The 83,122-nt window shown below is 33.2% G+C and carries 99 protein-coding genes and 1 pseudogene (1 of these 100 cut by a window edge); 84 read left to right on the top strand and 16 right to left on the bottom strand.

Annotated features, from left to right (window positions below; all coding sequences use genetic code 11):
• Together HMPREF2706_RS06175 and HMPREF2706_RS06180 are read left to right on the top strand one after the other, a co-directional pair.
• Positions 1–23, top strand: the end of a protein-coding gene (locus HMPREF2706_RS06175) for a biotin transporter BioY (protein WP_002432276.1). The gene continues 526 nt to the left of window position 1, outside the view; the window shows 23 of its 549 coding nt (coding positions 527–549); the start codon falls outside the window, past its left edge; the stop codon is at positions 21–23.
• Positions 24–59: 36 nt separating this feature from the next.
• A complete protein-coding gene (locus HMPREF2706_RS06180) occupies positions 60–815 on the top strand; it encodes a GNAT family N-acetyltransferase (protein ID WP_049428287.1) in 756 nt (251 codons plus the stop codon).
• Positions 816–860: 45 nt separating this feature from the next.
• Here the strand turns inward: HMPREF2706_RS06180 and fdhD are convergent, their stop codons facing one another.
• Complete coding sequence (fdhD, locus tag HMPREF2706_RS06185) at positions 861–1,649, bottom strand: formate dehydrogenase accessory sulfurtransferase FdhD (RefSeq protein WP_037550024.1); 789 nt, start codon at positions 1,647–1,649, stop codon at positions 861–863.
• Positions 1,650–1,866: 217 nt separating this feature from the next.
• Between fdhD and modA the strand changes: the two genes are divergently transcribed.
• The 5 genes from modA (at position 1,867) to HMPREF2706_RS06210 (ending at position 5,612) form a co-directional block, all read left to right on the top strand.
• On the top strand, positions 1,867–2,661 hold the full coding sequence (modA, locus tag HMPREF2706_RS06190) for a molybdate ABC transporter substrate-binding protein (RefSeq protein ID WP_002432765.1): 795 nt from the start codon (positions 1,867–1,869) through the stop codon (positions 2,659–2,661).
• A gap of 13 nt (positions 2,662–2,674) precedes the next feature.
• Complete coding sequence (gene modB, locus HMPREF2706_RS06195; protein WP_002469706.1) at positions 2,675–3,346, top strand: molybdate ABC transporter permease subunit; 672 nt, start codon at positions 2,675–2,677, stop codon at positions 3,344–3,346.
• A complete protein-coding gene (locus HMPREF2706_RS06200; protein ID WP_049428281.1) occupies positions 3,347–3,958 on the top strand; it encodes an ATP-binding cassette domain-containing protein in 612 nt (203 codons plus the stop codon).
• Between the two features lie 113 nt (positions 3,959–4,071).
• Entirely contained in the window at positions 4,072–5,076 is a 1,005-nt protein-coding gene (locus HMPREF2706_RS06205; RefSeq protein WP_070597527.1) for a ThiF family adenylyltransferase, read from the top strand.
• A gap of 17 nt (positions 5,077–5,093) precedes the next feature.
• On the top strand, positions 5,094–5,612 hold the full coding sequence (locus HMPREF2706_RS06210) for a MogA/MoaB family molybdenum cofactor biosynthesis protein (protein WP_037550012.1): 519 nt from the start codon (positions 5,094–5,096) through the stop codon (positions 5,610–5,612).
• Between the two features lie 93 nt (positions 5,613–5,705).
• Here HMPREF2706_RS06210 and moaC read toward each other — a convergent pair whose 3' ends face one another.
• Positions 5,706–6,194 carry a cyclic pyranopterin monophosphate synthase MoaC gene (gene moaC / locus HMPREF2706_RS06215; protein ID WP_049428275.1) on the bottom strand — a complete coding sequence of 163 codons (489 nt, stop codon included), beginning with the start codon at positions 6,192–6,194 and terminating at the stop codon, positions 5,706–5,708.
• A 61-nt stretch (positions 6,195–6,255) separates the two neighbouring features.
• Here moaC and glp point away from each other — a divergent pair, with 61 nt between their 5' ends.
• The 7 genes from glp to HMPREF2706_RS06250 all read left to right on the top strand — a co-directional run bounded on the left by glp (position 6,256) and on the right by HMPREF2706_RS06250 (position 11,073).
• Positions 6,256–7,515, top strand: coding sequence for a molybdopterin molybdotransferase MoeA (glp, locus tag HMPREF2706_RS06220; RefSeq protein ID WP_070862262.1), 1,260 nt, complete (start codon positions 6,256–6,258; stop codon positions 7,513–7,515).
• Positions 7,512–7,991, top strand: a complete 480-nt coding sequence (gene mobB / locus HMPREF2706_RS06225) for a molybdopterin-guanine dinucleotide biosynthesis protein B (protein WP_002432705.1) — start codon at positions 7,512–7,514, stop codon at positions 7,989–7,991. Before glp ends, mobB begins: the two co-directional genes overlap by 4 nt.
• On the top strand, positions 7,991–8,443 hold the full coding sequence (locus HMPREF2706_RS06230) for a molybdenum cofactor biosynthesis protein MoaE (protein ID WP_037550003.1): 453 nt from the start codon (positions 7,991–7,993) through the stop codon (positions 8,441–8,443). Before mobB ends, HMPREF2706_RS06230 begins: the two co-directional genes overlap by 1 nt.
• Complete coding sequence (gene moaD / locus HMPREF2706_RS06235; protein ID WP_002432537.1) at positions 8,440–8,673, top strand: molybdopterin converting factor subunit 1; 234 nt, start codon at positions 8,440–8,442, stop codon at positions 8,671–8,673. Before HMPREF2706_RS06230 ends, moaD begins: the two co-directional genes overlap by 4 nt.
• 5 nt (positions 8,674–8,678) lie before the next feature.
• Positions 8,679–9,284 (top strand): molybdenum cofactor guanylyltransferase MobA, encoded by a 606-nt coding sequence (mobA, locus tag HMPREF2706_RS06240; protein WP_037550001.1) that lies wholly within the window; start codon positions 8,679–8,681, stop codon positions 9,282–9,284.
• 12 nt (positions 9,285–9,296) lie between these two features.
• Positions 9,297–10,322: a GTP 3',8-cyclase MoaA gene (moaA, locus tag HMPREF2706_RS06245; protein ID WP_037549999.1), complete on the top strand. Its 1,026-nt coding sequence runs from the start codon at positions 9,297–9,299 to the stop codon at positions 10,320–10,322.
• A gap of 400 nt (positions 10,323–10,722) precedes the next feature.
• Positions 10,723–11,073 (top strand): SarA family transcriptional regulator, encoded by a 351-nt coding sequence (locus HMPREF2706_RS06250; protein ID WP_002432752.1) that lies wholly within the window; start codon positions 10,723–10,725, stop codon positions 11,071–11,073.
• 58 nt (positions 11,074–11,131) lie between these two features.
• Here HMPREF2706_RS06250 and HMPREF2706_RS06255 read toward each other — a convergent pair whose 3' ends face one another.
• Complete coding sequence (locus HMPREF2706_RS06255; RefSeq protein WP_070862263.1) at positions 11,132–12,331, bottom strand: MFS transporter; 1,200 nt, start codon at positions 12,329–12,331, stop codon at positions 11,132–11,134.
• Complete coding sequence (locus tag HMPREF2706_RS06260) at positions 12,331–12,771, bottom strand: MarR family winged helix-turn-helix transcriptional regulator (RefSeq protein ID WP_176746162.1); 441 nt, start codon at positions 12,769–12,771, stop codon at positions 12,331–12,333. Before HMPREF2706_RS06260 ends, HMPREF2706_RS06255 begins: the two co-directional genes overlap by 1 nt.
• 167 nt (positions 12,772–12,938) lie before the next feature.
• On the opposite strand from HMPREF2706_RS06260, the gene HMPREF2706_RS06265 reads away from it, so the two are divergent.
• Positions 12,939–13,700 carry a VOC family protein gene (locus HMPREF2706_RS06265; RefSeq protein ID WP_049428267.1) on the top strand — a complete coding sequence of 254 codons (762 nt, stop codon included), beginning with the start codon at positions 12,939–12,941 and terminating at the stop codon, positions 13,698–13,700.
• On the opposite strand, the gene HMPREF2706_RS06270 is transcribed toward HMPREF2706_RS06265, so the two are convergent.
• Positions 13,697–13,948 carry a hypothetical protein gene (locus HMPREF2706_RS06270; protein ID WP_002432919.1) on the bottom strand — a complete coding sequence of 84 codons (252 nt, stop codon included), beginning with the start codon at positions 13,946–13,948 and terminating at the stop codon, positions 13,697–13,699. The two genes, HMPREF2706_RS06265 and HMPREF2706_RS06270, sit on opposite strands and share 4 nt — an antisense overlap.
• 151 nt (positions 13,949–14,099) lie before the next feature.
• On the opposite strand from HMPREF2706_RS06270, the gene HMPREF2706_RS06275 reads away from it, so the two are divergent.
• Positions 14,100–15,350: a lipid II:glycine glycyltransferase FemX gene (locus HMPREF2706_RS06275; protein ID WP_037549993.1), complete on the top strand. Its 1,251-nt coding sequence runs from the start codon at positions 14,100–14,102 to the stop codon at positions 15,348–15,350.
• A gap of 91 nt (positions 15,351–15,441) precedes the next feature.
• Positions 15,442–18,621, top strand: a complete 3,180-nt coding sequence (locus tag HMPREF2706_RS06280) for an efflux RND transporter permease subunit (protein WP_070862265.1) — start codon at positions 15,442–15,444, stop codon at positions 18,619–18,621.
• A gap of 54 nt (positions 18,622–18,675) precedes the next feature.
• Here HMPREF2706_RS06280 and mspA read toward each other — a convergent pair whose 3' ends face one another.
• On the bottom strand, positions 18,676–18,993 hold the full coding sequence (gene mspA / locus HMPREF2706_RS06285) for a membrane stabilizing protein MspA (RefSeq protein WP_002432960.1): 318 nt from the start codon (positions 18,991–18,993) through the stop codon (positions 18,676–18,678).
• A 194-nt stretch (positions 18,994–19,187) separates the two neighbouring features.
• A complete protein-coding gene (locus HMPREF2706_RS12225; RefSeq protein WP_002432795.1) occupies positions 19,188–19,352 on the bottom strand; it encodes an SE1832 family protein in 165 nt (54 codons plus the stop codon).
• A gap of 149 nt (positions 19,353–19,501) precedes the next feature.
• Here HMPREF2706_RS12225 and HMPREF2706_RS06290 point away from each other — a divergent pair, with 149 nt between their 5' ends.
• Complete coding sequence (locus tag HMPREF2706_RS06290) at positions 19,502–20,410, top strand: AEC family transporter (protein ID WP_070862266.1); 909 nt, start codon at positions 19,502–19,504, stop codon at positions 20,408–20,410.
• Positions 20,411–20,526: 116 nt separating this feature from the next.
• Here HMPREF2706_RS06290 and HMPREF2706_RS06295 read toward each other — a convergent pair whose 3' ends face one another.
• The 3 genes from HMPREF2706_RS06295 to HMPREF2706_RS06305 form a co-directional block, all read right to left on the bottom strand.
• Positions 20,527–21,318: a glucose 1-dehydrogenase gene (locus tag HMPREF2706_RS06295; RefSeq protein WP_002469711.1), complete on the bottom strand. Its 792-nt coding sequence runs from the start codon at positions 21,316–21,318 to the stop codon at positions 20,527–20,529.
• 19 nt (positions 21,319–21,337) lie between these two features.
• The gene (locus HMPREF2706_RS06300; RefSeq protein ID WP_070862267.1) at positions 21,338–22,201 is read right to left on the bottom strand and encodes a GRP family sugar transporter; all 864 of its coding nucleotides are present in this window, start codon (positions 22,199–22,201) and stop codon (positions 21,338–21,340) included.
• A 247-nt stretch (positions 22,202–22,448) separates the two neighbouring features.
• Positions 22,449–23,333 (bottom strand): GNAT family N-acetyltransferase, encoded by an 885-nt coding sequence (locus HMPREF2706_RS06305; protein ID WP_049428259.1) that lies wholly within the window; start codon positions 23,331–23,333, stop codon positions 22,449–22,451.
• A 221-nt stretch (positions 23,334–23,554) separates the two neighbouring features.
• Here HMPREF2706_RS06305 and HMPREF2706_RS06310 point away from each other — a divergent pair, with 221 nt between their 5' ends.
• A complete protein-coding gene (locus HMPREF2706_RS06310) occupies positions 23,555–25,690 on the top strand; it encodes a DNA topoisomerase III (RefSeq protein ID WP_049428256.1) in 2,136 nt (711 codons plus the stop codon).
• A gap of 111 nt (positions 25,691–25,801) precedes the next feature.
• Complete coding sequence (locus HMPREF2706_RS06315) at positions 25,802–27,136, top strand: NCS2 family permease (protein WP_002432350.1); 1,335 nt, start codon at positions 25,802–25,804, stop codon at positions 27,134–27,136.
• A 55-nt stretch (positions 27,137–27,191) separates the two neighbouring features.
• Here the strand turns inward: HMPREF2706_RS06315 and HMPREF2706_RS06320 are convergent, their stop codons facing one another.
• Positions 27,192–27,599 carry a hypothetical protein gene (locus HMPREF2706_RS06320; RefSeq protein WP_049428254.1) on the bottom strand — a complete coding sequence of 136 codons (408 nt, stop codon included), beginning with the start codon at positions 27,597–27,599 and terminating at the stop codon, positions 27,192–27,194.
• A 353-nt stretch (positions 27,600–27,952) separates the two neighbouring features.
• Here HMPREF2706_RS06320 and rpsJ point away from each other — a divergent pair, with 353 nt between their 5' ends.
• From rpsJ to rpsI, 35 genes are all read left to right on the top strand, one after another.
• Positions 27,953–28,261 (top strand): 30S ribosomal protein S10, encoded by a 309-nt coding sequence (rpsJ, locus tag HMPREF2706_RS06325; RefSeq protein WP_001118667.1) that lies wholly within the window; start codon positions 27,953–27,955, stop codon positions 28,259–28,261.
• A gap of 27 nt (positions 28,262–28,288) precedes the next feature.
• Positions 28,289–28,951: a 50S ribosomal protein L3 gene (gene rplC / locus HMPREF2706_RS06330; protein WP_002453788.1), complete on the top strand. Its 663-nt coding sequence runs from the start codon at positions 28,289–28,291 to the stop codon at positions 28,949–28,951.
• Positions 28,952–28,980: 29 nt separating this feature from the next.
• Positions 28,981–29,604: a 50S ribosomal protein L4 gene (rplD, locus tag HMPREF2706_RS06335; protein ID WP_002432772.1), complete on the top strand. Its 624-nt coding sequence runs from the start codon at positions 28,981–28,983 to the stop codon at positions 29,602–29,604.
• Entirely contained in the window at positions 29,604–29,879 is a 276-nt protein-coding gene (rplW, locus tag HMPREF2706_RS06340) for a 50S ribosomal protein L23 (RefSeq protein ID WP_002432715.1), read from the top strand. The genes rplD and rplW overlap by 1 nt, the downstream gene beginning before the upstream one ends.
• A 31-nt stretch (positions 29,880–29,910) precedes the next feature.
• Complete coding sequence (gene rplB / locus HMPREF2706_RS06345) at positions 29,911–30,744, top strand: 50S ribosomal protein L2 (RefSeq protein WP_002432890.1); 834 nt, start codon at positions 29,911–29,913, stop codon at positions 30,742–30,744.
• 67 nt (positions 30,745–30,811) lie between these two features.
• On the top strand, positions 30,812–31,090 hold the full coding sequence (gene rpsS, locus HMPREF2706_RS06350; RefSeq protein WP_001829710.1) for a 30S ribosomal protein S19: 279 nt from the start codon (positions 30,812–30,814) through the stop codon (positions 31,088–31,090).
• Positions 31,091–31,117: 27 nt separating this feature from the next.
• Positions 31,118–31,471 (top strand): 50S ribosomal protein L22, encoded by a 354-nt coding sequence (gene rplV / locus HMPREF2706_RS06355; RefSeq protein WP_002432623.1) that lies wholly within the window; start codon positions 31,118–31,120, stop codon positions 31,469–31,471.
• A 23-nt stretch (positions 31,472–31,494) separates the two neighbouring features.
• Positions 31,495–32,148: a 30S ribosomal protein S3 gene (gene rpsC / locus HMPREF2706_RS06360; protein ID WP_070862268.1), complete on the top strand. Its 654-nt coding sequence runs from the start codon at positions 31,495–31,497 to the stop codon at positions 32,146–32,148.
• Between the two features lie 2 nt (positions 32,149–32,150).
• Complete coding sequence (gene rplP, locus HMPREF2706_RS06365; RefSeq protein ID WP_002432945.1) at positions 32,151–32,585, top strand: 50S ribosomal protein L16; 435 nt, start codon at positions 32,151–32,153, stop codon at positions 32,583–32,585.
• Positions 32,575–32,784: a 50S ribosomal protein L29 gene (rpmC, locus tag HMPREF2706_RS06370; RefSeq protein ID WP_000644737.1), complete on the top strand. Its 210-nt coding sequence runs from the start codon at positions 32,575–32,577 to the stop codon at positions 32,782–32,784. Before rplP ends, rpmC begins: the two co-directional genes overlap by 11 nt.
• A 24-nt stretch (positions 32,785–32,808) precedes the next feature.
• A complete protein-coding gene (rpsQ, locus tag HMPREF2706_RS06375; RefSeq protein ID WP_002432741.1) occupies positions 32,809–33,072 on the top strand; it encodes a 30S ribosomal protein S17 in 264 nt (87 codons plus the stop codon).
• Positions 33,073–33,102: 30 nt separating this feature from the next.
• On the top strand, positions 33,103–33,471 hold the full coding sequence (gene rplN / locus HMPREF2706_RS06380; protein ID WP_002432661.1) for a 50S ribosomal protein L14: 369 nt from the start codon (positions 33,103–33,105) through the stop codon (positions 33,469–33,471).
• Between the two features lie 40 nt (positions 33,472–33,511).
• A complete protein-coding gene (rplX, locus tag HMPREF2706_RS06385) occupies positions 33,512–33,829 on the top strand; it encodes a 50S ribosomal protein L24 (protein WP_070862269.1) in 318 nt (105 codons plus the stop codon).
• Positions 33,830–33,854: 25 nt separating this feature from the next.
• Positions 33,855–34,394 carry a 50S ribosomal protein L5 gene (gene rplE, locus HMPREF2706_RS06390; protein ID WP_002432757.1) on the top strand — a complete coding sequence of 180 codons (540 nt, stop codon included), beginning with the start codon at positions 33,855–33,857 and terminating at the stop codon, positions 34,392–34,394.
• Positions 34,395–34,417: 23 nt separating this feature from the next.
• The gene (locus HMPREF2706_RS06395; protein WP_001829713.1) at positions 34,418–34,603 is read left to right on the top strand and encodes a type Z 30S ribosomal protein S14; all 186 of its coding nucleotides are present in this window, start codon (positions 34,418–34,420) and stop codon (positions 34,601–34,603) included.
• Positions 34,604–34,634: 31 nt separating this feature from the next.
• Positions 34,635–35,033, top strand: coding sequence for a 30S ribosomal protein S8 (rpsH, locus tag HMPREF2706_RS06400; RefSeq protein WP_002432853.1), 399 nt, complete (start codon positions 34,635–34,637; stop codon positions 35,031–35,033).
• A 25-nt stretch (positions 35,034–35,058) separates the two neighbouring features.
• Complete coding sequence (gene rplF / locus HMPREF2706_RS06405) at positions 35,059–35,595, top strand: 50S ribosomal protein L6 (protein WP_002432506.1); 537 nt, start codon at positions 35,059–35,061, stop codon at positions 35,593–35,595.
• Between the two features lie 31 nt (positions 35,596–35,626).
• Positions 35,627–35,989 (top strand): 50S ribosomal protein L18, encoded by a 363-nt coding sequence (gene rplR / locus HMPREF2706_RS06410; protein ID WP_002432656.1) that lies wholly within the window; start codon positions 35,627–35,629, stop codon positions 35,987–35,989.
• A 20-nt stretch (positions 35,990–36,009) separates the two neighbouring features.
• Complete coding sequence (gene rpsE, locus HMPREF2706_RS06415) at positions 36,010–36,510, top strand: 30S ribosomal protein S5 (protein ID WP_002432477.1); 501 nt, start codon at positions 36,010–36,012, stop codon at positions 36,508–36,510.
• Positions 36,511–36,526: 16 nt separating this feature from the next.
• Positions 36,527–36,706 carry a 50S ribosomal protein L30 gene (gene rpmD, locus HMPREF2706_RS06420; RefSeq protein WP_002432330.1) on the top strand — a complete coding sequence of 60 codons (180 nt, stop codon included), beginning with the start codon at positions 36,527–36,529 and terminating at the stop codon, positions 36,704–36,706.
• A 16-nt stretch (positions 36,707–36,722) separates the two neighbouring features.
• Complete coding sequence (rplO, locus tag HMPREF2706_RS06425; protein ID WP_001829796.1) at positions 36,723–37,163, top strand: 50S ribosomal protein L15; 441 nt, start codon at positions 36,723–36,725, stop codon at positions 37,161–37,163.
• Positions 37,163–38,455 (top strand): preprotein translocase subunit SecY, encoded by a 1,293-nt coding sequence (gene secY, locus HMPREF2706_RS06430; protein ID WP_002432720.1) that lies wholly within the window; start codon positions 37,163–37,165, stop codon positions 38,453–38,455. The genes rplO and secY overlap by 1 nt, the downstream gene beginning before the upstream one ends.
• A gap of 17 nt (positions 38,456–38,472) precedes the next feature.
• On the top strand, positions 38,473–39,120 hold the full coding sequence (locus tag HMPREF2706_RS06435; RefSeq protein WP_002432905.1) for an adenylate kinase: 648 nt from the start codon (positions 38,473–38,475) through the stop codon (positions 39,118–39,120).
• Positions 39,121–39,308: 188 nt separating this feature from the next.
• Positions 39,309–39,527: a translation initiation factor IF-1 gene (gene infA / locus HMPREF2706_RS06440; RefSeq protein WP_001829792.1), complete on the top strand. Its 219-nt coding sequence runs from the start codon at positions 39,309–39,311 to the stop codon at positions 39,525–39,527.
• A 31-nt stretch (positions 39,528–39,558) separates the two neighbouring features.
• Positions 39,559–39,672: a 50S ribosomal protein L36 gene (gene rpmJ, locus HMPREF2706_RS06445; protein WP_001829709.1), complete on the top strand. Its 114-nt coding sequence runs from the start codon at positions 39,559–39,561 to the stop codon at positions 39,670–39,672.
• Positions 39,673–39,694: 22 nt separating this feature from the next.
• Positions 39,695–40,060, top strand: coding sequence for a 30S ribosomal protein S13 (gene rpsM / locus HMPREF2706_RS06450; RefSeq protein WP_002432712.1), 366 nt, complete (start codon positions 39,695–39,697; stop codon positions 40,058–40,060).
• Between the two features lie 22 nt (positions 40,061–40,082).
• Positions 40,083–40,472 (top strand): 30S ribosomal protein S11, encoded by a 390-nt coding sequence (gene rpsK / locus HMPREF2706_RS06455; RefSeq protein ID WP_000101625.1) that lies wholly within the window; start codon positions 40,083–40,085, stop codon positions 40,470–40,472.
• Positions 40,473–40,548: 76 nt separating this feature from the next.
• Positions 40,549–41,493 (top strand): DNA-directed RNA polymerase subunit alpha, encoded by a 945-nt coding sequence (locus HMPREF2706_RS06460; RefSeq protein WP_002453783.1) that lies wholly within the window; start codon positions 40,549–40,551, stop codon positions 41,491–41,493.
• 16 nt (positions 41,494–41,509) lie between these two features.
• The gene (gene rplQ / locus HMPREF2706_RS06465) at positions 41,510–41,878 is read left to right on the top strand and encodes a 50S ribosomal protein L17 (RefSeq protein ID WP_002432926.1); all 369 of its coding nucleotides are present in this window, start codon (positions 41,510–41,512) and stop codon (positions 41,876–41,878) included.
• A 489-nt stretch (positions 41,879–42,367) separates the two neighbouring features.
• Positions 42,368–43,177 (top strand): energy-coupling factor transporter ATPase, encoded by an 810-nt coding sequence (locus HMPREF2706_RS06470; protein ID WP_023351309.1) that lies wholly within the window; start codon positions 42,368–42,370, stop codon positions 43,175–43,177.
• On the top strand, positions 43,174–44,034 hold the full coding sequence (locus HMPREF2706_RS06475; RefSeq protein WP_070862270.1) for an energy-coupling factor transporter ATPase: 861 nt from the start codon (positions 43,174–43,176) through the stop codon (positions 44,032–44,034). Before HMPREF2706_RS06470 ends, HMPREF2706_RS06475 begins: the two co-directional genes overlap by 4 nt.
• A complete protein-coding gene (locus tag HMPREF2706_RS06480; protein ID WP_049428239.1) occupies positions 44,024–44,830 on the top strand; it encodes an energy-coupling factor transporter transmembrane component T family protein in 807 nt (268 codons plus the stop codon). The genes HMPREF2706_RS06475 and HMPREF2706_RS06480 overlap by 11 nt, the downstream gene beginning before the upstream one ends.
• A 3-nt stretch (positions 44,831–44,833) precedes the next feature.
• Entirely contained in the window at positions 44,834–45,637 is an 804-nt protein-coding gene (truA, locus tag HMPREF2706_RS06485) for a tRNA pseudouridine(38-40) synthase TruA (RefSeq protein WP_002432901.1), read from the top strand.
• Between the two features lie 259 nt (positions 45,638–45,896).
• Positions 45,897–46,334 (top strand): 50S ribosomal protein L13, encoded by a 438-nt coding sequence (gene rplM / locus HMPREF2706_RS06490; protein ID WP_002432528.1) that lies wholly within the window; start codon positions 45,897–45,899, stop codon positions 46,332–46,334.
• 19 nt (positions 46,335–46,353) lie between these two features.
• Positions 46,354–46,746 carry a 30S ribosomal protein S9 gene (gene rpsI, locus HMPREF2706_RS06495; RefSeq protein WP_002443706.1) on the top strand — a complete coding sequence of 131 codons (393 nt, stop codon included), beginning with the start codon at positions 46,354–46,356 and terminating at the stop codon, positions 46,744–46,746.
• A gap of 217 nt (positions 46,747–46,963) precedes the next feature.
• Here the strand turns inward: rpsI and HMPREF2706_RS06500 are convergent, their stop codons facing one another.
• Complete coding sequence (locus tag HMPREF2706_RS06500; RefSeq protein WP_023351310.1) at positions 46,964–47,695, bottom strand: NAD-dependent protein deacylase; 732 nt, start codon at positions 47,693–47,695, stop codon at positions 46,964–46,966.
• Between the two features lie 253 nt (positions 47,696–47,948).
• On the opposite strand from HMPREF2706_RS06500, the gene HMPREF2706_RS06505 reads away from it, so the two are divergent.
• From HMPREF2706_RS06505 to HMPREF2706_RS06545, 9 genes are all read left to right on the top strand, one after another.
• On the top strand, positions 47,949–48,704 hold the full coding sequence (locus HMPREF2706_RS06505) for a DeoR/GlpR family DNA-binding transcription regulator (RefSeq protein WP_002432763.1): 756 nt from the start codon (positions 47,949–47,951) through the stop codon (positions 48,702–48,704).
• A gap of 286 nt (positions 48,705–48,990) precedes the next feature.
• On the top strand, positions 48,991–49,419 hold the full coding sequence (lacA, locus tag HMPREF2706_RS06510) for a galactose-6-phosphate isomerase subunit LacA (protein ID WP_002432864.1): 429 nt from the start codon (positions 48,991–48,993) through the stop codon (positions 49,417–49,419).
• A gap of 14 nt (positions 49,420–49,433) precedes the next feature.
• Entirely contained in the window at positions 49,434–49,949 is a 516-nt protein-coding gene (gene lacB, locus HMPREF2706_RS06515) for a galactose-6-phosphate isomerase subunit LacB (protein ID WP_002432294.1), read from the top strand.
• A gap of 11 nt (positions 49,950–49,960) precedes the next feature.
• Positions 49,961–50,893 (top strand): tagatose-6-phosphate kinase, encoded by a 933-nt coding sequence (locus HMPREF2706_RS06520; RefSeq protein WP_064212203.1) that lies wholly within the window; start codon positions 49,961–49,963, stop codon positions 50,891–50,893.
• A 3-nt stretch (positions 50,894–50,896) separates the two neighbouring features.
• Positions 50,897–51,877, top strand: coding sequence for a tagatose-bisphosphate aldolase (gene lacD / locus HMPREF2706_RS06525; RefSeq protein ID WP_002432501.1), 981 nt, complete (start codon positions 50,897–50,899; stop codon positions 51,875–51,877).
• Between the two features lie 24 nt (positions 51,878–51,901).
• Entirely contained in the window at positions 51,902–52,216 is a 315-nt protein-coding gene (lacF, locus tag HMPREF2706_RS06530) for a PTS lactose transporter subunit IIA (protein WP_002432608.1), read from the top strand.
• A 5-nt stretch (positions 52,217–52,221) separates the two neighbouring features.
• On the top strand, positions 52,222–53,967 hold the full coding sequence (locus tag HMPREF2706_RS06535) for a lactose-specific PTS transporter subunit EIIC (protein ID WP_070862271.1): 1,746 nt from the start codon (positions 52,222–52,224) through the stop codon (positions 53,965–53,967).
• Positions 53,968–53,982: 15 nt separating this feature from the next.
• Entirely contained in the window at positions 53,983–55,395 is a 1,413-nt protein-coding gene (lacG, locus tag HMPREF2706_RS06540) for a 6-phospho-beta-galactosidase (protein WP_070597534.1), read from the top strand.
• 141 nt (positions 55,396–55,536) lie between these two features.
• Complete coding sequence (locus HMPREF2706_RS06545) at positions 55,537–56,403, top strand: alpha/beta hydrolase (RefSeq protein ID WP_037579012.1); 867 nt, start codon at positions 55,537–55,539, stop codon at positions 56,401–56,403.
• 192 nt (positions 56,404–56,595) lie between these two features.
• On the opposite strand, the gene HMPREF2706_RS06550 is transcribed toward HMPREF2706_RS06545, so the two are convergent.
• Positions 56,596–57,816: an LLM class flavin-dependent oxidoreductase gene (locus tag HMPREF2706_RS06550; protein WP_070862272.1), complete on the bottom strand. Its 1,221-nt coding sequence runs from the start codon at positions 57,814–57,816 to the stop codon at positions 56,596–56,598.
• A 147-nt stretch (positions 57,817–57,963) separates the two neighbouring features.
• On the opposite strand from HMPREF2706_RS06550, the gene HMPREF2706_RS06555 reads away from it, so the two are divergent.
• From HMPREF2706_RS06555 to HMPREF2706_RS06580, 6 genes are all read left to right on the top strand, one after another.
• The gene (locus HMPREF2706_RS06555) at positions 57,964–58,968 is read left to right on the top strand and encodes an NADP-dependent oxidoreductase (RefSeq protein WP_049428220.1); all 1,005 of its coding nucleotides are present in this window, start codon (positions 57,964–57,966) and stop codon (positions 58,966–58,968) included.
• Between the two features lie 88 nt (positions 58,969–59,056).
• Positions 59,057–60,070: a zinc-binding alcohol dehydrogenase family protein gene (locus tag HMPREF2706_RS06560; protein WP_070862273.1), complete on the top strand. Its 1,014-nt coding sequence runs from the start codon at positions 59,057–59,059 to the stop codon at positions 60,068–60,070.
• A gap of 198 nt (positions 60,071–60,268) precedes the next feature.
• The gene (locus HMPREF2706_RS06565) at positions 60,269–61,843 is read left to right on the top strand and encodes a BCCT family transporter (protein ID WP_030058570.1); all 1,575 of its coding nucleotides are present in this window, start codon (positions 60,269–60,271) and stop codon (positions 61,841–61,843) included.
• Positions 61,844–62,026: 183 nt separating this feature from the next.
• Entirely contained in the window at positions 62,027–62,563 is a 537-nt protein-coding gene (gene amaP / locus HMPREF2706_RS06570) for an alkaline shock response membrane anchor protein AmaP (RefSeq protein ID WP_002432799.1), read from the top strand.
• Positions 62,564–62,575: 12 nt separating this feature from the next.
• Entirely contained in the window at positions 62,576–62,815 is a 240-nt protein-coding gene (locus HMPREF2706_RS06575) for a DUF2273 domain-containing protein (protein ID WP_002432747.1), read from the top strand.
• A 73-nt stretch (positions 62,816–62,888) separates the two neighbouring features.
• Entirely contained in the window at positions 62,889–63,401 is a 513-nt protein-coding gene (locus HMPREF2706_RS06580; RefSeq protein ID WP_002432778.1) for an Asp23/Gls24 family envelope stress response protein, read from the top strand.
• Positions 63,402–63,601: 200 nt separating this feature from the next.
• Here the strand turns inward: HMPREF2706_RS06580 and HMPREF2706_RS06585 are convergent, their stop codons facing one another.
• Positions 63,602–65,548, bottom strand: coding sequence for an IucA/IucC family protein (locus HMPREF2706_RS06585; protein ID WP_070597536.1), 1,947 nt, complete (start codon positions 65,546–65,548; stop codon positions 63,602–63,604).
• Positions 65,549–65,652: 104 nt separating this feature from the next.
• On the opposite strand from HMPREF2706_RS06585, the gene HMPREF2706_RS06590 reads away from it, so the two are divergent.
• The 7 genes from HMPREF2706_RS06590 to HMPREF2706_RS06620 all read left to right on the top strand — a co-directional run bounded on the left by HMPREF2706_RS06590 (position 65,653) and on the right by HMPREF2706_RS06620 (position 74,536).
• A complete protein-coding gene (locus HMPREF2706_RS06590) occupies positions 65,653–66,834 on the top strand; it encodes an MFS transporter (protein ID WP_070597538.1) in 1,182 nt (393 codons plus the stop codon).
• A complete protein-coding gene (locus HMPREF2706_RS06595) occupies positions 66,824–68,581 on the top strand; it encodes an IucA/IucC family protein (RefSeq protein ID WP_049428200.1) in 1,758 nt (585 codons plus the stop codon). Before HMPREF2706_RS06590 ends, HMPREF2706_RS06595 begins: the two co-directional genes overlap by 11 nt.
• Positions 68,582–68,584: 3 nt before the next feature.
• Positions 68,585–69,640 carry an alanine/ornithine racemase family PLP-dependent enzyme gene (locus HMPREF2706_RS06600; protein ID WP_070862274.1) on the top strand — a complete coding sequence of 352 codons (1,056 nt, stop codon included), beginning with the start codon at positions 68,585–68,587 and terminating at the stop codon, positions 69,638–69,640.
• 289 nt (positions 69,641–69,929) lie between these two features.
• Positions 69,930–70,928, top strand: coding sequence for an ABC transporter substrate-binding protein (locus tag HMPREF2706_RS06605; RefSeq protein WP_047796549.1), 999 nt, complete (start codon positions 69,930–69,932; stop codon positions 70,926–70,928).
• An 11-nt stretch (positions 70,929–70,939) separates the two neighbouring features.
• A complete protein-coding gene (locus tag HMPREF2706_RS06610) occupies positions 70,940–71,971 on the top strand; it encodes a FecCD family ABC transporter permease (protein ID WP_070862275.1) in 1,032 nt (343 codons plus the stop codon).
• The gene (locus tag HMPREF2706_RS06615; protein ID WP_023351324.1) at positions 71,968–72,936 is read left to right on the top strand and encodes a FecCD family ABC transporter permease; all 969 of its coding nucleotides are present in this window, start codon (positions 71,968–71,970) and stop codon (positions 72,934–72,936) included. The genes HMPREF2706_RS06610 and HMPREF2706_RS06615 overlap by 4 nt, the downstream gene beginning before the upstream one ends.
• Before the next feature lie 226 nt (positions 72,937–73,162).
• The gene (locus tag HMPREF2706_RS06620) at positions 73,163–74,536 is read left to right on the top strand and encodes a YjiH family protein (protein WP_070862276.1); all 1,374 of its coding nucleotides are present in this window, start codon (positions 73,163–73,165) and stop codon (positions 74,534–74,536) included.
• A 53-nt stretch (positions 74,537–74,589) separates the two neighbouring features.
• Here the strand turns inward: HMPREF2706_RS06620 and HMPREF2706_RS06625 are convergent, their stop codons facing one another.
• Positions 74,590–74,901, bottom strand: a complete 312-nt coding sequence (locus tag HMPREF2706_RS06625) for a heme oxygenase (RefSeq protein ID WP_002453758.1) — start codon at positions 74,899–74,901, stop codon at positions 74,590–74,592.
• A 148-nt stretch (positions 74,902–75,049) separates the two neighbouring features.
• The gene (locus HMPREF2706_RS06630) at positions 75,050–75,310 is read right to left on the bottom strand and encodes a SunI/YnzG family protein (RefSeq protein WP_002432344.1); all 261 of its coding nucleotides are present in this window, start codon (positions 75,308–75,310) and stop codon (positions 75,050–75,052) included.
• Positions 75,311–75,487: 177 nt separating this feature from the next.
• On the opposite strand from HMPREF2706_RS06630, the gene HMPREF2706_RS06635 reads away from it, so the two are divergent.
• The 7 genes and pseudogenes from HMPREF2706_RS06635 (at position 75,488) to HMPREF2706_RS06665 (ending at position 82,728) form a co-directional block, all read left to right on the top strand.
• A complete protein-coding gene (locus HMPREF2706_RS06635) occupies positions 75,488–75,994 on the top strand; it encodes a metal-dependent hydrolase (RefSeq protein WP_002432512.1) in 507 nt (168 codons plus the stop codon).
• Between the two features lie 34 nt (positions 75,995–76,028).
• Positions 76,029–77,216, top strand: a complete 1,188-nt coding sequence (locus HMPREF2706_RS06640; protein WP_023351325.1) for a UTP--glucose-1-phosphate uridylyltransferase — start codon at positions 76,029–76,031, stop codon at positions 77,214–77,216.
• A 19-nt stretch (positions 77,217–77,235) separates the two neighbouring features.
• Positions 77,236–77,919: a PAQR family membrane homeostasis protein TrhA gene (locus HMPREF2706_RS06645; RefSeq protein WP_002432569.1), complete on the top strand. Its 684-nt coding sequence runs from the start codon at positions 77,236–77,238 to the stop codon at positions 77,917–77,919.
• Positions 77,920–78,062: 143 nt separating this feature from the next.
• Positions 78,063–79,409: pseudogene (gene sdrM, locus HMPREF2706_RS06650) on the top strand (multidrug efflux MFS transporter SdrM).
• Between the two features lie 117 nt (positions 79,410–79,526).
• A complete protein-coding gene (locus HMPREF2706_RS06655) occupies positions 79,527–79,994 on the top strand; it encodes a SepA family multidrug efflux transporter (protein WP_002432814.1) in 468 nt (155 codons plus the stop codon).
• A gap of 83 nt (positions 79,995–80,077) precedes the next feature.
• Positions 80,078–81,520, top strand: coding sequence for an MDR family MFS transporter (locus HMPREF2706_RS06660; protein ID WP_070862277.1), 1,443 nt, complete (start codon positions 80,078–80,080; stop codon positions 81,518–81,520).
• Between the two features lie 143 nt (positions 81,521–81,663).
• Positions 81,664–82,728, top strand: coding sequence for an Mrp/NBP35 family ATP-binding protein (locus HMPREF2706_RS06665; RefSeq protein WP_002432308.1), 1,065 nt, complete (start codon positions 81,664–81,666; stop codon positions 82,726–82,728).
• The last annotated feature ends 394 nt before the right edge of the window (positions 82,729–83,122 follow it).

The following is an 83,122-nucleotide window of genomic DNA, read 5'->3' on the forward strand; positions in this document are numbered from 1 at the left end:
GTTTTAAAAGTTTGATACAATAACATTAATATATATCAAACTTTGCGAGGTAGAAATCTATGAATCACATCACGTTAAATGATATCTATGTCGATGGTGTGAAATATTCAGAAGACAACCGTAAAATCATTTATTTAACGCCGGGACATCCACTTAAATTTGATAGTAATACATGGATCTATAAAAAAATGCCCACAATAAGTCAATGGACAGAAGATTTGAAAGAACAACAGGAATATCATCTTAAACAAGGTTCAAATCATTTGTCGTTTTATTTTCCTGAAAATGAAGTTCTTAGTAAACAATGGTTAGATATTATTAGACAACAAGGTTTTGAACTAGGTATTTTGGAATTGTATGCAATAGAGGCTAATGAACTAAGGCAATTGCCTCAAAATAATCAAGTGATAATTCAGCAAGTGACAAAGCAAAACATTGATGATTATGTATATATTCATAACTACTTTGCTCTGCCTTTTGGAGAACAGTATGCCAAAGAAAGTGCAAAGCAAATCAAGGAATGCTTCTTGTCAGATGGAAAAAATAGGTTAATTGCGTACTTAGGGAAAAAGCCTGTTGGAATTGTTGATTTAATTATTACATCACATACGTTGGAAATAGATGGATTAGGTGTGATGGAGCAATACAGACATAACGCTATTGGTTCATCAATTCAATCGCACGTCGGTAAATTAGCTAAAACCAAGCCAGTAATTCTTGTCGCAGATGGTGAAGATACAGCTAAGGATATGTACATAAAGCAAGGTTATACATATTTGGGTTTTAGGTATCAAATTTTAAAAGAAAACATCTAATAAAAAGGCTAGTGAATTTAGGAAAAACAAATTTCCTATATTTCACTAGCCTTTTATACGTTCTGGATGGCTATAAATATTAAAGTTACCATCTCTAATAAATCCAATTGCTGTAATGTTTAAGTCTTTCGCTAATTGCACAGCTAATGTTGTTGGGGCTGATTTAGAAAGTATCACACCTACGCCAATTTTTGCTGCTTTAATTAATATTTCAGAAGAAATACGACCGCTAAATATTAATACCTTATCTCTTACCGAAATATGTCTTTGTATACAATAACCATATAACTTATCAAGTGCATTATGACGTCCAATATCTTGTCTATGTTCAAAAAAGGTATTACCATCACTAATTGCTGCGTTGTGTAAGCCGCCGGTTTGTTTGAAGATCACACTAGCACTTTGAAGTTGAGTCATCATCCTTAAAATCTGTTGAGGATGTAATTCGATTTTAGACATCGAAGTTTTAGCAATGGCGGCATCATTATGAAAGTAAAACTCACGACTTTTCCCACAACATGAGGCAATCATACGTTTCGTAGAATATTCAAAACGATCTCCCAATGATTTAGTTAATTCTACATGAGCAAACCCTTTACTATCATCAATTTGAATTGATTTTAATTCGTCTCTCTTTAGAATGGCTCCCTCTGAAGCGAGAAATCCTAGTACAAGTTCTTCCATATTGGTTGGGCTACAAATAATAGTAGCAAATTCTTCGCCGTTGACCATGATAGTTAAAGGGAATTCTGTAACATAAAAGTCTTCGGTTGCAAATAATTGCCCGTTTTCATATCTTATAATTGATTGATTACTCGAAACATCATTATTCATCTTGTTTTGCTCCCCATTTTAGTCATAATACAATCATAATGCTAAATATTAAAAATTTAAATGCTTTTGTTTATGTAAACTTTTTAATAATTAATGTAAGAACTATAAAAGAAAATGCTCATTCAAATGTTCTATTAATTGTAATTATTTTTCAAAAAAAGGACTTTTCAAGGTTCTCCTTCAGAGTATAATGTAAATAGAGTGGAGGGATTAGTTTATGAAAATAAAACATTTTTTAGTTGCTATGTTAGTTCTGTGTCTAGTGTTAGCAGGATGTTCGAACTCTAGCAATAGTAGTAAAGATAGTGATAAAAAAGATGAAAGCTCGTCTGATAATAGTAAAAAGCAAGAATTACAAATCTCTGCTGCAGCGAGTTTAACTGATGTTAGTAAAGCACTTGCGAAAGAATTTAAAAAGGATCACAAAAACGCTGATATTAAATTTAATTACGGTGGTTCTGGTGCGTTAAGACAACAAATTGAAACAGGTGCTCCTGTAGATGTATTTATGTCTGCAAACACTAAAGATGTGGATCAATTAAAAGACAAGAAGAAAGCGCATGATACATATAATTATGCTAAAAATAAACTTGTATTAATTGGTGACAAGGATAAGAATTATAAATCAGTTAAAGATTTAAAAGATGGTGATAAACTTGCTTTAGGTGAAGTGAAAACTGTACCAGCAGGTAAGTACGCTAAACAATATTTAGAAGATAATAATTTATATAATTCAGTAAAAGATAAAATCATTAATGCCAAAGACGTTAAACAAGTATTGAATTATGTTGAAAAAGGTAATGCACAAGAAGGTTTTGTATATAAAACTGACTTATACAATCAAAAGAAAAAGACCGATAAAGTAAAAGAGATTGAACAAGTTAAATTAAGTAAACCAATCACTTATAAAGCTGGTGCAACTTCTGAGAAGAAACTAGCTAAAGAATGGATGAAATTCTTAAAATCTGATAAAGCTAAAAAAATTCTTAAAGAATACCAATTCTCGGCTTAAGGAGTATTAAACTATGCCTGATTTAACATCATTTTGGATATCATTACGTGTCGCGATTACAAGTACAATTATTGTAACAATTTTAGGAATATTTGTTTCCAAATGGTTATATAATAAAAAAGGGCATTGGGTAAAAATCCTTGAAAGTTTTATAATATTACCAATAGTACTTCCACCTACAGTACTTGGTTTTATATTATTAATAGTTTTTTCAACAAGAGGACCTATAGGTCAGTTCTTCACCAATATTCTACACTTACCAGTAGTTTTTACTTTGACAGGTGCAGTACTTGCATCTGTCATTGTTAGTTTTCCTTTAATGTATCAACATACAATTGGTGGATTTAGAATGATAGATAAGAAAATGCTAAATACTGCGCGTACAATGGGTGCAAGCGAAACTAAAATATTTTTCAAATTGATATTACCTTTATCCAAACGTTCTATATTAGCAGGCATTATGATGAGCTTTGCTCGCGCGATTGGTGAGTTCGGTGCGACGTTAATGGTGGCTGGATATATTCCTAATAAGACAAATACGTTGCCGCTTGAAATTTATTTCTTAGTTGAACAAGGTAAGGAAAATGAAGCTTGGCTATGGGTACTCGTTCTAGTCGCCTTTTCTGTAGTCGTTATTACTACGATTAATTTAATCAATCATGATAAATATAGGGAGGTCGATTAGATGTTGAAGATTCAATTAGAATACTTATTAAAAGATATCAATATCCGTGTCGACATTAATGATGAAATCCCTAAAATATATGCCATTCGAGGTCCGTCGGGAATAGGTAAAACTACTGTACTAAATATCATAGCTGGTTTAAAGAAAGCTGACCGAGCACTAATTAAAGTGAATAATCGTATCTTGACTGATACGGAAAATAAAATTAATGTCAAAATTCAACAACGTAATGTTGGATATCTATTTCAAGATTATCAGCTTTTTCCAAATATGAACGTGTATAAAAATATCACTTTTATGACTGAACCATCTGAGCATATAAATAATTTAATTCAGACACTAAACATTTCTCACTTAGTTACTCAATATCCAATGACTTTATCTGGTGGAGAAGCGCAACGTGTTGCATTAGCACGTTCATTAAGTACGAAGCCTGATTTGATATTACTTGATGAGCCTTTCTCAAGTTTAGATGATGCGACGAAGGATGAGAGTATTGCACTAGTGCAAAAGATATTTGATGAGTGGAAGATACCTATTATTTTTGTTACACATTCAAATTATGAAGCTAAGAAGATGGCACACGAAATTGTAAATATTGGCAATGAATAAATGATCATTAGCACCTCTTTCTATAATGGGAGAGGTGTTTGTGTGTATAAATTTTGTTACTTATAAAAATAGACATTATAATAGAAACAAATATTGATGAGAGGATATCCAATATGAATCAAGAACGTTATTCTAGGCAAATGTTATTTAAACATATTGGGCAAGAAGGACAAAGAAAGATTGAAAATCAACATGGCCTTATTATTGGAATGGGCGCATTGGGTACGCACTTGGCAGAAGGGTTAGTTAGAGCAGGCATTGGTAAATTAACTATAGTTGATAGAGATTATATTGAATATAGTAACTTGCAAAGACAAACACTTTACACAGAAAATGATGCACATGAAGCATTACCTAAAGTGATAGCTGCAAAGCACAGGCTAATTCAAATACGTAATGATGTCGTTATTGAGACATGGATAGAACATGTGGATTATCCTTTTTTAGAACAACATGGTAAAGAAGTAGATTTAATACTTGATGCGACTGATAATTTCGATACAAGACAATTAATCAATGATTTCTCTTATAAGCATCATATTCCTTGGATATATGGTGGGGTAGTTCAAAGTACTTACGCCGAGGCTACATTTATCCCAAAACAAACACCTTGTTTTAATTGTCTTATGCCTCAATTGCCTTCAGTAAATTTAACATGTGATACTGTAGGCGTGATTCAACCTGCGGTGACTATGACTACAAGTCTTCAATTAAAAGACGCATTAAAGTTGCTAACAGGTCATGATATTAAGCCTCAGTTGACTTATGGAGATATATGGGAAGGTGATCATTATAGGATTGGGTTTAGTAAAATGCATCAAGATCAATGTCCGACATGCGGTAGTCGCCCTCATTTTCCATATTTAAATCAGGAACGCCAAAATTATGCCACACTTTGTGGGCGAGATACAGTACAGTATAAGAATAAAAATATTTCTCAGGAAATACTTACTACCTTTCTAGAACAGCATCATATACATTATCGCACGAATCATTATATGACTATTTTCAAATTTAGGGGTCATCGTATTGTTGCATTCAATGGGGGCAGGTTCCTTATTCATAATATGACTCAACCTCAACAAGCGATACAATTAATTAATCAATTGTTTGGATAATAAAGGAGGGAATTATCATGAACAATCATCAACATGAACATGTTCAATTAGAAAGAAATATTAATGTAGCAATACTAACTGTTTCTGACACAAGGGATTTCGATAGTGATAAAGGCGGGCAATTAGTTCAATCACTTCTAAAAGAGATTAATGTAAGTATAGAAGAACACCATTATAAGATTGTTAAAGATGATAAAAATGCAATTACATTACAGATAAAACAATGGTTAGAAGACAATGAAAATATAGATGTCATTATTACAACAGGTGGTACTGGTATTTCTCAAAGAGATGTTACGATTGAAGCGGTAAGACCACTATTAACTAAAGAAATAGAAGGATTTGGAGAATTATTTCGTTATTTAAGTTACACAGAGGATGTGGGTACACGCGCATTATTATCACGCGCTATTGGAGGCACAGCAAAAGATAAATTAATCTTTGCTTTACCTGGATCAACTGGGGCAGTCAAACTTGCAATTGAAAAACTAATTAAACCTGAATTAAATCACCTTGTTCATGAATTAACGAAATAATAGTGAATAAAGATTTAGGGATAGCAGGTAAACTACATTGATTTACATTACCATCCCTTATTTCAATCAACAATCAAGACATGAAAGTATTTCTCATACTTTTCTTTGATAGTCACCAGACTTACCACCAGACTTAGATTCTAAATAGGTTTGACCAATGACCATCCCTTTATCGACTGCTTTAGTCATATCATAAACAGTTAAAGCTGTTGCTGATGCGGCAGTGAGTGCTTCCATTTCAACGCCCGTTTTACCAGTTGTTGAAACAATTGCAGTGATATTCAATATATAGTGAGGTGATTGAGATGTATCCCATTCAAAATTGACATCTATACCTGTTAGAGGTAAAGGATGGCACATAGGTATAATTGTAGATGTGTTTTTAGCAGCCATAATTCCTGCTATTTGTGCAGTATTGAGTACATTACCTTTTTTATTAGTATTATCGATAATTTGCCTATAAATCGTTTCATTTACAGTAATACTTGAATGGGCACGTGCTTGACGTTTAGTTACTTCTTTGTCAGAAACATCAACCATCTTAGCGTTCCCTTGTTCGTTTATATGTGTAAAGTTATTCATACTATTCCTCCTAGCAGGATTTAGTATATCATGAAAATAATTTATTTTTGGAGATGAAAATATGCCAGTTGAAAAAAGAAATCCTATTCCAGTAAAAGAAGCGATTTCTCGCATAATGAAACAAAATGTGTCGATTCGTACTACGAAAGTGGATTTAGATGAAAGTTTGGGGCATGTTCTTGCAGAAGATATTGTTGCAACGTATGATATTCCACGTTTTAATAAGTCACCATATGATGGGTTCGCCATACGTAGTGAAGATTCTAAAGATGCTAGCGGTGAACATCGCATTGAATTTGAGGTTATCGATCATATAGGAGCGGGTTCAGTCTCAACTAAGACTTTAGGGAAAAATCAAGCGGTTCGTATTATGACTGGTGCGCAAATACCAGAGGGTGCTGATGCAGTTGTGATGTTTGAACAAACTATTGAATCTGAATCAACTTTTACTATACGTAAGCCGTTTGATCATCTTGAAAATATATCACTAAAAGGCGAAGAAACGACAACTGGAGATATCGTACTTAAAAAAGGACAACATATTAATCCTGGTGCGATTGCAGTATTAGCAACGTATGGCTATACACAAGTTCCTGTAACGATTAAACCAAGTGTAGCAATTATAGCGACAGGTAGTGAGTTGTTAGATGTAGAAGATGAATTAGAACCTGGTAAGATTAGAAATTCAAACGGACCTATGATTAAAGCGTTAGCTAAAAAAATTGGTTTAGAAGTAGGCACATATCAATTACAACAGGATAATTTGGAAAGTAGCATTCAAGTAGTTAAAGATGCTTTATCTCAACATGATATCGTCATTACTACAGGTGGTGTGTCAGTAGGTGATTTCGATTATCTACCAGAAATATATAAAGCGATAGATGCAAATGTCTTATTTAATAAGGTTGCTCAAAGACCAGGAAGTGTTACAACAATCGCATTTAGTAATGGACAATATTTATTTGGTTTATCTGGGAATCCTTCAGCTTGTTTTACTGGTTTTGAATTATACGTTAAACCAGCTGTTAATAAATTGATAGGCGCAAGTGAGTGTTATCCTCAAATAATCAAAGCAACACTTATGGAAGATTTTACTAAGCCTAATCCTTTTACTCGTTTTATCAGAGCTAAAGCGACTTTAACACCTTCAGGTACTACAGTTGTCCCTTCAGGTTTTAATAAATCAGGTGCTGTTGTAGCGATTGCACATGCCAATGCGATGATTATGTTACCTAGTGGAACACGAGGATTCAAAGCAGGGCACACGGTGGATGTAATACTTACAGAATCCAATGCGTTTGAAGAGGAATTGTTGTTGTGATTATACAAATTGTAGGATATAAAAATTCAGGAAAGACAACTTTAATGGCACATGCGGTTTCATTTCTAAAAGAAAAGGGATTTACTGTAGCGACAATTAAACATCATGGCCATTTGGGTAATGATATTACACTGCAAAATGATGACGTTGATCATATGAAACATTTTAATGCAGGCGCTGATCAAAGCATTGTACAAGGTGAAACATTTCAACAAACAGTAACACGTATAAGTAAACAGAATCTTACTGATATTATTAAAGAATCTGTTACAATTGATTGTAATATCATCTTGGTAGAAGGTTTTAAAGAAGAACCGTTCAAAAAAGTTGTTGTATATAGAGATGATAGCGACTTAGAAATGTTATCTAAGCTAACCAATGTATGTTTCACTATCAATTTGAACGAATCAAATGTTTATGAAAAATTTGAGATTGCATTGTTAGAATTGATTAAGATAGAAGGATTGAAAAATTAATGAAGCAATTTGAAATCGTGACTGAACCGATTCAAACTGAGCTATACAGAGATTACACACTTAATGAACATCAAGGTGCAGTTGTGGTTTTTACTGGTCATGTTAGAGAATGGACAAAGGGAGTTCGAACAGAATATCTAGAATATGAAGCTTATACTCCTATGGCAGAGAAGAAACTAGCCCAAATTGGCGATGAAATTAAGCAACGTTGGCCCGGCACGATAACTACAATTGTGCATCGTATCGGACCGTTACAAATTTCTGATATCGCAGTGCTTATAGCGGTATCTTCACCACATAGAAAAGATGCTTATCAAGCAAATGAGTATGCAATTGAACGCATAAAAGAAATTGTTCCTATATGGAAAAAAGAAATTTGGGAAGATGGTGAAGAGTGGCAAGGCCACCAAAAGGGTACCCATCAAGAAGCGAAGAGGGGGAGAACATTATGAAAGTACTTTACTTCGCAGAATTGAAAGAAATTTTGAATCAATCATCTGAAGAGATAGATACTCAAAAAACGATGACAGTTCAAGAATTTGAAGCATATCTGTTTGAACAACATCCGGAAATTGAAAGTAAAAAATTTCAAGTCGCAGTGAATGAGGAGTTTGTCAGAAAAGATGATATTGTACAACCTCAAGATACTGTAGCACTTATTCCACCAGTTAGTGGAGGTTAAGTTTAGTGAAAGCAATGATATTAGCAGGTGGTCATTCTGAACGCTTTGGTAAACCTAAAGCATTTGCAGAAATAGAAGGGCAACCATTTTATAAAAAAATCATAAACACTTTGACTTCAACAAATATGTTTAACGAGGTTATTATTAGCACCAATGAACAATTAGCGCCTTTATTTGAACATCAAAACGTTGTTATTGACGATAATAATAGTAGAAATAAGGGCCCATTAGCAGGAATTTATTCAGTAATGAAACAATATTCTAATGAGGAATTATTTTTTGTAGTTTCAGTTGATACACCTATGATTACAAGTAAAGCTATAAGTGGATTATATCAGTTTATGATTTCTCATCTCATTGAGGATCACTTAGATATTGCGGCTTTTAAAGACGCAGAAACAAAAATACCCACGATTGCCTTTTATAGTCCGCATGCATTGAAAACGATAGAGGCAGCTTTGCAATCAGATGACTATAGTTTGCGACATGTGTACAATCAATTATCCACTGACTGGTTAGACGTTTCTGAAATTCATTCTCCTCATTATTGGTACGATAATATTAACTATCAGCAAGACTTGGACTCTCTAAAAACGAAGATAAGAAATTAAGGAGGCCCAAATATGGTAGTAGAGCAAATTAAAGATAAATTAGGCCGCCCTATACGTGATTTAAGGTTATCTGTCACAGATAGATGTAACTTTAGGTGTGATTATTGTATGCCTAAAGAGATATTTGGAGATGATTTTGTCTTTTTACCTAAAGAAGAGCTACTAACTTTTGAAGAAATGACTCGTATATCACGTATTTATGCTGAATTAGGTGTCAAAAAGATTAGAATTACTGGAGGCGAACCTTTATTACGTCGTAATTTATATCAATTGATTGAACAGCTCAATGAGATTGAGGGTATTGAGGATATTGGCTTAACGACAAATGGCTTGCTTTTAAAGAAACATGGCCAAAATCTCTATAATGCAGGACTCCGTCGCATCAATGTAAGTTTAGATGCGATTGACGATGAGGTTTTCCAAGCAATTAATAACCGTAATATTAAAGCTTCTACTATTTTAGAACAAATAGACTATGCAGTTTCAATCGGATTTCACGTTAAAGTGAATGTCGTCATACAAAAAGGTGTGAATGATGACCAAATCATACCAATGATAGACTATTTTAAAGATAAGCAGATTGAAATTCGATTTATAGAATTTATGGATGTTGGTAATGACAATGGCTGGGATTTTAGTAAAGTTGTTACCAAAGATGAAATGCTAAATATGATTGAAGAACATTTTAATATTGAGCCACTAGAACCTAAATATTTTGGAGAAGTTGCTAAATATTATAGGCATAATGATAACGGAGCGAAGTTTGGTTTGATAACTAGTGTGTCTCAATCATTCTGTTCTACATGTACTCGAGCACGACTCTCATCAGATGGTAAATTTTACGGATGTTTATTTGCTACTGTGGATGGATTTAACGTTAAATCATTCATGAGATCTGGAGCAACAGATGAAGAATTAAAAGAACAATTCAAAGCGCTGTGGCATATTCGAGATGACCGATATTCTGATGAACGAACAGAACAAACTGTTGCTAATCGCAAACGTAAAAAAATAAATATGAATTATATCGGAGGATAGTAGCCAGACCAACAGAGTATTTCATAGAAAACTGTATCTAGTCAAAAAAGATTGGAATTCCTTATTAACTCCTCATTTTATGTCGCCAAACTTTTTAGAGTCTGGCGATTTTCGCTTTATAGCTTCAAATTAACTATTGTGTGTTGTTTTAATTTTAAATGTTTATATTTTAAAGCGTTTAATTATGTAACATAGCTATAGCAAAATCTATTTAGATATTTTATATGCCTTTCAATATATAACTGATTGTTTAAAATGTTTAAATTCTTAACAAGATTTAGACGCTATTTTAATATTTGTAATAGATTAAATGCAAACTTTGTTATATAATAAAGTTAAGCAATTGAATTTTATAATGCAAACATAACATCTAAGAATCAACATTAGGAGGCATTTTATTATGAGTAACAAAGTACAACGTTTTATCGCATCTGAAAGAGAATTAAGTCAACTTAAACATTGGTTAAAGACGACTTATCGCATTTCGATTGAAGAATTTGTGGTTTTATACAAAGTTTATGCAGATACTAAGATTAGTGGTAAAGAACTCCGTGATACATTACATTTTGAAATGTTATGGGATACAAGTAAAATTGATGTAATTATAAGAAAGATTTACAAAAAAGAGTTAATTTCTAAATTACGTTCTGAAACAGATGAAAGACAAGTATTCTATTTCTTTGATGCTAAACAAAAGAAATTATTAGATAAAATGACTGGTGAAATTGAAACAATTAGTATTGCTAATTAATAGATTAAGCGCCTATCCCAAAATATAAGGGATAGGCGCTTTTATAGTTTAAAACCTATTAAATCGATTGATGCTTAACATTACGACCATGAACTACAAAATAAATAAATAACGTAATTATGCCTAATATTGCCATAATGCCATATAATTGACTATAAGTAATCATATGTGTGAAAAGGCCTAGGAATGATGGTCCGAAGCCAATACCGATATCTAAACCGATAAAATAAGTTGATGTAGCTAAACCGTACTTCGTTGAAGGTGATACTTTAATTGCAATGGCTTGCATTGAGGAAGATAAGTTACCATACCCGATACCTAATGCAATACCAGCAATGAGTAATACCCAGCCATCAAAACTAAACATTAACATTGCAAAACTTATGATTAAGAAAATAAATGCAGGATAAACAACTACATTTTCATTTTTATCATCCATTAATCGACCTGCAATTGGGCGTGTCACAAGTGAGGCCACTGCATAAAATATAAAGAAGTAACTTGCGGCAGTTACTAAGTTTCTCTCAACTGCAAATGCTTGTAAGTAAGTGAGAATCGCAGCGTATGTGACACCAATTAACATCATGACAATCGCAACAGGAATTGCTTCTTTTGCGATAAAATTCCCCAAAATAAATGTTTTTCGATTAGACGTATCATTTTTAGATGCAACATTTTTAAAATCAATTTTTATAAAGAGTGATAGTAAACCACTCAATACTCCTAATATTACACAAATCATAAATAGAATTTGAATTGAAAATGAATTCATTAGCAACATGCCGAAGAAAGGACCAATCGCTGTACCCAAAACTAAGCTTAAAGAAAATAAACTAATTCCTTCACTTTTACGTGTAGTTGGTGTCACGTAAGCAGCAATGGTACCTGTTGCGGTAGTAGCGATTGCAGTAGCAATACCGTTAAGTAATCTTACTATCATCAAGAACCACACTGAACCCGGAATGAAGTAAAGTAATTGAGTAATGATTAAACAAATTAATCCGAAAATGAGTATCTTTTTTGGCCCAAAAGAGTTAACGTATTTTCCTGTGATAAATCGTCCAATAAGTGAGCCAACTATGAATAAACCTACGACCAGCCCAGCAAGTGAATCAGAAGCATGAAATTCTGTTTTACTATAACCAGCTATGACTACTATCAAAAGATACATACATAAATAAACGAAAAAGTTAATTACAAAATTGAGATTAAAGCTTTTAGTAAATATGGGATCTTTAGTAGGTATCGCTTCGTTCATTATTTTTCCTCCTTAATAAGTGTCTCATGTATTTGAGACATAACTTTTGTAATTTCTGTTAGTTGTGCTTCTGTTAAGCCTACTTTCTTTATAATATCTTTTTGTATTACCGAAATTTCTTTATTTATAGTTTCAAACATGGCTTGTCCTTCAGTGGTTAGTCTTAGTAATTTCTCTCTCTTATCACTACCTTGTTCTGTACTAATCCATTTGTTATCAAGGAGTACTTTAACTATTTTACGAGTAGTTGGTTTTTCGATAGAACGTCGATTAGAAATTTTTACTAATGTGGTTGGTTGAAAATTTGCTATGTCTCTTAAAACAAGCCATTGCCCAGTATGAATATCATGTTTATCTAAAATCGGTTGAGTTAATTTTGTGTATGGTCTGTATACACCTATAAAACTATTGAAGAAAGCATTGTTTAACATTAATAGCACCTCATTCATGATATTTAGTTAGCTTGGCTAACCTTTTTGAACGCAAGAAATATTATATAACTAATATATGAATATTGCAATACCTTTTTATTCTTTTAGATATTTAAAGTAAAATGGCACGCTTTTTGTTAAAATAAAAATTAATTATAGGTAGAGGGGGAAGGTTGATGGAGCTTAAGTTTGATCACATTATTCATTACATTAATCAACTCAATCAATTTGAATTTCCTGGGAAATTATTAAAGTTACATAATGGTGGGAAACATCATCAATTTGGTACGTATAACCAGTTATCTTATATTAATGGTAATTATATTGAATTGTTAGATGTTGAAGATAAAGAAAAACTTAAGAAAGTAGCTAAAACAGAAGAGGGACGTGTCTCATTTGCTACTAAAATAGCCCAAGATGACTTTAATCAAGGGTTCAAGACAATTTGTTTGCGAACTAAAGACATAGAAGAAGTTAAAGCAACTTTACAAAAGAAAAATATTGATGTCATAGGACCTATTCGTATGGAAAGGGAAAATAAAAAAGGGGATAAAGTAGGATGGCAACTTTTATATATAGCAGATCCTAGCTATAATGTTAAACCTCCATTCTTCATTCAATGGGATGAGAGTGAAGCATATAAAAATGAAAGTTTAAAAGACTTGTATCAGAAGCAATTTTCAATAGAAACGCTTGTTGTGAGTAGTGAAAAACGCAACTTAACAGTAGACAATTGGATCAAATGGTATGACATGAAAGTTGTAGATGAAACTGATACGTATACTGACCTCATTTTAGCGGATGATGATATCCTTTTTAGAATTGAAGATGGAAAAGACCCAGGCTATCACACTCTAGTAATTAAAGATTCAGAAGCCACATCACCATATTCTATAATAATTAGAGGTGCAAAATATCGCTTTGAACCTATAAATTAATATAGGTATTCATAAGTACTTTGAGCAATGATTGCAATGTGAATGAATGCAATGATTACTGAAATCATACTTAAAATAGTGTCAAAACGAGATGTTCTTATAAGTGAGAAGAAAATAGATAAAACAAATGATAATGCTACAAACATTACTCTCAAACTAAAATTTGATACAGTGAGCGGTTGAGCTAACGATGTTATAATAGCTAATAAGTTTAAAATGATAAATAAGAATAGAATGACTTTTCTCATTAAGAAAACCTCTTTATCTAATAATAATCATCATTATAACAAGCAACACTGTATAGACATAACTAAAAGGTTTATAACGTCCTTAATCGACAGTATCAAGGTTAGGATGTATAATTAAAATTACTGTAAAATAAAGGAGATATTATAAAGCATGGAAAAGATGAATATCACTAATCAAGAACATGACGCATTTGTAAAATCTCATCCAAATGGCGACTTACTGCAATTATCTAAATGGGCAGATACTAAGAAATTAACTGGATGGTACTCAAGACGAATTGCGGTTGGTGAAAATGGTGAAATTAAAGGTGTAGGACAATTACTATTCAAAAAAATACCTAAATTACCATTCACTTTATGCTATATATCAAGAGGTTTTGTAACTGATTATAATAATAAAGAAGCTTTAGAGACACTGTTGGAAATTGCTAAACAGGTAGCTAAAGAAGAGAAAGCTTATGCAATCAAAATTGATCCTGACGTTGAGGTTGATAAAGGCGCAGAGGCTTTAAAAAACCTTCGTGATTTAGGATTTAAACATAAAGGGTTCAAAGAAGGATTATCAAAGGATTATATCCAACCTAGAATGACAATGATTACGCCTATCGATAAATCTGACGATGAACTTATCCAAAGTTTTGAACGACGCAATCGTTCTAAAGTACGTTTAGCACTTAAACGAGGTACTAAAGTTGAACGTACTGGACGTGAGGGCTTAAAAACTTTCGCTAATTTGATGAAAATTACAGGTGAACGAGATGGGTTCTTAACGCGTGATATTAGTTACTTTGAAAATATTTATGATGCATTACATGAAGATGGAGATGCAGAACTTTTCTTAGTGAAATTAGAACCTAAGCCAGTTTTAGAACAAGTTAATAAAGACTTAGATAATCTTTCAAAAGAAAAAGAAAAGCTACAACAGAAAAAGCAAGACAAAAAAACATTAAATAAAATAAACGATGCTGAAAATAAAATTAAGAAAACGCATGAACTAAAAGTGAATTTAACAGAGCTTGAAAAAGAACATCCAAATGGCATCTATTTATCGGGTGCATTATTGATGTTCGCAGGTAATAAGTCATATTATCTATATGGTGCCTCTTCAAATGATTTCCGTGATTTCTTACCAAATCATCATATGCAATTCGAAATGATGAAGTATGCTCGAGAGCACGGTGCTACCACGTATGATTTTGGTGGAACTGATAATAATCCAGATAAAGATTCAGAACATTATGGATTATGGGCATTTAAGCGTGTTTGGGGCACATACTTAAGTGAAAAAATAGGTGAATTTGATTATGTCCTTAATCAACCGCTATATCAATTGATTGAACAAGTAAAACCTCGTTTAACTAAGGCTAAGATTAAATTATCACGTAAACTAAAAGGTAAATAATGCAACAAAAATCTGAACGCTTCTGTGACTCAACTAGATCGTTCAGATTTTTTTACTAAATATAATTTTTAATATAGAAGGGAATACTAGAATGATTAAAAAATTATTACAGTTCTCGCTAGGTAATAAATTCGCTATATTTTTAATGGTTGTTTTAGTCATCTTAGGCGGGATTTATTCGAGTGCAAAATTAAAACTCGAACTTTTACCAGATGTTGAGAATCCGATGATTTCTGTTCAAACTACTATGCCTGGTGCTACCCCTCAATCAACTGAAGATGAAATTAGTAGGAAAATAGATAATCAAGTACGTTCCTTGGCTTATGTAAAGAGTGTGAAGACAGAATCCATACAGAATGCATCAATTGTAACAGTTGAATATAATGATGGCACAGATATGGATAAAGCTGAAGAACAACTAAAAAAAGAAATTGATAAAATTAAATTTAAAGACGGAGTGGGAGATCCGGAATTAACTCGAAACTCTATGGATGCCTTTCCAATCGTTGCATATTCATTTACAAGTAATAAACATGACTTAAAAGATGTAACTAAAGAGCTTAATCAACAACTTATCCCTAAATTACAAACGATTAATGGTGTTCAAAATGCTCAATTAAATGGTCAAACTAATCGTGAAGTAACACTTAAATTTAAGCAAGATGCTCTAGATGATAAAGGGTTAACTGCTGATGATGTCGAAAATTACATAAAAACTGCTACTCGTGAAACACCGTTAGGGTTATTCCAATTTGGTAAAACTGATAAATCGCTTGTCGTTGACGGTCAATTTAAATCAGTTAATGCTTTAAAAAATCTAAAGATTCCTTTATCTATAGCAGGACAAGGCAATCAAAGTAGTGATGATTCTAATAATAGTAGCGATTCTGATAATGAGAGCTTAATGCCTAAAGAAAATTCCAACTCTTCGCAATCAGGATCAAAAATGGCAAGTAGTAATGGGAAAATGCCATCAGTAAGCTTAAAAGACTTAGCTGACATTTCTGTAGGAGATAATCGAACTTCAATATCTAAAACGAATGGTAAAGACGCAGTTAACTTACAAATTATGAAATCTCAAGATGCTAATACTGTTCAAGTTGCCAAAGAAGTCCAGAAAAAAGTAGATGAATTTGTTAAGAATAATAAGGTTATGACATCAACGAAGACGATGGATACAGCTAAACCCATTGAAGATTCCCTTTATACCATGGTAGAAAAAGCAGCTCTAGGTACGATTGTAGCTATTATAGTAATTCTTCTATTCTTACGTAATATTAGAACAACAGCTATTTCAGTAGTATCAATCCCATTGTCCATTCTAATAGCCATGGTGGCTTTAAAGTTAAGTAATGTATCATTAAATATTCTGACATTAGGTGCATTAACTGTCGCAATAGGACGTGTGATTGATGACTCTATCGTCGTAGTTGAAAATATTTATCGTAGACTATCAGATTCCAATGAGACAATGCAAGGTGAAAATTTAATAATAAATGCGACAACTGAAGTATTTAAACCTATCATGTCCTCTACTTTAGTGACAATTGTCGTATTTTTACCACTTGTCTTTGTATCAGGTTCCGTCGGTGAAATGTTTAGACCATTTGCGCTGGCAATCACATTTAGTCTTTTAGCGTCACTCCTTGTTTCCATTACAGTTGTGCCGGCTTTAGGTTCTACACTTTTCAGAAAAGGTGTGAAAACGAAGCGTCAGCGTGAAGGTTTAGGTGTGATTAGCAAAGAATATAGACGAATACTAAAATGGTCACTCAATCATAAATGGATAGTCATTGTGATTAGTATAGTGATTCTGATTGGTAGTATTGGGTTAGGTGCGACAACATTAGGAACAAGCTATATTTCATCGGGAGATAATAAATTCTTAGCATTAACTTATACGCCCAAACCCGGCGAAACTGAAAAGTCAGTTTTAAATCATGCGAAGGAAGTACAAAAATACTTAGATAGTAAAGATAAAGTTCAAACCGTACAATATTCTGTTGGAGGACCGACACCTCAAGATCCAACAGGTAGCACAAATAGTATGGCAATTATGGTTAAATATGATTCAAATACACCTCACTTTGATGAGGAACCAGATAAAGTGCTTAAACACATTGAGACGTTTAAGCAACCAGGAGATTGGAAAAATCAGGATTTAGGAACTGGTGCAGGTAATGATTCAATAGAAGTGACTGTAAAAGGTCCTTCACCAGAAGCAATTAAAGATACGGTTGAAAATATCGAGAAGAAAATGAAAAATATTGATGGTATCGTAAATGTTAAATCCGATTTATCACAAACATATGATCAATATGAAATTAAAGTAGATCAGAATAAGGCTGCAGATAATGGTATTTCGGCAAGTCAATTAGCTATGAATCTTAATGAGAACTTGCCTGAAAAGACAATTACTACAGTTAAAGATAAAGGCAAGAAAATTGATGTTAAAGTTAAACAGAATAAGCAAACTGATTGGTCTCCGAAGAAACTGAATAATATAGAATTGAAAAAACCAACAGGTGGAACAATTAAATTAAGTAAAATAGCTTCATTACAGAAAACTACGACACCAAGTAAGTTAACGCAAGAAGATGGAGACTATGCAACGACTGTGACAGGTAAAGTTTTTGATAAAGATGTCGGAGGTAAGTCTCGCGAAGTCATGTCTCAACTAAATGATATTCATAAACCGAACAACGTTAAAATGAATGTTGGTGGTGCGACAGATGATATTAATACGGCGATGTCTCAATTAGCTATAGCTATGTTAGCTGCTATTATTATTGTTTATTTAATACTTGTCATTACTTTCAAAGGTGGCCTAGCTCCATTTACAATACTCTTCTCATTACCATTTACTGTTGTAGGTGTTGTATTGGCTCTTGTTATAACTGGCGAAACAATTTCCGTACCAAGTTTAATTGGTATGTTGATGCTTATAGGTATTGTGGTAACTAACGCAATAGTCTTAATTGACCGAGTAATAAACAATGAGAAGAATGGTTTGGAAATGAAAGAAGCATTGATTGAAGCGGGTGGCACTCGTATCAGACCTATTTTAATGACTGCAATAGCAACAATTGGTGCATTAATTCCATTATTATTTGGTCAAGATAGTTCAATTCTTATTTCAAAAGGATTGGCAGCTACTGTAATAGGCGGTTTAGTTTCTTCAACAATATTGACACTCATCGTCGTTCCAGTTATTTACGAAATCTTGTTCACCCTAAAGAATAAACTTTCTAGAAAATGGAATAATAAATAGAAAAAATCGACTTAGGCATCCTCATATTATAGCCTAAGTCGATTTTCATATTTTTTAATATAAAAATAGCGTTAAAATTACATAAATTACTATCAAAATAATTGAAATGATATTTAAAATGTTAACACCTTTTTTATCGCCTTTAAGTTCTTTAAAGCCTGTAACCTCAATGTTACCAACTAGGAGTAATAACACGATAAATACCCACCAATTTTCTTTCGGAAATTGTAGCGTCGTAATCGCAACGACGAACAATAATAAAATACCCATAATAATTCTTAAAATTCTCGTGAAAATCGAGTGCATTTTAAAAATACTAATATATGCGACAATTAAGTATAAAATGGGCAACAAAATTAGATAAAATTGCATCTGGGACATCCTTTCTTTTACGAATTATATATTAGCACGTTCAAAAATTGATGACTAGGATGTTTAATAATTCATATGTAAGTTAATTTGAATATGCTCATTGTCAATAAATGATTAAAGAAAAGTCTTGTTCTCATTTATGTCTAACATTTAATTTGTAATAACTAAATTTTAAATTTCTGTCTACCATTAAATTACTCATTCATTTTAGCTCGAATGTCAGAAATTTGTTGTTCAATATCTTCTAGCTGTTTTAGTAGTGGATCAACATTTTGATTAAGCGATTCCTTTTTATCTAAATCATTTTGTAATCGTACATAATCATATTTTAGTTCTGTTAATTTAGATTCTAAATCCATAGAAACAAATCTCCTTTTATCATTGAAATTGTTTAGTAACTATATTTAAATTAGATTATATCACGAAACAAGACGCTTCTAAAAATTGTGAGAAATATGTTAAAGTTATCAACTGTAAAAATGAAAATCCAGAGAAAGAAGGTATAGATGTGACTGAACAATTTGTCATGATTATATTACTTATTGCGCTCGGTTATTTTCTTAAGCGCATTAATTATTTAAAAGCAACTGATAGTAAAGTTCTTTCAACGCTTGTATTAAACGTCACATTACCTTCTCTTGTCATCGTTAACTTAAATAGTGCTGACCTAAATATGTCATTCTCAATCTTACCAATCATGATGATAGTCTATGGTATTGTTGCCAAAATCATTGTGATATGGTTCTTTAGGAAGTATAGTAACCAAATGCGTGGTTCTGTAGGAATGATGACAGGTTCAATGAATATCGGTCTGTTCGCGTATCCTTTAGTTAATGCTATTTGGCCAGAAAAAGGTATGGTATATTTTGGAATGGCTGATATTGGTGGGGCAATGATTATGTTCGGTTTGACATACTTTGTGGGAAGTTATTTCAGTGAAGGTGGAGACCAATTCAATTTTAAATTTTTAGGGAAGAAATTGATTCAGTCTGTACCATTAGTAACATATATCGTTATGTTTACACTAAATATGTCTAATATTCATATATGGAAGCCAGCTATAGACTTCTTCAGCATTCTTTCTAAAGCTAATATGCCATTATCTATGATATTACTAGGTGTTATGTTGAGCTTTAGCATTGATAGAGAATACTTACCTGTAACCATTAAGTATCTTTGCTTACATTATGGATTAGCTATTGTAGCAGGAACACTTGTACATTTCTTTTTACCGGTATCAGATCCAATGATTAAGACGACGTTATTAATTACGTGGCTCTTACCAGTAGGTGTAGCTATCATACCTTACTCCATTCAATTTAAGTATAAGACGTTGCCATTTGTTGGGATGGTCACTAACTTAACTATAATAATTAGTATTGTTATTCTATATGTTTATCAAGCACTTTTTGTTTAGTTGTTTGTTCATTCATTTTTGAAAAATAAAATCTAATAGCAATGTATGAAAAAAGCATGCGAATGACTTATAAAAAAGTCTTCGCATGCTTTTTTGAGTGTGAATTTTAAAAGGGGTTATCCTTTACCACCCATAAATGCTGGATAATTAGTCATACCACCGTCAACATAAATAGTTGTACCATGAATATAGCTTGCTAAATCAGAGGCTAAAAATAATGCGACGTTTGAAATATCTTGAGCTTCACCAATTTCACGTGCTGGGATCATTTCTAACGTTTCTTCACGTGTTTTAGGATCAGAAAATTTTTCTCGAGTATGTTCAGTGACAATGGCGCCTGGAGAAATATTATTGATACGAATACCATACTGAGCATATTCCATTGACATAGTTTCCATCATTAACTTTAATCCGCCTTTACTTGCAGCGTAATTGACATAGTTAGGCCAAGGAATTGTGTCATGAACGCTTGAGGTATTGATTATGACACCTTTTTTATTTTCTTTAAGAAATTGATTAATCGCCTCACGAGAACCTGTAAATGCACCTGTTAAGTTAATATCTATGACTTTTTGCCATTCAGCATTAGACATTTCATGTGTTGGGATTGGTTTTTCAAAACCAGCATTGTTAATCATAATATCTAATGTACCAAATTGATCAACTGCTGATTGAACAAGATTTTTAACATCTTCTTCTACAGCAACATCACCTTGAACTGCAATAGCTTGTCCGCCAGCATTTTGAATCGTATTTTTTAGTTCATCTATTTCATCTAAATGACGATCAGAGCGATAGTTTAATACTACTTTAGATTTAGCTTTCCCAAAGTTTTCGGCAAATGATTTACCAATGCCACTACCAGCTCCAGTAATAACAACTACTTTGTTTTCTAATTCTTTAAACATTTTACGTCCCCCTAACGTTTTATTTCAAGTTACCTAGAATAATTGATGCGATGATTATCACAATGATACCTGACCATATACCAATCATTTGGCGATGATCTTTTTTCTCACCTAAAATAAAGATACCACCTAAAGTAGAAACGATAACAAGTAATTGTGATAATGAGAAGCTTGTGGCTACACCAACTTTAGGTTGTGAGTAGAACATAAATAAGTTACCAATACCCCATACTACACCAGGTATTAAATTCAATGCAGTAGATTTAATAGAAGTTTGATGATTCATAGAGAGAATAAATCCACCGATGGCCATACCGATTGATTGGAAGAATAGGGCATCAGTACCACTGACTCCGAAAATATCTCCAAGAACAACATAGCCTACGTAACCAATAGTTGAAATAAGCAAGATACCCATTGCTTTTTTGAATTCTGGATTATTGGATGTGCCTTCATTTTTAGCTTTAAGTGATGTTAGAGCAATACCAACCACTAGTAAAACCATTGCGATGAGGCCCATTACAACTTGAACCATGGTACTCCATTCTCCTAAGAAAATGGCACTAAATAGAGTAGTACCAACAAGTTGCATTCCTGTAGAAATAGGCATCGTCTTTGAAACGCCTATTAAGTTGACAGATTTTAACTGATTACCTTGACCAAAGGCCCAAAGCGCACCAGAGATTAAACCTACAATAATAACTGTTAAATTATCAAAAGCAGCATTACCAGTTAGTAGTAAACCGATACCGACAATTAGAGTACCTAAAGTCGTTCCACGGATTTGATTGTAGGGTCCACCACCTACAAACACATTTATAATTACAACACTACCCCAAAACAGGGCTGGTAATAGTGCGATGAGAAAGTCTAAAAATTGCACTTATTACTCACTCTCCTAAAAAACTTTATTAAGTGTACTCTTTAACACTTGAAATTATTCTAAATCAAAAAATTTGATAAGTAAAAAACAAAAACTTACGAATGACAACTCAGAGTAAAAGTTTGAGAAATGTCTAATAAAAAAACCGTAAACTAAGTTAAGTCTATAAACACTCTATGTATACAAGATATTTATAAACAGTCGTTTACGGTTAAAGTATAAAATTAATTATGTGAAAGTGTACTAATCAACTTGAGAAATCCTGGTGCAAATGTCTAGGTTCAAATTTATATTTCTTATATTCATAGTTAATTTGGAAGCCCAACTCGTTGAAACGTTCAACCAATTTGCTATTTTTATTACGTATTTTAAAGTAGACTTTGTGAATAGTATAATGCTCGAAAGCGTATTTCAAAGCATACTCAAGTAAATCAAAAGCAATCCCTTTGAGTCGATAATCCATATGGGAACTAAAGTACTTAATTTCGGCATTGTTGCGTTCAGTATCGACTTGTAAGTATAAATACCCCTTCAATAGACCTTCACTTACAAATATAAATAATCGATTATGTTCATCTAGTGATTCTATAATTTCATCCGGAGTCATTGCGTTATGTTTAAAGGTCATCATATGTAATTTGCTAAATGCACGATAAAAACCTTTTTGATATTCGATGATATTTTGATTATTAAAATGATCTCCAAGGTCTTTTTGTGCTTCCAAATAATAATCAGTAAAATTATAACTAGCATGGATTGTCTTCATATAGGTTTTATATTCTTGTGCACCTTCTTCAAATGAAAAGTTGAATATGGATTCATCCGGTTGTTGTTCTATCAATTTATCAAACAGTAATTTGAATTGATTATCAGTCAAAGTAAAGTCTTGTGCAATAAATGGTCCTATTATTTTGTACCGATGATTATCATATGAGAAAGCAAGTATCAACGCTTGAATTTGATTATTTTCAGTCATTGCAATCACGCCTGGATGAGTAATAGCTTCATTTAATAATGTGTCAAAATCCTCATATTCTTGAGGTAGTTTATATAAATAAGATGTTGATAGGTAACGAGATGAGTCTATAAATGCTTTTATTTCTTGTGGTTCACGCAATTGAACGATATTCATCATTCTACCTCCGCCTCTTATAGTCTTTCTTCAATTATATTATATTTATAGAGAAATGAAAGTTTATCGATAGATACACATGTTACAATATGACTAATACTATTCAATGAATAAGTTTAATTTTGAAAAAATATTTTGAGAGAGTTCTTCTTTACGATTCAAAAATTATTATTGTAAAAATTAAGCTAACGTCAAATTCATTTTCAGAAAGGGAAGTTATCATGAAATCCTTAATATTAGCTGAAAAGCCTTCGGTAGCTCGAGATATAGCTGAGGCATTAAATATCAAGCAGAAAAAGAATGGATATATTGAGAATGAAAAGTATATCGTGACTTGGGCATTAGGCCATTTAGTCACAAATGCAACACCAGAACAATATGATGTTTCATATAAAGAATGGAAACTTGAGGATTTACCTATTATACCTAAACATATGAAGACTATTGTTATTGGTAAAACGAGTAAGCAATTTAAAACTGTAAAATCATTAATAATGGATAAAAAGGTGAACAACATCATTATAGCAACTGATGCGGGGCGAGAAGGGGAACTTGTCGCAAGGCTCATACTTGATAAAGTTGGCAACAAGAAACCAATTCAACGGTTATGGATTAGTTCGGTAACTAAGAAGGCCATTCAGAACGGTTTTAAACATTTAAAAGATGGACGTGCATATCATAGTCTTTATCAGGCAGCATTAGCGAGGAGTGAAGCGGATTGGATTGTAGGAATTAATGCCACACGTGCGCTGACAACAAAGTATGATGCACAATTATCACTAGGACGTGTTCAAACACCAACTATACAATTAGTGCAATCTAGACAGGAAGAAATTAATCATTTCCAACCTGAGAAGTACTATACATTATCAATTAAGGTAGATGGGTACGACTTTCAATTAGATTCAAATAAACGTTATAAAAATAAAGAAGGTTTAGAAGCACTTGCACAACAAGTAAAAAACCAAGAAGGCAAAATATTAGATATAAAAACTAAGCATAAGAAAATGTACCCACAAATGTTATATAATTTAACGGATTTACAACAAGACGCGTATCGACGTTTTAAAATGGGACCGAAGGACACGTTAAATACATTACAAAACTTATATGAAAGACATAAAATTGTGACGTATCCACGTACTGACTCTAATTATTTAACGAATGATATGGTGGATACGATTAAGGAACGTTTACAAGCCTTACTCGCTACTGAATATAAAGCCCATGTGCGAGAACTTATGAGTCAGTCATTTTCACCTAAAATGAATATATTTAATGATGGAAAAGTATCAGATCACCATGCCATTATACCTACGGAAGTAAGACCATCACTTGATCAACTCAGTCAACGAGAATTAAAAATTTATACAATTATTGTTCAAAGATTTTTAGAAACTTTAATGAAACCTTACGAATATGAAAATGTTGTGATTAACTTTGGTATAAAAGATTTAATCTTTACATTGAAAGAAAACATTCCTAAACAATTAGGTTTTAAGGCACTTAAAGAAGAGGAATTACGTCAAACATCATCACATCGATTTACTAAAAATCTTAAGTTCAAAGTTCAAAAAGTGAATATTCATGAACATGAAACGAAAGCACCTGATTATTTTAATGAAGGTTCTCTATTAAAAGCGATGGAAAATCCACAAAATTATATTAATTTTAGTAATAAAAAGTATGCTCAAACTCTTAAACAAACTGGAGGAATAGGGACAGTTGCAACTCGTGCAGACATTATTGATAAGCTTTTTAATATGAATGCACTTGAATCAAGAGATGGTAAAATCAAAGTTACATCTAAAGGTAAACAAATTTTAGAGTTATCGCCTGATCAATTAACATCACCTCTTTTAACTGCTCAGTGGGAAGAAAAGTTGATTCTTATTGAACAAGGGAAATATAACTCTCAGAAATTCATGAACGAAATGAGAGACTTCACTAAACAAATTGTAGACAAAATTAAAAATAGTGAACAAAAATATAAACATGATAATTTAACTACGACCGAATGTCCTACATGTGGTAAGTTCATGATCAAAGTAAAAACTAAAAATGGTCAAATGCTTGTATGCCAAGACCCCTCTTGTAAAACTAAGAAAAATGTTCAACGTAAAACGAATGCGCGTTGTCCTAATTGTAAGAAGAAAATGACTTTATTTGGAAGAGGGAAAGAGGCAGTATACAGATGTGTTTGTGGTCATTCTGAAACACAAGCTCAAATGAATAAGCGTATGAAAGAGAAAACTAACGGTAAAGTTTCACGTAAAGAAATGAAGAAATATATGAATAATACAGAAGAGATAGATAATAATCCATTTAAAGACGCTTTAAAAAATTTAAAACTTTAAAAAATAGCGAACGAAAAAATATAAATATAACCAAAGGTTCGTTTTTGGTATTGTTTTTTGTGAATTTAGGTATTAAAATATTAAAGTATTTCAAATAAAGGAGCATTTACCGTGAAAAAATACTTTCAGTTCGATAAGCATGGAACAAATTATAGAAATGAAATTTTAGGTGGTATCACGACGTTTTTATCTATGGCTTATATCCTTGCCGTAAATCCTCAAGTTTTAAGTTTGGCTGGGGTAAAAGGTGTTTCTAGCGATATGAAAATGGACCAAGGAGCAATTTTTGTTGCCACTGCATTAGCTGCTTTCGTTGGTTCTTTATTTATGGGACTTATCGCTAAATATCCAATAGCCTTAGCGCCAGGAATGGGATTAAATGCTTTCTTCGCATTTACTGTTGTGCTTACAATGGGAATTCCATGGAAAGTAGGTTTAACCGGCGTACTTTTCTCTGGGGTGTTCTTTGCTATCTTAACTGCCACAGGATTAAGGGAAATCATTATTAATGCTATACCTTATCAGATGAAAATGGCTGTTTCAGCAGGTATAGGATTGTTTATCACCTTTGTAGGACTTCAAAGTTCTGGAATCATTATTAAAAATGATTCAACACTTGTTACACTTGGTCACTTAACTAAAGCGCCAGTATTATTAGCGATATTTGGAATTATAATTACTGTTATTTTATACGCTAAAAAAGTACCAGGTTCTATATTTATAGGGATGATTATTACAGCGATTGTAGGTATGATTACAGGTCAAATCCATACTCCATCAGGAATTGTAGGTCATATTCCTAGTATTAAACCAACTTTTGGTGTAGCGTTTGAATCATTTAAAGATCCTGGTCAATTATTCACAGTTCAATTTTTAATCGTCATTTTAACATTTTTATTCATTGACTTCTTTGATACGGCAGGTACACTTGTAGCTGTTGCAACACAAGCTGGTATCATGAAAGATAATAAATTACCTAGAGCAGGAAGAGCGCTTTTCTCAGATTCACTTGCTACGATTGTGGGAGCAATTTTTGGTACAACAACTACTACTTCATACATAGAATCTACATCAGGTGTAGCGGTAGGTGCCCGTACAGGTTTTGCTAGTATTGTAACTGGTATTTGTTTCTTACTTGCACTATTCTTTAGTCCACTTATCGAAGTGGTTACAAGTGCTGTGACTACGCCTGCTTTAGTAGTTGTAGGTGTGTTAATGGCTTCTAACTTTGCTGAAATCAATTGGAAGCGATTTGAAGTTGCGGTTCCTGCATTTATTACCATTATTATGATGCCTTTATCATATTCAATTGCTACAGGTATTGCGTGTGGATTTATATTCTATCCACTTACAATGGTTATCACCAAAAGACATAAAGAAGTACATCCTATTATGTATGTACTCATGGCATTATTTATACTTTACTTTGTGTTTGTTCATAAATAATAAAAAAGGTCGACCCATATATGGGCCGACCTTTTTCTACTATTATAAGTGATATTTATCTATGAATTTCTTCTTTTTCTCTATTATCGTTCTTATATTGAGTGTAGATTACTCGAGCATCTTTATTTGGTAGATAAGTTGGAGCAGATAAAACAATGAATACAAAAAATATCATTAAGAAGAATAAAATCCAATGTACTACCATACCAACCACTGGGATAAATGCAATAAATGATCCTACGATACCTAAAATCGGTATAATAACCATTGGTTTAATAGAATTTTGAGTATCTACAAGTAAGATAATTGTAATAATAAGATAGAGAAAAGCATTAAGTAATAATGGTTGCCAACCAAAACTTAAAATGACACTACCACCTAAAAAAGGAATCCCATAGAAAAATTCACAAACGATAAGGAAAACCCCTGAAATTGCTAAAGTCATTTTAACTCCGTTTTTCATCTAATCACTCCTATTCTCTTCCTATTATATTAAAGCTAACGTTATAAATATATTAATATGTTTCCGTTTAGGAAATGAACTAAAATAAAAGTAAAAAATTTCAATAAAACGGTTGAACATGCTCTTTATTTCAAGTACAATAATCAAGTATGTGTTAGACAGATATATAGAAAGTTGCTGAAAAACCTTGATTTATCGGTGTTTTTCATGTAACATATCTAATGTTGGACTTTATGAAAAGCGATGAAGCGAAAGGTTACTGACACACCCGGCCGCTTTGCCATGGCGTTGTGTGAGATAGTTTTCGTGGAGAAGTCTATCACTTAAATGTAGACGAACAAGGAGGGAAAATTATGGCAAAACAAAAAATCAGAATCAGATTAAAAGCTTATGATCACCGTGTGATTGATCAATCAGCAGAGAAAATTGTTGAAACTGCAAAACGTTCTGGTGCAGATGTTTCTGGACCAATTCCGTTACCAACTGAAAAATCAGTTTATACAATCATTCGTGCCGTGCATAAGTACAAAGATTCTCGTGAACAATTCGAACAACGTACTCACAAACGTTTAATCGATATTGTTAACCCAACACCTAAAACAGTTGATGCTCTTATGGGCTTAAACTTACCTTCAGGTGTAGACATCGAAATTAAATTATAATAGAAATTTTTAGGAGGTGGACTTTCGATGACCAAAGGAATCTTAGGAAGAAAAATCGGGATGACACAAGTTTTCGGTGAAAACGGTGAATTAATCCCAGTAACAGTAGTAGAAGCAAGCCAAAACGTTGTATTACAAAAGAAAACTGAAGAAGTTGACGGTTACAACGCAATCCAAGTTGGATTTGAAGACAAACAAGCATATAAAAAAGGTTCTAAATCTAATAAATATGCAAATAAGCCAGCTGAAGGTCACGCTAAAAAAGCTGACACAGCACCTAAGCGCTTCATTCGTGAATTCCGCAACGTTAACGTTGACGAATACGAAGTAGGTCAAGAAGTCTCAGTTGATACATTTGAAACTGGTGACATCATTGATGTTACAGGTGTTTCAAAAGGTAAAGGTTTCCAAGGTGCTATCAAACGTCATGGTCAAGCACGTGGACCAATGGGTCACGGTTCTCATTTCCACAGAGCGCCAGGTTCTGTAGGTATGGCTTCAGACGCTTCAAGAGTATTTAAAGGACAAAAAATGCCAGGTCGCATGGGTGGAAACACTGTAACTGTTCAAAACTTAGAAGTCGTTCAAGTAGACACTGACAATAGCGTAATTTTAGTTAAAGGTAACGTACCTGGACCTAAAAAAGGCTTAGTAGAAATCACAACTTCAATTAAAAAAGGTAATAAATAATTCAAGAAGCGAAAGGAGGAAATTGCATAATGGCTAATTATGATGTTTTAAAAGTAGACGGATCTAAATCTGGTTCAGTTGAATTAAGCGATTCAGTATTCGCTATTGAACCTAATAATAGCGTTCTTTTCGAAGCTATTAACTTACAACGTGCGTCATTACGCCAAGGTACACACGCTGTTAAAAATCGTTCAGCTGTACGTGGTGGCGGACGTAAACCATGGAGACAAAAAGGAACAGGTCGTGCACGTCAAGGTACAATCCGTGCTCCACAATGGCGCGGTGGTGGTATCGTATTCGGACCAACTCCAAGAAGTTATTCATACAAAATGCCTAAGAAAATGCGTCGTTTAGCTTTACGTTCTGCATTATCTTTCAAAGTTCAAGAAAATGGATTTACAGTTGTTGATTCTTTCGGTTTTGACGCTCCAAAAACAAAAGAATTCAAAAATGTTTTATCTACTCTTGAACAACCAAAAAAAGTTTTAGTTGTTACTGAAGACGAAGATGTAAATGTTGAATTATCAGCACGCAACATCCCTGGAGTACAAGTTTCAACTGCACAAGGATTAAACGTTTTAGATATTACAAGCGCTGACAGTGTAGTAATCACTGAAGCTGCTGCTAAAAAAGTTGAGGAGGTGCTCGGATAATGGAAGCAAGAGATATTCTTAAGCGCCCCGTAATCACTGAGAAATCTTCAGAAGCTATGGCAGAAGATAAATATACTTTCGACGTTGATACTCGTGTTAATAAAACACAAGTCAAAATTGCTGTAGAAGAAATCTTCGATGTAAAAGTTGAAAGTGTTAATATCATGAACTATAAACCTAAGAAAAAACGTATGGGCCGTTATCAAGGCTATACAAATAAAAGAAGAAAAGCGATTGTTAAATTAAAAGAAGGTTCAATCGACTTATTTAACTAAAAATAAATTACCAATAAGGAGGTAAGCGACAATGGCTCTTAAAAAATATAAGCCAATAACAAATGGTCGTCGTAATATGACTACTTTGGATTTCGCAGAAATCACAAAGACAACACCTGAAAAGTCATTATTACAACCGCTACCGAAAAGAGCGGGACGTAACAACCAAGGTAAATTGACTGTTCGCCATCATGGTGGAGGACATAAACGTCAATACCGTGTTATCGATTTCAAACGTAATAAAGATGGAATCACTGCTAAAGTAGATTCAATTCAATATGATCCAAACCGTTCAGCAAACATTGCTTTATTAGTATATGCTGATGGTGAAAAACGCTATATCATCGCACCTAAAGGATTACAAGTAGGTCAAACTGTTGAAAGTGGTTCAGAAGCTGATATTAAAGTAGGTAATGCTTTACCACTACAAGACATTCCAGTTGGTACTGTAATTCATAACATTGAGTTAAAACCAGGAAAAGGTGGACAACTTGCTCGTTCAGCTGGTGCTAGCTCACAAGTATTAGGTAAAGAAGGTAAATATGTATTAATCAGATTAAGATCTGGTGAAGTACGTATGATCTTATCTACTTGCCGTGCTACTATCGGTCAAGTTGGTAACTTACAACATGAACTTGTTAACGTTGGTAAAGCTGGACGTTCTAGATGGAAAGGCGTTCGCCCAACAGTTCGTGGTTCTGTTATGAACCCTAACGATCACCCACACGGTGGTGGTGAAGGTCGTGCACCAATCGGTAGACCATCTCCAATGTCACCATGGGGTAAACCAACTCTTGGTAAGAAAACACGTCGTGGTAAAAAATCATCAGACAAACTTATCGTTCGTGGACGTAAGAGAAAATAATAATAACAACTTATTTGGGTGTGCGGCTTAAAAGCTGCACGCACACAATAAGAAGGGAGGCGCCCAAATGGCTCGTAGTATTAAAAAAGGACCTTTCGTCGATGATCACTTAATGAAAAAAGTAGAAGCACAAGACGGAAGTGAAAAGAAACAAGTAATTAAAACATGGTCTCGTCGTTCTACAATTTTCCCTAACTTCATCGGTCATACTTTTGCAGTATACGATGGACGTAAACATGTACCTGTATATGTAACAGAAGATATGGTAGGTCACAAATTAGGTGAATTTGCTCCTACTCGTACATTTAAAGGACATGCTGCAGACGACAAGAAAACTAGAAGATAATTTTAATAAGTAGAGGAGGAAATCCTAATGGAAGCAAAAGCGGTTGCTAGAACAATAAGAATCGCACCTCGTAAAGTAAGATTAGTTCTTGACTTAATCAGAGGTAAAAATGCTGCTGAAGCTATTGCTATTTTAAAATTAACTAACAAAGCTTCATCACCAGTAATCGAAAAAGTATTAATGTCCGCTTTAGCAAATGCAGAGCATAACTATGACATGAACACTGATGAATTAGTTATCAAAGAGGCATATGCAAATGAAGGACCAACTTTAAAACGTTTCCGCCCACGTGCACAAGGTCGTGCAAGTGCAATTAATAAACGTACAAGCCACATTACAATCGTCGTAAGTGACGGTAAAGAAGAAGCTAAAGAAGCTTAATAACTTTCTAAGGAGGGAATACTGTGGGTCAAAAAATTAATCCAATCGGACTTCGTGTCGGAGTTATCCGTGACTGGGAAGCGAAATGGTATGCTGAAAAAGACTTCGCTTCATTATTACACGAAGATTTAAAAATCCGTAAATTTATTGATAAAGAACTTAAAGAAGCATCAGTTTCTCATGTAGACATTGAACGCTCTGCTAACCGTATCAACATTGCTATTCACACTGGTAAACCAGGTATGGTAATTGGTAAAGGCGGTTCAGAAATTGAAAAACTTCGTAATAAATTAAACGCTTTAACAGATAAAAAAGTACACATTAACGTAATTGAAATCAAAAAAGTTGATATTGATGCTCGTTTAGTAGCTGAAAATATCGCACGTCAATTAGAAAATCGTGCTTCATTCCGTCGTGTACAAAAACAAGCTATAACAAGAGCTATGAAACTTGGTGCTAAAGGTATCAAAACTCAAGTATCAGGTCGTTTAGGCGGAGCTGACATCGCTCGTGCTGAACAATATTCAGAAGGAACTGTTCCACTTCATACTTTACGTGCTGACATCGATTACGCACACGCTGAAGCCGACACTACTTATGGTAAATTAGGCGTTAAAGTATGGATTTATCGTGGAGAAGTTCTTCCTACTAAGAACACTAGTGAAGGAGGAAAATAATAATGTTACTACCAAAACGTGTAAAATATCGTCGTCAACATCGTCCAAAAACAACTGGTCGTTCTAAAGGCGGTAACTACGTAACATTTGGTGAGTATGGTTTACAAGCAACTACAACGTCTTGGATCACATCTCGTCAAATCGAATCTGCTCGTATTGCAATGACACGTTACATGAAACGTGGCGGGAAAGTTTGGATTAAAATCTTCCCTCATACACCGTATACTAAAAAACCTTTAGAAGTACGTATGGGTGCCGGTAAAGGTGCGGTTGAAGGCTGGATTGCAGTCGTTAAACCTGGTAGAATCTTATTCGAAGTAGCTGGTGTATCTGAAGAAGTTGCACGTGAAGCATTACGTTTAGCAAGTCACAAACTTCCAGTAAAAACTAAGTTTGTAAAACGTGAAGAATTGGGTGGTGAAACAAATGAAAGCTAAGGAAATTAGAGACTTAACCACTTCAGAAATCGAAGAACAAATCAAATCTTCAAAAGAAGAGCTTTTTAACCTACGCTTTCAGTTAGCTACAGGTCAATTAGAAGAAACTGCACGTATTCGCACAGTAAGAAAAACGATTGCACGTCTAAAAACTGTTGCTCGTGAAAGAGAAATTGAACAAAGTAAGGCTAATCAATAATAATTGAAAGAGGAGGTTACGAAAGTGAGCGAAAGAAACGATCGTAAAGTTTATGTAGGTAGAGTTGTTTCAGACAAAATGGACAAAACTATTACAGTTCTTGTAGAAACTTACAAAACTCACAAATTATACGGTAAACGAGTAAAATACTCTAAAAAATACAAAACTCATGATGAAAACAATTCAGCTAAATTAGGAGACATTGTTAAAATTCAAGAAACTCGTCCTTTATCAGCAACAAAACGTTTTCGTTTAGTAGAAATTGTTGAAGAGTCAGTAATTATTTAATCAAGATTAGAGATAAGGGAGGTTTAACGAATGATCCAACAAGAAACACGTTTAAAAGTAGCAGACAACTCTGGTGCTCGTGAAGTTCTTACAATTAAAGTATTAGGTGGATCTGGTCGCAAAACAGCGAATATCGGTGATATCATCGTATGTACTGTTAAAAATGCAACACCAGGTGGCGTTGTTAAAAAAGGCGACGTTGTAAAAGCTGTTGTAGTTCGTACTAAATCAGGTGTTCGCCGTAACGACGGTTCATATATCAAATTTGATGAAAATGCATGTGTTATCATCCGTGATGACAAAGGCCCACGTGGTACTCGTATCTTTGGTCCTGTTGCTCGTGAACTACGTGAAGGTAACTTCATGAAAATCGTATCATTAGCACCAGAAGTACTATAATACAAAAATTACCAATCATACTATTTAAGGAGGTGCCCACATGCATATCAAAAAAGGTGACAACGTAAAAGTTATCGCAGGTAAAGACAAAGGTAAAGAAGGTAAAGTTGTAGCGACTGAACCTAAAAAAGACCGTGTCGTTGTGGAAGGTGTTAACGTAATTAAAAAACACCAAAAACCAACTCAATTAAATCCTGAAGGTGGAATCTTAGAAATAGAGGCAGCAATCCATGTTTCTAACGTACAATTATTAGACCCTAAAACAAACGAACCTACAAGAGTAGGATACAAAATTGTTGATGGTAAAAAAGTTCGCGTCGCTAAAAAATCAGGCGAAGAAATCAAATCTAATAATTAATAACTAGTTGAAAGGAGGATCCACTTTGAACCGTTTAAAAGAAAAGTATAACTCTGAAGTTACTGAGAACTTAGTAAAAAAATTCAACTATAGTTCAGTAATGGAAGTACCTAAAATCGAAAAAATCGTAGTGAACATGGGTGTAGGTGACGCAGTTCAAAACTCTAAAGTATTAGATAATGCTGTAGAAGAGTTAGAATTAATTACTGGTCAAAAACCATTAGTAACTAAAGCAAAAAAATCAGTTGCAACATTCCGTTTACGTGAAGGTATGCCAATCGGTGCTAAAGTAACACTTCGCGGTGAAAGAATGTATGAATTCTTAGATAAACTTATTGCAGTATCATTACCTCGTGTACGTGACTTCCAAGGCGTTTCTAAAACAGCTTTTGATGGACGCGGTAACTACACTTTAGGTGTTAAAGAACAATTAATTTTCCCTGAAATTGATTATGATAAAGTAAGTAAAGTTAGAGGAATGGATATTGTTATCGTAACAACTGCTAATACTGACGAGGAAGCTCGTGAGTTATTATCAAACTTCGGTATGCCATTTCGTAAATAATCTCTAAAAAGGAGGCTAATTAAGTGGCTAAAACTTCAATGGTTGCTAAGCAACAAAAAAAACAAAAATTCGCTGTACGTGAATATACTCGTTGTGAACGCTGTGGTCGTCCACATTCTGTATATCGTAAATTTAAATTATGCCGTATTTGTTTCCGTGAATTAGCTTACAAAGGCCAAATTCCTGGCGTACGTAAAGCTAGCTGGTAATAATTAAGAGTCTGAAAGGAGGCAACAATCAATGACAATGACAGATCCAATCGCAGATATGCTTACTCGTGTTAGAAATGCAAACATGGTTCGTCACGAGAAGTTAGAATTACCTGCATCTAATATTAAAAAAGAAATCGCTGAAATCTTAAAAAATGAAGGTTTCATTAAAAACGTTGAATACGTAGAAGACGATAAACAAGGTGTTATTCGTTTATTCTTAAAATATGGTCAAAACAATGAACGTGTTATCACAGGATTAAAACGTATCTCTAAACCTGGTTTACGTGTATATGCTAAAGCTAACGAAGTACCTAAAGTATTAAACGGTTTAGGTATTGCATTAGTCTCAACTTCTGAAGGTGTTATCACTGATAAAGAAGCTAGAAAACGTAACGTAGGTGGAGAAATTATCGCGTACGTTTGGTAATTAATTAATAAGGAGGTGCCATAACATGAGTCGTGTTGGTAAGAAAATTATTAACATTCCTAGTGACGTAACAGTAACTTTTGATAATAATCATGTAACTGTTAAAGGTCCAAAAGGTGAATTAGAAAGAACTTTAAATGAAAGAATGACATTCAAACAAGAAGAAAACACAATCGAAGTTGTAAGACCTTCTGATTCTAAAGAAGATAGAACAGACCATGGTACAACTCGTGCTTTATTAAATAATATGGTACTAGGTGTTTCTCAAGGTTTCGAAAAATCACTTGAACTTGTTGGTGTCGGTTACCGTGCGCAAATGCAAGGTAATGACTTAGTACTAAATGTTGGTTATTCTCACCCAGTTGAAATTAAAGCTGAAGACGGTATTACTTTTGCTGTTGAGAAAAACACAACTGTTAAAGTATCTGGTGTTTCTAAAGAACAAGTTGGTGCGATTGCATCTAACATCCGTTCAGTAAGACCTCCAGAACCTTATAAAGGTAAAGGTATTCGTTACCAAGGTGAATATGTTCGCCGTAAAGAAGGTAAAACTGGTAAATAATAGATAACACTCTAAAGAAAGGAGTATTGAAATGATCAGTAAAATTGATAAAAATAAAGTACGTTTGAAAAGACATGCTCGTGTTCGTACTAAATTATCAGGTACAGCTGAAAAGCCACGTTTAAATGTGTATCGTTCAAACAAACACATCTACGCTCAAATTATTGATGATGTTAAAGGCGAAACTTTAGCTCAAGCTTCATCACAAGATAAAGATATTGCAAACGAATCTGCGTCTAAAGTTGATTTATCAACTAAAGTAGGTCAAACAATTGCTAAAAAAGCAAACGATAAAGGTATTAAAGAAATCGTATTCGACCGTGGAGGTTATTTATACCACGGACGTGTTAAAGCATTAGCAGATGCTGCTAGAGAAAGCGGATTAGAATTTTAATTTAAAGGAGGGACACATTCATGGCTCGTAGAGAAGAAGAAACTAAAGAATTTGAAGAACGCGTTGTTACGATAAACCGTGTTGCTAAAGTAGTAAAAGGTGGTCGTCGTTTCCGTTTCACTGCATTAGTAGTTGTAGGTGATAAAAATGGTCGTGTAGGTTTCGGTACTGGTAAAGCTCAAGAGGTACCTGAAGCTATCAAAAAAGCTGTAGAATCAGCTAAAAAAGATTTAGTAGTTGTTCCACGTGTTGAAGGTACAACTCCTCACACTATTACTGGTCGCTATGGTTCAGGTAGCGTATTAATGAAACCAGCTGCACCTGGTACTGGGGTAATCGCTGGTGGACCTGTTCGTGCGGTATTAGAGTTAGCTGGAATCACTGATATCTTAAGTAAATCATTAGGATCAAATACTCCAATTAACATGGTTCGTGCGACAATCAATGGTTTACAAAACTTAAAAAATGCAGAAGATGTTGCTAAATTACGTGGCAAATCTGTAGAAGAATTATACAATTAAGGAGGGAAAATAAGTTATGGCTAAATTACAAATTACCCTCACTCGTAGTGTTATTGGTCGTCCTGAAACACAACGTAAAACTGTTGAAGCATTAGGTCTTAAAAAAACTAATAGTTCAGTAGTTGTTGAAGATAACCCTGCTATCCGTGGGCAAATCAACAAAGTTAAACATTTATTAACAATTGAAGAAAAATAATTAAGGAGGTGCCGAAATGAAATTACATGAGTTAAAAGCAGCTGAAGGATCACGTCGTGTACGTAACCGTGTAGGTCGTGGTGCTGCAACTGGTAACGGTAAAACTAGTGGCCGTGGTCAAAAAGGTCAAAAAGCACGTTCAGGTGGTAAAGTAAGACCAGGATTTGAAGGTGGACAATTACCTCTATTCCGTCGTTTACCTAAACGTGGTTTCACTAACATTAACCGTAAAGAATATGCTATTGTTAACTTAGACCAACTTAATAAATTTGAAGATGGTACTGAAGTAACTCCAGCTTTATTGGTAGAATCTGGTGTAGTTAAGAATGAAAAATCTGGTATTAAAGTACTAGGTAATGGTTCACTTGATAAGAAATTAACAGTGAAAGCTCATAAATTCTCAGCTTCAGCAGCAGAAGCTATTGATGCTAAAGGTGGAGCACACGAGGTGATCTAATGTTTCAAACGCTTGTGCGTTTCTTTACAACTAAAGAAGTGCGTAACAAGATTTTCTTCACTCTAGCAATGTTAGTAATTTTTAAAATAGGAACGTATATTCCTGCTCCAGGTGTAAATCCTGAAGCATTTAACCATCCACAGGGTTCTCAAGGTGCCACTGAGTTATTAAATACTTTTGGTGGCGGTGCCTTGAAACGTTTCTCTATCTTTGCGATGGGTATTATGCCCTATATCACCGCATCCATTGTAATGCAATTATTGCAAATGGATATTGTGCCTAAGTTCTCTGAATGGGCTAAGCAAGGTGAAATGGGTCGAAGAAAAATTAATAATGTAACACGTTATTTCGCTATTATTCTAGCTTTTATCCAATCAATAGGCATGGCTTTCCAATTTAACAATTATCTTGGTGGCAAATTGATTATGGATAAATCAATTATGAGTTATTTATTGATTGCAGTTGTTTTAACAGCAGGAACAGCTTTCTTAATTTGGCTTGGTGACCAAATCACTCAGTTTGGTGTTGGTAATGGTATTTCTCTTATCATCTTTGCTGGGATTTTATCTACATTGCCATCTAGTATAGAACAATTTGGCCAATCTTTATTTGTTGGTCAAGATGATACTTCACTAGCATGGTTAAAAATTGCTGGCTTAATTGTAGCATTAATCTTACTAACGGTTGGTGCTATATTCGTACTTGAAGCTAAGCGTAAAATTCCAATTCAATATGCAAAGAAACAATCTACTCAACGATTAGGTACACAAGCAACTTATCTACCTTTAAAAGTTAACTCAGCCGGGGTTATTCCAGTAATCTTTGCGATGGCGTTTTTCTTATTACCAAGAACGTTGACTTTATTCTTCCCTAAAGCTGAATGGGCACAGAATATTGCGGACACTGCTAATCCATCAAGTAATATTGGAATGATCGTTTATATTGTATTAATTATTGCTTTTGCATATTTTTATGCATTTGTTCAAGTTAATCCTGAAAAGATGGCTGATAACCTTAAAAAGCAAGGTAGTTATGTCCCAGGTATAAGACCTGGTGAACAAACCAAAAAATATATTACTAAAGTTCTTTACAGACTGACATTTGTAGGTTCTATATTCCTAGCAGTTATAGCTATTTTACCTATAGTAGCAACTAAATTTATGGGCTTACCACAATCAATTCAAATTGGTGGTACGAGCTTATTAATTGTTATCGGGGTAGCTATTGAAACTATGAAGACATTAGAAGCTCAAGTGACTCAAAAAGAGTACAAAGGCTTTGGTGGTAGATAATTTGTAGGAGGGCACTTATGAATATCATTTTAATGGGTTTACCTGGCGCAGGTAAAGGAACTCAAGCGAGTGAAATTGTTAAGAAATTCCCAATACCACATATTTCTACTGGTGACATGTTCAGAAAAGCGATTAAAGATGAAACTGATTTAGGTAAAGAAGCTAAATCATATATGGATCGTGGAGAATTAGTTCCTGATGAAGTTACTGTAGGTATCGTTAAAGAAAGAATTTCTGAAGACGATGCAAAAAAAGGATTCTTACTAGATGGATTCCCTCGAACTATCGAACAAGCTGAGGCATTAAATAGTATTATGTCTGAGCTTGATAGAGAAATTGATGCAGTTATCAATATCGAAGTTCCTGAGGAAGAACTTATGAATCGTCTTACAGGTCGTCGTATTTGTGAGAAATGTGGTACAACTTATCATCTTGTATTTAATCCTCCAAAAGTTGACGGTATTTGCGATATCGATGGTGGAAAGTTATATCAACGAGAAGATGACAATCCAGAAACAGTATCAAATCGTTTGAGCGTTAATGTAAAACAATCTAAACCTATTTTAGAGTATTACAATGAAAAAGGTGTCTTGAAAAACATTGATGGTTCAAAAGATATTGAAGAAGTAACCAACGATGTCATTGATATCTTAGATCATTTATAATAGATCAACACTATACGGTCTATTGCTTAGTGAATATTTGAGTAAAATTTAATAGAATGAGTGACAAATAACGATTTTTAATTCCCGTATTTTTGTTAAACTTATATTAATTAGTCACGAATAGATTCGTATCGTTAAGTTGTCTATTGACGATTACCTTACTATTGCAAAAAGGGGGAAGTTAATCAATGGCTAAACAAGATGTAATTGAATTAGAAGGTACTGTATTAGATACTTTACCAAATGCAATGTTTAAAGTAGAATTAGAAAATGGTCATGAGATTTTAGCGCACGTAAGTGGTAAAATCAGAATGAATTACATTCGTATTCTACCTGGCGACAAAGTAACTGTTGAGATGTCTCCGTATGATTTATCACGCGGTAGAATTACTTATCGTTATAAATAATCGTCACTCCATAATATAGGGAGGTATAAAAATGAAAGTAAGACCATCAGTAAAACCAATTTGCGAAAAATGCAAAGTCATTAAACGTAAAGGTAAAGTAATGGTAATTTGTGATAATCCTAAGCACAAACAAAGACAAGGTTAATAAAAGAGAGGTGTAAATTAATATGGCACGTATTGCAGGAGTGGATATCCCACGTGAAAAACGCATTGTTATCTCATTAACATACGTTTATGGTATCGGCACTTCAACTGCTAACAAAATTGTTGAAGAAGCTAACGTATCAGCAGATACTCGCGTTAAAGATTTAACTGATGACGAATTAGGTCGTATCCGTGAAGTTGTAGATAGCTACAAAGTAGAAGGTGACTTACGTCGTGAACAAAACTTAAACATCAAACGTTTAATGGAAATTTCATCATACCGTGGAATTCGTCACCGTCGTGGCTTACCAGTTCGTGGTCAAAAAACTAAAAACAACGCACGTACTCGTAAAGGCCCAGTTAAAACAGTAGCTAATAAGAAAAAATAATAGGTAAAGGAGGCAAAAAATAATGGCACGTAAACAAGTATCTCGTAAACGTAGAGTGAAAAAGAATATTGAAAACGGTGTAGCTCATATCCGTTCAACATTCAATAATACTATCGTAACTATCACTGATGAATTCGGTAATGCATTATCTTGGTCATCAGCTGGTGCATTAGGATTCAAAGGATCAAAAAAATCAACACCATTCGCAGCACAAATGGCTTCAGAAACAGCTTCTAAATCAGCTATGGAGCATGGTTTAAAAACTGTTGAAGTAACAGTTAAAGGACCTGGCCCTGGCCGTGAATCAGCTATCCGTGCATTACAATCTGCAGGATTAGAAGTAACTGCAATTAGAGACGTTACTCCAGTACCTCACAACGGTTGTCGTCCACCAAAACGTCGTCGCGTCTAATTTATGATTGTATTGTTACAGGTCACTGAGCAAACAGTTTAAATCTAGTCGACGTATTTAAGGAGGATATTTGTAAATGATAGAAATTGAAAAACCTAGAATTGAGACAATTGAAATTAGTGAAGATGCTAAATTCGGTAAGTTCGTTGTTGAACCACTTGAGCGTGGCTACGGTACTACACTAGGAAACTCCTTACGTCGTATCCTACTATCTTCATTACCAGGTGCAGCCGTTAAGTACATCGAAATTGAAGGAGTTTTACACGAATTTTCAGCAGTAGACAATGTTGTAGAAGATGTTTCAACAATTATTATGAACATTAAAAAATTAGCATTAAAAATTTACTCTGAAGAAGACAAAACTCTTGAAATTGATGTTAAAGATGAAGGCGAAGTAACTGCAAGTGACATTACTCACGACAGCGATGTTGAGATTTTAAATCCAGAACTTAAAATCGCAACAGTGTCTAAAGGTGGACATCTTAAAGTGCGTCTTGTTGCTAATAAGGGTAGAGGTTACGCATTAGCTGAACAGAATAATACTAGTGATTTACCAATTGGTGTAATTCCTGTTGATTCACTATATTCACCTGTAGAACGTGTTAACTACACTGTAGAAAATACACGCGTAGGTCAAAGTAGTGATTTTGATAAATTAACTTTAGATGTTTGGACTAACGGTTCAATCACTCCACAAGAGTCAGTATCATTAGCAGCTAAAATAATGACTGAACACTTGAATATCTTTGTAGGTCTAACTGATGAAGCTCAAAATGCTGAAATCATGATTGAAAAAGAAGAAGATCAAAAAGAAAAAGTACTTGAAATGTCTATCGAAGAATTAGACTTATCAGTACGTTCATATAACTGCTTAAAACGCGCAGGAATCAATTCTGTACAAGAGTTAGCTGATAAATCTGAAGCTGACATGATGAAAGTGCGTAATTTAGGTCGTAAATCTCTAGAAGAAGTTAAATATAAATTAGAAGATTTAGGATTAGGATTAAGAAAAGAAGATTGATAAAGGAGGTTAACTCATGGGTTACAGAAAATTAGGTCGTACTTCTGATCAACGTAAAGCAATGTTACGTGACTTAGCGACATCTCTTATCGTAAGTGAACGTATCGAAACTACAGAAGCTCGTGCTAAAGAAGTTCGCAGTGTTGTAGAGAAATTAATCACTTTAGGTAAAAAAGGAGATTTAGCTTCTCGTCGTAATGCAGCTAAAACTTTACGTAATGTTGAAATCTTAAATGAAGATGAATCAACACAAACTGCTCTTCAAAAATTATTCGGTGAAATCGCTGAACGTTATAATGAACGTCAAGGTGGTTACACTCGTATCCTTAAAGTAGGCCCACGTCGCGGTGACGGTGCTGAATCAGTAATTATCGAATTAGTATAATTTAAATAGGGTAGGATAATTTACAATTAGATTTCATTATCCTTACCCTTACCTTAATAAATACACTTACTACTTATATATAAAGCAAATGAGTGCAACGATAATGTTTGCCACATACAAATATTGTCTAGCTCAGAGTACCCCATCTAACTAAATATTTTCTATAAGCGTGAACTCAACAATTTGATGGGGTGCGCGCTTTTTTATTTGAATTGGACTAAAATTCAGTTTTAACCTCTATTTCGTTGTCCAATTTTAGTAAATAAGACTGATATTATATAGAGGTTATAGTCATTCGGACTTAATATCAGTCACTTATTTTTTTATTTAAGCTGAGACATTTTTAATGCTATATGTCCCAGCTTTTTATTTTTATCTAATACCTATTTAGTTCGATGTAAATAACTCATATGTGATATACAGATAAATTGAATTATTGTAAAATATTTAAAGTAATATTCAATATTCGAGTTTAAGGAGTTGTTTAATGTGAAAAGTCTTGATAATATCATTGAATTTAATAATGTATCATTTCAGTATCAAAGTGATGCGGCTTTTACATTAAATAACGTTAGTTTTACAATTCCTTCTGGAAAATGGACTTCAATTGTTGGACACAATGGGTCAGGTAAATCAACTATTGCTAAATTAATAGTCGGAATTGAGAAAGCTAATGAAGGACATATACTATTTAAAAATAAAAAAATTGATATTAATAGTATTCAAGAAGTTAGAAATCACATAGGTATTGTATTTCAAAATCCTGATAATCAATTTGTTGGTTCTACAGTAAAGTTTGATGTGGCATTTGGCCTTGAAAATCATGCCGTACCTCATGATGAGATGCAAAAGATTGTCGATCGTTCCTTATCGGAAGTAGATATGTTAGATAAAGCTGATTATGAACCACATTCGCTCTCAGGAGGGCAGAAGCAACGCGTTGCTATAGCTGGAGTTCTAGCACTAAACCCGTCTGTTATAATTTTAGATGAGGCGACGACAATGCTTGATCCTAATGCAAAGGCATCACTTTTAAAACTCGTTCATGAAGTTAAAGAGGATAATGACGTTACGATAATTTCAATCACGCATGATTTAGATGAAGTTATTGAAGCAGATAATGTTATCGTGATGAATAATGGAACGGTATTCAAACAGGGGTCCCCTCAAGAAATATTTAAATATACAGATGAACTTACTGCTATAGGTTTGGATTTACCTTTCTCTATGAAAATAAATCAACGATTAGGTTTCGATTCGTCATTTGTTACTTACGAAGGGTTGGTCAAAAAGTTATGACTATACAGATGAATAATGTCAGCTACACTTATCAAAAAGGAACGCCATATGAGTATAATGCAATAGAAGATGTCAATTTAACATTTGAACAAGGTAATTATTACGCTATAGTCGGTCAAACAGGTAGTGGCAAATCTACTTTAATTCAGCATATTAATGCACTTTTAAAACCAACAAAAGGGTCTATTACATTTGATGAAATAGAAATATCTCATAAAACTAAAGATAAATACTTAAGACCTATTCGTAAAAAGGTAGGAATGGTCTTCCAATTTCCTGAATCTCAATTATTTGAAGATAGTGTAGAAAAAGAAATAGAGTTTGGCCCTAAAAATTTTAAATTGGACTTAGAAAAGGTAAAGGAAAAGTCTTATCAATTATTATTAGATTTAGGTTTTTCTAGAGATATTATGTCTCTTTCTCCTTTTCAAATGTCTGGCGGGCAAATGAGAAAAATAGCAATCGTATCTATATTATCTATGAATCTTGAAGTTATTATTTTAGATGAGCCGACAGCAGGTTTAGATCCACAAAGTAAAAAACAAATCATGTCTTTAATTAAACGCATACAAATAGAAGAAAACAAGACAATCATTCTTGTTTCACATGACATGAATGATGTCGCACGTTATGCTGACGAGGTCATAGTCCTAAATAAAGGGCGAGTGGTAGAAACTAAAGAGCCGAGAGCGTTATTTAGGTCTACAAGCCAAATAGAAGATTGGCATATTACTTTGCCCAACATAGTAAAATTACAAAAAGACTTTGAATATAAGTATAATACTACTTTACCTAAATTAGCGTTAAACGAAGAAGAATTTGCGAGTTTATATAGGGAGTGGCAGAATGAAAAATAAATTAATCATTGGACGTTATCTCCCAAATCATTCGACTGTACATCATCTCGATCCTAGAGCAAAACTTATCTTTGTTTTTGTGTTTATAGTCTATATTTTCTTTTGCCATTCGTTTGGAACTTACGCATGGATATTTTTACTGATAATTGTTTTTATGAAATTGGCTAAAATACCATTCGGATTTTTAATGAAAGGTCTCACGCCTATATTTTTCTTTTTAATATTTACTTTTTTAATGCATATTTTCTTTACCAATGGGGGTAAGATACTTTTTCATTGGGGAATCCTTACAATAGAGTCCGATGGTGTTCTTGAAGGTATCTATATCTCTCTAAGACTTATATTTATTGTTATGATTGCGACAATAATGACATTATCTACTAGCCCTATAGATTTGACTGATGCATTTGAAAGATTATTATCACCTCTAAAGCTAGTTAAGGTGCCAGTGCATCAATTAAGCATGATGATGTCCATTGCATTAAGATTTATTCCTACGTTAATGGATGAATTAGAAAAAATTATCTTAGCTCAGAAATCAAGAGGTTCCGAAATAAGTTCAGGTAGCATAGTAACTAGAATAAAAGCATTCATCCCTTTAATGATTCCATTATTTATTTCTGCTTTCCAAAGAGCCGAAGAATTAGCAATAGCGATGGAAGTTAGAGGATATGATATGAATGTTAAACGTACGAGTTATAGGTTATTACATTGGCGTCTAAGAGATACATTTGCTTTATTAACATTAATACCAATTGCAATTATCCTATTTATTATTAAATTCTCAGGAGTGTAGACATTGCGAATTTTAGTAGAAATAGCATACCAGGGTAATCAATTTTTAGGATTTCAAATCCAACAACAAGGAAGAACTGTACAGCAACAATTTGAAAAGATTTTAAAACGTATGCATAAACGGCATGTACGAATTCATCCTACCAGTCGTACAGATAGAGGGGTGCATGCGTATCAACAATTTTTCCATTTTGATACTGAGTTAAATATAGATAATCAACAATGGCAATATGCGATGAATCGTTTTTTACCTGATGATATTTACGTCAAAAACGTTCAAACAGTAGAAGAAAACTTTCATTGTAGATATGATTGTGTCGGCAAGAGATATCGCTATAAAGTTTATCAAGGTGAACATCGTAATCCCTTTAAAAGTGGTCTCGAAACATTTATAAATAGTGATTTAGATTTATCAAAAATGAATGAAGCTGCGCATCATTTTATTGGTACACATGACTTTACGGGGTTTTGTTCTCAGAAAACGGAAGTGGAAAGTAAAGTAAGAACGTTATACCAAAGTGAAGTGGTTCAAACTGAGACAGGTTTTGATTATGTGGTTACTGGTTCTGGATTTCTTTATAACATGGTTCGTGTTCTTGTAGCATTTTTAATAGAGGTGGGAAAAGGGAAGCGACAACCCGACGAAGTTCCGCAACTACTTGAAGAAAAAAATAGAAACAATGTGCCTTTTACTGCTCCGGCAGAAGGACTTTACTTAGAAAAGATTTATTTGTCGCCAGAATCACTAACAGAAGAGTTTGGAAATGATATTAAAATACATCTTAAAAAATCATTGGAAAATGACTGAATGTCATTGACAAAAGCATTGTGAAATTATAAGATTATTAACGGTATTGTTTTATATCACCCCACGATAAGCCCCGGAAACTTATTGTGTTACTAGATATATAAGCAAAGTAGAACTACAGTTAATAAAATAAATGAAATCTTACGCTTTTAAATCGTAACAAATATTAAAATTGTGCGTTTTTTGATCATAGGTTCGAATGTGATCGATTGACAAAACAATTAAGAATGAAGCATTTATTTTTAGGAGGACAATTATTATGCGTCAAACATTTATGGCAAATGAATCAAACATTGAGCGCAAATGGTATGTTATTGATGCTGAAGGCCAAACATTAGGTCGTTTATCATCTGAAGTAGCTGCTATCTTACGCGGTAAAAATAAAGTAACTTATACACCACACGTTGATACTGGTGACTATGTAATCATCATCAACGCTTCAAAAATCGAATTCACTGGTAATAAAGAACAAGATAAAATGTACCACCGTCATTCAAATCACCCAGGTGGTTTAAAATCAATCACAGCAGGTGAATTAAGAAGAACAAACCCAGAACGTTTATTAGAAACTTCTATCAAAGGTATGTTACCAAGTTCACGCTTAGGTGAAAAACAAGGTAAAAAATTATTTGTATATGGTGGCGCTGAACATCCACACGCTGCACAACAACCAGAAAACTACGAGTTACGTGGTTAATTAGAAGGAGGAAATTACATTGGCACAAGTTGAATATAAAGGTACAGGCCGTCGTAAAAACTCAGTAGCACGTGTACGTTTAGTACCAGGTGAAGGTAACATTACAGTTAATAACCGTGACGTACGTGACTACTTACCATTCGAATCATTAATCTTAGACTTAAATCAACCATTCGATGTTACTGAAACTAAAGGTAACTATGACGTTTTAGTAAACGTTCACGGTGGTGGTTTCACTGGACAAGCTCAAGCTATCCGTCACGGAATCGCTCGTGCTTTATTAGAAGCTGACCCTGAATACAGAGGTTCTTTAAAACGCGCTGGATTACTTACTCGTGACCCACGTATGAAAGAACGTAAAAAACCAGGTCTTAAAAAAGCTCGTCGTTCTCCTCAATTCTCAAAACGTTAATTTTGGCGAACGCGCAAAAACACTTCCCATTATATGGGAAGTGTTTTTTTATTTTCAATTATCATTAGTTATAGAAATAAGTAATTAGAATCCGAGTGTTGTCGTTTATAACTTTTTATTTTATATAATCATTTTTAAGCGAGCTTTTCTATATTTTTAGTTACTAATTATTAAATTAAAAAGGTAGCATGATTGTTTCACGCTACTTGTATACGGTCTATTTTTTCATGATCTTTTCGACGACTTCTGTCATATCATCATGTATGACTAAGTCAGCACTTTGATCATATGGCGTGCGATCCCTATTGATTATTATTAAATTGTCACCTTTAAATTCTGAAACAAAGCCGGCTGCTGGTTGTACTACGAGTGAAGACCCTAGAACAACTAGCGTGTCAGCTTTTTGTAATTTTTCTAAAGCTCTAAATACTGTGTTTTGATTTAACATTTCTCCGTATAATACAATATCTGGTCTTATAATCTGCCCACATTTTTCACAATATCTTATGTGATTTTCCATCACTTGAGATTTTGAGTATTCATTGTAGCATTTGATACAGTAAAAGCGATTTAAAGTGCCGTGCAACTCATCGACATGACGACTTCCTGCATCTGAATGCAAGCCATCAATATTTTGAGTAATAACACCTAAAGATTTGTGTTCACGTTCTAAAGCAGCAATCCACTGATGTACAATATTTGGCTTTTTATCAGCTATTAATAATCTTTTATGATAAAAATCAATAAAACTCTCTTTATCATCATTTAAATGATCTACGCTTAGTAAATACTCAGGAGATTGACCATCCTTTGATATCTCATCAAATAGACCTCCCATCGAGCGGAAATCTGGAATACCACTTGCTACTGAAACACCCGCGCCTGTAAAAAACACAATGTTATTGGATCTTTCTAAAATACTTTTTAATAGTTGAATTTCCTTTTCCATTGAATCACCTCAGTTTTTGATTTATTTATAATTAATGGAAATCTGTAATTCTTATCTCAAATAACAGCAGGGATATTATTATAGATTCCATGTTATGATTTTTTAGTAGCAACAACTTCACATAAAATATTACTTTATCATTTTAAAGTATTTAAAGTATGTTATAAAATTATATTAAGACATAAGAAAAGTAATTTAAAGTTTAAACAAATTAAGATTGTAAATGATGTAATCGTAGGAAGTGGATATAGATATGAATAAATATGATAGACTCGACGAAATTACAAAACTCATCAACAAAAGAGGAACGGTTAGAACAAATGAAATTGTAGAAGGTCTTAATGTATCAGATATGACTGTTCGACGTGATTTAGCAGAGTTAGAAGAGAAAGGCGTTCTCACTAAGATACATGGTGGAGCTCGTAGTAATTCTGCATTTCAATATAAAGAAATGTCTCACCAAGAAAAACATACGCACTACATTGAGGAGAAACGCTATATCGCCAAAAAAGCAGTAGAGCTTATAGAAAATGGTGACACAATATTCTTAGGGCCAGGTACTACTGTGCAAAAATTGGCAGAAGAAATTCACCACCATTCACTTACTGTTATCACCAATTGTTTACCAGTTTTTAAAATTCTCATGAATAAACAGAGCTTACATTTTAGAGTGTATCTGCTAGGTGGAGAAATGAGAGATTTAACTGAAGCTTTCGTAGGAGAAATGACGAATCAATTATTGAATAACTTGAGATTTAGTAAGATGTTTTTTAGTAGTAATGGAGTTAAAGATGGTGTAGCGATGACATCTTCAATAGATGAAGCTTACACCCAACAACTTGCTTTAAAACATTCAATAGAGAAATATTTACTTATTGATTCTTCAAAAATTGGAAAAGATGATTTTTCATCTTTCTGTGAATTAAAAGAATTAAATGCGGTATTAATGGATAATAATAATTCGGAAAAGACAGAACAAGTTGAAAAATATGTTGAGGTCATTGACTAAAATATAGAATTTAATATCTATTAATTAATTATCCTTTATAGAGCGGTAAATGAATTCATTCTTTGAGAATGAGATTTCATTTCCGCTCTTTTTTGTTGATTTACAAAGCCAGTATAAACACTAAGTTCACTAAATGTTTGAAAACAAACATTAAATAAACAAAGTTCAAACAATATATGTTGAATTATTGTTGTATAGTGTTTATAATTTAAACATAGGTAATTGAAAGCGCTTTTCTTAATTGATATGTGTTTGCTTTCAAAATCATTTTAAAAGGAGACTTAAAATGACAATTATTATTGGTTCTGATGTAGATGGTAAACGTCTTAAAGATTTAATTAAAGTTTATTTGAAAGAGAACGATTTCGAAGTATTAGATGTAACAGAGGGTAAAGATTTAGATTTTGTAGATTCAACAGTATCTGTTGCACGTGAAGTTCAAAAGTCTGACGACAATTTGGGTATTGCCATCGACGCTTATGGTGCAGGTAGTTTTATAGTTGCTACAAAAATTAAAGGGATGATTGCAGCTGAAGTTTCAGACGAACGTTCAGCATATATGACTAGAGGTCATAATAATTCAAAAATGATTACTCTAGGTTCAGAAATTGTTGGGGACACATTAGCTAAGAATGTAGTTAAAGGTTTCGTTAATGGACACTACGATGGTGGGCGTCACCAAATTCGCGTAGATATGCTCAATAAAATGTGCTAATAGGAGGAGAATAAATGAAAATTGCTTTAGGTTGTGACCATATTGTCACTGATACAAAAATGGAAGTATCTCAGTTTTTAAAGTCAAAAGGACACGAAGTTATTGATGTTGGAACATATGACTTCACACGTACGCATTATCCTATTTTCGGTAAAAAAGTAGGAGAAGAAGTTGTAAACGGTAATGCTGACTTAGGTGTATGTATTTGCGGTACTGGTGTTGGTATTAATAATGCGGTTAACAAAGTTGCTGGCGTTCGTTCTGCACTTGTACGTGATATGACTTCAGCTTTATATGCGAAAGAGGAATTAAATGCAAATGTTATTGGTTTTGGTGGTAAAATCATCGGCGAACTTTTAATGTGCGACATTATTGAAGCATTTATCAATGCTGAGTATAAACCAACAGAAGAAAATAAAAAATTAATTGCAAAAATTAATCATCTTGAAAGTCATAATGCTAAACAAGAAGATCCACATTTCTTTGATGAATTTTTAGAAAAGTGGGATAAAGGCGAATATCACGATTAAGGAAGTACAACATGATTTTAACTTTAACATTAAATCCTTCGGTAGATATCTCTTATCCATTGGATGAATTACATATTGATACAGTTAATAGAGTTCAAAACGTTAGTAAGACAGCTGGTGGAAAGGGACTCAATGTAACTAGGGTGTTATCACAACTCAATGAACAAGTTGTTGCCACTGGCTTTTTGGGTGGTAAAATAGGCGATTTTATAGCAGAAAAGTTGAATCACAATCAAGTGAAACATTCATTTTTCAAAATTAAAGGTGAAACTAGGAATTGTATTGCTATATTGCATAATGGCAACCAAACAGAGATTTTGGAGCAAGGACCAACAATAACTGTGGATGAATCAACCGGGTTTTTGAAGCATTTAAAAGATCTAATACCAAAAGCTAAATCGGTTGTTATTTCTGGGAGCTTACCAAAAGGTGTAGATTCAAATTATTATTCAAAAATTATTGATATATGTAATGAAAATGATAAACCAGTCGTGCTGGATTGTGCTGGAGAAACATTAAAGGAAGCGTTACAAAATAATCACAAACCGACAGTGATAAAGCCAAATATTGAAGAATTATCACAATTGATTTCTACAGAACTTAATGAATCAACTGAAGAGCTGAAAAAAGCTTTAAATCATCAATTATTTAAAGGTATTGAGTGGATTATTGTTTCTTTAGGTGCGAATGGTGCGTTTGCTAAACATAATAATCAATTTTATAAAGTAAACATTCCTTCGATTAAAGTACTTAATCCAGTGGGTTCTGGAGATTCAACAGTTGCAGGAATAGCTTCAGCAATTGTTCATCATGAAAGTGATGAGAATCTACTTAAGAAGTCGAACACTTTAGGAATGTTAAATGCTCAAGAGGCACAAACAGGTTATGTAAATATGTCTAATTATTCTCAGCTCTTTGACCAAATTGAAATTATAGAGGTGTAAAACATGGTAAAAACAACTCAAAAAACGGCATCAATTGAACATCTAAGTAATGATAAAGGTGTCATCTCAGCTTTAGCTTTTGACCAACGTGGTGCGTTAAAACGTATGATGGCAAAACATCAAACAGATGAACCTACAATTGAGCAAATTGAACAATTAAAAGTTTTAGTATCAGAAGAGTTAACGCAATACGCGTCATCTATTCTTTTGGACCCTGAATATGGTTTACCTGCATCAGAAGCTCGTAATAAAGAGTGTGGTTTATTACTTGCCTATGAAAAAACAGGATATGACGTTAACGCAAAAGGTCGATTACCTGACTGTTTAGTAGAATGGTCAGCTAAACGACTTAAAGAGCAAGGTGCAAATGCCGTTAAATTCTTGCTTTATTATGACGTCGACGATGCAGAAGAAATTAATATTCAGAAGAAAGCTTACATTGAACGAATTGGATCTGAATGTGTAGCTGAAGATATTCCATTTTTCTTAGAAGTTCTCACTTATGACGATAATATTCCAGATAATAGTAGTCTAGAATTTGCGAAAGTGAAACCAAGAAAAGTAAATGAAGCGATGAAACTATTCTCAGAAGATCGCTTTAATGTTGATGTCTTAAAAGTAGAAGTACCAGTAAATATGAAATATGTTGAAGGATTCACTGATGGAGAAGTAGCTTATTCTAAAGAAGAAGCAGCACAATATTTTAAAGACCAAGACGCTTCAACAAAATTACCATATATTTACTTAAGTGCAGGCGTTTCTGCTGAACTTTTCCAAGAGACTTTAAAATTTGCACATGACGCAGGAGCTCAATTCAATGGAGTACTTTGTGGTAGAGCTACTTGGGCAGGCGCAGTTCAAGTATATATCGAAAAAGGTGAAGAAGCGGCTAGACAATGGCTTCGTACTACAGGATTCAAAAACATTGACGAGTTGAATAAAGTTTTAGAAACGACTGCAACATCATGGAAAGAGAGAGTTTAATTCTCGAAAGGGGACAGACACATCATGAATAGAGAAGAAGTACAATTATTAGGTTTTGAAATTGTTGCTTACGCTGGAGATGCACGGTCTAAGTTTTTAGAGGCATTAACAGCCGCACAAGAGGGAGAGTATGATAAAGCCGAATCTTTAATAGAAGAGGGTAATCAGTGCATTGCTGATGCACATCGTGCTCAAACTAGTTTATTACAAAAAGAAGCTCAAGGAGACGACATTGCTTATAGTGTAACGATGATGCATGGTCAAGATCATTTAATGACTACTATTTTATTAAAAGATCTAATGAAGCATTTAATCGAATTATATAAAAGAAAGAGTTGACCTTTATGAATAAGTTAATAGCATGGATAGAAAAAGGAAAGCCGTTCTTTGAAAAAATATCTCGTAATATTTATTTAAGAGCGATTCGTGATGGATTTATTGCAGCAATTCCTATTATCTTGTTCTCAAGTATATTTATTTTAGTCACTTATGTACCGAATGTATTTGGATTTACTTGGAGTAAAACAATGGAAGGTATATTAATGAAACCCTATAACTTTACGATGGGAATTGTTGGTTTCATTGTAGCAGGGACAACAGCCAAATCACTGACTGATTCATTTAATCGACGATTGGAAAGCACGAATCAAATTAACTTTATTTCAACAATGATGGCTGCAATGTGTGGTTTCTTGTTCTTAGCAGCCGATCCTGTAAAAGATGGAGGGTTTTTAAGTGCTTTCATGGGAACAAAAGGCTTATTAACAGCCTTCTTATCAGCGTTTATAACTGTTAATGTTTATAGTTTCTTTATCAAACATAATATTACAATAAAAATGCCTAAAGAAGTGCCACCTAATATATCACAAGTTTTCAAAGATATATTCCCATTATCAGCAGTAATCATTATTCTTTATGCGTTAGATTTAATTGCTAGAGCCTTTATTCATACCAATGTAGCTAACGCAGTATTAAAAATCTTTGAACCATTATTTACAGCAGCTGATGGTTGGGTCGGAGTGACAATTATCTTTGGTGCATTCGCTTTCTTCTGGTTTGTAGGTATTCATGGACCATCAATCGTTGAACCAGCCATTGCAGCAATTACTTACGCTAACCTTGAAGCGAACTTACATTTAATTCAAGCAGGCGAACATGCTGATAAAGTCATTACACCTGGTACTCAAATGTTTGTTGTAACTATGGGAGGTACTGGTGCAACATTAGTCGTACCTTTCATGTTTATGTGGCTAACTAAGTCTAAACGTAATAAAGCAATTGGACGTGCCTCAGTAGTTCCTACTTTCTTTGGTGTAAATGAACCTATCTTGTTTGGTGCGCCTTTAGTATTAAACCCAGTGTTCTTTATTCCATTTATTTTAGCGCCAATTGTCAATGTATGGATATTTAAATTTTTTGTTGATGTTCTGAATATGAATAGTTTTAGTATCTTCTTACCTTGGACTACTCCAGGTCCTCTAGGTATCGTGATGGGTACTGGTTTTGCGTTTTGGTCATTTGTATTAGCCATTGTCTTAATCGTAGTAGATGTCATTATTTATTATCCATTCGTTAAGGTTTATGATGAGCAGATTTTGGAAGAAGAGTTAGGTAATAAAGAAGTTAATAATGAATTAAAAGAAAAAGTTTCAGCTAACTTTGATACTAAAAAAGCTGATGCTATTTTAGCAACTGCCGGAGCGAATGAAGCTTCGCAAAGTCATGATTCACAACCAGAAGTGAATCAAGATCATTCTGACAGCAATATTACTGAACAAACAAATGTCTTAGTATTATGCGCAGGAGGAGGTACAAGTGGTTTATTAGCTAATGCTTTGAATAAAGCAGCAGATGAATACGGTGTACCTGTTACAGCAGCGGCTGGTGGTTATGGTGCACATATGGATATTATGAAAGAATATCAATTAATTATATTAGCACCACAAGTAGCCTCAAATTATGAATATATTAAACAAGACACTGACAAATTAGGTATAAAATTAGCTAAAACACAAGGCGCTGAATACATTAAGTTAACTAGAGATGGTCAAGCAGCACTCGAATTTGTAAAACAACAATTTAAAAATTAGATAGGAGTTTTATTCATGACTAAGAAATTACCTGAAGATTTTATTTTTGGTGGAGCAACAGCAGCTTATCAAGCAGAAGGAGCAACTCAAACTGATGGTAAGGGGCGTGTCGCTTGGGATACATATCTTGAGGAAAATTATTGGTATACAGCAGAACCAGCAAGTGATTTCTATAATAAATATCCAATCGATTTAGAATTAAGTGAGAAATTCGGAGTTAACGGTATAAGAATTTCAATTGCATGGTCAAGAATTTTTCCTAAAGGCTATGGAGAAGTAAACCCTAAAGGGGTAGAGTACTATCATAAGCTATTTAAAGAATGTCATAAACGTCATGTTGAACCATTCGTTACTTTACACCATTTTGATACACCAGAAGTACTTCATAAAGATGGAGATTTCTTAAATCGTAAAACCATTGATTATTTCGTAGATTATGCAGAATTTTGCTTTAAAGAATTCCCAGAAGTTAATTTCTGGACTACTTTCAATGAGATAGGGCCAATCGGTGATGGTCAATATTTAGTAGGTAAATTCCCTCCAGGTATTAAATATGACTTTGAAAAGGTTTTTCAATCTCACCATAACATGATGGTTGCACATGCTCGAGCTGTAAAGTTATTTAAAGATGGGCAATATTCAGGTGAAATAGGGGTAGTTCATGCCTTACCTACAAAATATCCATTTGATTCTTCTAATCCTGAAGATGTTAAAGCAGCAGAACTAGAGGACATTATCCATAATAAATTTATTTTAGATGCCACATACTTAGGTAAGTATTCTCGTGAAACAATGGAAGGTGTTCAACATATCTTATCTGTTAATGGTGGTAAATTGAATATCCCTGACGAAGATTATAAAATTTTAGATGCTGCTAAAGATTTAAATGACTTCTTAGGTATCAATTATTACATGAGTGATTGGATGAGAGGTTATGAAGGTGAATCTGAGATTACGCACAATGCGACTGGAGATAAAGGTGGTTCTAAATACCAACTTAAAGGTGTCGGTCAAAGAGAATTTGATGTAGATGTACCTAGAACAGATTGGGATTGGATGATTTATCCTCAAGGATTATACGATCAAATTATGAGGGTTGTGAAAGATTATCCAAATTATCATAAAATCTATGTTACTGAAAATGGTTTAGGATACAAAGATGAATTTGATGAAAAAGAGAAAACTGTACATGACGATGCCCGTATTGATTATGTTAAGAAACATTTAAACGTGATTGCTGATGCAATTGCAGATGGTGCTAATGTGAAAGGATACTTCTTATGGTCATTGATGGACGTATTCTCATGGTCAAATGGTTATGAAAAACGTTACGGTCTTTTCTACGTCGATTTTGATACACATGAAAGATATCCTAAGAAAAGTGCTTATTGGTACAAAGAATTAGCTAAAACAAAAGAAATCAAATAATTTCCTTTTAAAAATTTATCATTTAAATACAGCTTGTATGTTCCAAAGACTCATTACATTAGATGTAGTGAGTCTTTAAATATGAGCAAATACCTCTCTAATCGTATATAATATATAAAATAAACAAAATGAGGTAAGATGATGAAATCAAAATCTTCTGCGATGGTCTTTATACTTATTATTATTGTTACTTTGATATTATTTACTGTACTTTGTAGCCGTCAATCGGGCAAACATATTCCGTCTTCAGTTACTCAACATCAACATAAACTTGTGGCCACTCTATTTATGCATGGATATGGAGGAAGCGAAAAATCAGAAAGTTTCATGGTTAATCAAGCAGTTAAAAAGGGCGTTACAAAGGATGTGATGATAGCAAAAGTATCTCGCAATGGTAATGTGACTTTTATTGGTTCTATAGATAAAAATGTAAAAAATCCAATTATAAAAATCGAATTTGAAAATAATCGCAATGGTGATTTTAATGAAAATGCACGATGGATTAAAAATGTCTTGTCTCAATTGAAATCCCAATATAATATCAATAAATTTAATTTTGTAGCACACTCAATGGGGAATATGTCATTTGCTTATTATATGAATAACTATGGAAATGATAAATATTTGCCACACCTTCAAAAAGAAGTAAATATTGCAGGTACTTATAATGGCGTACTAAATCTTAATGAAAAGATAAATGAAATAAACTTAGATCGAAATGGTAAGCCAAATAAAATGAACGATGATTTCAAAAAGTTATTATCTTTAAAAGAAGTTTATAAAGATAAAAACATTGATGTACTCAATATTTATGGAGATATTCAAGATGGCACACATTCTGATGGTCGTGTATCAAATAGTTCATCAAAATCTTTGAAATATTTACTAGGAAATAGTCCAAAATCTTACACGGAAAATAAATTTACCGGTAAAACAGCTCAACATAGCCAATTACACGAAAATAAAAATATAGCAAACGACATCATTCAATTTCTATGGAGCAAATAATTCATATAGTTGAAGCGCACTCATGCATTTGGCTCCTCACAATTTTAATGCATCAGTGCGCCTCTCTATTAAAACCATATCTTCTTAAACACCATCATGTTGAATCAACAGCCCACACTCCATACAGTTATCTAGTCCTACTCTATTCAACGAATAAAATGATTCAATATTGTGCCTAATAATGCAAACACACTAAATATCTAATTCTCGTGCCAATAATTCAATTAACTCAAAACGCGCATCTTCTCCATAAACATTTGGCAATATCATTAACTCATCTACTCCAAACAAACTTTTAATATCCTTTAACTGACGTGATACTTCGCGAGGCGAGTCATAAATAATTCTACGCTTATTCTGTTCAAGTTTCTCTTTCTCGCGCTCGCTATAAACTCGATTCTTAGCGGTTTCAATAGATGGGTAAAACTGAGGTTGATCTAAATAATTAATACGTAACAACCAAAGTTGTAATGCGCTTAAAAGCTCTTCAACTTCAACCTCATTATCACCCGTTACTACAAATGTAGCTAATATCACATACGGTTTCACACCACCAGAAAGTTCTTTAAAAGCTTCATGCACATGGCCTCTAGAATCTTCCTCAGAAGCTTCATGCACATGGTCTCTAGATTCTTCTTCAAAAGCCTCATGCACATGTTCGCCAGAATAATCCTTAACACCTCTATGTGAATCCCCAGCAAAATCTTCCTCTGAACTTCCATGAGATGTCCTACCAAAAGCACGATTATCGCCATCGCCAGACGATTTCCAATATCTACCATGCCAACGTGCAAACTCATTTTTGTAGACATTTATAACTTCTTCAATAGCACTTGACGATTGTCCCATTTTAGCAATAACAAATGGCAAACCGCGTCTGCCAGCTAACTTTGCACTTCGTTCACTCATACCTAAAATATACATTTCAGGCTTGGTCGGGATTAACGGGGTAGCTAATAACGTCTTGAAGCGGTGCGCTTTATCAATGTCATCATTCAAGTATTTATTCAAATCATCTAACTGTGTATCAAAATCTAGTTTTCTTTCTTTATTCTCATTTAATGCAGCGTTCACGTTGTTGAAACTTGGAGAGCGTCCTATCGCCATATCTACACGATGAGGATGGCGTGCTTCCATCATCTTAAATTGTTCAGCTACTTTATACGGGCTGTAGTGTGGCAACATGACACCACCACTTCCAATCTTGATATTACTCGTCTGTTCCAATAATGTCATCATGACCATTTCAGGGGCGCTTGATGCCACAGAACGAACTTGATGATGCTCAGCCACCCAATATCTCACATAACCTAATTGTTCAGCTCGTTGTGCTAACTCTACACTATGCTGAAATGCTTCGTGTGCACTTCTACCTTCAAATATCGGTACATAATCTAATATGCTTAATTTCATTTTAGGAAAATTAAACCTCCCATACGTCATGATTCAACCAATTTCTCAATGCTTGCTCTTATTATACAAGTGATTTTCTATGATTGCGATGACCTTGTTCGAGGTATGATATTTACAGAATTAATATTCAAAAAAGGGTGATATCATATGAAAAATGAACAAATCGTATTTAACAAAGTTCCAGATGGAATGCCACAAGATGATACATTCAAATATGAAGAAACTGATGTACAAGAACCTAAAAATAATGAAGTTCAATTAGAAACATTATATATTTCAGTGGATCCATATATGAGAGGCCGTATGACGAATGCAGATTCCTATGTCCAGCCTTTTAAAAAAGGAGAGCCATTCAATGGACATATCGTAGCTAAAGTTATTCAATCAAATGCTAAAGATTATAATGAAGGTGACATTGTCGTGGGCATGCTTCCGTGGAAGAAAATAAACACTGTATCAACAGAGCATATCGATAAAGTACCTTCAACAGATGTGCCACTTGACTTATATTTAAGCGTCCTAGGAATGCCAGGGCAAACTGCTTATCATGGCCTTTTAGACATTGGACAGCCTAAAGAAGGTGAAACCGTAGTTGTTTCAGCAGCTTCAGGTGCAGTAGGTTCAGTTGTCGGCCAAATTGCTAAAATTAAAGGATGTAGAGTTGTAGGTATCGCAGGAGGAGATAAGAAAGTAAATTATCTTACTAAAGAATTAGATTTTGATGCAGGTGTAGATTATAAGAAAGATGATTTCGCCCAAACATTAGCAGATGCTGTTCCAGATGGCATCGATGTCTATTATGAAAATGTAGGCGGTGAAATAGGTGATGAAGTATTTAAACACCTAAACACACATGCACGTATTCCTGTTTGCGGTGCCATTTCTTCTTATAACCATCCTGAAGAAGATATTGGTCCACGTATTCAAGGGACACTCATCAAGAAACAAGCGATGATGAGAGGTTTCTTAGTTGCCGAATTCGCTGATGACTTTAAAAATGCAAGCGAACAACTCGCTAAATGGGTACAAGAGGGTAAGATTAAGACTCAAGTATCTGTAGAAGAGGGTTTCGATAAAGTACCTCAAGCATTTAGAAATTTACTCACTGGTGATAATTTTGGTAAACAAGTAATTAAAGTCTCTGACGTTTAGTATCTTCATCTTCAAAAAAACTGTTTAAATGAGTGAATTGAATTAAATGCTATAATTAATTTAATAAAATCAACATAGAGGTGGAATCATGAAAGCAATAGGATTTAATGCACCGTTCAATCTAGAAGATGGTAATCAATTTCAAGAAATTGAATTTAATATTCCAAATCCAACTAGGAATCAGTTATTAATAAAGGTTCAAAGTATAAGTGTCAATCCGGTTGATACGAAACAACGCATCTTACCAGTTAACCATGCACCACGTATATTAGGATTTGATGCGGCAGGTATTGTCGAACAAGTTGGAGAAGATGTCACAATGTTTGAGACAGGAGACTATGTGTTTTATTCAGGTTCTCCAAATCAGCATGGCTCTAATGAAGAATATCAGTTAATTGAGGAAGAATTAGTAGCGAAAGCACCATCTAATCTTAAGCCTGAACAAGCGGCAAGTTTACCTCTCACTGGTCTCACAGCATCTGAAACATTATTTGATGTGTTTCAAATATCTCATGACCCTGAAAAGAACAAAGGTAAATCTCTTCTTATCATTAACGGGGCCGGTGGGGTAGGTAGTATTGCTACACAAATTGCTAAAGCACATGGCTTAATGGTTATTACCACTGCATCTCGTGAGGAAACGATTGAATGGACGAAGTCTATGGGTGCTGATATTGTAATCAATCATAAAGAAGATTTAAAGACACAACTTGAGCATCACGATATTAATGAAGTAGATTACATTTTCTGCACATTTGATACAGATTTATATTATGAGAAAATGATTGAACTTATTAAACCATTAGGTCATATCGCAACGATTGTTGCATTTAAAGAAAAGCAAGACTTAAATCTACTCAAACCTAAGAGTGTTAACTTTACTCATGAATTTATGTTCGCCAGACCAGTCAATCGCACGAATGACATGATTAAACATCATGAGTATTTGAAAGATATTTCTGAAAGGGTTGAACAAGGGCAATATCACCATACAACTACGAAGGTGATTAATGGTTTAACCACCGAGACACTTTACCAAGCTCATCAAATTTTAGAGTCAAATACGATGATAGGTAAATTAGTTATTAATGTGGAAAAATAATTATCGACATATTTCCTAGAAAGAATAGCAGTAAGATGATTTCAATTATGAATCATCTTACTGCTAATTTTATATTCAATCTTGTCGCCATCATAACTATACAATTAAAAAGTTATATATTTTAAAAATACAAAGTATAAATGATTGATAATACTTGGGATGGGTAATAAACATAGGAAAGAGGTGATTGTTTTATTTATGAAATCAACAAATACAAGTAAAATCAGCATTGTATTTTGGGTAGCATTAGCAATTTGTACAGCATTTGTTATTTATGGTGCGATTCTACCTAAACAACTTGAACAAGTTACGCAAACTGTAACTTCATTTATAGCAGTTCATTTTTCATGGTATTATCTTCTACTTGTCCTACTCATACTTATAGTAAGTGTTTATTTATTATTCTCTAGATATGCATCAATTACATTAGGTAAAGAAGGAGAAGATCCTGAATTCTCACTTCCTTCATGGTTTGCTATGTTATTTAGTGCAGGTATGGGTATCGGATTAGTATTCTGGACCACTGCGGAGCCTATAAGTCACGCGTTTACTTTAACTCCAATACATAAAGCTGGAACGCAGTCAGCCATTAATGACGCCATGCAATTTTCTTTCTTCCATTGGGGTATACATGCCTGGGCAGTTTACGGCATTGTAGCGCTCGTCTTTGCGTATTTTAGTTTCCATAAGGGATATCCCGGTCTTGTAAGTGCAACATTAACGCCCATTTTCGGTGAAAAAGCTATGCGAGGTCCGATAGGTGGTGCGATAGATGTATTAGCAGTCATAGCGACTGTAACAGGTGTTGCAGCAACATTAGGATTTGGAGCATTACAAATTAATGAAGGCCTTAACTTCTTGTTTAAAGTGCCAAATAACTTTGGAACACAAGTTATCCTTATTATCGTTGCTACTATATTATTTACTTGGTCAGCATGGTCAGGTATTGATAAAGGTATTAAAACTTTAAGTAACATCAATATGGGGTTAGCATTTCTAGTTTTAGTCGGATTATTCATTGTTGGACCGACACTTTATATTTTGAACACATTTACGAATGGTTTAGGGAATTACATAGCCAATTTCTTTAAAATGAGTTTGAGAATTCCATCAGGTGGAGAGAAATTTAAATGGTTACAACAATGGACAATTTTCTATTGGGCATGGTGGATTTCATGGGCGCCATTTGTTGGAATCTTTATCGCACGTGTCTCAAGAGGTAGAACAATCAAAGAATTTATTTTAGGCGTACTATTTGTTCCAGCACTAGTATGTTTCTTATTCTTTGCAGTCTTCGGTGCTTCAGCAATTTATTTACAAGATCATCATATAGCTAATATTGCTAAAGCAGCTACAGAGACAGCTACATTTGCAACGTTAGAACAATATCCGCTTGGATTTATATTAAGTATTATTACTCTAGTAGTGATTATGATTTTCTTTGTGACTTCAGCCGACTCCGCTACTTATGTACTGGGTATGTTAAGTGCTCGTGGAGATATAAATCCTGCTTCATTTGTAAAGGTAAGCTGGGGTATTATCATGGCACTATTTGCAATAATTATGATTTACACTGGTGGCACACAAGCAATACAAAACTTACTTATCATAGCTGCATTACCATTTTCACTCGTAATCATAGTTATGATTTGGTCGCTCTTTAAGTCGCTTAGTGATGAAAAGCCACGTCCTAGCAATAAGGTATTAGTTAAGGATAAGAATTCTGACATTCTAGAATACCGTAGTTCTAAAAACGAAAAAAATTTAACATAATAATAAAAATATACGTTTTTCATCTAATTAGAATGGGAATAATGTATTATAAGTAGTGCTTCTTTAAATATTTTTAAAAATAGAATAAAAAATTGTTTTATTTATGTTTCAAAAAAATATTTATAGGGTACTCATTTAAAATGTAAACAAATTCAACAATGACATAAGGAGGTGCCGTGCGAGGTGAAAAGACTAAAAAATTTCATCCTCGGCCTTTTAATAGTCGCAATTGTTGGGTTCCTATTGTTTATGTACATAAAGGATAGTCGTATTAAAAGCTATCAAGACTACTTCCTTCATTTCAATTGGTTCCAACCACTATTAATTGGACTTGCGGGATTACTAATATTGATTGGACTCATATTAGTATTAAGCATATTCAAACCTACGTATCGTAAACCTGGACTTTATAAAACTTTTGATGATGGTCATATTTATGTATCAAGAAAAGCAGTTGAAAAATCTGCGTACGATACATTAACTAAATATGATCAAGTAAGACAACCTAATGTAGTAAGTAAGCTTTATAGTAAGAAAAAGAAATCATTTATCGACATTAAAGCAGATTTCTTCGTACCAAATGATGTTCAAGTGAAATCATTAACTGAAAGTATTCGCTCTGACATTAAGAAAAATGTTGAACATTTCACAGAAATTCCAGTACGAAAATTAGAAGTTAATGTTCGTGACCAGAAAACGTCTGGTCCACGTGTGTTGTAAGGGAGGGATATCATGGCTGAAAATAATAATCAAAACGGACAAGACTCTACACAACAATTAATCAATATATTTAAAGCATTTAAGTGGCGTATTATTGGATTTTTAGCATTTTTACTTATAGCTATATTATTCCTAACTCTTGGATTTTGGAAAACAATTTTAATCATTGTCTTGTGTTTAATTGGAATTGGTATCGGGTATATTAAAGACCGTACGCAAGACTTTATGAATTTCCTCAATAGATGGAGCTAGTCCAGTTCTAAAGGAATTAATTAAATCTAATTATTAATAATAACTAAATTTTGAAAGTAAAGGAGAATTTACTATGGCAGTAGATAATAACAAAGCAAAACAAGCATACGATAACCAAACTGGTGTAAATGAAAAAGAAAGACAAGAACAACAAAAAGAAGTTCAAGAAAATCAACAACCACAATTCGAAAACAAATTAACTTTCTCTGATGAAGTAGTTGAAAAAATTGCTGGTATTGCTGCTCGTGAAGTTAAAGGTATCTTAGATATGAAAGGCGGATTCACTGACAACTTCACTAATGCATTCTCAAGTGGTAATAACGTGACTACTGGCGTGTCAGTTGAAGTTGGCGAAAAACAAGCTGCTATCGACTTAAAAGTTATTTTAGAATATGGTGAATCAGCACCAAAAATCTTCCGTAAAGTAACTGACTTAGTTAAAGAACAAGTGAAATACATCACTGGCTTAGAAGTTGTTGAAGTGAACATGCAAGTTGACGATGTAATGACTAAAAAAGAATGGCAACAAAAAAATGAAAAAGACAACAAAGACAACAACCACAGTGATAGACAAGGTTTACAATAATTCATAATTGCAATTTGATAAATCATTTAAGTTGAAACTTATATGATATTAGCCTATAAATGGAAAGTGTTCTCACACCATTTATAGGCTTTTTGTTTATTAATAATTAATTTTCCTCAAAAAATAAGCAGTCTGCGTAAAAGATGACTTTCTTAAACATAGACTGCTTATTATAAGCTACAATTACATTAATATTTTAATTAGTGAAGTGGATTGTTTACTTTAATATACGTATATTCATGTGCTTGATCTTCTAATCGCATAGTCGTCACGCATTTATAATCAATTGTTGGGGCAAAGATAACTTCTTCGATTTTACTACGACGACCTTCAGATAATTCTGTGATATTACTTAAAATATCCTTTAATATGAGTGCCATATCCTTCCAGATTTCATTTTCAAGTGAAGAAGAATGAGATGACTTAGCTATTGTAAGCACAAGCTCTCCTAAGTGATTCTGAACTGTAGAATAAAATGCTTTATTAAAAACGGAAGTCTTAGAATTTGTTAAAATTCTAGATTTCTCATGAAAATGGTTCGTCTCATAACCCGATTGATTTAAGCGCTCAGTATCAATACGTAAACCTTCGAAATCTCTAATATATAGTTTATTAAGTGAACCGTCTTCGTTAAAGGTTGCAACAGAATTCTGTAGGTGTGCCTCTAAAGCAATACCATATTTAGAATATAAAGGAATGACTAAACCTAGTAACGCTTTACTATATTCATTCATCCAAGTTTTAGCTGCTTCTTCAAATGACTGAAATCCCTTAGAAACTTGATATGTTTGAATTAATGTTTGAATAGGCGTTTCAGAGTTGTAAGGATACGTTGCAACTAAACTTGATGGAATGACAGGTACCACATCATTCGTTATAGAATGATAGAAATTATTTCTAAATAACGTACCTAGTTGTTCACTACGATCCGTTTGTATCTCATCACTATCATTAGAATTATAAAAATGAATTCCTGCCACTTCATCAATTACAGTAGAAGCATACTGTTTAAATGTTGAATCTTTAGTCAAGATATCGTTTAAGATGTGTGTAACTAAAGGTCCATTATGAGTTGTTTGTTCTGAAAGTGTACGAATTTCGCCAGTAATATGTACATTTGTTGATAATTTAATATGTGGCGCTTTATTAGGTAATTCAGGAACCAACGTTCTAAATGATAAACCAGCATAATATGGGATAGAATATTCACTCACAATCATAAGTCGTTGATCAAGTTCTTCCATGTAATCTTGATGTAGGACATGGTCGTATTGCCATGGATGCATAATCATCAATTGATAGTCGTCTAAATTGACTTGTCCGCTAAATTCTTTTTCTAAGTGTGAGTATATATCAGGAAACATATGTTTCATCGTATCATTGTAATTTGCATCTAAAGCTTGAATACGAGCCACTGAATGATGCAATAATACAATTTTTAATTCGATGGGCTGAGTAAATTCAGAAGAGTATCTAAATGTTTCAAACGCATCCATACCTTTACGCAGTTTTGCTCCCGGATGAAGAGGGTGGCCTTCTACTACGGCTTGCTCAGACCTTAGATAACTATCTTGATGATTTTTAATAATATCGTATAGAGGTGCTCGATCATCCTTCATTTTAAAATATTGATAGCTCAGCGCAAATGTCATATTGGCTGCACTGTTCGTTTGGTCATCTCTGAATTGTTGGCTCGCTTCATTGTCCAACTCTGGTGATTCAGTAAGAATCCAGTCTAATATGTCATTAGGATGTAAAATACGCTTAAATTCATCTTGATATTGTTCACGTTTATAATAAAAGGGGCCTTCAACATCTATACGATTAAATGCATGCTGACCAGTTACTGGTGCGTATAAGTATAGCTTTGATTTAGGAAAATGAATTTCTAAAATGTCAGTTACATGAGTGTCATAACCAGCAAATTTACGTCTATTAAGTAACTGACTATGATCATTACCATGAACTAAATTCTCTCTATGTATAGAAGTAACTAAACGCTTTGTTACTTTATCTCGACCAGTTAATAATTTATCTTGGAAAATAGATGCCCATTGTTCATCATATTGTTGTAAAAACTGAAAAACATTTTGCTCATCTTGGGTCATCTCAATGTCTTGTTTGTTAATAAATTGATTGAAATTCATAATTCACCTCTAAAAAAATATTTTACAAAAATAAATAAGATTTGTATAATCCATATTAATGATAATGATAATTATTATCAATAAAAAAGACAGGTGGAAATTAAATGGCAAAATTTTTCTTTTCCAGTTCTTTTCTTCTGTTTTTGGGGAATTGGATTGGGCAAATAGGATTAAACTGGTTTGTACTTACTACATATCATAACGCAGTTTATCTGGGATTAGTTAATTTTTGCCGACTCGTACCAATTTTATTGCTAAGTGTATGGGCAGGCTCAATTGCTGATAAATATGATAAAGGAAATTTACTTAGAATAACGATTTACTCTTCATTTATAGTCACTGCGGTATTATGTGTTTTGACATTTACTATTGATTCTATCCCAATCGCTGTAATACTCATTTATGCATCGTTAAGAGGTATTCTAAGTGCAGTAGAAACACCAGTAAGACAAGCGGTGTTACCTGATTTATCAGATAAAATTTCTACAACACAGGCAGTATCGTTTCATTCGTTTATCATTAACATCTGTCGTTCGATAGGTCCCGCAATCGCTGGAGTCATTCTAGCAGCTTATCATGCGCCTTCAACTTTCTTAGCACAAGCGATATGTTATTTAGTTGCTGTACTTTTTAGTCTGCCTCTTCACTTTGAAGTTGTTTCAAATCAACTCGAAAATAAAGAATTCTCATTAAAGATAGTTATGAATTATTTCAAACGTAATCTAGAGGGGAGTAAGATATTTGTTACTTCTCTATTAATCATGGCTACAGGATTCTCTTATACAACAGTATTACCCGTACTTACGAATCATATTTTTCCAGGAAAATCAGAAGTATTTGGTATAGCGATGACCTTCTGTGCTATTGGTGGTATCGTAGCAACAATTATTTTACCTACCATTTTAAATCATCTAAGCGCAGTTAAAATGTATTATTTAAGTTCTTTGCTATTTGGGTTAGCTTTACTAGGCGTCGTTATACATAATTTGGTTATTATGTTCATTTGTATCACTTTAATTGGACTATTTAGCCAATGGGCAAGAACAACGAATAGAGTTTATTTTCAACATAGTGTTAAAGACTATGAGAGAGGGAAGGTATTAAGTATTATTATGATGGACCGTGGTATGATACCTCTCGGTAGTTTAGTTATGAGTTTCTTTGCAGATGTATTCGGAATACTGACGACATTCATGATCATGGGTATAACTACCGTAGCCATTTCAGTAATATTTTACCTAATACAGCGTATGACGAAGTTGGAGGAAAGTAATAATGGAGCGTAATGAATGGCTGTTAGCAGATAAAAATATACAATACCGTATCATGAACGCAATAATTAAGGAACGTATTTCACCAGAGGGCATGAAAATAACGAAAGATGATAGTGTGGTGGAAATTCAGTACCAAGGCAAAAGATTAACTGTTCAAGTAAAACGTAAAAGTGCTATGGAAAGATATGTGTTTAAAGGCGATATTATGTATGGTTGTGGTCAAAAGTCACAACCTATTGAAAGCTTAGAAGATCTGCTCGAAACATTAACACAGGATTTTAATATTGAAATTTCAGAACGTTTGAATGAAGAATTGATTCATAGTAGAGACAGTTTTATTGAAACATATAAACATTTTAACAACAGACAATCACTCATACATCAAAGTATGAAATTTTCAAGATTGCCTGAATCATTAAACTTTATATCCTGGCTACAACATTTACAAGATAGTGGCATTATAGATGATTTAAGTTATTCGGAGAGTTTGATTGTTGAAGGACATCCTACCCATCCTTTAACTAAAACAAAACTTCCGTTAAATAAAAGCGAGTTGAAAGCGTATGCTCCAGAGTTTGAAAAGGTTATTCCTCTAAAAATTATGCTTATTGAAAAGAATCACATTGTCACTACGTCAATGGAAGACGATGACCAATATATTTTAAATCGTGTCATTCCGGAATATCGTCATCAACTCAATTCATTTTTGGAGCCTTTAAATTTAAATATAGAGGATTATAGAGTCATGATTGTTCATCCTTGGCAATACGATCACACTATAGGCGGAAAATTTAGTCAGTGGATTGCTAGTAAAATACTAATACCAACACCATTCACAGTAGAATCTAAAGCAACGTTATCATTTAGAACGATGGATTTAATTCATAAACCTTATCACGTTAAACTTCCTGTGAATGTTCAAGCAACTAGTGCAGTAAGAACTGTTTCTACGGTTACTACGGTAGATGGACCTAAATTAAGTTATGCATTACAAGGACTTCTTGATCAATATCCAGGACTCCAAGTGGCGATGGAACCCTTTGGTGCATATGCCGACGTGGATTCTGATTTGGCAAGACAACTTGCATGCATTATTCGTCAGAAACCCGTTATCTTTGAAAATGGCTCAACAGTGGTCACAGCAAGTTTAGTTAATCCTAATCCAATTGATCGTAAAGCGATTGTAGATAGCTATTTAGAATGGCTTGAAACTGAAATAACAATTGACCACATTAAACATTTTATTGCAACTTACACACAAACATTAGTCCAACCACTCATTGCATACATTCAAGATTATGGAATTGCATTAGAAGCACATATGCAAAATACGATTGTCAATCTAGGTCCTAACTATCAAATGAAATTCTTAGTACGTGATTTAGGTGGTTCACGTATAGATTTAGATACTTTACAACAGAAGGTAACAAATATTGAAGTAACGAATGAAAGTTTATTAGCTCAATCCATTGAGGAAGTTATTGCGAAGTTTCAACATGCTGTTGTACAAAATCAATTAGCAGAGTTGATTCATCACTTTAATCAATATGAAGATGTTAAAGAAAAAGAGTTATTTGATATCGTTCGTGAAGAGATTGATCTAGCGATTGATGATGATAAATCCCATGCCGACATTTTGAGGAAAGTATTATTTGGTCCGACAATAACAGTTAAAGCGTTATTAAGTATGAGGATGGAAAATAAAGTTAAAAAATATTTAAACACTGAATTAGAAAATCCTATTAAAAAAGAGGTGTAGTACATGGCTAGAATCAAAGTTAACTTATCAAAAATACAATACAATGCCAAAGTACTTCAGACATTACTTGAACGTAGACAGATTCACTTTACCCCTGTAGTAAAATGTGTTGCCGGAGAGGAACGCATCGTTTCTACAATAAAATCTCTTGGAATTACACACTTTGCTGAATCAAGAATTGATAATATTGAAAGACTAAGAGATTTAAATATCACCTTTACACTATTACGCCCCACGACAGAATTTGAAACTATGGTTTCTACTGTAAAACTGAGTATTCAAACAGAACTTGATACGATTAAACAATTGAATGTAATTGCAAAAAGAATGAATGTAAAGCATCAAATCATGTTAATGGTAGATTGGAAAGACGGCCGTGAAGGTGTCTTAACTTATGATGTATTAGATTATATTAAAGAAATTATGAGTATGAGTCATATACAACTAGTAGGATTAGCATTTAATTTTATGTGCTTTAAATCCAAAGCTCCAGAAGAAAATGATGTCTTTATGATTAATAAGTTCATTAGTGCCGTTGAAAAGGAAATAGGTTACAAGTTTAAAATTATTTCAGGAGGTAACTCAAGCATGTTACCTCAAACAATGTACAATGATCTTGGCAAGATTAATGAATTAAGAATAGGAGAAGCACTCTTTAGAGGAATAGATACTACCACGAATGAACCTATTGCAAGTCTCTATCAAGATGCGATTGTACTTGAAGCGGAAATTATTGAAATTAAACCACGTATTAATCAAGTGACACACCAATCCTATTTACAAGCAATAGTGGATATAGGTTATTTAGATACATTTACAGATGGTATCAAGCCTATCGCCAATGATCTGAAAATGGTTGGCGCCTCAAGCGATCATTTAATGATTGATTTGAATAATCAAGATCACTATCAAATTGGGGATAGAATTCAATTTAGTTTAAATTATGAAGCTTTGTCACAGAGTATGTATATGAAAAATTTAACTAAATCATATTACGACGATTCAAAGATTCAAACTTTGATTGAAAATTTTAACACAACCATATTTGCCAATACGTAATGAAGACTCAATTTTATTCATTAAATTATATTTCACTTTAAACTGCTCTTTAATTTTCTATTTAAAAGAGCAGTTTTATTTATTTTAGTTAGTTATTGTTCTCTAAATTGTATATAAGGCAAATATAAAGTGATATTCAGATTTATCTTTCATAGTAGTTAGTCTGACTTATGAATTAAATTATATTTGAGTAAAATATATTCATAAAACAATACAAAATGATATTGACAATGAGAATCGTTATCAATAAACTGTATATGTAAGCATATACATATTAAGGAGTGGAACAATGAGAGGTCTAAAATTTTTTAGTGCTGTTGGCTTAATGCTAGTATTAGTTCTTGTTGCGGCCTGTGGAAGTAATGGTTCTAATAATTCAAGTAATAAATCTGCATCTAAAGATGGTGTAGAAATTAAACACGAAGAAGGAAAAACTAAAGTACCTAAGCACCCTAAACGTGTCGTTGTACTTGAATATTCATTCGTAGATGCATTAGCTTCACTTGATGTAAAACCTGTAGGTATAGCAGATGATAAGAAAAAGGAACGTATCATCAAACCATTAAGAGATAAAATTGGTAACTATACGTCTGTAGGTGCACGTAAACAACCTAACTTAGAGGAAATTAGTAAACTAAAACCAGACTTAATTATTGCAGATAGTAATAGACATAAAGGAATTTATAAAGATTTAAGTAAAATTGCTCCAACAATTGAACTTAAGAGTTTTGATGGAAACTATAATCAAAACATTGATGCCTTCAAAACAATTTCTAAAGCATTAGGTAAAGAAGATGAAGGTAAAAAACGTCTAAAAGAACATGATGAAAAGATTGAAAAATATAAAAAAGAAATTACAATGAATAAAGATGAGAAAGTGTTACCTGCAGTTGCATCTAAATCAGGTTTATTAGCACACCCTAGTTATTCATATGTAGGACAATTCTTAAATCAACTTGGATTCAAAGAAGCATTAACTGATGATGTGACAAAAGGTTTAAGTAAGTATCTTAAAGGACCTTACTTACAAATGAACACTGAAACATTATCTAAAGTAAATCCAGGCCGTATGTTCATCATGACTGATAAAGCAAGTCCTAATGAGCCTTCTCTTAAAGAATTAGAAAAAGATGCTGTATGGAAAAAATTAGACGCTGTTAAACATAATCGTGTAGATGTGTTAGATCGTGACCTATGGGCTAGATCACGTGGTTTAATTTCTTCTGAAGAGATGGCAAAAGAACTTGTAGAACTTTCAAAGAAAGATAGTAATAAAGATAATAAGTAAGGTGGAAAATAATGACTATGGGTATTAAAAATAGTCAATCCGCTATTGAACAAAAAAAGAGAAAGCGCACTACACTCACTTATATAGTGGGTGTGTGCTTTCTTTTTATTTCAATCTATTTGAATTTAGCGATTGGTTCTTCAAAAATACAATTTCATGATATTTTAAGTTACTTCACTGGACATATTGAATCAGAACAAACATTTTTAATTCATAACGTACGCATGCCTCGAATGCTTGCAGGGTTAGTGATAGGTGGTGCATTGGGGATAGCCGGTCTACTTATGCAAGCAATAACTAGAAATCCACTTGCTTCACCTCAAATATTTGGTGTAAATGCTGGAGCGTCCTTCGTCATTGTTTTAATTACAGTTTTAATTCCATCCCTAGGTTCTTATTCAACTATCCTAGCAATTATTGGAGCCTTTTTTGGTGGATTTACTGTTTATACGTTGTCAGGATCTACGAAATCAATTACGCCAGTGAAACTTGCTTTAGCAGGTATGGCGATACATCTATTCTTTAGTAGCATGACCCAAGGAATCATTCTTTTAAATGAGGATTCTAATGATACTGTCATGTTTTGGTTAGTAGGATCATTAGCTGGGATAAAATGGAATCAAATTATGATGATTTTACCTTGTATAGTCATTGCTGTAATTGTAACTATTTTTATGGGAAGACAGCTTACAATTATGGAACTCGGAGACGACATTGCAAGAAGCCTTGGTCAACGTACTGAAATTGTAAGAATGATTATTGGATTGCTAGTGATAGTATTAGCAGGGATGTCTGTTTCAATTGCAGGCCCCATCGGTTTTGTGGGCCTCATTGTTCCTCATATAGTTAAACATTATGTAAGTAAAAATTATCTAATTATGCTACCTCTCACGTTTATTTTTGGTGCAGATTTATTGTTAATATCTGACGTTCTATGTCGTTTAATCACTTATCCATTTGAATCTCCAGTTGGTATAGTGACTTCATTTGTCGGCGCCTTTTACTTCTTATTCATTACTGTAAGAGGGGTGAATCGCGTATGATTAAGAGTAGCAATAGTATACGTTATGGAATCGTGATTATTTTATTAGTCGTCAGTACAATATTTAGTTTATGTATAGGTTCAGTTATGATAGACCCTATACACGCTATTGTTGGTTTTTTCACACAAGATGACTTTATTTTAAATGAATATCGTATACCTCGAACATTATTGGGATTAGTAATAGGTAGCAGTTTAGCTATATCTGGTGCTGTTATTCAAGGTGTAATTAGAAATCCGCTTGCATCTCCGGATGTTATTGGAATTACTAAAGGAGCAAGTCTAGCAGCGGTGATTATTATTATGATATTTCCGTCGGCACCTTTATTTGTATTACCTTTAGGATCGTTTGTTGGAGCATTGGTGATTAGTTTAATATTGTCCTTCCTTATTTCCAAATTTGATGTAAAAGGATCGAAACTTGCTCTTATAGGTTTAGCCATTGGCGCAATTTGTACGGCTATCGTACAGTTCTTACTTATTCGTAATCCTATGGATGCAAATAATGCATTAGTTTGGTTAACTGGTAGTTTATATGGACATAATATTTCTAACTTCTATAGTGTCTTACCTTGGTTTATTATCACTGTACCGGTAGTATTATTACTCGGTTACCAGCTAGATATTTTAAACTTGGGAGATAATGTCGCTACAGCTCTTGGTGCACGTGTTCGATTTTTAAAAATGATATTACTCATCTTGGCTGTAATGTTAGCTGGAGCTTCTATTGCAGTTGTCGGTGGTATTAGTTTCTTAGGACTTATAGCACCTCATATAGCAAGACAACTCGTCGGACACAAAAATATACATGTCATTATCATGTCAGGTTTAATAGGCGCTATACTATTAACGCTTGGTGATGGGTTAGCTAGGGGAATTCAACCGCCACTTGATATTCCAGTAGGTGTAGTTATTGCAGTTATTGGAGCACCATATTTCTTATTCTTACTACGTAGAATGAAATGATTTATTCATTAAATATGAATTTGAGCGCTCTTAGGTATGCTATGGCCGATTTCAATTTATAGTTTATTGAAATCGGCCTTTTTTAAATTTTTAATTGCGAAAAGTGATAGATTAGCGTATAGTATTTATACGTAATTATTCATATTTTTGTATATATAAACATTTGTGAAGATGAATCTTGATTACTTCAAGTTGATATAAATAGATAGAAACGGATTGAAAAGTAATGAACGGATATACTAAAAGCGAAATTATAAAAGGTAGAATTAAATTTATAACAATGTCCATTCTAGGTATCATATTATTTTTAATTCCTATACCAGTTGTTCAAGATGGACAAAAACAAACAACATTACCTGTGGCATTTCTTGCAAATTGTTTAAAAGATCTGTTAGGGAATATTATGCCCATATTAATTGTATTAATTATTACAATTTCAGGTGTATTAACTCTTTTGTGCTCAACAATTTATAAACACAAGTTAAATCCACAAGGCCTAATGTATAATGCATTTAATGTCAAACTAGGTTGGCTAATATTAAGAGTATTATCAGTTGTATTTGTATGGCTTACTTATTTGAAGGTAGGGCCTAAAATGATTTATTCAGAAGATACGGGGGGGCTAGTCTTTTATAGTCTATTACCAACTCTTGTGGCCGTATTTTTATTTGCGGCACTATTTTTACCGTTATTGATGGAATACGGACTATTAGAATTATTAGGACCTGTGTTTAGACCAGTAATGAGACCGCTATTTACTCTACCTGGTCGATCAACTGTAGATAATCTAGCATCATTTATTGGTGATGGAACGGTAGGCGTCTTAATTACAAATAGACAGTATGAGGAAGGCTATTATTCTAGAAGAGAAGCAACAGTCATTTCTACTACGTTTAGTGTAGTATCTATTACTTTCGCTATAGTTATTGCTTCAACTATTAAAATGCAAGATCAATTCTTTTATTTTTATATCACTGTAATTGTTTCTTGTTTAATTGCAGCAATGATAATGCCAAGAATTTGGCCTTTAAAAAATATTCCAGATGAATATGCTAAAGATGTTTCAGAGGATGCAAGAACGGAGCAATTACCAGAAGGAAAAACGGCATTAAGACATGGATATGACATGGCGACAGAGGTTGGTATAAAAGCTCCAGGATTCAAAAAGTTCTTTATTTCTGGATTTAAAACCGTTGTAGATATGTGGTTTGTCATTTTACCAGTAGTAATGAGTATAGGAACAATCGCAACAATTATCGCGAATTATACACCTATTTTTGAAGTTATTGGAAAACCATTCGTTCCACTACTAGAATTATTGCAAATTCCAGAAGCTTCACACGCTTCTCAAACTATTCTCATAGGTTTTGCCGATATGTTTTTACCATCTATATTAATTGAGGGGGTCAAAAGTGACATAACACGTTTTGTTATTGGAGCATTAAGTATATCCCAATTAATATACTTGTCAGAAGTAGGTGGTGTTATTTTAGGTTCAAAAATTCCTGTCAGCATAGGTAAACTATTTATGATTTTCTTAATACGTACTTTAATCACGCTTCCTATTATTGCATTACTTGCGCATTTATTTATCCATTAAAAAGATTGCTTATTAATATACTTTATTATAATAAGCAATCCTCTATTAAAAAATTATTTATCTAATTTCGACAATACATTTGCTTTAACAATTTCACTTTTAATTACTGGAGAGTCTTCGGATTTTCCAGTATTTTTATGAGCTTCTTTAAAAGCATCACTATTTACCCAATTTTTAAAATCTTTTTCAGTATTCCACCATGTATTTACATACATATCTTCACTATAATCATCTCTATCAATTTGCCAAACTTCAATACCATTAAAACCTTGTAAGGATTGGATTTGACCACCTTTTGTAAATCTAGGTGCCATTTTTTCTGCAAAACCTTTTTTCACGGTTATTCTATTTGTTACGACGAACAATAACTTCACCTCCATAATCATTATTGATTCCAATATAATAGGATTGTTTATACTTATCAATTTTCATATATCGAAAATGAGAGCCACCAACCGTAATAGATACATGGTTGGTGGCTTTTGTATGGATTATTAATTATATATATTTTAATTACTTAGTCAGTTCATTGTAAACTTTTTGATCATTTTGAGTATAAATAATGTATTCATGGTCATCAGTATCGATAATTACGCGGTTTGTTTTTCCAAATGTAGAACCAATACGAGAGATTTCTTTTCCATTTTTTTCAGGTACTGCATGGATATCTTGGTCTTGTGAGATATTTTTAATTTCATTATTAGGTATTTTAATATCTGCTACTCTCCATTGAATACGTACTTCATTATCGTTTTTCTTTACTGTCATTGCCATTAAAAACACATCCTTTAAATAATTTGTATATTCATCATAAATTATTTTAAAATCGTTTTCAAGGATTTATGTGATACTTTTGAATATAATATGTCATACTAATAAAATATTAATACGAAAGTATGTTCGCTTTATATGTAATTGTGTGTTAAAATGTTTTGAAAAGGAGAACTAGAAATGACAGGTAAAACACATGCCTCCTGTGGGGCTTTAACAGGAGCTTTGACAACTCAATATTTTCATACTGATTTATTTACTTCAGTCACTATATTGGTATTATCAACTCTAGCAAGCCTATTGCCAGACATATGTCATACCCAAAGTAAAATTGGAAGACGTTTCAGAGTTTTAAGTTTTGTTATTAGGCTTCTATTTGGCCATAGGACATTTACTCACTCTCTTGCTTTCATCATTATCATTGGTTTTTTACTGTACTTAATTCAAACACCCATGTATTATATGGTTGCAATTGTTATTGGAATAGCTTCACATGTTATACTAGATATATTAACACCTAAAGGGGTTAAATTATTCTATCCCTTACCATTGAATGTTGTATCGCCGCTTCATTTTAAAACAGGCGGATTAGTTGATTTATCTTTAGCTACAGCTTTTAGCTTTGGAACAGTATACACGTTGTTTCAACCCTTTTTTAATGAATTTATGTTACAGTGGCTAAATTAATTCTTTGAATCATTTATACATAAGGAGAGTAATCATGTTAGATAAAAACCAATTGGAGAAATATAACCAAGAGCATTTGTATGAATATGAAAAATTAATGAGTAATAATGAAAAAGATGCACTTGAAAATAAAGTTGATGAGCTTGATTTAGAAGGAATTCAAAAACTATATCATGATTTATATGTTAATAGAAAATCAATAGATGATGTATCATCGGTATCAGAAGTTAAGTATGAAGTGAAATCTCAACTTTCTGATGAAGATAAGCATACATATGAACAAAAGGGTTATGAAGCGATTAGAAATGGTGAATTCGCGGTACTTCTTATGGCTGGCGGTCAAGGAACGCGATTAGGTTATAAAGGGCCTAAAGGTTCTTTTGAAATTGAGGGTGTAAGTTTATTTGAGTTACAGGCTCGCCAACTCATTAATTTAAAGAATCAAACGGGTCATACAATTAATTGGTATATAATGACTAGTGATATAAATCATAATGAAACAATAGAGTATTTTAAGAAACATCAATATTTTGATTATGATCCAGAACATGTACATTTCTTTAAACAAGCAAATATTGTAGCCTTAGGTGAAGACGGCAAACTTGTACTTAACAGAGATGGTCATATTATGGAAACACCAAATGGTAATGGTGGAGTATTTAAATCTCTTAAAGAGGCTGGATACTTAGATAAAATGGAAAAGGATCATGTAAAATATATCTTCTTAAATAATATTGACAATGTTCTTGTGAAAGTCTTAGATCCATTATTTGCTGGTTACACTGTAAGTAATAATAAAGATGTTACATCTAAAACAATTCAACCTAAACATGGAGAGAGTGTTGGACGTTTAGTCAACATTGATAGTAAAGATACAGTTCTTGAGTATTCAGAATTGGATCCCGAAGTAGCCAATGATTTTGATAATGCTAATATTGGTATCCATGCATTTAAACTGGCCTATATTAAAAGTGCAGTAGATAGGGAACTACCATATCATTTAGCTATTAAAAAATTAAAACAACTAGATGAAGACTTTGGCGTTGTAGAGCTACCAACATTAAAATTTGAATTGTTTTATTTCGATATTTTCAAATATGGAACAAGTTTTGTTACATTACAAGTTCCTAGAGAAGAGGAGTTTTCACCACTGAAAAATAAAGTAGGTAAAGATAGTGTGGAAACTGCTACAGAAGATTTAAAACGTATGAGTTTGATTTAAATAAAAGGTGGTGGAATAGATGTCTCATACATCTAAGCATAAAAAAGCATCGGTAGTTGAATCATTTAAGGACATCATTCCCTTATCTTTTGGCGAGGAAATAGGTAATGCAGCCTCACATGGTGCGGCTGCATTATTAACATTGTTTGTATTACCTTATGCAGCTGTTCATAGCTACAATCATGGTGGCACATTGGAATCGGTAAGTGTGTCTATTTATATTATTAGTATTTTTATGATGTTTATTTCTTCAACTATTTATCATTCTATGCAGAATTATACAGCTCATAAGTATATTTTACGTATTATCGATCATAGCATGATTTACGTAGCTATTTCAGGTACTTATACGCCAGTATTACTTACTATAGTAGGTGGATGGATAGGATGGGTAGTGACCCTATTTTTATGGGGGACTACATTATGGGGAATATTATATAAATCCATTGCTACGAAAGTTAATCATAAGCTCAGTCTTATTGTTTACCTAGTGATGGGATGGGTTGGTGTGATATTTATACCAGTGATTATCATGCGCACCTCTTGGTTATTTATTTTATTTATATTCCTGGGTGGCCTTTCTTATACAATAGGAGCCTGGTTTTACGCGCAAAAGAATAGACCTTATTTTCATATGATATGGCATATTTTTATTGTGATTGCATCGGTTTTACACATGATAGGGATATTATATTTTATGTAAAGTAAGTTTACGGTAGAGTTTAAATGGCTCTGCCGTTTTATTTTAACCTAGAAAATTAATACTATTGCATGATTGCGAACTAAACATCATCGTATTAATATTTTAAGGGTTCGAAATAGATAGAACAAAAGGAGTAAATATAAATGAAGTTTAGGTCGATATTAACAGTAACCGCATTGATACTAATCATGTTTATGGCTGCAATTGAGACATCTATTATATCTCTAGCCTTACCAACAATTAAGATAAATTTACATGCAGGTAATTTAGTATCTTTAGTTTTTACTGTTTATTTTATTGCTTTGGTCATAGCTAACCCTATTGTAGGTGAGCTGTTATCTCGTTTTAAGATATTATATATTGCCGTTGCAGGTGTTTCTTTATTTGCAATTGGTAGTTTGATGTCAGGCTTAAGTGAAACATTTACTTTTTTAATTATCTCAAGAATGATTCAAGGTTTTGGGGCAGGGGTCATGATGTCTTTATCTCAGATAGTCCCTAAACTAGCGTTTGAAATTCCTTTAAGATATAAAATTATGGGAATTGTAGGTAGTGTTTGGGGAATTTCCAGTATCATTGGACCCATACTCGGTGGTGCGATTTTAGAATTTGCGACATGGCACTGGCTGTTCTTTATTAATATACCTATAGCAATTATTGCTATTGTATTAGTACTAATGACATTTCATTTTCCAGAGGAAGAACATGGTAATCAAACACACTTTGATGTGAAAGGATTATCAATCTTTTATATATTTATAGCATTGCTTATGTTTGGATTATTAAATCAACAACATTTATATCTCAATATTATTGCAATCATCTTGGCTTTATTAGTATTGATTGGCTTGTTTAAAATAGAACAAAAACAAAATAATCCATTTCTTCCGACTAATGAGTTTAATAGATCGATAATGCTTGCTTTCATTACTGATTTATTTATAGCTATGTCATTAATAGGATATAACCTGTATATACCAGTATATTTACAAGAACAATTAGGTTTATCACCTCTTCAAAGTGGGTTTGTTATTTTACCACTATCAGTTGCATGGATTATATTAAATTTTAATTTAGCGAAGATTGAAGCAAACTTTACTAGAAAAGCATTATATATTAGTGCGTTTACAGTTCTCTTAATTTGCAGTGTTATTATTTGATTTGGCATGAAAGTGCCATTGTTGATAGCATTTTCAGTTATCTTTGCTGGACTTAGTTTTGGATATGTATACACTAAAGATAGCGTGATTGTACAAGAGGAAAGCTCTCCTAGAAATATGAAGAAGATGATGTCATTTTATGCATTAACTAAAAACTTAGGTTCATCTGTAGGTTCTACAATTATGGGATATATGTATACTTTATAATCAGGTTTATTCGGCACTCATCTACACAATGTATTAGGTTTGATTGCCGTCATTTCAATTTGCTTGTCAATGATGTGGATTTTATTTTATAAATCTAATAAAACTTCAAATTTTAATAATTAAAAAGGTTTTCAAATACAAAAAACGTCTACTATAAGAGTAGGCGTTTTTAAATTTTATAAGGTGATGAATACGTGATACTATAAATATGTATTAAAAAAGAGGGGAGGACAATGAGTGATGAAATTCTTTAAAAATAAATTTTATAATTTAGCTGTAACACTTATTGTTCTCGCTATTTTTGTATTATCCGGGGCGATATTCTTAACATTTCTTGGTTTTGGATTATATGGGTTAAGTAGGATTTTAATATTTTTTCATTTAGGTTATTTTGGCTACAATAAAGGATTTTATGACAATTTGTTTTACTATGGTAGTTATATAGTATTGGGATATTTTACTCTTTTTGCTGTTGAGCATTTAATGGACTACTTTAAGAAGAAATTGCCTAACAATCCTTATTTTCAGGGTATTACATTTCATCTTATTTCTTATATAGTAACGACAGTGATGTTTTATTTTATAGTACATATTCACTATGTATATATTAATATTCAATTTTGGGTAATTATGTTAATCATAGGATTTCTATTTATTTGTAAGGAGATATTTTATCCTGAAAGTGAAAACTTGAATAACAAGAAATAGTAATTAAGCATTTATTTTGCTTTGCTAATTATAATTTGATTGAATATAACACTGTTATAAAAATAATAAAGGAGTAAACGTTCATGTCTAGTATCGATTTACCCAAAACGAAGCGGAATTTAATTGTAGCAGTGATGTTAGTGAGTGCGTTTGTAGCAATTTTAAATCAAACTTTACTCAACACTGCTTTACCTCACATTATGCGAGAATTAAAAATTGATGAAAGCACTTCCCAATGGCTAATTACTGGATTTATGCTTGTAAATGGTGTCATGATACCACTTACAGCTTTCCTAATGGATAGAGTTAAAACTAGACCTTTATATTTAGGAGCTATGGGTACATTTTTATTAGGGTCAATTGTAGCTGCGGTTACGCCTAATTTTGGTGTGTTGATGACAGCAAGAGTTATTCAAGCAATAGGCGCCGGTGTGTTGATGCCTTTAATGCAATTTACACTTTTCACTTTATTCTCCAAAGAACATCGTGGCTTTGCTATGGGACTAGCTGGTTTAGTCATACAGTTCGCTCCAGCTATTGGACCTACATTCACAGGCTTAATCATTGATAATGCAAGTTGGAGAGTGCCATTTATTATTATAGTCGGTATCGCCTTAATTGCTTTTATCTTTGGTTTAATTTCTATTTCTAGTTATAACGAAACGAAGGATTCAAAATTAGATAAACGCTCTGTTGTATACTCGACTATAGGTTTTGGTATTATGCTGTATGCATTTAGTAGTGCTGGAAATTTAGGTTTTTCTAATCCAATAGTTATAGGATCGTTAATCATAAGTATTATTATTATCTCAATATTTGTTAGAAGACAACTAACGATTTCCAACCCATTACTTAACCTCAATGTATTTAAAGGTAGAATCTTTTGTTTCAGTACAATTACATCAATGATTATTATGTTATCTATGGTTGGACCTGCACTACTTATCCCTCTATATGTACAAAACGCTTTAGGTTTATCTGCGTTGTTATCAGGTTTAGTGATTATGCCTGGTGCGATTATAAATGGAATAATGTCAGTATTTACTGGACGTTTTTATGATAAATATGGACCGAGACCATTAATATATGCTGGTTTTAGCTTATTAACGATTTGCACATTATTGCTTTGTTTCTTAAAAGCAGACACATCTTATATTTATCTTATTGTCATTTATGCGATTAGGATGTTTGCTGTTTCTCTACTAATGATGCCTATTAATACAACTGGTATTAATGCATTAGACAATAAAGATATTTCACACGGTACTGCTATTATGAACTTTGGTCGTGTGATGGCTGGTTCATTAGGAACTGCATTAATGGTAACGTTTATGAGTATTGGTTCGAAATGGATTGGGCCATCCTCGTCTGCACATGCTAGTAAAGAATTATTACATAGACAAAGTGTTGCTGCCGAAGTTGATGTTTCATTCGCTCTAGTTACAGGTTTTGTTGTTGTTGCATTCTTATTTGCGTTATTTATTAAAGAACCTAATAGAAAATCTCAAAATATGAGAGAAGTCTAAATTATATATGAAGTTAGCCTATTATTATGGGCTAACTTCTTTTTTTATAATAAAAAAAGACTTATAATAAAAAAGATAAACTACGTAATCGAATAACTTTTGTTATTATGTAGATAAATTATTATATTTAAGGGGGATTTACTTTGTTAACGGTAAATCAAGTTGAAGAAATAGTAGGTGCATTAAAAGACCCAATTATTGATGTACCTTTGAAAGAAACTGATGGTATAGTTAACGTTACCATCAAAGAAGATATTGAGCACGTTAGTGTTAAAGTTGCAATGGCTCAATTAGGGGGACAACCACAATTAGATTTACAAATGGCAATTGTAAAAGCTCTAAAAGAAAACGGTGCTAATACAGTAGGTATTCGTTTTGAAGAATTACCACCGGAGACAGTAGAAAAGTATCGTGGTAAAGGAACAGAAAAACCTAAAACAATTGAAGGTTTACTTTCTCAAAATAATCCAGTTGAATTTATTGCAATTGCTTCCGGTAAAGGTGGCGTAGGTAAATCAACTGTAGCTGTTAATCTAGCTGTAGCTTTGGCAAGAGAAGGTAAAAAAGTTGGACTCGTAGATGCTGATATTTATGGTTTCAGCGTTCCAGATATGATGGGGATTGATGAAAGACCAGGAGTAGATGGCAAAGAAATTATTCCGGTTGAACGTCATGGCGTTAAAGTTATTTCAATGGCTTTCTTTGTAGAGGAAAACGCACCTGTTATTTGGAGAGGTCCAATGTTAGGAAAAATGCTTACTAATTTCTTTACAGAGGTTCAATGGGGAGATTTAGATTATCTTTTACTTGATTTACCACCTGGCACTGGAGATGTAGCCTTAGATGTACATTCAATGCTACCTTCTAGTAAAGAGATCATAGTTACTACTCCGCACCCTACAGCAGCGTTTGTAGCAGCTAGAGCTGGAGCTATGGCTAAACATACAGAACACTCTATTTTAGGTGTAATCGAAAATATGAGTTATTTCGAAAGTAAAGAAACTGGTAATAAGGAATATGTATTTGGTAAAGGTGGAGGTACTAAACTTGCTGATGAATTAGAAACACAGCTATTTGGAGAGTTGCCTCTTGAACAACCTACGTGGAACCCTAAAGATTTTTCACCATCTATTTATCAGCCTGAAGATCGTTTAGGAGAAATTTATACATCAATCGCCAGAAAAGTTATAGCCAGTACTCAAAAATAGTATCTCAATGTAATTTAACCAAAGGTATACTGATCACACAGAAACAAATTTTGTTTTTGTGTGATTTTTCTATTGCAAAATTTAGAAATCGTGCTAGAATATTTCTTTGTGAGCTACGAATTAGCTGTTCACAAAATTAAAAAATAATTCAATTTAAATGTTGACTTAAAAACATGAAATTGATATTATATAAAAGTCGCTGAAAAGCGATTGTAAAGTATTTAATTTAATTGTTAAGCGAGTGTAAAAATTACCCTTGCAAACATTATAAAAACACTTTAAAATAAATAAAGTAATCTTAAGAAATCATTGACATTTCTTCTCAGAAAAGATATGATTGAAAAGATTGATTTTATTGAGATGAACATTGAAAACTGAATGACAATATGTCAAC

The sequence above is a fragment of the Staphylococcus sp. HMSC067F07 genome (assembly GCF_001837405.1).
GTDB lineage: Bacteria > Bacillota > Bacilli > Staphylococcales > Staphylococcaceae > Staphylococcus > Staphylococcus capitis.

Coding starts and splice junctions, on each gene's coding strand:
- HMPREF2706_RS06555 (WP_049428220.1), top strand. CDS start 57,964: ATGAAAAATGAACAAATCGTATTTAACAAAGTTCCAGATGGAATGCCA.
- infA (WP_001829792.1), top strand. CDS start 39,309: ATGGCTAAACAAGATGTAATTGAATTAGAAGGTACTGTATTAGATACT.
- rplR (WP_002432656.1), top strand. CDS start 35,627: ATGATCAGTAAAATTGATAAAAATAAAGTACGTTTGAAAAGACATGCT.
- rplP (WP_002432945.1), top strand. CDS start 32,151: ATGTTACTACCAAAACGTGTAAAATATCGTCGTCAACATCGTCCAAAA.
- HMPREF2706_RS06655 (WP_002432814.1), top strand. CDS start 79,527: ATGAAATTCTTTAAAAATAAATTTTATAATTTAGCTGTAACACTTATT.
- lacD (WP_002432501.1), top strand. CDS start 50,897: ATGGTAAAAACAACTCAAAAAACGGCATCAATTGAACATCTAAGTAAT.
- HMPREF2706_RS06305 (WP_049428259.1), bottom strand. CDS start 23,333: ATGAATATCGTTCAATTGCGTGAACCACAAGAAATAAAAGCATTTATA.
- rplD (WP_002432772.1), top strand. CDS start 28,981: ATGGCTAATTATGATGTTTTAAAAGTAGACGGATCTAAATCTGGTTCA.
- HMPREF2706_RS06660 (WP_070862277.1), top strand. CDS start 80,078: ATGTCTAGTATCGATTTACCCAAAACGAAGCGGAATTTAATTGTAGCA.
- HMPREF2706_RS06255 (WP_070862263.1), bottom strand. CDS start 12,331: ATGAACGAAGCGATACCTACTAAAGATCCCATATTTACTAAAAGCTTT.
- rplN (WP_002432661.1), top strand. CDS start 33,103: ATGATCCAACAAGAAACACGTTTAAAAGTAGCAGACAACTCTGGTGCT.
- HMPREF2706_RS06545 (WP_037579012.1), top strand. CDS start 55,537: ATGAAATCAAAATCTTCTGCGATGGTCTTTATACTTATTATTATTGTT.
- secY (WP_002432720.1), top strand. CDS start 37,163: ATGTTTCAAACGCTTGTGCGTTTCTTTACAACTAAAGAAGTGCGTAAC.
- HMPREF2706_RS06265 (WP_049428267.1), top strand. CDS start 12,939: ATGGAGCTTAAGTTTGATCACATTATTCATTACATTAATCAACTCAAT.
- HMPREF2706_RS06600 (WP_070862274.1), top strand. CDS start 68,585: ATGGCTAGAATCAAAGTTAACTTATCAAAAATACAATACAATGCCAAA.
- moaC (WP_049428275.1), bottom strand. CDS start 6,194: ATGAATAACTTTACACATATAAACGAACAAGGGAACGCTAAGATGGTT.
- HMPREF2706_RS06270 (WP_002432919.1), bottom strand. CDS start 13,948: ATGAGAAAAGTCATTCTATTCTTATTTATCATTTTAAACTTATTAGCT.
- mspA (WP_002432960.1), bottom strand. CDS start 18,993: ATGCAATTTTATCTAATTTTGTTGCCCATTTTATACTTAATTGTCGCA.
- lacA (WP_002432864.1), top strand. CDS start 48,991: ATGACAATTATTATTGGTTCTGATGTAGATGGTAAACGTCTTAAAGAT.
- rpsK (WP_000101625.1), top strand. CDS start 40,083: ATGGCACGTAAACAAGTATCTCGTAAACGTAGAGTGAAAAAGAATATT.
- glp (WP_070862262.1), top strand. CDS start 6,256: ATGCCAGTTGAAAAAAGAAATCCTATTCCAGTAAAAGAAGCGATTTCT.
- rpmJ (WP_001829709.1), top strand. CDS start 39,559: ATGAAAGTAAGACCATCAGTAAAACCAATTTGCGAAAAATGCAAAGTC.
- rpsE (WP_002432477.1), top strand. CDS start 36,010: ATGGCTCGTAGAGAAGAAGAAACTAAAGAATTTGAAGAACGCGTTGTT.
- HMPREF2706_RS06275 (WP_037549993.1), top strand. CDS start 14,100: ATGGAAAAGATGAATATCACTAATCAAGAACATGACGCATTTGTAAAA.
- HMPREF2706_RS06610 (WP_070862275.1), top strand. CDS start 70,940: ATGACTATGGGTATTAAAAATAGTCAATCCGCTATTGAACAAAAAAAG.
- HMPREF2706_RS06500 (WP_023351310.1), bottom strand. CDS start 47,695: ATGGAAAAGGAAATTCAACTATTAAAAAGTATTTTAGAAAGATCCAAT.
- rpsM (WP_002432712.1), top strand. CDS start 39,695: ATGGCACGTATTGCAGGAGTGGATATCCCACGTGAAAAACGCATTGTT.
- lacF (WP_002432608.1), top strand. CDS start 51,902: ATGAATAGAGAAGAAGTACAATTATTAGGTTTTGAAATTGTTGCTTAC.
- rpmD (WP_002432330.1), top strand. CDS start 36,527: ATGGCTAAATTACAAATTACCCTCACTCGTAGTGTTATTGGTCGTCCT.
- HMPREF2706_RS06640 (WP_023351325.1), top strand. CDS start 76,029: ATGTTAGATAAAAACCAATTGGAGAAATATAACCAAGAGCATTTGTAT.
- HMPREF2706_RS06520 (WP_064212203.1), top strand. CDS start 49,961: ATGATTTTAACTTTAACATTAAATCCTTCGGTAGATATCTCTTATCCA.
- HMPREF2706_RS06620 (WP_070862276.1), top strand. CDS start 73,163: ATGAACGGATATACTAAAAGCGAAATTATAAAAGGTAGAATTAAATTT.
- HMPREF2706_RS06615 (WP_023351324.1), top strand. CDS start 71,968: ATGATTAAGAGTAGCAATAGTATACGTTATGGAATCGTGATTATTTTA.
- HMPREF2706_RS06630 (WP_002432344.1), bottom strand. CDS start 75,310: ATGGCAATGACAGTAAAGAAAAACGATAATGAAGTACGTATTCAATGG.
- HMPREF2706_RS06645 (WP_002432569.1), top strand. CDS start 77,236: ATGTCTCATACATCTAAGCATAAAAAAGCATCGGTAGTTGAATCATTT.
- HMPREF2706_RS06295 (WP_002469711.1), bottom strand. CDS start 21,318: ATGTTTAAAGAATTAGAAAACAAAGTAGTTGTTATTACTGGAGCTGGT.
- HMPREF2706_RS06565 (WP_030058570.1), top strand. CDS start 60,269: ATGAAATCAACAAATACAAGTAAAATCAGCATTGTATTTTGGGTAGCA.
- HMPREF2706_RS06480 (WP_049428239.1), top strand. CDS start 44,024: ATGAAAAATAAATTAATCATTGGACGTTATCTCCCAAATCATTCGACT.
- rplO (WP_001829796.1), top strand. CDS start 36,723: ATGAAATTACATGAGTTAAAAGCAGCTGAAGGATCACGTCGTGTACGT.
- HMPREF2706_RS06535 (WP_070862271.1), top strand. CDS start 52,222: ATGAATAAGTTAATAGCATGGATAGAAAAAGGAAAGCCGTTCTTTGAA.
- HMPREF2706_RS06635 (WP_002432512.1), top strand. CDS start 75,488: ATGACAGGTAAAACACATGCCTCCTGTGGGGCTTTAACAGGAGCTTTG.
- HMPREF2706_RS06310 (WP_049428256.1), top strand. CDS start 23,555: ATGAAATCCTTAATATTAGCTGAAAAGCCTTCGGTAGCTCGAGATATA.
- HMPREF2706_RS06250 (WP_002432752.1), top strand. CDS start 10,723: ATGAGTAACAAAGTACAACGTTTTATCGCATCTGAAAGAGAATTAAGT.
- rplW (WP_002432715.1), top strand. CDS start 29,604: ATGGAAGCAAGAGATATTCTTAAGCGCCCCGTAATCACTGAGAAATCT.
- HMPREF2706_RS06475 (WP_070862270.1), top strand. CDS start 43,174: ATGACTATACAGATGAATAATGTCAGCTACACTTATCAAAAAGGAACG.
- rpmC (WP_000644737.1), top strand. CDS start 32,575: ATGAAAGCTAAGGAAATTAGAGACTTAACCACTTCAGAAATCGAAGAA.
- HMPREF2706_RS06575 (WP_002432747.1), top strand. CDS start 62,576: ATGGCTGAAAATAATAATCAAAACGGACAAGACTCTACACAACAATTA.
- rplM (WP_002432528.1), top strand. CDS start 45,897: ATGCGTCAAACATTTATGGCAAATGAATCAAACATTGAGCGCAAATGG.
- HMPREF2706_RS06205 (WP_070597527.1), top strand. CDS start 4,072: ATGAATCAAGAACGTTATTCTAGGCAAATGTTATTTAAACATATTGGG.
- HMPREF2706_RS06590 (WP_070597538.1), top strand. CDS start 65,653: ATGGCAAAATTTTTCTTTTCCAGTTCTTTTCTTCTGTTTTTGGGGAAT.
- fdhD (WP_037550024.1), bottom strand. CDS start 1,649: ATGAATAATGATGTTTCGAGTAATCAATCAATTATAAGATATGAAAAC.
- rplQ (WP_002432926.1), top strand. CDS start 41,510: ATGGGTTACAGAAAATTAGGTCGTACTTCTGATCAACGTAAAGCAATG.
- rplB (WP_002432890.1), top strand. CDS start 29,911: ATGGCTCTTAAAAAATATAAGCCAATAACAAATGGTCGTCGTAATATG.
- HMPREF2706_RS06180 (WP_049428287.1), top strand. CDS start 60: ATGAATCACATCACGTTAAATGATATCTATGTCGATGGTGTGAAATAT.
- modB (WP_002469706.1), top strand. CDS start 2,675: ATGCCTGATTTAACATCATTTTGGATATCATTACGTGTCGCGATTACA.
- rplF (WP_002432506.1), top strand. CDS start 35,059: ATGAGTCGTGTTGGTAAGAAAATTATTAACATTCCTAGTGACGTAACA.
- HMPREF2706_RS06320 (WP_049428254.1), bottom strand. CDS start 27,599: ATGAAAAACGGAGTTAAAATGACTTTAGCAATTTCAGGGGTTTTCCTT.
- HMPREF2706_RS06560 (WP_070862273.1), top strand. CDS start 59,057: ATGAAAGCAATAGGATTTAATGCACCGTTCAATCTAGAAGATGGTAAT.
- HMPREF2706_RS06580 (WP_002432778.1), top strand. CDS start 62,889: ATGGCAGTAGATAATAACAAAGCAAAACAAGCATACGATAACCAAACT.
- rpsJ (WP_001118667.1), top strand. CDS start 27,953: ATGGCAAAACAAAAAATCAGAATCAGATTAAAAGCTTATGATCACCGT.
- HMPREF2706_RS06280 (WP_070862265.1), top strand. CDS start 15,442: ATGATTAAAAAATTATTACAGTTCTCGCTAGGTAATAAATTCGCTATA.
- HMPREF2706_RS12225 (WP_002432795.1), bottom strand. CDS start 19,352: ATGGATTTAGAATCTAAATTAACAGAACTAAAATATGATTATGTACGA.
- HMPREF2706_RS06585 (WP_070597536.1), bottom strand. CDS start 65,548: ATGAATTTCAATCAATTTATTAACAAACAAGACATTGAGATGACCCAA.
- HMPREF2706_RS06595 (WP_049428200.1), top strand. CDS start 66,824: ATGGAGCGTAATGAATGGCTGTTAGCAGATAAAAATATACAATACCGT.
- HMPREF2706_RS06230 (WP_037550003.1), top strand. CDS start 7,991: ATGAAGCAATTTGAAATCGTGACTGAACCGATTCAAACTGAGCTATAC.
- lacB (WP_002432294.1), top strand. CDS start 49,434: ATGAAAATTGCTTTAGGTTGTGACCATATTGTCACTGATACAAAAATG.
- rpsH (WP_002432853.1), top strand. CDS start 34,635: ATGACAATGACAGATCCAATCGCAGATATGCTTACTCGTGTTAGAAAT.
- rplX (WP_070862269.1), top strand. CDS start 33,512: ATGCATATCAAAAAAGGTGACAACGTAAAAGTTATCGCAGGTAAAGAC.
- moaD (WP_002432537.1), top strand. CDS start 8,440: ATGAAAGTACTTTACTTCGCAGAATTGAAAGAAATTTTGAATCAATCA.
- HMPREF2706_RS06435 (WP_002432905.1), top strand. CDS start 38,473: ATGAATATCATTTTAATGGGTTTACCTGGCGCAGGTAAAGGAACTCAA.
- HMPREF2706_RS06210 (WP_037550012.1), top strand. CDS start 5,094: ATGAACAATCATCAACATGAACATGTTCAATTAGAAAGAAATATTAAT.
- modA (WP_002432765.1), top strand. CDS start 1,867: ATGAAAATAAAACATTTTTTAGTTGCTATGTTAGTTCTGTGTCTAGTG.
- HMPREF2706_RS06605 (WP_047796549.1), top strand. CDS start 69,930: ATGAGAGGTCTAAAATTTTTTAGTGCTGTTGGCTTAATGCTAGTATTA.
- lacG (WP_070597534.1), top strand. CDS start 53,983: ATGACTAAGAAATTACCTGAAGATTTTATTTTTGGTGGAGCAACAGCA.
- rpsS (WP_001829710.1), top strand. CDS start 30,812: ATGGCTCGTAGTATTAAAAAAGGACCTTTCGTCGATGATCACTTAATG.
- rplC (WP_002453788.1), top strand. CDS start 28,289: ATGACCAAAGGAATCTTAGGAAGAAAAATCGGGATGACACAAGTTTTC.
- moaA (WP_037549999.1), top strand. CDS start 9,297: ATGGTAGTAGAGCAAATTAAAGATAAATTAGGCCGCCCTATACGTGAT.
- HMPREF2706_RS06200 (WP_049428281.1), top strand. CDS start 3,347: ATGTTGAAGATTCAATTAGAATACTTATTAAAAGATATCAATATCCGT.
- HMPREF2706_RS06460 (WP_002453783.1), top strand. CDS start 40,549: ATGATAGAAATTGAAAAACCTAGAATTGAGACAATTGAAATTAGTGAA.
- rplV (WP_002432623.1), top strand. CDS start 31,118: ATGGAAGCAAAAGCGGTTGCTAGAACAATAAGAATCGCACCTCGTAAA.
- HMPREF2706_RS06505 (WP_002432763.1), top strand. CDS start 47,949: ATGAATAAATATGATAGACTCGACGAAATTACAAAACTCATCAACAAA.
- HMPREF2706_RS06550 (WP_070862272.1), bottom strand. CDS start 57,816: ATGAAATTAAGCATATTAGATTATGTACCGATATTTGAAGGTAGAAGT.